At 66.9% G+C, this 112074-nt stretch carries 114 protein-coding genes and 2 pseudogenes (1 of these 116 only partly in view); 50 read left to right on the forward strand and 66 right to left on the reverse strand.

The genetic code is table 11. The features are described from left to right. Positions 1-172: 172 nt before the first annotated feature. The 6 genes from ABIB25_RS18760 to ABIB25_RS18785 form a co-directional block, all read right to left on the reverse strand. Positions 173-361, reverse strand: coding sequence for a hypothetical protein (locus ABIB25_RS18760; protein ID WP_354530026.1), 189 nt, complete (start codon positions 359-361; stop codon positions 173-175). Positions 362-799: 438 nt separating this feature from the next. After that, positions 800-1375 (reverse strand): hypothetical protein, encoded by a 576-nt coding sequence (locus ABIB25_RS18765; protein ID WP_354530027.1) that lies wholly within the window; start codon positions 1373-1375, stop codon positions 800-802. Positions 1376-1500: 125 nt separating this feature from the next. Further along, complete coding sequence (locus ABIB25_RS18770; RefSeq protein WP_354530029.1) at positions 1501-1968, reverse strand: HEPN domain-containing protein; 468 nt, start codon at positions 1966-1968, stop codon at positions 1501-1503. Continuing rightward, a complete protein-coding gene (locus ABIB25_RS18775) occupies positions 1965-2558 on the reverse strand; it encodes an ArsR family transcriptional regulator (protein ID WP_354530030.1) in 594 nt (197 codons plus the stop codon). The genes ABIB25_RS18770 and ABIB25_RS18775 overlap by 4 nt, the downstream gene beginning before the upstream one ends. 65 nt (positions 2559-2623) lie before the next feature. Next, positions 2624-2962 (reverse strand): hypothetical protein, encoded by a 339-nt coding sequence (locus tag ABIB25_RS18780; protein ID WP_354530031.1) that lies wholly within the window; start codon positions 2960-2962, stop codon positions 2624-2626. Next, the gene (locus tag ABIB25_RS18785) at positions 2959-5388 is read right to left on the reverse strand and encodes an AAA family ATPase (RefSeq protein ID WP_354530032.1); all 2430 of its coding nucleotides are present in this window, start codon (positions 5386-5388) and stop codon (positions 2959-2961) included. Before ABIB25_RS18785 ends, ABIB25_RS18780 begins: the two co-directional genes overlap by 4 nt. Positions 5389-5566: 178 nt before the next feature. On the opposite strand from ABIB25_RS18785, the gene ABIB25_RS18790 reads away from it, so the two are divergent. Continuing rightward, positions 5567-5866, forward strand: a complete 300-nt coding sequence (locus tag ABIB25_RS18790) for a type II toxin-antitoxin system Phd/YefM family antitoxin (protein WP_354530033.1) — start codon at positions 5567-5569, stop codon at positions 5864-5866. Continuing rightward, entirely contained in the window at positions 5863-6150 is a 288-nt protein-coding gene (locus ABIB25_RS18795; RefSeq protein WP_354530034.1) for a type II toxin-antitoxin system RelE family toxin, read from the forward strand. Before ABIB25_RS18790 ends, ABIB25_RS18795 begins: the two co-directional genes overlap by 4 nt. 71 nt (positions 6151-6221) lie before the next feature. On the opposite strand, the gene ABIB25_RS18800 is transcribed toward ABIB25_RS18795, so the two are convergent. The 3 genes from ABIB25_RS18800 to ABIB25_RS18810 are packed head-to-tail and all read right to left on the reverse strand — an operon-like array spanning position 6222 to position 7462. Continuing rightward, on the reverse strand, positions 6222-6653 hold the full coding sequence (locus ABIB25_RS18800) for a TA system VapC family ribonuclease toxin (protein ID WP_354530035.1): 432 nt from the start codon (positions 6651-6653) through the stop codon (positions 6222-6224). After that, the gene (locus ABIB25_RS18805) at positions 6650-6907 is read right to left on the reverse strand and encodes a CopG family transcriptional regulator (protein ID WP_354530036.1); all 258 of its coding nucleotides are present in this window, start codon (positions 6905-6907) and stop codon (positions 6650-6652) included. Before ABIB25_RS18805 ends, ABIB25_RS18800 begins: the two co-directional genes overlap by 4 nt. A 48-nt stretch (positions 6908-6955) precedes the next feature. Continuing rightward, entirely contained in the window at positions 6956-7462 is a 507-nt protein-coding gene (locus ABIB25_RS18810; protein ID WP_354530038.1) for a hypothetical protein, read from the reverse strand. A gap of 170 nt (positions 7463-7632) precedes the next feature. Here ABIB25_RS18810 and ABIB25_RS18815 point away from each other — a divergent pair, with 170 nt between their 5' ends. From ABIB25_RS18815 to ABIB25_RS18830, 4 genes are all read left to right on the forward strand, one after another. Continuing rightward, positions 7633-8715, forward strand: coding sequence for a GTP pyrophosphokinase (locus ABIB25_RS18815; protein ID WP_354530039.1), 1083 nt, complete (start codon positions 7633-7635; stop codon positions 8713-8715). 620 nt (positions 8716-9335) lie between these two features. Continuing rightward, on the forward strand, positions 9336-9680 hold the full coding sequence (locus ABIB25_RS18820; protein WP_354530040.1) for a hypothetical protein: 345 nt from the start codon (positions 9336-9338) through the stop codon (positions 9678-9680). 597 nt (positions 9681-10277) lie between these two features. Beyond that, on the forward strand, positions 10278-10418 hold the full coding sequence (locus tag ABIB25_RS18825) for a hypothetical protein (RefSeq protein WP_354530041.1): 141 nt from the start codon (positions 10278-10280) through the stop codon (positions 10416-10418). 61 nt (positions 10419-10479) lie between these two features. Next, on the forward strand, positions 10480-13509 hold the full coding sequence (locus ABIB25_RS18830; protein ID WP_354530042.1) for a DEAD/DEAH box helicase: 3030 nt from the start codon (positions 10480-10482) through the stop codon (positions 13507-13509). 9 nt (positions 13510-13518) lie between these two features. Here ABIB25_RS18830 and ABIB25_RS18835 read toward each other — a convergent pair whose 3' ends face one another. From ABIB25_RS18835 to ABIB25_RS18845, 3 genes are read right to left on the reverse strand one after another with little or no spacing between them, the layout of a single operon-like run. Further along, positions 13519-13914 carry a type II toxin-antitoxin system VapC family toxin gene (locus ABIB25_RS18835; RefSeq protein WP_354530043.1) on the reverse strand — a complete coding sequence of 132 codons (396 nt, stop codon included), beginning with the start codon at positions 13912-13914 and terminating at the stop codon, positions 13519-13521. Further along, a complete protein-coding gene (locus ABIB25_RS18840; protein WP_354530044.1) occupies positions 13896-14147 on the reverse strand; it encodes a type II toxin-antitoxin system Phd/YefM family antitoxin in 252 nt (83 codons plus the stop codon). Before ABIB25_RS18840 ends, ABIB25_RS18835 begins: the two co-directional genes overlap by 19 nt. 37 nt (positions 14148-14184) lie before the next feature. Beyond that, positions 14185-14781 (reverse strand): GNAT family N-acetyltransferase, encoded by a 597-nt coding sequence (locus ABIB25_RS18845; protein WP_502919855.1) that lies wholly within the window; start codon positions 14779-14781, stop codon positions 14185-14187. Positions 14782-14912: 131 nt separating this feature from the next. Here ABIB25_RS18845 and ABIB25_RS18850 point away from each other — a divergent pair, with 131 nt between their 5' ends. Then, on the forward strand, positions 14913-15476 hold the full coding sequence (locus tag ABIB25_RS18850; RefSeq protein ID WP_354530046.1) for a hypothetical protein: 564 nt from the start codon (positions 14913-14915) through the stop codon (positions 15474-15476). Positions 15477-15498: 22 nt separating this feature from the next. On the opposite strand, the pseudogene ABIB25_RS29245 reads toward ABIB25_RS18850, so the two are convergent. Beyond that, a pseudogene (locus ABIB25_RS29245) lies at positions 15499-15895 on the reverse strand (type II toxin-antitoxin system death-on-curing family toxin). Beyond that, positions 15892-16095, reverse strand: a complete 204-nt coding sequence (locus ABIB25_RS18860) for a hypothetical protein (RefSeq protein WP_354530047.1) — start codon at positions 16093-16095, stop codon at positions 15892-15894. Before ABIB25_RS18860 ends, ABIB25_RS29245 begins: the two are co-directional and overlap by 4 nt. A gap of 212 nt (positions 16096-16307) precedes the next feature. Here ABIB25_RS18860 and ABIB25_RS18865 point away from each other — a divergent pair, with 212 nt between their 5' ends. The 3 genes from ABIB25_RS18865 (at position 16308) to ABIB25_RS18875 (ending at position 20794) form a co-directional block, all read left to right on the forward strand. Then, positions 16308-16853 (forward strand): GNAT family N-acetyltransferase, encoded by a 546-nt coding sequence (locus tag ABIB25_RS18865; RefSeq protein WP_354530048.1) that lies wholly within the window; start codon positions 16308-16310, stop codon positions 16851-16853. Positions 16854-17666: 813 nt separating this feature from the next. Further along, a complete protein-coding gene (locus tag ABIB25_RS18870; RefSeq protein WP_354530049.1) occupies positions 17667-18128 on the forward strand; it encodes a hypothetical protein in 462 nt (153 codons plus the stop codon). Continuing rightward, on the forward strand, positions 18125-20794 hold the full coding sequence (locus ABIB25_RS18875) for a M64 family metallopeptidase (RefSeq protein WP_354530050.1): 2670 nt from the start codon (positions 18125-18127) through the stop codon (positions 20792-20794). The genes ABIB25_RS18870 and ABIB25_RS18875 overlap by 4 nt, the downstream gene beginning before the upstream one ends. Positions 20795-20893: 99 nt before the next feature. On the opposite strand, the gene ABIB25_RS18880 is transcribed toward ABIB25_RS18875, so the two are convergent. Then, the gene (locus ABIB25_RS18880) at positions 20894-24055 is read right to left on the reverse strand and encodes an alpha-L-rhamnosidase-related protein (protein WP_354530051.1); all 3162 of its coding nucleotides are present in this window, start codon (positions 24053-24055) and stop codon (positions 20894-20896) included. Between the two features lie 319 nt (positions 24056-24374). Next, entirely contained in the window at positions 24375-26576 is a 2202-nt protein-coding gene (locus tag ABIB25_RS18885; RefSeq protein WP_354530052.1) for a cellulase family glycosylhydrolase, read from the reverse strand. A gap of 755 nt (positions 26577-27331) precedes the next feature. Here ABIB25_RS18885 and ABIB25_RS18890 point away from each other — a divergent pair. Continuing rightward, positions 27332-28468 (forward strand): ROK family protein, encoded by a 1137-nt coding sequence (locus ABIB25_RS18890; RefSeq protein WP_354530053.1) that lies wholly within the window; start codon positions 27332-27334, stop codon positions 28466-28468. 55 nt (positions 28469-28523) lie between these two features. Here ABIB25_RS18890 and ABIB25_RS18895 read toward each other — a convergent pair whose 3' ends face one another. Continuing rightward, positions 28524-28811: a hypothetical protein gene (locus tag ABIB25_RS18895; RefSeq protein WP_354530054.1), complete on the reverse strand. Its 288-nt coding sequence runs from the start codon at positions 28809-28811 to the stop codon at positions 28524-28526. 82 nt (positions 28812-28893) lie between these two features. Beyond that, positions 28894-29862, reverse strand: a complete 969-nt coding sequence (locus ABIB25_RS18900) for a helix-turn-helix domain-containing protein (RefSeq protein ID WP_354530055.1) — start codon at positions 29860-29862, stop codon at positions 28894-28896. A gap of 72 nt (positions 29863-29934) precedes the next feature. Between ABIB25_RS18900 and ABIB25_RS18905 the strand changes: the two genes are divergently transcribed. From ABIB25_RS18905 to ABIB25_RS18915, 3 genes are all read left to right on the forward strand, one after another. Next, positions 29935-30993, forward strand: coding sequence for a saccharopine dehydrogenase family protein (locus ABIB25_RS18905; protein ID WP_354530056.1), 1059 nt, complete (start codon positions 29935-29937; stop codon positions 30991-30993). 315 nt (positions 30994-31308) lie between these two features. Next, complete coding sequence (locus tag ABIB25_RS18910) at positions 31309-31551, forward strand: AbrB/MazE/SpoVT family DNA-binding domain-containing protein (RefSeq protein ID WP_354530057.1); 243 nt, start codon at positions 31309-31311, stop codon at positions 31549-31551. Then, positions 31548-31928 carry a type II toxin-antitoxin system VapC family toxin gene (locus tag ABIB25_RS18915; RefSeq protein WP_354530058.1) on the forward strand — a complete coding sequence of 127 codons (381 nt, stop codon included), beginning with the start codon at positions 31548-31550 and terminating at the stop codon, positions 31926-31928. Before ABIB25_RS18910 ends, ABIB25_RS18915 begins: the two co-directional genes overlap by 4 nt. Here ABIB25_RS18915 and ABIB25_RS18920 read toward each other — a convergent pair. The 3 genes from ABIB25_RS18920 to ABIB25_RS18930 form a co-directional block, all read right to left on the reverse strand. Further along, a complete protein-coding gene (locus tag ABIB25_RS18920) occupies positions 31906-32088 on the reverse strand; it encodes a LuxR C-terminal-related transcriptional regulator (RefSeq protein ID WP_354530059.1) in 183 nt (60 codons plus the stop codon). The genes ABIB25_RS18915 and ABIB25_RS18920 overlap by 23 nt on opposite strands. Then, positions 32054-32521 carry a hypothetical protein gene (locus tag ABIB25_RS18925; protein ID WP_354530060.1) on the reverse strand — a complete coding sequence of 156 codons (468 nt, stop codon included), beginning with the start codon at positions 32519-32521 and terminating at the stop codon, positions 32054-32056. Before ABIB25_RS18925 ends, ABIB25_RS18920 begins: the two co-directional genes overlap by 35 nt. A gap of 103 nt (positions 32522-32624) precedes the next feature. Then, complete coding sequence (locus ABIB25_RS18930; RefSeq protein ID WP_354530061.1) at positions 32625-32759, reverse strand: hypothetical protein; 135 nt, start codon at positions 32757-32759, stop codon at positions 32625-32627. A gap of 21 nt (positions 32760-32780) precedes the next feature. Between ABIB25_RS18930 and ABIB25_RS18935 the strand changes: the two genes are divergently transcribed. The 3 genes from ABIB25_RS18935 (at position 32781) to ABIB25_RS18945 (ending at position 34620) form a co-directional block, all read left to right on the forward strand. Next, positions 32781-32993 carry a hypothetical protein gene (locus ABIB25_RS18935; RefSeq protein ID WP_354530062.1) on the forward strand — a complete coding sequence of 71 codons (213 nt, stop codon included), beginning with the start codon at positions 32781-32783 and terminating at the stop codon, positions 32991-32993. 62 nt (positions 32994-33055) lie between these two features. Then, complete coding sequence (locus ABIB25_RS18940; protein WP_354530063.1) at positions 33056-33211, forward strand: hypothetical protein; 156 nt, start codon at positions 33056-33058, stop codon at positions 33209-33211. A 74-nt stretch (positions 33212-33285) separates the two neighbouring features. Continuing rightward, on the forward strand, positions 33286-34620 hold the full coding sequence (locus tag ABIB25_RS18945) for a hypothetical protein (RefSeq protein WP_354530064.1): 1335 nt from the start codon (positions 33286-33288) through the stop codon (positions 34618-34620). 209 nt (positions 34621-34829) lie between these two features. Here the strand turns inward: ABIB25_RS18945 and ABIB25_RS18950 are convergent, their stop codons facing one another. Both ABIB25_RS18950 and ABIB25_RS18955 read right to left on the reverse strand, forming a co-directional pair. Next, complete coding sequence (locus ABIB25_RS18950; protein WP_354530065.1) at positions 34830-35174, reverse strand: hypothetical protein; 345 nt, start codon at positions 35172-35174, stop codon at positions 34830-34832. Positions 35175-35206: 32 nt separating this feature from the next. Beyond that, a complete protein-coding gene (locus ABIB25_RS18955) occupies positions 35207-39826 on the reverse strand; it encodes a DUF6531 domain-containing protein (protein WP_354530066.1) in 4620 nt (1539 codons plus the stop codon). A 562-nt stretch (positions 39827-40388) separates the two neighbouring features. On the opposite strand from ABIB25_RS18955, the gene ABIB25_RS18960 reads away from it, so the two are divergent. The 4 genes and pseudogenes from ABIB25_RS18960 to ABIB25_RS18975 all read left to right on the forward strand — a co-directional run. Continuing rightward, on the forward strand, positions 40389-42068 hold the full coding sequence (locus ABIB25_RS18960; RefSeq protein ID WP_354530067.1) for a CocE/NonD family hydrolase: 1680 nt from the start codon (positions 40389-40391) through the stop codon (positions 42066-42068). A gap of 212 nt (positions 42069-42280) precedes the next feature. After that, a complete protein-coding gene (locus ABIB25_RS18965) occupies positions 42281-43030 on the forward strand; it encodes an SRPBCC family protein (RefSeq protein WP_354530068.1) in 750 nt (249 codons plus the stop codon). Further along, entirely contained in the window at positions 43027-44511 is a 1485-nt protein-coding gene (locus ABIB25_RS18970) for a DUF4389 domain-containing protein (RefSeq protein WP_354530069.1), read from the forward strand. Before ABIB25_RS18965 ends, ABIB25_RS18970 begins: the two co-directional genes overlap by 4 nt. A gap of 374 nt (positions 44512-44885) precedes the next feature. After that, a pseudogene (locus ABIB25_RS18975) lies at positions 44886-45212 on the forward strand (CPBP family intramembrane glutamic endopeptidase); the annotation flags it as partial. A gap of 88 nt (positions 45213-45300) precedes the next feature. Here the strand turns inward: ABIB25_RS18975 and ABIB25_RS18980 are convergent. Further along, complete coding sequence (locus ABIB25_RS18980) at positions 45301-45654, reverse strand: MerR family transcriptional regulator (RefSeq protein WP_354530162.1); 354 nt, start codon at positions 45652-45654, stop codon at positions 45301-45303. A gap of 172 nt (positions 45655-45826) precedes the next feature. Between ABIB25_RS18980 and ABIB25_RS18985 the strand changes: the two genes are divergently transcribed. After that, positions 45827-46261 carry an Hsp20/alpha crystallin family protein gene (locus ABIB25_RS18985; protein WP_354530070.1) on the forward strand — a complete coding sequence of 145 codons (435 nt, stop codon included), beginning with the start codon at positions 45827-45829 and terminating at the stop codon, positions 46259-46261. Positions 46262-46746: 485 nt separating this feature from the next. Here ABIB25_RS18985 and ABIB25_RS18990 read toward each other — a convergent pair whose 3' ends face one another. Then, the gene (locus ABIB25_RS18990; protein WP_354530071.1) at positions 46747-48558 is read right to left on the reverse strand and encodes a sialidase family protein; all 1812 of its coding nucleotides are present in this window, start codon (positions 48556-48558) and stop codon (positions 46747-46749) included. A 127-nt stretch (positions 48559-48685) separates the two neighbouring features. Then, complete coding sequence (locus tag ABIB25_RS18995; protein ID WP_354530073.1) at positions 48686-49801, reverse strand: LuxR C-terminal-related transcriptional regulator; 1116 nt, start codon at positions 49799-49801, stop codon at positions 48686-48688. Positions 49802-49963: 162 nt separating this feature from the next. Between ABIB25_RS18995 and ABIB25_RS19000 the strand changes: the two genes are divergently transcribed. Next, positions 49964-50686: a hemerythrin domain-containing protein gene (locus ABIB25_RS19000; RefSeq protein ID WP_354530074.1), complete on the forward strand. Its 723-nt coding sequence runs from the start codon at positions 49964-49966 to the stop codon at positions 50684-50686. Between the two features lie 89 nt (positions 50687-50775). Beyond that, positions 50776-51144, forward strand: a complete 369-nt coding sequence (locus ABIB25_RS19005) for a hypothetical protein (RefSeq protein ID WP_354530075.1) — start codon at positions 50776-50778, stop codon at positions 51142-51144. A 117-nt stretch (positions 51145-51261) separates the two neighbouring features. Here the strand turns inward: ABIB25_RS19005 and ABIB25_RS19010 are convergent, their stop codons facing one another. From ABIB25_RS19010 to ABIB25_RS19020, 3 genes are read right to left on the reverse strand one after another with little or no spacing between them, the layout of a single operon-like run. Next, positions 51262-51810, reverse strand: coding sequence for an RNA 2'-phosphotransferase (locus ABIB25_RS19010; RefSeq protein WP_354530076.1), 549 nt, complete (start codon positions 51808-51810; stop codon positions 51262-51264). 22 nt (positions 51811-51832) lie between these two features. Next, the gene (locus ABIB25_RS19015) at positions 51833-52195 is read right to left on the reverse strand and encodes a hypothetical protein (RefSeq protein ID WP_354530077.1); all 363 of its coding nucleotides are present in this window, start codon (positions 52193-52195) and stop codon (positions 51833-51835) included. Continuing rightward, positions 52180-56841, reverse strand: coding sequence for an RHS repeat-associated core domain-containing protein (locus ABIB25_RS19020; protein ID WP_354530079.1), 4662 nt, complete (start codon positions 56839-56841; stop codon positions 52180-52182). The genes ABIB25_RS19015 and ABIB25_RS19020 overlap by 16 nt, the downstream gene beginning before the upstream one ends. A 349-nt stretch (positions 56842-57190) precedes the next feature. On the opposite strand from ABIB25_RS19020, the gene ABIB25_RS19025 reads away from it, so the two are divergent. From ABIB25_RS19025 to ABIB25_RS19035, 3 genes are read left to right on the forward strand one after another with little or no spacing between them, the layout of a single operon-like run. Beyond that, positions 57191-57715, forward strand: coding sequence for an RNA polymerase sigma factor (locus tag ABIB25_RS19025; protein ID WP_354530080.1), 525 nt, complete (start codon positions 57191-57193; stop codon positions 57713-57715). After that, entirely contained in the window at positions 57712-58437 is a 726-nt protein-coding gene (locus tag ABIB25_RS19030) for a hypothetical protein (RefSeq protein ID WP_354530081.1), read from the forward strand. Before ABIB25_RS19025 ends, ABIB25_RS19030 begins: the two co-directional genes overlap by 4 nt. A gap of 60 nt (positions 58438-58497) precedes the next feature. After that, entirely contained in the window at positions 58498-59421 is a 924-nt protein-coding gene (locus tag ABIB25_RS19035) for a hypothetical protein (protein WP_354530082.1), read from the forward strand. A 74-nt stretch (positions 59422-59495) separates the two neighbouring features. On the opposite strand, the gene ABIB25_RS19040 is transcribed toward ABIB25_RS19035, so the two are convergent. Then, complete coding sequence (locus ABIB25_RS19040; RefSeq protein ID WP_354530083.1) at positions 59496-59993, reverse strand: hypothetical protein; 498 nt, start codon at positions 59991-59993, stop codon at positions 59496-59498. On the opposite strand from ABIB25_RS19040, the gene ABIB25_RS19045 reads away from it, so the two are divergent. The 4 genes from ABIB25_RS19045 to ABIB25_RS19060 all read left to right on the forward strand — a co-directional run bounded on the left by ABIB25_RS19045 (position 59986) and on the right by ABIB25_RS19060 (position 63180). Beyond that, the gene (locus ABIB25_RS19045; RefSeq protein WP_354530084.1) at positions 59986-60339 is read left to right on the forward strand and encodes a hypothetical protein; all 354 of its coding nucleotides are present in this window, start codon (positions 59986-59988) and stop codon (positions 60337-60339) included. The two genes, ABIB25_RS19040 and ABIB25_RS19045, sit on opposite strands and share 8 nt — an antisense overlap. Before the next feature lie 263 nt (positions 60340-60602). Continuing rightward, positions 60603-61265, forward strand: coding sequence for a hypothetical protein (locus ABIB25_RS19050; RefSeq protein WP_354530085.1), 663 nt, complete (start codon positions 60603-60605; stop codon positions 61263-61265). A gap of 738 nt (positions 61266-62003) precedes the next feature. Then, positions 62004-62450 carry a hypothetical protein gene (locus ABIB25_RS19055; RefSeq protein WP_354530086.1) on the forward strand — a complete coding sequence of 149 codons (447 nt, stop codon included), beginning with the start codon at positions 62004-62006 and terminating at the stop codon, positions 62448-62450. Positions 62451-62793: 343 nt separating this feature from the next. Further along, positions 62794-63180 (forward strand): type II toxin-antitoxin system PemK/MazF family toxin, encoded by a 387-nt coding sequence (locus ABIB25_RS19060; RefSeq protein WP_354530163.1) that lies wholly within the window; start codon positions 62794-62796, stop codon positions 63178-63180. Between the two features lie 197 nt (positions 63181-63377). Here ABIB25_RS19060 and ABIB25_RS19065 read toward each other — a convergent pair whose 3' ends face one another. From ABIB25_RS19065 to ABIB25_RS19100, 8 genes are all read right to left on the reverse strand, one after another. Next, on the reverse strand, positions 63378-63884 hold the full coding sequence (locus ABIB25_RS19065) for a GNAT family N-acetyltransferase (protein ID WP_354530088.1): 507 nt from the start codon (positions 63882-63884) through the stop codon (positions 63378-63380). Positions 63885-63919: 35 nt separating this feature from the next. Further along, a complete protein-coding gene (locus tag ABIB25_RS19070) occupies positions 63920-64051 on the reverse strand; it encodes a hypothetical protein (RefSeq protein WP_354530089.1) in 132 nt (43 codons plus the stop codon). After that, on the reverse strand, positions 64052-64420 hold the full coding sequence (locus ABIB25_RS19075; RefSeq protein ID WP_354530090.1) for a hypothetical protein: 369 nt from the start codon (positions 64418-64420) through the stop codon (positions 64052-64054). A 207-nt stretch (positions 64421-64627) separates the two neighbouring features. Next, on the reverse strand, positions 64628-65047 hold the full coding sequence (locus ABIB25_RS19080) for a hypothetical protein (RefSeq protein ID WP_354530091.1): 420 nt from the start codon (positions 65045-65047) through the stop codon (positions 64628-64630). Positions 65048-65239: 192 nt separating this feature from the next. Continuing rightward, positions 65240-65884 carry a DUF3558 domain-containing protein gene (locus ABIB25_RS19085; protein WP_354530092.1) on the reverse strand — a complete coding sequence of 215 codons (645 nt, stop codon included), beginning with the start codon at positions 65882-65884 and terminating at the stop codon, positions 65240-65242. 103 nt (positions 65885-65987) lie between these two features. After that, entirely contained in the window at positions 65988-66725 is a 738-nt protein-coding gene (locus tag ABIB25_RS19090) for a carboxyvinyltransferase (RefSeq protein ID WP_354530093.1), read from the reverse strand. After that, a complete protein-coding gene (locus ABIB25_RS19095; protein ID WP_354530094.1) occupies positions 66722-67660 on the reverse strand; it encodes an Lrp/AsnC family transcriptional regulator in 939 nt (312 codons plus the stop codon). Before ABIB25_RS19095 ends, ABIB25_RS19090 begins: the two co-directional genes overlap by 4 nt. Before the next feature lie 331 nt (positions 67661-67991). Further along, complete coding sequence (locus ABIB25_RS19100) at positions 67992-68165, reverse strand: hypothetical protein (protein ID WP_354530095.1); 174 nt, start codon at positions 68163-68165, stop codon at positions 67992-67994. On the opposite strand from ABIB25_RS19100, the gene ABIB25_RS19105 reads away from it, so the two are divergent. The 9 genes from ABIB25_RS19105 to ABIB25_RS19145 all read left to right on the forward strand — a co-directional run bounded on the left by ABIB25_RS19105 (position 68164) and on the right by ABIB25_RS19145 (position 77165). Next, positions 68164-68925 carry an ABC transporter substrate-binding protein gene (locus ABIB25_RS19105; protein WP_354530096.1) on the forward strand — a complete coding sequence of 254 codons (762 nt, stop codon included), beginning with the start codon at positions 68164-68166 and terminating at the stop codon, positions 68923-68925. The two genes, ABIB25_RS19100 and ABIB25_RS19105, sit on opposite strands and share 2 nt — an antisense overlap. Beyond that, entirely contained in the window at positions 68926-69711 is a 786-nt protein-coding gene (locus ABIB25_RS19110) for an amino acid ABC transporter permease (protein ID WP_354530097.1), read from the forward strand. It abuts the gene before it with no gap. Next, entirely contained in the window at positions 69708-70478 is a 771-nt protein-coding gene (locus ABIB25_RS19115) for an amino acid ABC transporter ATP-binding protein (RefSeq protein ID WP_354530098.1), read from the forward strand. Before ABIB25_RS19110 ends, ABIB25_RS19115 begins: the two co-directional genes overlap by 4 nt. Before the next feature lie 58 nt (positions 70479-70536). Then, positions 70537-71544, forward strand: coding sequence for a C-terminal binding protein (locus tag ABIB25_RS19120; RefSeq protein WP_354530099.1), 1008 nt, complete (start codon positions 70537-70539; stop codon positions 71542-71544). Beyond that, positions 71541-73139, forward strand: a complete 1599-nt coding sequence (locus ABIB25_RS19125) for a 5-guanidino-2-oxopentanoate decarboxylase (protein ID WP_354530100.1) — start codon at positions 71541-71543, stop codon at positions 73137-73139. The genes ABIB25_RS19120 and ABIB25_RS19125 overlap by 4 nt, the downstream gene beginning before the upstream one ends. Before the next feature lie 139 nt (positions 73140-73278). Beyond that, on the forward strand, positions 73279-74226 hold the full coding sequence (gene speB / locus ABIB25_RS19130) for an agmatinase (protein WP_354530101.1): 948 nt from the start codon (positions 73279-73281) through the stop codon (positions 74224-74226). After that, entirely contained in the window at positions 74223-75167 is a 945-nt protein-coding gene (locus ABIB25_RS19135) for a sugar phosphate isomerase/epimerase family protein (protein WP_354530102.1), read from the forward strand. Before speB ends, ABIB25_RS19135 begins: the two co-directional genes overlap by 4 nt. Then, positions 75167-76345, forward strand: a complete 1179-nt coding sequence (locus tag ABIB25_RS19140) for an aromatic ring-hydroxylating oxygenase subunit alpha (RefSeq protein WP_354530103.1) — start codon at positions 75167-75169, stop codon at positions 76343-76345. Before ABIB25_RS19135 ends, ABIB25_RS19140 begins: the two co-directional genes overlap by 1 nt. Before the next feature lie 193 nt (positions 76346-76538). Next, a complete protein-coding gene (locus ABIB25_RS19145) occupies positions 76539-77165 on the forward strand; it encodes a hypothetical protein (protein ID WP_354530104.1) in 627 nt (208 codons plus the stop codon). Positions 77166-77244: 79 nt separating this feature from the next. On the opposite strand, the gene ABIB25_RS19150 is transcribed toward ABIB25_RS19145, so the two are convergent. Next, positions 77245-78150 (reverse strand): LysR family transcriptional regulator, encoded by a 906-nt coding sequence (locus ABIB25_RS19150; protein WP_354530105.1) that lies wholly within the window; start codon positions 78148-78150, stop codon positions 77245-77247. An 85-nt stretch (positions 78151-78235) separates the two neighbouring features. Here ABIB25_RS19150 and ABIB25_RS19155 point away from each other — a divergent pair, with 85 nt between their 5' ends. Then, complete coding sequence (locus ABIB25_RS19155; protein WP_354530106.1) at positions 78236-79213, forward strand: DMT family transporter; 978 nt, start codon at positions 78236-78238, stop codon at positions 79211-79213. Between the two features lie 84 nt (positions 79214-79297). Further along, positions 79298-80143, forward strand: coding sequence for a hypothetical protein (locus ABIB25_RS19160; protein WP_354530107.1), 846 nt, complete (start codon positions 79298-79300; stop codon positions 80141-80143). A gap of 103 nt (positions 80144-80246) precedes the next feature. Here ABIB25_RS19160 and ABIB25_RS19165 read toward each other — a convergent pair whose 3' ends face one another. The 5 genes from ABIB25_RS19165 to infC form a co-directional block, all read right to left on the reverse strand. Continuing rightward, positions 80247-80468: a hypothetical protein gene (locus ABIB25_RS19165; RefSeq protein ID WP_354530108.1), complete on the reverse strand. Its 222-nt coding sequence runs from the start codon at positions 80466-80468 to the stop codon at positions 80247-80249. Positions 80469-80581: 113 nt separating this feature from the next. Further along, entirely contained in the window at positions 80582-81460 is an 879-nt protein-coding gene (locus ABIB25_RS19170) for a TrmH family RNA methyltransferase (protein WP_354530164.1), read from the reverse strand. Between the two features lie 509 nt (positions 81461-81969). Further along, on the reverse strand, positions 81970-82383 hold the full coding sequence (gene rplT / locus ABIB25_RS19175) for a 50S ribosomal protein L20 (RefSeq protein ID WP_354530109.1): 414 nt from the start codon (positions 82381-82383) through the stop codon (positions 81970-81972). A gap of 107 nt (positions 82384-82490) precedes the next feature. Then, complete coding sequence (gene rpmI, locus ABIB25_RS19180; protein ID WP_354530110.1) at positions 82491-82685, reverse strand: 50S ribosomal protein L35; 195 nt, start codon at positions 82683-82685, stop codon at positions 82491-82493. A 160-nt stretch (positions 82686-82845) separates the two neighbouring features. Next, the gene (infC, locus tag ABIB25_RS19185; protein WP_354530165.1) at positions 82846-83526 is read right to left on the reverse strand and encodes a translation initiation factor IF-3; all 681 of its coding nucleotides are present in this window, start codon (positions 83524-83526) and stop codon (positions 82846-82848) included. A gap of 362 nt (positions 83527-83888) precedes the next feature. On the opposite strand from infC, the gene ABIB25_RS19190 reads away from it, so the two are divergent. Next, complete coding sequence (locus ABIB25_RS19190; protein ID WP_502919856.1) at positions 83889-84290, forward strand: DUF1844 domain-containing protein; 402 nt, start codon at positions 83889-83891, stop codon at positions 84288-84290. 26 nt (positions 84291-84316) lie between these two features. Here the strand turns inward: ABIB25_RS19190 and ABIB25_RS19195 are convergent, their stop codons facing one another. The 6 genes from ABIB25_RS19195 to rpe form a co-directional block, all read right to left on the reverse strand. Beyond that, positions 84317-84532, reverse strand: a complete 216-nt coding sequence (locus ABIB25_RS19195) for a hypothetical protein (RefSeq protein WP_354530111.1) — start codon at positions 84530-84532, stop codon at positions 84317-84319. Positions 84533-84783: 251 nt separating this feature from the next. Continuing rightward, positions 84784-85377 (reverse strand): PH domain-containing protein, encoded by a 594-nt coding sequence (locus ABIB25_RS19200; RefSeq protein WP_354530112.1) that lies wholly within the window; start codon positions 85375-85377, stop codon positions 84784-84786. 61 nt (positions 85378-85438) lie between these two features. Continuing rightward, positions 85439-85939 (reverse strand): 6,7-dimethyl-8-ribityllumazine synthase, encoded by a 501-nt coding sequence (gene ribH, locus ABIB25_RS19205; RefSeq protein WP_354530113.1) that lies wholly within the window; start codon positions 85937-85939, stop codon positions 85439-85441. Between the two features lie 18 nt (positions 85940-85957). Next, positions 85958-87229 carry a bifunctional 3,4-dihydroxy-2-butanone-4-phosphate synthase/GTP cyclohydrolase II gene (locus tag ABIB25_RS19210; RefSeq protein WP_354530114.1) on the reverse strand — a complete coding sequence of 424 codons (1272 nt, stop codon included), beginning with the start codon at positions 87227-87229 and terminating at the stop codon, positions 85958-85960. Then, complete coding sequence (locus tag ABIB25_RS19215; RefSeq protein WP_354530115.1) at positions 87226-87879, reverse strand: riboflavin synthase; 654 nt, start codon at positions 87877-87879, stop codon at positions 87226-87228. Before ABIB25_RS19215 ends, ABIB25_RS19210 begins: the two co-directional genes overlap by 4 nt. A 158-nt stretch (positions 87880-88037) precedes the next feature. Continuing rightward, on the reverse strand, positions 88038-88721 hold the full coding sequence (rpe, locus tag ABIB25_RS19220; protein ID WP_354530116.1) for a ribulose-phosphate 3-epimerase: 684 nt from the start codon (positions 88719-88721) through the stop codon (positions 88038-88040). Between the two features lie 202 nt (positions 88722-88923). Here rpe and ABIB25_RS19225 point away from each other — a divergent pair, with 202 nt between their 5' ends. Continuing rightward, positions 88924-89742 (forward strand): class I SAM-dependent methyltransferase, encoded by an 819-nt coding sequence (locus tag ABIB25_RS19225; protein ID WP_354530117.1) that lies wholly within the window; start codon positions 88924-88926, stop codon positions 89740-89742. A 109-nt stretch (positions 89743-89851) separates the two neighbouring features. Here ABIB25_RS19225 and ABIB25_RS19230 read toward each other — a convergent pair whose 3' ends face one another. Both ABIB25_RS19230 and fmt read right to left on the reverse strand, forming a co-directional pair. After that, positions 89852-91330, reverse strand: coding sequence for an RsmB/NOP family class I SAM-dependent RNA methyltransferase (locus ABIB25_RS19230; protein ID WP_354530118.1), 1479 nt, complete (start codon positions 91328-91330; stop codon positions 89852-89854). Next, the gene (gene fmt, locus ABIB25_RS19235) at positions 91327-92340 is read right to left on the reverse strand and encodes a methionyl-tRNA formyltransferase (RefSeq protein ID WP_354530119.1); all 1014 of its coding nucleotides are present in this window, start codon (positions 92338-92340) and stop codon (positions 91327-91329) included. Before fmt ends, ABIB25_RS19230 begins: the two co-directional genes overlap by 4 nt. 362 nt (positions 92341-92702) lie before the next feature. Here fmt and ABIB25_RS19240 point away from each other — a divergent pair, with 362 nt between their 5' ends. Continuing rightward, complete coding sequence (locus tag ABIB25_RS19240) at positions 92703-93317, forward strand: GNAT family N-acetyltransferase (RefSeq protein WP_354530120.1); 615 nt, start codon at positions 92703-92705, stop codon at positions 93315-93317. A gap of 356 nt (positions 93318-93673) precedes the next feature. Here the strand turns inward: ABIB25_RS19240 and map are convergent, their stop codons facing one another. Then, positions 93674-94450, reverse strand: a complete 777-nt coding sequence (gene map / locus ABIB25_RS19245) for a type I methionyl aminopeptidase (RefSeq protein ID WP_354530121.1) — start codon at positions 94448-94450, stop codon at positions 93674-93676. Between the two features lie 67 nt (positions 94451-94517). Here map and ABIB25_RS19250 point away from each other — a divergent pair, with 67 nt between their 5' ends. Next, positions 94518-94814, forward strand: a complete 297-nt coding sequence (locus ABIB25_RS19250) for a helix-turn-helix domain-containing protein (protein WP_354530122.1) — start codon at positions 94518-94520, stop codon at positions 94812-94814. 10 nt (positions 94815-94824) lie between these two features. Here the strand turns inward: ABIB25_RS19250 and ABIB25_RS19255 are convergent, their stop codons facing one another. The 11 genes from ABIB25_RS19255 to ABIB25_RS19305 all read right to left on the reverse strand — a co-directional run bounded on the left by ABIB25_RS19255 (position 94825) and on the right by ABIB25_RS19305 (position 106503). Next, on the reverse strand, positions 94825-96987 hold the full coding sequence (locus tag ABIB25_RS19255) for a primosomal protein N' (RefSeq protein ID WP_354530123.1): 2163 nt from the start codon (positions 96985-96987) through the stop codon (positions 94825-94827). 160 nt (positions 96988-97147) lie between these two features. Then, positions 97148-98341: a methionine adenosyltransferase gene (gene metK, locus ABIB25_RS19260; protein ID WP_354530124.1), complete on the reverse strand. Its 1194-nt coding sequence runs from the start codon at positions 98339-98341 to the stop codon at positions 97148-97150. 118 nt (positions 98342-98459) lie between these two features. Beyond that, positions 98460-99755: a bifunctional phosphopantothenoylcysteine decarboxylase/phosphopantothenate--cysteine ligase CoaBC gene (gene coaBC / locus ABIB25_RS19265; RefSeq protein WP_354530125.1), complete on the reverse strand. Its 1296-nt coding sequence runs from the start codon at positions 99753-99755 to the stop codon at positions 98460-98462. Between the two features lie 140 nt (positions 99756-99895). After that, positions 99896-100156 carry a DNA-directed RNA polymerase subunit omega gene (rpoZ, locus tag ABIB25_RS19270; protein WP_354530167.1) on the reverse strand — a complete coding sequence of 87 codons (261 nt, stop codon included), beginning with the start codon at positions 100154-100156 and terminating at the stop codon, positions 99896-99898. 199 nt (positions 100157-100355) lie between these two features. Next, the gene (gmk, locus tag ABIB25_RS19275) at positions 100356-100952 is read right to left on the reverse strand and encodes a guanylate kinase (protein ID WP_354530126.1); all 597 of its coding nucleotides are present in this window, start codon (positions 100950-100952) and stop codon (positions 100356-100358) included. Positions 100953-101143: 191 nt separating this feature from the next. Next, positions 101144-101458 carry an integration host factor, actinobacterial type gene (gene mihF, locus ABIB25_RS19280; RefSeq protein WP_354530168.1) on the reverse strand — a complete coding sequence of 105 codons (315 nt, stop codon included), beginning with the start codon at positions 101456-101458 and terminating at the stop codon, positions 101144-101146. 303 nt (positions 101459-101761) lie between these two features. Beyond that, positions 101762-103117, reverse strand: coding sequence for an acetyl-CoA carboxylase biotin carboxylase subunit (locus ABIB25_RS19285; RefSeq protein WP_354530127.1), 1356 nt, complete (start codon positions 103115-103117; stop codon positions 101762-101764). Between the two features lie 160 nt (positions 103118-103277). Further along, the gene (gene manA / locus ABIB25_RS19290) at positions 103278-104477 is read right to left on the reverse strand and encodes a mannose-6-phosphate isomerase, class I (protein WP_502919854.1); all 1200 of its coding nucleotides are present in this window, start codon (positions 104475-104477) and stop codon (positions 103278-103280) included. After that, positions 104468-105727 (reverse strand): hypothetical protein, encoded by a 1260-nt coding sequence (locus ABIB25_RS19295; RefSeq protein ID WP_354530129.1) that lies wholly within the window; start codon positions 105725-105727, stop codon positions 104468-104470. Before ABIB25_RS19295 ends, manA begins: the two co-directional genes overlap by 10 nt. Beyond that, positions 105724-105936, reverse strand: coding sequence for a Trm112 family protein (locus ABIB25_RS19300; protein ID WP_354530130.1), 213 nt, complete (start codon positions 105934-105936; stop codon positions 105724-105726). Before ABIB25_RS19300 ends, ABIB25_RS19295 begins: the two co-directional genes overlap by 4 nt. A gap of 216 nt (positions 105937-106152) precedes the next feature. Then, the gene (locus ABIB25_RS19305; protein ID WP_354530131.1) at positions 106153-106503 is read right to left on the reverse strand and encodes a DUF3499 domain-containing protein; all 351 of its coding nucleotides are present in this window, start codon (positions 106501-106503) and stop codon (positions 106153-106155) included. Positions 106504-106594: 91 nt separating this feature from the next. On the opposite strand from ABIB25_RS19305, the gene ABIB25_RS19310 reads away from it, so the two are divergent. Then, positions 106595-107104 carry a metallopeptidase family protein gene (locus tag ABIB25_RS19310; RefSeq protein WP_354530132.1) on the forward strand — a complete coding sequence of 170 codons (510 nt, stop codon included), beginning with the start codon at positions 106595-106597 and terminating at the stop codon, positions 107102-107104. Positions 107105-107115: 11 nt separating this feature from the next. On the opposite strand, the gene ABIB25_RS19315 is transcribed toward ABIB25_RS19310, so the two are convergent. Then, positions 107116-107367, reverse strand: coding sequence for a WhiB family transcriptional regulator (locus ABIB25_RS19315; protein ID WP_354530169.1), 252 nt, complete (start codon positions 107365-107367; stop codon positions 107116-107118). A 416-nt stretch (positions 107368-107783) separates the two neighbouring features. Between ABIB25_RS19315 and ABIB25_RS19320 the strand changes: the two genes are divergently transcribed. The 3 genes from ABIB25_RS19320 to ABIB25_RS19330 are packed head-to-tail and all read left to right on the forward strand — an operon-like array spanning position 107784 to position 111015. After that, positions 107784-108569, forward strand: a complete 786-nt coding sequence (locus ABIB25_RS19320) for a site-2 protease family protein (RefSeq protein ID WP_354530134.1) — start codon at positions 107784-107786, stop codon at positions 108567-108569. A gap of 50 nt (positions 108570-108619) precedes the next feature. Next, positions 108620-109645 (forward strand): 2-phospho-L-lactate transferase, encoded by a 1026-nt coding sequence (gene cofD / locus ABIB25_RS19325; RefSeq protein ID WP_354530135.1) that lies wholly within the window; start codon positions 108620-108622, stop codon positions 109643-109645. Further along, a complete protein-coding gene (locus ABIB25_RS19330; RefSeq protein ID WP_354530137.1) occupies positions 109642-111015 on the forward strand; it encodes a coenzyme F420-0:L-glutamate ligase in 1374 nt (457 codons plus the stop codon). The genes cofD and ABIB25_RS19330 overlap by 4 nt, the downstream gene beginning before the upstream one ends. A gap of 171 nt (positions 111016-111186) precedes the next feature. Here the strand turns inward: ABIB25_RS19330 and manB are convergent, their stop codons facing one another. Further along, positions 111187-112074 carry the 3' portion of a mannose-1-phosphate guanylyltransferase gene (manB, locus tag ABIB25_RS19335; protein ID WP_354530138.1) on the reverse strand. Its footprint extends 192 nt past the window's final position, so the window shows 888 of its 1080 coding nt (coding positions 193-1080); its start codon lies beyond the right edge, outside the window; the stop codon is at positions 111187-111189.

Below are 112074 nucleotides of genomic sequence, written 5' to 3' on the forward strand. Positions count from 1 at the left end.
AACGCCATCGTCAGCGACCTCCACGTCTGCAAACAGGACAAGGAGATCGAACAAGCACCCCGCGACGTCCGGCGTCAGGACACGCCGGGTGGTCCTACAACTGGCAGAACGGCGGTCCCATGCCGTTGGCAGAAAATCGCCGCAGGTGGTCCCTTCACGATGGCAGGCGACATCAGACGGACCCTTTCATCATGGACAGCGCCTTGTCGATATCGCGCGCGGTCCATGCGGAACCGACAAATTCTTGCGACTGCTCGACCAAGGATTCCACGATTTCCATGTAGTCGCCGTAGTAGTTCGCTCTTAGGTGGAATCCAAGGCCGTGCAAGGAGGCGAGGGCGTACCGGTCATACACAGCCATCCGCTTTGGTGCCATCGCCAATAGAACGGCCGACGCCAGGGCTGCCCCATGTCTAAAGCCAGGAAGCGCGTTCAGCTCCTTCCTACCCTCTCGAGCAGCGGACGGAGTAGTAACAGCCAAATCATTAACAGCAGCGAAGGCCCTCTCCGTGCACGCGCGGACTATTCCGTCGGATCGGTCGTTCAGATCCTTCGCCCAGGGCGTATTTGCCTGCAGTCGCTTCCAAAACAGCAACGCTCCGATATCGGCCTTACCCAGCGACCGCGCGAGCTGCGCTCTTTTCTAGATCTCGATCAGCACCTCGTCGTACGGTGCATCATCGGTTCCGTAAGCGGCCCGCGCTGCGGCCACCGTCGCCCATTGGTCACCTGAAAGCCTGTGTTCAGTCATGGTCAACTTCGTCCCGCCTCGGTCATCATCGCTGCCGGCGTCAGCGATTCAGCAGTCATCGCACTGACCACTTTTCGGCAGCACGGTGCGGTGAGTGGGGCACATCGCTGGTGGTGGTAGGGGTTCCTTTGCCTTCCGCCGAGCTTCTTCTTCCCTGGTCAGGCGCGAATTCCCGCCGTCTGCCGGGAGGGCCAAGGCATACTTTTGGTAGCAGAGGAGCCGGATATCGGCGGCGCAGAGCTCAGCATCAGCAGGGCGAACGCCGTTCGAAAAATGGCTGGCAGCTCCTGCGAAACCCTCGCCGACGGTTCCATCCTGATGCACGCAGAGCGCGGTCAGAAGTAGCTCGCCACGTCGGTGGCAGTCAAGGGCGACCGACTCCAAGACCTGGCCGATCCAGTTGTTCAGCAGCGAACGGGTACGAACGCCGGTCCTTGTCTGAACCGCTTCACCGAGTTTCTTGTACGTGATGACCTCGCTATAGGTAGAGGCAACGTCCAGCAGTACGTGTGTCGCAGCCGCCGACCAGCCCGCGACGGCCTCGCTCCATCCCACCGGCATGCCGCTGCCTACATTCCAAGTTCCGGGAGTCGAGATCGGGGGAACATCGTCGGAATGGGTCACGCCCTAGATTATAATCCATGAGGGTCCCGCGCGTCAGAAAGACGGGATGTCCTTTCGGAGTATTTTTTCCTGACGGCTAGATGTAAAAGTGGCGAGGCACAAAATCTGCTAACCGGGCGGATCTATCAGCGAACGAAGACCGGCAGCTGCGGTAGTAACTTCGCTGCGACGTCAACGATCGCGGCAGCGTGTGGCAGCGCTTCGGCAACGTCCTCAGAGGTGAGAATCGATTCCGGGGTTGGGTAGTCGGTGCGGTTGCGAATCCGCCTCAGTCGGTCGTACGGCCGAAGCTGAGCGTCGCCGGAGCGCCCGGTTTGCGCTCTTACTGCTGCAATCGGGGCAATATGGCCACCCTTTGCAGTGGGCCGAATCCCCTGAGTCGCGAGGACTGCTGTCAATGCAAGTCGGGCAGCCGTGTACAGCGCATCAAACGCTATTTCCGGGTCGGTGGCCGCGATGTCCTCAGCGGTTGTCAGGTGCTTGAAGGCCTTTCCGATGAGGGTATCGGCAAACGGGCGGTTGGGTGGAGCCATCTCGAGTTCTCCTGCATCGAGCATCTGGAGAATGGCTTCTCGTCCGATCGGCCAGCTCATGCGGTGACAGGGGCACTGGCGTGCAGGGCGACGAGCGGGCGGTTAGCAACATTTTCCAGGAACGGGTCACTGCTGCGGTTCGCCCACCGCTGCGCAGTGACGAAGGTTGGATTGACCTCGCGGTGAATCCGACGGCCGACCTCGCTGATTGCCTCGTAGACGTCATCCCGATCAGGATGCCCGACGACCAGTAGGTCGATATCGTTCGGGCTGGGACCCTTTTCGCCGTAGAACCTGGCCGCCCATGAGCCATAGATGAACGCCTCGTCGATTCCCGCGATGTCGGCCAGGGCCGCGCTGATCAGCGTCTGCGGGCCGTACGCAATGAGGATCAACTCTCGCAGCGGTCTGACGGCAGGGTTGGCGTCGTCCGGGCGGACCAGTCGGGAGCGGCCGACGCGCTCGTCAGTGAAGATGCCGGCGCGGGTGAGGCGCTCCACCTCGCGGTGCACCGTAGATTCCGGCGCACCCAGCATGTTGGCCAGGGATGCGATGGTGCTGGGCTGGGGATCGAGAAGGACTGCTGCGATGAGGCGGGCTTGTAGGTGCGACCGAAAGATCGGGGCGAGTGGTGGCGCCTCGGTTCTCATATGACTGAGCTTATCATCAGCCATATGAGAACTACCCGACCACGTGTGGCAGCCGTCGCCGCGCCTTACCGAACTGACCGCACCAGCCCCATCAGGTCCCGGACCTCCCCCGCCGTGGGTTGAAGCTCGTACGAGTGGTGGTGACAGGCCCGGCTCAGGCCGTCCCAGGCAGCCTGGGCGCAGGCGCCGACGTCAGCATCGTCGAGCGCCGTCAGGATGATCAACCTGGATCTCATCGACGGCCGCGCGAGGCCGGGAGCGACTGCGGCGCAACGTTCGTCAACGATCTCCTCGAGCGCCTGCCGGGCCAGCACCGCCGCAGCGCGGGCGCTGTTCCCGTCCGGGACGGACACCGAGCCGTCCAGCACCGCCTCGGCCATGGTCAGGACGTCGACGGCCGTCATGCCAAGGCCCGCAGGTCTTTCAAGGCAGCACGGACGACGCGGACCTCCTCGGCATGATCCCCGCTGGAACCGACATGGACGCCGCGATTGCACACGGCGACTGCCTCCGACCGCCGTCCGGTCCCCAACCAGGTCTTGATGTCAGCCTTCTTGTCGCCGACGATCGCCATGGCGAGGCGTTGCCGCAGGGTCGTCAACTCATCCCAGGTGCTCTCCACCGTGGTCCGCTCGTTGCCTGCCGCGATCGCCTTGCCCTCGTAGACCGCGAAAGCCGCCGACTCCATGGCCATCCGGCACAGTCCGGGGACGATCCGGTCCTTCACGTCATCGGGCACCCCGTCGTCCATCGCCAGCGCAAACGCGTCGTCCAGGTAGCGGGTCGACGGGTGCAGCGATTCGCGGATGGTGACCACAGACCCGTCGTTGCGGTTGACCTCCCAGACCTGGGCGTTCACCTTCGCTCGCCGAACCGCGGCGGGGAGCCGGTCGTCATGCGACAGCACGATCACCTGACGGTCAATCGCCAACTCCTGCAACACCTTCACGAAGCCCTGGACCTTGGCCGGGTCCATCGCCTGGATCGGATCGTCGAGCACCACGAACCGGAACGGGCTGTCCGGCGCGGTGGCGCGCGGCAGGAACAGCGACAGCGCCAGAGCGTGGAGCTCACCCTGGCTCATCACCCCGAGGGCGCCGGCGTCCACCCCGTCGACCTCGGCCATCAGCTCGACGCGCCGCCGCGTCGCGTTCCCCTCGAGCCGGATCGCACCCAGATCGACGTTGCTCTCCTGACGCAGCAACGCCCAGATCTCCCGGGCCCGGTCGGCGAGCGGCGCCAGCCGTTGATTGCGCAGATCACCCTCACTCGCCTTCAGCCAGTCCGAAGCCGACTTCACCTCGACCACCTGCGGAGCCGTCTGCGCCGCTGACCTGACCAACGACGCCCAGTGCCCGAGCTTCAGCGCCAGCGGAGCCCACAGGTCCTCCCGCTCGGCAACCAGCAGCCGGGCCTGCTCCTGCAGCGCCGTCATCGATCCGACGACCGCATCGAACTTCGACATCAGATGATCGACCAGTTCGAGGTCTCCCGCCGGTGCGTCAGCCCAGGCACTCGCGGACGATCGAGCCGGCTCCAGCGTGGTCAGTTCGGCATCGTCGATCTGGGGCAAAGGCAATCCAGCAACGAGCCGGCGCGCCTCACGGCAAGCTGCGGCCAGCCGCGCCTGTGCTCCCTTCAGCGCGGCGACCTCCGCCTGTTCGGTGCTCAGAGCTTTACGTGTCGCATCCGCCCAGGCCTGATCGAGGTGCCCCACTCCGCAGACCGGGCAATCGATGTCGCCACTGGACTGGTGAAGTTCGAGGGCCTGGGACAGCAGGTGTGACCGGCTCGCCAGCACCTCGGCAGCTGAACCGGCGAGGGCAGCGAGGCCGGTGACGGCCGCGCGCAATTCGGCCGCAGCGGCATCGACCTCGAGCTGTTCCGGCCACGTCAACCTGCCGATTGCTCTGAGACCGCCGAGCGTGCCGCCTGCATTGGCGGCGCTACCGGTGGCCAGCTGCTCGACCGCGGCCAGGTCCGGCGCTCGCTTCGCGACCAAGGCAGACGCCTGTGCCGCCCGTGGATCGGTCGAGTTGCCCAGCAGCGCCCTGATTTCGGTCAGCGCAGCCTTGGCCGTCGCGGCGGGAATCTGCAACCGCTTCAGCAGCAAAGTGAGTCGACCCTGCCCGTCGTTGATCGGCTGCAGACCGAGCAGGCTGTGGAGCTTGTCGAACAACCCGCTGGGCGTGCCCTCCAGCACTCCCCCGACCTCGTCGTAGGACAGCAGCGGCCGATACAACTCCAGAGGGACGTCCCAGCCGAGAGTCTCGCGGCCCGGCTGCCGTTTCGACCGAGGTCGCTGCACCCAGTGGACACCGTCGGTCAGGCCGGCGTCGGACGACCAGTCGACGCCGATGGTCGTCACCCCTTGACCCTCCTCGGCGAGCTCGACGCGGATCTCGGCCGGTAGGTCGCCGTGCAGGTTCCGCCAGTTCGCCGTCCAGACAGCGTTCGACTGCTTGCTCCACCGGTAACTGCCGCCGGTCAGGGCCATCTCGAGTGCTTCGGCGATGGACGACTTGCCCGAGCCGTTGCGGCCGGCGATCACGGTGAGGCCCGGGCCGGGGTGCAGCGGCACCGTCAGCGCCGTCCCGACGCCGCGGAACCCCTGCACGCGAACCGACTTGAGGTAGGCACCGACCGGCGCATGAGCCTCCGGACCGATGGCCGCAGCCTCCGCGAGGGTCTGGCCGGTCCCGTCCAACGCATCCTGCAGTGCCTGATCGCTGTCGAACGCGCCGAGGATCAGCAACCTCGTCTGGTCGGTCAGCTTCTCGTCACCATCGGCCAGCTCGAGTACCGCCGATATCAGGTCGATCTGCGCCATGGAACGTCCTCCACCCCGTCATCCCCGCTGATGAGGATGGATCGGACCCTATCGGACAGCGCCCGCGCCATCCGTCACACGTTCGGATGGTTGGGCACCCGTGCCGAGGTACCGCGTGTCGGGCCGCGCCCGCCCATGTTGGTCAATATGTCGACCAACATGGCCTAAAGTGAGGACCATGACCGTCGCATCGACGCCAGTGCCGTTGTCCGAGGCCAAGACGCACCTGTCGGAACTGGCCCGCCGCGTCCGCCAGCAGCATGAGCGGATCACCCTGACCCGCAACGGCGAGCCTGAAGCGGTCCTGTTGTCCGTCGACGACCTCGAGGGCCTGGAGATGACCTTGGAGATCCTCGGGGATACCTCCGCCGCTTCAGGGATAGCGGAAAGCCTCGCCGAGCTCCGTGCGGGCGACATCGGGGTGGACATGTCCACCGTCCGTGCCGACCTGGCCCGCCGTCGCGCGACTGGCGGATGAACCAGGACAGCAGATGGGAGGTCAGATTTCAGGGCCGCGCTCGTCGCGCGATCGCAGAACGGCTACCTGAGTCTGTCGCGGCTGCGGTCCTGGAGTTCTGCGATTTGACGCTGGCCGTCAACCCCCACAAAGTCGGCAAACCGTTGTTCGGGCCACTCGCCGGCTGCCACGGAGCACGACGCGGCACCTATCGCATCATTTGTCGCATCGACGAGGAAAGGCACATGGTGCAGGTTCTGGACGTCGACCACCGAGCGGACATCTACCACCGCCCGCAGGGCTGAGAACGCGCTCTTCACATTTCGAGGCGCCCGCGAAGGCAGCGTTGGGTTCTGACATGGCAGTTCAGGGCGCATCACTGTTCCAACGGGCTCGCCAGCCGGAGTGCCGAGAACTTCGCGAAGTCCCGATCCAGGGTCACGAAAAGGGCCTGATTCTCGATGGCCAGCGCTGCGTGAAATGCATCGCTGACGAGATTTCCGGTTGCTTCCGATTGTCGGCAGAGGTCGGCGAAGATCTGCCAGTTGCGTTGTCCTGGAATGACTATCGTGGCCGCCGGTGCACTTCGCATCTGATCGAGGCGATCGAGGACGAGACCAGCCGTCGGAGGATCGAAGAAGATGCGCGGATTCGTCAGCACCCGCACGACACCCGACAGGATCGACGGCGAAAGACCGACCTTCTGGTCACCGTTCAGGGCCTTGCCCAGCCAATCGACCAGCTGCTCGTGGTGCGGATCGTCGGGCTGGAGCGCTCCGACCAGGACGTTGACGTCCGGAATGATCATCGAATCCGAACGGCCGGCACATCGCTGTCGAGCAGCTCCGTCATTGCCGCATTGCTGGTCAGATCGACCCCCGGACGGACCCCGCCCGCGCTGGGCAGGACAGTGATCTGGAAGGGCGCCTGCGGCGTGCTGGGCGCCGACAACAGCGCCACCAGTGCCTGTTCGACCAGCGAGGTGACCGTGGTGCCCTCCTCGGCAGCTCTGATCTTCACCCGCCGGTACAGCTGATCGTCCAGGTTCATCGTTGCCTTCATGCGAATAACCGTACTCCCGTATCGCTGTATCATCCGGCTTGACACCGATCAGGATGGCTTCGGTGGCCGGTGCGGCTGGGCGCGGCGACTGGGCGCGAACACATTGCCGAACTCGCGCCCTCCCTGTGGATCCATCAGGCTGCGGAACAGCTCGGCCGGATCGACCTGCGCCCGATAGTCGAAATGCAGGTCGGCCTGCCCGCGTCCGGCGTCGTAGGCGTCGGGAATATGGATGACGACGATCGCCGGATCGGCCAGCCAGCGGGGCACGGACCACTGCTGCGCGAGCACGGCCAGGGCCCGACCGCCGGCGGCCTGCATCACCCAACTGGCCCGCCCGCTCACGATGCTCGCGAGGTAGTGCCCGTCGATGGCGATCTGCGCGAGTTCGCCCAGGGTGGTCGAGGTGTTGATCTCGAACGCCCAGGTGTGCGGCGCCCACGTATCGTCGCCCATCGCCACGCTGTGCCGCGTGATGCTGACGCGGATCCGCGGCGGCGACGCATCCCCGCGGAACCAGCGGTCGACCTTCGCCAGGAAGTCATGCCCGTCCATACCCCCCAGTGTGACCCTGTTGCGGTCCCCCGATCCATGACGGCATTGACTGCGCCGTCCAGGACCCACGGACTGCGGCGGCGTCCCGGGTACAGTGCTGCGCGACGGGGCAGGGCCCCGAGACGTCGACCACCGAGGGTCGGATCAGGATTCGATGAGAGGAAGAATGAATGGCCGACCGCACCGATCCAGCGTCTCTGCCATTCACCTACGAGGAATTCGCCGAGTGGTATTCGACGATCTGGAAGAACCTGCTCGAACCAGGGCGCGCCACGCTGGTACGCCTGCTGGGCGAACTCATCGACCAGAGTGTCTCGGAACTGGACAAGCACCGGGTCCGGATGAAGGACAGCCGGGTCAAGGAGACGCTGCGGCTCTGGTCGAAGATGCAGAAGGACAAGTACCGGACCTCGATCCACCATCTGGACGACATTCCCTCCGTCATCGACGATCTCGTCGGGGTCCGGATCGTCTGCAACAACCTGTCGGACGTGCGGTTCGTCCGGGACCTCCTGTCCGACTGGCCGGCGCCCGAGGCGATGGGTCAGTTCGGTATGGCCGTCGAGTTCACCTCGGAGCGGCAGTACATCGAGGACCCGAAAGACTCCGGATACCGCGGCTACCACATCAATCTCGTCACGAACGTCCCGGGGCTGAAGGACACCCACCGGGTCCGCGGCGAGCTGCAGGTTCGCACCCTCCTGCAGGACGGCTGGGGCGAGCTCACCCATGAGGACACCTACAAGCCCGGTGTCGAACTACCTGCGCAGGTGACGACCCTGTCCCGCAAAATGGCGGACCTTCTCGCGAATGTTGACGATCTCGCCCAGGATTTGCGGCTCGAGCTGGACACTCTGGCTCAAAGTGCTGTGGAAGATGCGCCCGCCTCGGAGCCGGAGGATCAGGTCTCCGCTGTTGTCGGGGGGGACAACCTCAATGCGGGAGAAGGACCCGAGCCTTCCCGAACGCTGGTTCTCCAGGAAACAGCACGAATTGTCTCGAAGCTCCGCAATCCTGCGACCCTGGCAACAATTGCTGCAACTCTTCAGGCCACTTTCGGTACTAAAGTGCGTCAGAATTGGGTTGGGTTCGGCAGCTTCAAGAAAATGCTGATGGCCGCCGTCCCCGAGGTGACCATCCATCACCCCGCGCCCGGCTACGTGATCCCCGCCGGGGCGCAACCTGGATCTCACTGGCCCAAGCAGTTGCGGGAGACACCGCCCACCGCCGCGCCGTCCACGACCAAGTCTTGACCAACGTGCTGCTCCGACGGGCAGTGTCGGTGCGGTACTGAACAATCGAGACGTGGCGAGAACCACGGTGCGAGCAGCACCCGACGGCGAGGCGTAGCGTGACGCGCTGCGAAGCTACCTGCCGCCCGCCGAAGCCCCGGACCAGCCCCAAGAGGCCAAGTCCCCCACAGCCCCCGGCACGCCATCGCCCTCGCCTGGCGCTGGCAGGGCGGGCGCCGCCCGCCCGCACCGTTACCGATCACGCTCAAAGGCACCAAAGCAGCCATACTCGCCGGCGAGTCAGAAGCGGCTCTACCAACGCTGGTCCAACGCGCGGCCACGACGCTGGAATCGCCACCTCGCAATGGACCGACCGACTGCATCCGAACGAGTGACGTCGCAGGCGGCTGGAGGCCTGCCAGACAGGCTTTCGATTGACACTCGATCCGTCTCCAGGTGATCGAAAGCGGATTTTTGCGACGTCTTTGGCATACGAGCACATCGTTCAACCATTTGCCACGCACCTCGAAAGTCTATGCGGGAACGAACTACCCATCTCTTGACAAAGCGGACAGGAAAGTCGAAGATCCACGCCAGACGGTTGTTCGGAGGAGCCCTCGACACAGGATTGCGGGTATCAGATGCCAACAAATCAGGAGAAGATCAAGGATGCCGGCAAAATGGCGTTCTGGGCCGCCCTGGCAGTCTCCGTGGCCGGAACCTTCCTGACCAGTGGGCTCTCAGTGGAATTGATCAATCAGATCATCGACGGAGCGGGCGGCGGGGAGGCCGGGGCCTCCGATCTCTTCACCATCCTTGACGTGTTCATTCGGGCATTTCCCCTGGTGATTGCGACCATCGTGACGAGCGCAGTACTGATGAGCGATTCGATCTCGAACGCCTGGGGGAAGTTTTTTTGGCGTTGTGGTCGTGTGGTTCTTGGCTTCCGTAGCGATTGGCGGAGCGACTCCCAACCTGGTGTCTGACCAACTGCTCCAGAACTTCGAGAACACGGGACCACCCAGAACGCGAATAATCGCTGCTGGAGTCGATATATTCGCCCACTCATTCGCCTCCATTTTCACCGCGTACGGAATAGTGCTAACCGTTCAAGGCATTATCGTGGGCATCGCTGCCGTGTACTCCTACGTCAAGCTCAAAGAGAAATGGTCGTTGGCGCCGCCCGCACCCCCGGTGGCGCCCGCGAACCCGTAGAGCCTCGGCGGCCGCTGGAGCCAGTGCTCCGCGTCACCGACGATAAGCGTCGCTATTGGACCGCCGTGGGCATCAGGAAGGTGGGCGGCTCCACCACGCTGACAGGTACCACGGCCCGACGGCATCGGACCTGCAGTAACTCTCCTGACCCGCCCGAGACGAAATCTGAACTGAGGAGCGACGGCCGACCGCAATGAGCCATCAGCTTTGCCGTTCAACTACGAGCAATTCGCCGACTGGCACTCAACGATCCGGAAAAGCCTGCTCGAGCCGGGACGGGCCACCTTGGTCCGACTGCTGGGCGAGCTGATGGACCAGGGTGTGTCCGAACCGGACAGGTGGGGTACGGCAGCTTCAAGAAGATGCTGATGGCCGCGGTCCCCGAGGTGACCATCCATCACCCCGCACCCGGGTACGTGATCCCCGCCGGGGCGCAACCCGGATCTCACTGGCCGAAGCAGTTGCGGGAGACACCGCCCTCCGCCGCACCGGCCGCGGCCAAGTCCTGAGCAACGGGCCCGATCGCAGCGCCGGGCGGTCGGTGTCGGTGCGGTACTGAACAATCAAGACGTGGCGGGAGCAGCGGGGCGAGCAGCACCCGACAGCGAGGCGTGGCGTAAGGCGCTGCGCAGCTACCTGCCGCCCGCTGAGGGCACGGACCAGCCAGAACAGGACATCAAGACCCCCACTCCCCTGGCCCTGCAGTTCGAACTCCGAGAACTCATCCCCCGTACCCCTTCCCGCTGGAACGGCCCGGTCTCCAAGGCGGCGAAGGCCACCGCCGGCGACTTGGGCAATCAGTACCGCCTCGGCGTCCGACCGGTGGTCAGAACCTCGCGAGGCTGGGCACGATCCGGCATCACCTGGACCAACATCCCGCACCTGGTCAACCGACTGAATCTGGACCCTGAACAGCACCGATGGTTCTGCGAGTTCGGGGCGCTGCACCTGGCGCTGCGTCCGACGACACCCGGCCGGGACCCCGACTGGATCTACCTCGATGACTTCGCCAACCCGGTGCTCTGGACCCTGCTCGACCAGACACCGACGCTCAGCATCCAACTCGTCGGGTCCGGCACCAACGCCGCCGTCATCAGAGCAAAGACCGCCACGCTCACGCTCGACGCAACGAAAGACGAAGCCGGCATCCAGGTCCGCCCCCGGCTGACCATCGACGACACCAGAGCCGACGAGACCCACACCCGGCCGATCGGCAACCACGGCCTCTACCTCGTCGACCCGCAGGCGCCGCGCCAGATCCTCATCGCCCCAACAGCCGACCCACTCTCCAAGGACCAGCTCGCCATCCTGAGTGAACGCACGAAAACCCAAGTGCCGCAGCAGGATGCCGATGACTTCCTGGAGAACTACCTGCCCGAGCTGCAGGAACGTATCGACGTCACGAGCTCTGACAAGTCCGTCAAGCTGCCCACACCCAAGCCACCCGTCCTGATCCTCACCGTCACCCACAGCCCCCGGCACACCATCACCCTCGCCTGGCGCTGGCAGGGCGGCCGCTGCTCGGCGCCGACACCATCACTGGACCAGATCCTTCCGAAAGGCCTGCTCCCTGACGAGTGGCTCGGGACCGAACTGCTGCCCCGGATCGTCCCACTGCCGGTCACGCTCAAAGGCATTGACGCGGCGGTCTTCGCGGCCCGGACCCTCCGTACGTTGCACAGGCTGCCCGGCGTCGCCGTCGAAACCCAAGGCTTGGCACCGGACTACCGCGAGCTCACCGGCACCCCGCAACTGGTCATCACCACCGTCCCGTCCGAGAAGCACGACTGGTTCGACCTCGGCGTCGTCGTCACCGTCGACGGCAGAAACATCCCGTTCCTGCCGCTGTTCAAGGCGCTGGCCAAAGGCAGACGCCGGCTGCTACTCGTCGACGGGTCGTACCTCGCGCTCAATCATCCTGCCCTGAAGGCTCTCTCGGATCTGATCGAGGAGTCGCGGGACCTGACCGAATGGGAACCCGTCCCTTCCATCAGCCGGCACCAGATCAGCCTGTGGTCCGACTTCGAGGATCTCGCCGACGAGGCCGTCCCCGCGGTCGAGTGGCGGGCGCTGCTGGCCGAGACCCGGAACGACTCGCCCGTTCCGGTGGATCCACCGAAGGGGCTCGACGCCATCCTGCGCCCCTACCAGCAGGATGGGTTCGCCTGGCTCGCCTACCTGTGGCGTCATCGGCTCGGCGGCATCCTCGCCGACGACATGGGCCTGGGCAAGACCGTGCAGTGCCTCACGCTGATCCAACACATCGTCGAAGCCGAGAAGCGTGACGTGCGAATGCCTTTCCTGATCGTTGCACCGACTTCCGTGATGACGAACTGGGTGACCGAGGCCGAGAAGTTCACGCCGGGTCTCGTCGTCAGGCAGATGTCCACCACCGAGGCCACCGGCAAGGTCCCGATCGCCGACGTGGCCCGCGGCGCCGACGTCGTGGTGACAAGTTATGCGTTGCTGCGCCTGGACTTCGACGCCTACCAGGCGGTCGCGCAGTCCAGCGGGTGGGCCGGGCTGATGCTCGACGAGGCGCAGTTCGTCAAGAATTCCGGCTCGAAGGTGCACGCGGCGGCGCTGGACCTGCAGGTGCCGTTCAAGCTCGCCGTCACCGGTACGCCGCTGGAGAATTCGCTGACCGACCTGCAGGCTCTGTTCGCGATCGTCGCGCCCGGGTTGTTCGCCTCGGCGCCGCGGTTCCTGAACGACTACGTCCGGCCGATCGAGCAGTCGCGGCCGGGCATCGCCCGCGGGATCGGCGCCGGCAACACCGAGCAGGTCAACGCCGCGACGCGGGTCGAACGGCTGGCTAAACTGCGGCGCCGGATCCGGCCGTTCCTGTTGCGCCGCACCAAGGAACTGGTCGCTGCGGACCTCCCTGCGAAGCAGGAGCAGACGCTGCGGATCGACCTCGCTCCGGAACACCGCGATCTCTACGACCTGTTCCTGCAACGGGAACGGCAGAAGCTGTTCCGGCTGCTGGGGGACGACTTCAACCTCAACAAGTTCATCGTGTTCCGCTCCCTGACGCTGCTGCGGTTGCTGGCGCTGGATGCGTCGCTGATCGGCGACGAGTACGGCGAGATGCCCTCCAGCAAACTCGACGCGCTGTTCGAGCAGCTCGACGACGTGGTCGCCGAGGGGCATCGGGCGCTGATCTTCAGCCAGTTCACCTCGTACCTGGCGAAGGTGAAGCGTCGCCTGGACTTGGCCGGAATCAGCTTTGTCTATCTGGACGGCAGCACCCGCAACCGCGCCGAGGTGATCGCGGAGTTCAAGACCGGTACCGCCCCGGTGTTCCTGATCAGCCTCAAGGCCGGCGGGTTCGGCCTCAACCTCACCGAGGCCGACTACGTCTTCCTGCTCGACCCCTGGTGGAACCCCGCCAGCGAGGAGCAGGCCATCGACCGCACCCACCGCATCGGGCAGGACAAGAACGTCATGGTCTACCGACTGGTCGCCGCCGACACCATCGAGGAGAAGGTCCTGGCCCTGCAGGAGCGCAAGGCCAACCTCTTCAACTCCGTCATCGACGACGAAGCCCTCTTCAGCGCCGCCCTCACCGTCGACGACATCCGGGAGTTGCTGGGCTGATAGCGGCGATCAAACGGAGATGATCTCGACAAGGTGTTCGATACCGAGGAGGTCACTTGCATTGCGCGTGTAGAGCCGAGCTGAGTGTGCGTGGGCCGTTGCAGCGATGAGAAGATCCATCACCCGAGCGCGCGGCTGGCGCCCGGCGGCCACCACGGCGGCGGCCAGCTGCCCATAGCTGGTGGCGACTGCATCGTCCTCGGGCAGCGCCGTGAATCTGCGCCGAATCTCCGTCAGTCGGCGTAGTCGCTCGGCACGGACTGCCCCCTCCGCAGTGACCAGGACACCAAAATGCAATTCAGCCAGGGAGGCGGCGCTGATCGCGAGCTCACCATCCAGCGGCGGAACATCTGTCGAGATCAGGATGCTCGTGTCGAGAATCGCTTTCAACGACGAGATTCCCATGGATCGGCCACTGATTGATCCACGAGGTCGCGATCACGTTGCCAGTCGGGGTCGGCACGCCCTTGCAAGACATCGGCAATGTCATCCCACTTGAACCACTGCTTGGGCATCGCAGGCACTAGACGAGCAGCCAGACGTCCGGAGACCGTGATGTCGAATTCCTCGCCACTCTCGACCCGACGAACCAGCTCCGAGGCGTCCTGGCGAAGTTCTCGAAGTCCGACTGTTTCCATGAACGCCATAGTAGCAGCTGTGCTACATCGGCGTCCCTCAAGCCCCCCGAAGCTTCGCTTCCCAGTCGGTGCGCAGGAGCGACATCACGACGGCGTCGACGCGGGCGTCGTCGAAGCGCAGCGCACCTCGAAGCACACCCTCCGCTTGGAACCCCGCCCGCTCGTAGACCCGCCGGGCCCTCGGGTTGAACGAGTAGACCTCGAGACTGATACGCCACAGACCGGTTGTGCGGAAAGCGTGATCGGTGATTAGTTGCGCCGCTTCGGTACCGAGCCCGCGGTCGCGGCCCTCTGAACCAATGAGGATGCGGAAGTTGCAGGAGTCGTTGCCGGCGTCCAGATTGTTCAGTACCGCCTCGCCGACGCAGCACCCCGAGGCGAGGTCGATGATCGCGAGATCGAGCCGCTCGGGACGTGCGGCAAGACCGCGGTACCAGGCGAGCGTGGACTCATCGAGCTCCGTGGATGCGTTCGAGGCGGCGGTCGTGTGCACCGAGCCGGTGAGACGCAGAACGACTGGGTCGGCCAGAACCGGTCCCATTGATGCAATGTCGGTCTCGGTGAACGGGCGCAGAAGGACAACCTCACCCTGGAGTTCAGGCTTGATCCGAAACGGTTCAGCGTCGACCTGCATGTCCGTCACTCCCCCGCCCCGCCGCATCATCGCTTCGCTCATCGGCCCATCGTCGCCGACCATCTGGACGGTCGCCAGTGCAATCGGCGCGTAGCGGACACTGGCGGCCCCGCCTGGGCGATCATCAGCACATGAGTGAGCGCACCCTCGTCGACCCGATCACCATCGCCGTCGGCTTCATGCCTCGACATCGATTACTGGAGGCGCTCCGAGAAGGGGACGTCCACCTCAATGAGATGGCATCGACCTTGCTCGACGATGCCATCTTCGATGCTCCGCAACCCGAGTCGGTAACTCTCGTCGAACGTTCTGTCAGCGATCTCGGCCTCGTGGCCGGCGCGCCGCTCCCGCAGATCTTCGAGGCGGCGCAGGAACGCGGTTTGCAACTCTGCCCACCGACGACTGGCCCCTACCTCCGACTGGTGCTCGATTCTCAGGCGATGGCGCCCGACGCGGTGATGTCGAACGGAAAGGCGCCTTCGGGATCGCTCACCGTCGCCGCACCTCCGTTTCAAGTCGACGAGGACTATCCGAAAGGTTTCTACCTGCGCGTCATCAGGGGCCGGCTCTGGCTCCGGGGCTATCGCTGCAGCAGCACTGAGCACGTCTGGGATCCTGCCGACAGATTGGTGTTCAGATCCATCGGTCGCAATCAGGGCGGAACGCCTGGGCGAAGCACCCGCGCTCACCGATGATCTAGAGGGGTCGTCGTGTCGGTTACGCCGGCTTCCGCGGTGTGAACCCGGCTTCGCAGTTGGCCGCCAGGCGTTCTGCAATCGGCTGGACGTCGGACAGCGAGCCGGCAGCAATCTCCATGATGAGTTCGAACGCTGCGTCGTTGTCAACTGCAAGCGGGTACCCGTTGATGCCGTAGAAGACGATGACGGCAGCCAGACCAAGCCGCTTGTTGCCGTCGACCAGCGCACGGTTCGAGACGGTCGAATGCAGGAGGGCAGCAGCCTTCTCGTGAATCTCGGGTAGGCGTCCTGACCGAAGCCCTTGTCTTGGGTCGGGTGGACGCGCAGTCCAGCAGTCCGTAGTCCCGGATGGCCAGGTCCGGCCCGATGACGCGGCGCGCGACCCGGAGCAGGTCGTCCAGGTCGAACAGGATCACTGAGCGAGCCGCTCCAAAGCATCGGCGAAGCGCGGTAATTCCGTGTTCATCACACGGTCGATCAGGTCGTCCCTGGAATGCCTGTCGGTGTACTCGCGGACGGCGGAGCGAGCGACTTCCTGCATGGATCGACCCTCGAGCTCGCCGCGCAACCGGAGAGCGGCCGTCTCCTCGTCCGTGAGCCGCAGAGTCATCGCCATTTCGTGTTGGTATCAAGGTTGATACCAAGGTGCCCTCTCGGCGATGTCGCCCCACGCCCGCCACTGCCTGGGCGTCACCGGCACCCTACGGGCGGCCAACCGTCCGGAGACCATGATGTCGATCTCCTCGCCACCCTCGGACCCTTTGGCGGCGCTGGTCCTGCACGATCAGGGCTGTGCCGACTGCAGCGCTCGACGCTACGGTGCTCACTATGTCGGACCTGCCCACCGTGTCGCTGCGCGCGCGTACAGCCGAAGACCTCGATGTCCTGTTCAGCGTCGCCGCCGATCTGGACACCTGGGAGGAGCGAAGCCCGCAGGCACCAGTGCCGCTGACCAGAGAGCAGTTCGACGCGCGGCTCGCGCGCACCGCCGAGGTCGATGCATCCCGGAAGGACATGACCTTCGTCGTCGACGTCGGCGGCGCTGCCGTGGGCAGCGTGTCACTGCCCAACTTCGACTCGTTCGCCCGCCATGCCGAGGCCGGGATCGCATTGGTACCTGGCGCCCGGGGCCGGGGCATCGGGACGGCGGCGATCGCCCAGCTCGTTGATTTCGGTTTTTTCCGTTGCAATCTCCGCCGGATCCATCTGCAGGCGATCGCGTCGAACGCGGGCGCAATTCGCGCCTACGAGAAGGCGGGGTTCGTCGTCGAGGGCCGGCTGCGCGAGCACGCCTGGGTCCGGGGCGCGTACGAGGACATCGTGCTGATGGGAATGCTGCGCTCGGAGCACTTCGGAAGCGGCAACAGGGCCTGACCAGGTCTCCTACCGGGCCCTGCAGGTCCAAGACGCCGCAAACGACGTTGCGCGCACGAGCAACGAACTCTACGACGGGCCCGCACTCCAGTTGTCCCCATCGGTCTCGATCAGATCAAGTGCCGTCAACAAGCCGGTCTCGCGGGGGAGGGAGAGAACGACGTCTCGCTCCGTCATGGGCCGACCGTCCACCTACGAACGATCAAGGCCCGAAAGATGCGTGCTCCAAACTCGTCCGTCGTCTGGGGGCCGAACGCGATCAAAGACGACACCGCATCGCTGGCCAGAAGTCCCACGAACTGGTCTTCGCCGAACCACGACCGCAGCCGACGGACGATCTCCAGGTCGTCGCCCGCAATCCTGGTCGGCCTGACGAGGCCCTTCGAGAGTCGGCGCAGGCGTGATCAGGCCCGCCTCTCTCGGAGTCTCCAGCTGCAACACCTCGCTACTGGCCAGTACGTGTGGCTGCGACCGTCGAGTACGACCGACAAATCCGCACGTTGTCGACGATTGATGGCAGGTGCACCGGCTGACGTCCTCAGCGATCGAAGAGGAACGGCTCCCGCCGGCGTCGCCCGCTCACACAGAGCCGCCCAACCGCTGCTGAGACCGCCACTGCAACGACCATCGAAACGATGACACCAGCGCTGTACCATCGCACATCCGCGAGCAGGGGCAGCCTCGGTAGCATAATCCGGACGTCACGGCGGGTAAGCCGAACCCAATACCAAACATGTATTTGCTGGCGCCATTGCTGTCTCCTGCTGACCGAACGCATCACCGCGCACCGAATACCTCGGCAAAGGACGGCCAATGACAGATCCCCGCGCGACCAACACTTCCGCACGACGTCGGGGCACGCTGCGCCTGACCTTGCGCATCACGCCGGCGGGACAGCAGTTGGTCAACGTCGAACGATTGGACATGATCTGCCCCCCGGCTCCACCGGATCCGCCCGAGATCGGCGTGAACAGCGGGCACTGGGTGACCCTGGACGACGCCGACGGCAGACCGCTGTTCACCCGGGTGATCGATTCCCGGGCCTTCGGGTCCGCCGAGATCTTCTCCCCGGACGGCACCATCCGGCACGTGGTCGGCCAGGTGCGGGCGGCTATCGTCGAGGTCCTCCTGCCCGATCTGGCCGAAGGCGTCGGCGCCACGGTGATCGGACAACCGATGGACATCGAGGGCCGGGGTGAGCGGGACCCACGCGAAAGCCGGCGGCTCGTCTCCTTCGACCTGCGAGCGCACCGCCAGGGCGGCGAATCGTCATGAGCGCCTCCGACGGCTACGTCCTCGGCATGTCCAAGATCGTCGACCACGGACCCAACTCCTCCCGTTGGAACCTGGTGTTCGTCGGCGACGGCTACCGATCCACCGAACTCAACCAGTACCGTGCCGACGTCAACGCAATCGTCCAGCAGTTCCGTGCCACACCGCCGTTCGACAACCTCTTCTGCGGCATCAACGTGCACCGGATCGACGTGGTGTCCACCCAATCCGGTGCCGACGATCCGCTGGACGCACCGGACAGCCCGGCCGGCACCCCGACCACCGCAAACACCTACTTCGACGCGACCTTCGCCGGCACCGGTCCGGGCGGCGTCAAGTACGACCGGCTGCTGGTCATCGATGCGGCCCTTGCCCTCTCCGTGTCGAACTCGGTCGCGAACCGCAACCAGGTGATCTGCGTCGTCAACTCGAGCAAGTACGGCGGGTCGGGTGGCGCGGTCGCCACCTGCTCCACCAATACACAGTCCCGCGAGATCGCCATCCACGAGATGGGCCACACTGCCTTCGGTCTCGCCGACGAGTACGGCTACGGAGCGGGCTCGCCCCCCGGCGAGCCGACACAGCCGAACGTCACCCGCGACACCAACCGCACCACCAACAAATGGCGGGCGCTGATCCTGGCCACCACCCCGATGCCCTCCTCGTGCAGCCCGGCGTCGGAATGCATGGCCTCCACCTGCGTCGTGCCGAGCTCCCCCGGGGCGGCCGGTGTGGTCGGGACCTTCGAGGGCGCCGCCTACACCGCCTGCAACATCTACCGTCCGACCACCAGTTGCTACATGCGGGACTTCTCGCCGTTCTGTCCCGTCTGCTCCGGCATCATCCGCACAGTGCTGGCGGTGTACCTACCGCCAGAGACGGTTTCACTGACGACGCCGAGCATCTCGTTCACCGGCGTCCCCGCGGGGATGGGCGGCGTCGGTGTCACCACCTACCGGGCGATCGTCTGGGAGACGGTGTCGTGCCGACCGCTCACCTTCGCTGTCACGGCCGGACCGACCGGCGGATTCGGGCTGCCGTCGGGCTCGTCCGTCACGGTCACCTCGGACTCCGCGCTGCCGATCACCTCGGCGCGCCTCTGGATCTCGTACACCTCCACCAACCCGGGGGATGTCGCCTCCGGCTCGGTGACGGTGCGGTGCAACGAGACCGGACAGCGCTGGACGATTCCGCTGATGGCGTCGACCATCTCGCGACCGAAAGCCGCTGTGACACTGGTGCTCGACCGGTCCGGCAGCATGGGCGATGATGCCGGCGACGGCCGTACGAAGGTGCAGAAACTGCGGGAGGCGGCCGGCGCGTTCGTGGATGTCATGCGCGCCGGAGACGGAATCGGTCTGGTCCGCTTCGACGACACCGCGAAGCGCCTCTTGGAAGTCGAGGATGCCGCCACCGGCGCCGGGACTGCCCAGTCGATCATCGCCGGCGCCGATCTCGACCCGGGCGGTGCAACGTCCATCGGCGACGGTGTGCTGGAGGGCTCGGCCATGTTGGCCGACGCCCATCCGGTACCCGCCTACGACGTGAAGGCGATGGTGGTGCTGACCGACGGCCAGTGGAACCGCCCACCCGACCTCGCCAGCATCTCGGGCAGCATCACGGCCAACACCTATGCGGTGGGACTGGGGCTGCCGTCCAACATCAGCGCCGCCGCGCTGACCACATTGTGTCAGGGGCACAACGGATATCTGCTGATGACGGGCGAGCTCACCGCGAGCCAGTCGATGCGCCTGAGCAAGTACTTCCTGCAGATCCTGGCCGGCGTGACGAACGCGAACATCATCTCGGACCCGCGCGGTACGGTGACCCGCGGCTCGGAGCAACGGATCCCGTTCTGGGTGACGTCGGCGGACTACGGGATGGATCTCATCGTCCTCAGCCCCTATCCGAGGTCCATCGACTTCCAGTTGGAGACGCCCGACGGCACCCGCATCGACCCTGCGACGATCGGGAACGTCAAGTACACCGTCGGCAACACGGTCGCGTACTACCGCTGTGCACTGCCGGTGCTGCCGGCCGACGCCAACGGCAGCCACGCCGGCCAGTGGAATGCGGTGCTGACCCTGGGCCGACTGCCCCGTCTGCCCAGCGGCGAACAAGGCCGGGATCCGTTCGGCAAGATCGGCGTGCCCTACGAATTTGTCGCCCACAGCTATTCCGCACTGACCTTCGACGCGCACGTGATGCAGCAGTCCTTCGACCTGGGTGCCACCGCCGAACTCGACGCCACTCTGCTCGAATACGAAGCGCCACCCGGCGCCGGCTATCGGGTCTGGGCCGAGATCGAATTGCCCGACCAGTCAATCAACTCGATCGCCCTGAAGCTCGGATCGGACGGTCGTCATCAGGCGAAGTACAAGCTGCCGATTCCTGGTGCCTACTCCGTCCGGATCCGTGCCCGCGGGGAGAATCTCGACGGTGAGGCCTTCGAGCGGGAGAAGACCCTGAGCGCGGTCACCATCCGTGGTGGGGACAAAGAACCGACCGGCGGGCAGGAACGCAGCCGGGTCGATCGGTTGCTCGACCATCTTGCCGACGGGGACGGAATCGACGACAAGGGCGCTGACCGGCTGAAGGAACTCGGCTTCGACGTCCGCAGGTTGCTGCAATCCCTGCGCCGCGCCGAGCACCCGTGGTCGGAGCACTGACCGGCCGGGTCTGATCGGACCCACCCGAAGTCGGCCCCGACCTGATCGTCGGGGCCGACTTCGGGATGGCCCACCGTTGTGCAGGTGCGATGACTCGCGTCAGGAGGTAACGGTGACGTGACTGGTTCCGGACCCGGCGGTGAAGTGGGCGGTGCCGCCGGAGACCTGGACCAGTTGCGGCCCGCCGGCTCCGCTGGTGGCGTAGTGCGCCCTGCCGGTGGTGGGCAGCACGATGTCGAGCGAGACGTTGTCCGGTGCAGTGACATCGAGGGTGAAGGTGCGCCCGGCGTGCCGCCAGTTGACCGTGACCGGTCCGCGTTCGGTCCATTCGGTCCCACTGGCCTTCGTCAGTCCGGTGGCCGGCGGGGCGATCTGCACGGTGGCTGCGCCGGCCCCGGTCACGGTGATGCCCAACAATGACTCCAGGATTCCGTTGATGCCGGCGGAGCCCCAGCCGTGCGAGAAGCTGGTGCTGTCGGCCTGATTGACCTGCGCGCCGGTGCAGCCGGCCACCGTGCATCCGGGATTCCAGTTCTCCCACATGAAGGTTCCGCCTTCGGCCAGGATCTGCGCCGGCCCGATGTGCGACGGGTCGGTGAGAAGCGAGACCAGCGCGGAGGTCTGGCCGGTAGCGCCCAAGGCCGCTTCCAGCTGGCGCAGGTCCATCGGACCCTGCTGCATCCCGGCGGCGGCGATATTCTGGCCGAGGGCCGGGTACTCGGTGGGGTCGGCGATCCCGTAGTCCACCGCGTAGGTCTGGGCGTGCTGCGAGTAGTTCTCGAGACGGGCCAGCGTATCGGTGGCCAGTCCGTCGGAATACAGGCTGGTCGTCGTGTTGCGAAGCTGACCGGTGATAGCCGTGCTCAACGAGTCGGCGTTCTGGCGGTAGTGCAGGGAATCGGTGTGCTGCGACAGTGCCGCAGCGGCATCGGAAACCGACCGGTTGGCACCCACCGCGAGGGCGTTCACGACCAATTCGGCGCCGTTGCCGTTGACGACGGTGTTGAACCTCATATCCGAGGGCCAGTCGATGATTCCGTACTGGTACGGACCGGATCCGCCGGGTAGCTGGTAGACCAGACCCTTGGCATTGATGGCACTGTCGATGTAGTCGGCGACCTTCTTCATGGCCGGGAAGGCCATCGCGAGCATGGTGGCGTCCCCGGTCTGCTGGTAGTAGCGCATCACCCATTCCGGGAACATCTCGGTGTAGTCGGGGATGTCGCGCTTGGCGTCACCGTTGGGGTAGACGGCATTCATCGCGCCGTTGGCCCAGTATCGGTTCTGCGAATTGATGAAATCGACGATTGCCTGCCGGGTCAGCGACCGCTCGTCCAAGGACGACATGGTGGCGAAGGATTCGTCGACGGCGTCACCGAGGAACTGCCCCTTCTCCCGGGTGGGGGTATCGAGAAAGGTGTCCTGAGCGGACTGCAGCGCCGACCGCTGCATCAAAGTGAAAACAGCGTCCAGGGTGGTGTTGCTGCTGTTGAATGTGGCGGCGTGCGGAGCGTCGGTGTTCTGCACGACCGCGCTGATGTCCTTCGTGGTCAGGTTCTGGCCAGGATCGCTGATCTCCAGGTACCGCCAGCCCCAGTAGGTGCTGGGCTGAGCGGTTTGCGCTCCGGCGGTTTCGGTGTAGTAGAAACGCATGTTGCTGCCCTGGGTGTCCAGTTTCGAGGTTCCCGCACGCGAGTTCTCCACCCACACCCCGGCGGCATGAGCCACTCGCAGTGTGGACGCGAGTATGACCGTGGTGCCCGAGAGCGCCGTCACCATCGAGGTTTCCGGGTGCCCGGCGCCGTATCCGTCGGCCGGAGCATCCACGGTGATCTGATCGCCGACGTGCAGGTTGGCCACCGATGCCAGGGTGATGGAGCGAGTTCCGCGGGAGGTTGCGCTCGACAGGGTCGTGTTGGCCTCGCGGTAGCTGGTGGTCATGGTGATCGCACGTCCGGTGACGCCGTGGTTCAGTGCCACCGACGGAACGGCCGAGTAGACCTTGCCGAAGTCGGCAAAAACGGTGCCGTCCGGTTCGCGGAGCACGCTGACCGGATGGATGACCTGGGTAGTCAGGTGGGCCTCCTGCGCGACCAGATGTGTAAAGGTGCACGGGGACGAGGCGCCCTCGTACGCCGCGCAACTGGCCGCGGCCGGGCGCGGGTGGGGTCCGATGACCTGCGGGCTCACCCAGCTACTGGCGTCATAGGTAGGCGTGTCCCAGCCGGTGAGGGCTTTCGAGGCATCGATGTACTCGACCCGGTCGCCGGCGTCGCCGTTCCGGTAGGTCAGCGTGGAGATCTGCTCAGCGGCATTCTGGGTGACCTTCCAGGACGCGTCCGAGACCAGGGTCTGGCTGGTGCCGTCGGCGTGCTGAACGACGATCTTCACCAGCAGTCCCGATGGTCCCTCGCCGGCGATCGGCCCGTTCGCGCGTCCCTGGCAGGTGCAGGTCCAGTAGTGGTAGGCCACTCCGATGGCCAGCGGCTTGCCTGCTTTGGCCAGCGCGGTGACATCGGAGACGTCGTAGGAACCTTCGCCCGGGTAGCCCGCCGAGGAGGTCTTGTCCACCGCGGTGCCGTTGACGTTCAACTGCCAGTCGCCCATCGACGCGACGTAGGCCCGGGCCCTGACCACCGGACTGCCGGAGGTCACTGCGAGAGTGCCGCGGGCCAGGGTGTAGTCGTTCGCGGAATCGTTTCCGGGAGCCGGGGTTCGGCGGATCCACTGTGCACCGGACCAGTCCTGATCGGTCAGGCCGGTGTCGAACCGAGCACTGGCCCACGGCGAGCTCAGGCCGCTGCGGTCCCAGGTGCGCACCGACCACTGGTAGGTCGTGCCTGGCGCGAGCGCGGGTCCGGTGTAGTTCACCCAGCTCTGCGCCGAGGACGCGACCTGGCCGGAATCCCACACCACATGCCGGCTCGCATCCACGACCCGCAGCTGGTACGCCGACTGCACCTCGTGACCATCCGGGTCCGTCGGCTGCCAACCGAACTGCGGGACACCCTGGATGGCCAAGGGGTTCGTGCGGTCGTTGACGGTGAGGGCCCGCGGTGCGCCGGGAGCCCGATCGTGCGTACCGCTCGTGGCAACCGCCGGCGCACCGCCCGACGCCTGTCCGGCGGGTAGCACCATGCCGCCCAGTGGCACCAGCACTGCTGCAGCCACTGTGACCACGGCAGGGCGGGACCGGAACCGGAACGAATGGGCCGACCCGGCGGGGATTCGCCTGGATGTGGGGAGAACCTGCAGCGTCATCAGGATTCATTGCCTTCCGAGGGAGTCGGTCCGATCGACTCGCGCCGACGACCAATTGATGCTTGTGGTCGCTAATTTCCTCCATATGTCGGCCTGATGTCAACCGTTCGACGAGACGAAAGCTCTCTACCTTCATTCGAAAGAATTCGACACCATTTCCGAAGGATGAATGGGACAAGTCGGGTCGAACACGACCGACGACCCGCTGCACGGTCCACATGGTGCCAAAAGAAAGCTTCCCCAGCGAGTGTGGGATCTGGCCGCAGGATATCGGACCTGACCCCCCGGCCATACCGGCGGGTCAGGCGCTCGATTTCGGTCAGTGCGCGGGGTTGGCCAGGTAGTCCACTCCGCGCACGTGCCCACCGGCAACAACCGACAGTAGCTGCGCCGCAGTCGGATCCGTCGTTCCGCCAAACCACTGGGGAAGGTAGCGAGCATCGCGCAGTTGCACGATGTAGATGCCAGGCACCGCATTGTTGACCTGGAATGACCCGTCAGCCCGCGTGTAGGTGAAGTTCTTCGGTCCCTGCGGACTGAGGCTGTAAGGCGACGCGTAGACGAGCAATTCGGCGTTGGCCACGGGGCGTCCGGTCCGAGCGTCGACCACCTTGCCGGAGATCTTCCCGGTGCCGCTCACCAGTGCGGGGTCGTGGACACCGAGCAACGTTTCGTCGGCTACCACCGTCGACCCGGCGGAGACCGAGATCGCCGTGGCAGCGGCCTGACTAGCCGCACCGGCGTCCGTACCGTTGAACCAGGACGTCACGTAGTGCCGAGCCGGATCGGCGAACGCAATGGTGTAGTCGCCGGCGGCCACCTTGTCGGCCGCGAAGGTGCCGTTCTGACGGCTGCACGTCTTGTAGGCGACGACCGTCGGATTGGCGGTCGAATAGAGGAATGCGCAGGCGCCGACGATCTTCTCTCCGGTGCTGGTGTCGGTGACGGCACCCCTGACCGACCCGGCGGCGGCCGCGGCGGGCAGCTGAACGCTCACGTCGGTGACAACGCCGGCCCCGTCGACGGTGATGGTCGAGGCATTATCCCGGTTGGCGGATCCCGCGACGGTCGCGCCGTACCACCGCGAGGCTGATCTCGGGGTGTCGCCGGACACGAAGACCTGATAGGAACCGGCAGGTACCGCATCGATCTCGAACGACCCGGTTCTCGACGAGCAGGCGCGGCCCACCGAATAGGTCTGTCCCAGCGGATAAACCGCCGCGCAAGCCTTCGGCAGCGGCTTGCCCGTGGTCGCAGCCGTGATCTGTCCCGTGACAGCGCCTGCCAACGGAGTGGGGGCCACCTTCAGCACGGTCACCGTCAGCGTCTGGGTCAGGGCCGCGCCCTTCGCCTGCTTGGCCGTGACGACCACGTGATAGGTACCGGCGGTCCCTGCCGCCGGGACGCCACTGATGGTTGCCCTACCCGAACCGAGGTCGCTGAATTGCAGGCCGCTGGGTAGTTGAGATTTCTTGACGCTCAGGCGTGGCACCGGATAGCCGCTGGCCCGCACCGTGAAGTTGGCGCTGGATCCCTGGACGACCGTGACAGAACTTGCCGAATCGATGCTGATCGGGGTGGGTGTACCCAGTCCATAGGCCCACTGCAGGCGGTTGTAGGCGCTGGGATTGGCGATGTGCGCGAGGTACGGCGCAGCAACGGTTCCCGAGCCGGTGAAATTCAACATGTTCCAGGAATCGCCCTGACGGTAGCCGGGCCAGAAGACGGATCCCATGCCGAGTTCACGGATCGTGTCCGTCACCGCATACATGTACGAAACGGGGTTGCTACCGTCACGGGGTCCGTCGAAGTTGGCACCCTTGTTCAGCGTGGTACCGAATTCCCCGACGATCGTGCGCGATTCAAAACCGGCGATCTGCCCCTTGAACCAACTCTTCCAGTCCTGGTAGGTGTTGAAGCTCAGGCCGAAGGCACTGTAGACGTGGAGTTCGAGCAGGGTCCCGTCCAATCGTTGATCGTTGCCGACCGAACCCAGGTACCAGTCACCGCCAGGACCGGTTCCGGCGATGATGACCCGTGACCGCGGGAAAGTGGAGAAGTGCTGCAGCCAGCCGGCTGCGACATCGCGCCAATTGGTGGGGTTGCCGGCAACCCAGCCACTTGGGTCGTCGTTGTAACCCTGGGGCTCGTTGACCAGGTCCAGATACACATTGGCATCTTTTCCGAAAGCACTGATCACCCGCTGGTAGGTGTCGTAGAAGGTGGGGATGGCATTCGGTTCGACCAGCATGAAGGTCCGATCCGGCCAGACCGACAGGATCACATTCATCTTCAGCTTGGTCGCCGCATCGACGATGCCGCGGTAGCTCGCCCACCAGGATCCACTCACCGTCGCCTGATTGATGCCCAGTCGCACGGTATTGGCGTTGAGCACCGTCTTGAACTGCTGCAGAATCTGGGTCGACTTGCGGAACGTGGTCGCATAGTCGTCAGTCGCCGACAACCCGCTGGGGACATTGTTGTCCTGGATGAAGTTGTCCCGCGGATCGGCCCAATTCACGCCGCGGAAACGGGCGGTCAGACTCTTGTCCTGATCGGCTGCGGGTGGAAACGTCGCGACCGTAGCGACTGCGGCACCGGACGAGGAAGGTGCAGACGGCGCTACGGCAGATGCCGCGGAGTCGGGAGTGCCACCCGGTGGCGCAGCTGAGGCCGAAACCAGCCCCAATCCCGAGGTCAACAAAAGCGCGCTGAGCGCAACGACGGTGCTCCGAAATAGAGATCTGGACACGTCTCACCCTTCCGCTGTCGAGCGTTGACCCGTCGGGCGTGAGTAAGGACCGCATCGGTGGGGTCGTCGCTACTGGCTTGAGCCACGGGTTTCACCCAGTTCAGAGCGTCGCGGCGAACTTAGCTTCATGCAGAAGCTAAGTCCTGTCAAGGACTCGATTTCCAAAATGCGGCATTCAAGACAGCAGGCGCAGAACTCACCACGGAGTTGGCCTCGCGGGAGAGTGTCCGGCGGGGACAGCGGAGTCCAACGACCCGGGACCTGCTTCCAACAAACAGTTTCCATGCGCTTTCATGTTATCCATCGGGCGCTGTGCATCCGTGAGGTAGCGCCTCCGTCGCCGGCCACGCGGACCGCCCCTGCCCCCACTGGCTCGCAGGGCGATTCACTTGTCTTCCCAGGTGAACTAACCTAGCGTCAGGCTGGTGGTCGACATGGTCAGCGCGCGGTCGGGTTCTCGCGGCGCACCACCTGCGGAACTGAGCCCACTGAGTCCTTCGGCTCGTACCTGCCTGGTGGAATTGATGGTCCACGGCCCACTCTCGCGCGCGGAACTGGCCAGACGACTGTCCCTGTCGTCCGGAAACCTGACGAAGATCACGCGGCCCTTGATCGACGGTGGATACGTGCGCGGGCTGGATGCGGAGATGTTGGCCCCCACCGGTCGCCCGTCCCACCGCCTGGAGGTGGTACCTGACCGGGCGGTGTTCATCGGTATCAAGCTGACCGACGATCAGATGTATGTCGTCCTGACCGGCCTGACGGCCAACCTGGTCCACGACGAGCAGTACGAATTGGGCAGCCACGATCCGGCCGCGGTGATCGAGCAGATTGCTCTCGCCATCAACCGGATACGCGACTCCGGCTATCCGCAGATCGCCGGAGTCGGGATCAGCCTGGCCGGAACCAGCACGCCGGCCAGTTCTCACGCGCGGAACTCGGAATATCTGGGTTGGTCGGACGTCCCGCTGGCGGAGTTGGTCGAAGCCAGGGTCGGCCTGCCGATCACCTTGGAGAACGACGTGCGAGCACTTGCCGCGGCCGAGCATTGGTTCGGTGCGGCAGCCGGTATCGACGATTTTGCTCTGATCACCGTCGGTGTGGGTATCGGATGCGCGATGGTGATCAACGGCGAATTGGTGTCCGGGCAGGAGGGCACGGCCGGGATGATCGAGCACTGGCAGATCGACGACCGGGGCAGCCTGTGCGAGCTGGGCCACCGCGGCTGCCTGCGGTCGTACCTGACGACGTCCGCGATCACCCGGACGGTCGCCGTCGCGGCCGGCCTTCCTGGATTGACCTTTCAGGACTGCGTCGATCGCTCCCGAGCCGGTGATCCGTTGGCCGACCGGGTGTTCCAGGATGCCGGTCGCGCTCTCGGGATCCTGGTGGCGCTGCTGGTCAATCTGATGGGTCCACAGCTGGTGTTGCTCTCCGGCGAGAGCTATCAGATGTACCAGGCCGGCGAGTCGGCCATCCGCGCCGCGATGGCCGAGCACCTGCACTGGAGCGTGCACCCTCCTGAGCTGCAGGTCAGGCCTCTCACCTTCACCGCGTGGGCCCGGGGTGCGGCAGTCATCGCCATCCAGCGCCACGTCGACCTGCTGACCAGGGCGCCTCCTGGAGCGGCCTGGGGAGCCAAAGGGACGCGGCAATCATGAGGTTGGTGTCGGTTTCCTGTCCCAGACGCCCTTCCTCCTGGGCCTGAGCCCGTCGCTAGAATGCTCGCTTGGGCAGCTTGTGCTGCTCACGGAGTAATGAGAGCTCGTTCCGCTGACGCCTCTGGAGTGCGCTCACCTCGTCGGACTGCAGCCGGCCGAGATGCCTCGACACCTCATCGAACAGGCGACGTACTTCACCGATAACCTTCTTGTCCGGCAGACCCACCGCTTCCTTGCCGAGGGTCTGGAGCTGGCCAAGGTCAGCCCGCAGCTCCTCAGCAGCCTTCCGCTTGTACGTTCGCTTGATCAGGTCGGCGGTCTGGACGATCTGGTCAGGCGTCATGCTTCCTCCATCGGTAGATACCGAGATTGACACAGGCCAGCCCGATCGACGCGAGGGGGTCCGGTGATGATGGGCGGCAACCTCAGACCGGGCTGGCCGAAGGCCGGAAGCTCTGGCGGTAGCGGCTGGGGCTGATCCGAGCGACACGGGTGAAGTGGGTGCGCAGGGTTTGGACGGAACCGAAGCCGCACTGCGTGGCGATGCGCTCGATGGTGTCGTCGGTGGTCTCCAGAAGTTCCTGCGCTCGCGAGACACGTTCGTGCATCAGCCATTGCAGCGGAGTGGTGCCGGTGCGGGCCCGGAAGTGGCGGACGAAGGTGCGTTGGCTCATCGCCGCCCCCCCGGCGAGATCGTCGAGGGTCAGCGGGCGATGCAGCTGTGAGCGGGCCCAGGCCAGGACCGGGCTCAGGTCGGTCGATTCGCCCGTATGCAGGGGTTGGTCGATGTACTGCGCCTGGCCGCCGTCGCGATGCGCCGGAAGCACCATGCGACGGGCCAGGGCGTTGGCGAACCGGGCGCCGTGGTCGAGCCGGATCAGGCTGAGACACAGGTCCAGGCCGGCACATTCGCCCGCGGAGGTGAAGATCTGGCCGTCCTGGGTGTAGAGCACATTCGGATCCAGCAGCACGTTCGGCCAGCGCCTGGTCAGCTCGGCGCCGTGCATCCAGTGGGTGGTGGCCCTCCGCCCGTCGAGCAACCCGGCCGCAGCCAGGGTGAACGCGCCAGTGCAGATCGAGGCGATGCGCGCACCGCGGGCGTGCGCGAGGCGGAGCGCCTCGAGCAGATCCGGCGGCGGATCACCCTGCAGGTCAACACAAGCCGGGACGATCACGGTGTCGGCCTTGGCCAGCTCCTCCAACCCTGGCGCTTCGCCCAGCAGGAGACCTTCCGCGGTGCGGACGGGTCCGTTCTCGCCGCGACAGAGGACAACCTCGTACCACGGCACCGGAAAATCCCGCCTCGGCCGGCCGAAAACTTCGCAGGCGACCGCGACCTCGAAGATCGGTACGTGGGCGGTGAGCGGCACGACCACGCGATGGGGAGACAGCATGGCGTGAATCTAGCCCTCATTGGCATTCCCGCCACTCACTGGGCACTGACGGATCAGGCCATTCTTGATCGCATGACGCCCCCGAGACCAGGTCACCGCCCATCGCATTCCGATGTTTCGAACTCAAAAGGCACGGTCACCGTCTTCGGTGCCTATGGGCACACGGCCGGCTTCGTCGCCTCGGAGCTGACCCTGCGCGGCTGGGACCTGATCCTCTCCGGACGAGACGCGGACAAGCTGCAGGCCGCCGCCGACCGTCATCCAGGATCCGGCTCGCGTGTCGCGTCCATCGAGGACCTGGACTCCGTGGACAGAGCCCTCGCCGGAGCCGCCGCAGTCATCAACTGCGCCGGACCTTTCGGCGAGAGCACACCGGCCCTCATCGACGCGGCGCTCCGGGCCGGCATTCCCTACATCGACTTCACCGCAGAGCCTTTCGTCACGATCGAGACCTTCGAGAACTACACCGATCCCGCTCGTGACGCCGGCATCGTGGTCCTGCCGTCGATGGGATTCTTCGGCGCTCTGGGTGATCTGTTGGCGACCGCCGCCATGGGCGACTGGCCCAGCGCGGACGAGATCACCGTGGCTGTCGCCCTCGATAGCTGGACGCCGACCCGAGGTACGCGGCTGGCTGGCGAACGCCGGGCGGGTCGGCGCCTCGTGTGGACGGATGACCACATGACGGAACGCTCCGACCAGGAGCCCAGACCCATTGGGAAGTGGGACTTCCCGGCACCGTTCGGCACGCAGCAGGTCGAGGGCGAGTTCTCCACCGTCGACACCCTGACGATCGCCCACCACCTCTCCGTCCCGCAGATCAGCACCTATTTTTACCTGGACGCGACCGGCGACCCTGATCGGAGCATCGAGGCGCCAGTCGGACGGTCTGCCCAGGTGTTCGTGATAGAGGCCGCAGCCCGTCGGGATGGCCAGGAGCGGCGGGTGACCGCTCGGGGACGTGACATCTACGCCGTCACCGCCCCTCTCGTGGTGGAAGCGCTCGAGCGGATCCTCGATGGCCGTTGCTTCGTCACGGGAGTCGTCTCGGCCGGCGAAGCCTTCGACACCCAGGATTTCCTCGGGGCGCTGCACGAAGATCCGGAGAACGGGTTCAGCCTCGACCGGTGATGTGACATGGTCCGGGATCGTTTCACAGCGGGCCGAGGGTGTTGCCTGAATTCAGCGTGCCTGAGTGAGCGTCGTGGTGGCGAAGTCGTTCTCCCGGGGTGGTCCTTTCGATCGGAGGGTCCGAACTAGCGTTCCCTGAACATTTTTCGGTCGCAACGTGACCTACGCGCCAGTGACTTAACGCAACCTTTCGTTGCGATTGCCAGTAGCCGCCTGGAGGATCCGAGGCAACCCGGCGCTTCGCCCCCGCCGTCCTGCATTTCGTGCTCAGCGCAGCTGCTGGCATGATTTCAGCAAACGTGGCAGACTTGTCGAATGGATGCCACGGTGGTGTTGGGTCAGCAAGGTCGATTGGTGATCCCGGCAAACGTTCGCGCGGCGCTCGGACTGGCGCCCGGCGATCAACTGCACCTGCACGTTGCCGGCCCTCGGCTGGTTCTCGAGCGTCCAGCCGATGCCGTCACCGAGTTGCGGGCGTTGGGTTCTCTCGTGCCCCGGTCACGATCCCTGGTCGAAGAACTTCTCGCCGAACGACGGCTGGCCGCCGCGACCGAATGACCGTCCTCGATGCCTCGGCAGTGCTGGCCCTCATCCACGGCGAACCCGGCAGCGACACTGTGGCCCGAGAGATCTCCGGTGCAGTCTTGGGCGCTGCCAATCTAGCCGAAGTGGTCGGCAAGCTCGTCGATGCTGACATCGACGTCGTCCGATTGCGCGAACTGCTCAGTGCAGCAGGTGTCGTCATCGAGCCGCTGAGCGCGGCCGACGCCGAACTGGCCGGCGCACTCCGATCCATCGACGGTGGCCGGGCACTGTCCTTGGGCGATCGCTGCTGCCTGGCCCTCACCATCAGAAGCGTGCCGCCAGAGGTTCTCACTGCCGATCGCGTCTGGGCCGATCTCGACCTGCCGATCAACGTTCGGTTGATTCGTTAGGTCTCTGCGCGTGGGCCGGGACCGCGAGCACCCGACGGTTGCTGTCGGCGTCAGCGTGCAGGTCGAGCTTCGAGAAGATCGTGCTGACAACGGGTTCCACCGTCTTGATGCTCAAGTGGAGTTCCCTACTGATTGCGGCGTTCGAGAGGCCGAGCGCCATCAGCTCGAGGACGTCCCGTTCTCTGCAGCAGAGTGGCCGAGATCAGTCCAGGCCCGGGTGTCCCCCAGATCGCCAGGCCCAGGACCAATGCGGTCACCGACACCGCGGCGGCCGCGAGCATCCAGGCCAGTTGCCGTCGGACCCGGCCGTCCGACGAACGCCAGCGGACAGCGACCGCCACCACCCAGAGCACCTGGAATCCGATGTAGGCGGGATGGGCGATGCCGGCCCAGGCGGACGTGACGCCGGCCGGGGTCCCGGCATTGAACGGATGATCGCTGACCACTCCGGCCGATGCGTACTCCACGGGCCAGATCGCCGACAGCGACGCGCACGCGACCGTCACCACGAGGACCACTGCGGCTACCCACCGCCATCCTCGGGAGGGCAGTCGCCCGTCGGGGAAGCAGATGACGGCGAAAGTCGTCAGCATCAGCGCGACATCACCGCCTCGACGACCCCGGTGGCCATGAACAGCAGGCCCTCGCGATGGCCGGGGCGTTGGGACAGAATGTAGGAGCCGACGATCGAGAAACTCAGCGCCAGCAATCCGTTGTGCAGGTTCGAGACCCATAGGCCGTGCTCGGCCCGAACGCGATCAGCACGACCACCACGCTGACGACGACCAACGGCGGCAGCCCACGCAAGCCCAGAACGTCGGCGTTTGCCATCGGACCATCGTGTCACGGTCCATGAACCCCGCCATTGCCACCGCTTCCGATCTCCGACAAGCCACGCCGACCGAGCGCTTGCTGACCAGCACCCTGCTGATCGCGCCGGTCATCTACCTGGCCGCCGACTCGATGTATGCCGCCCGCGGCTGGAACGACGCCACCGCCGGGGTGCTCCACGTCCTGGGAGCCATCGCGTACGGGTTCGTCGTCCTACGCATCGCGCGAACCTGATCAAGCCGCTGGGACTGTTCTTCCCGCTGTCATTCGCGCTGATCGGCTGGGCGCTGCTGAGGTTGGGCCACCGCTGGCAGGGCCTGCTCGTCCTCGTCGCGATCCTCGCCTGGCCCGTTGCGCACATCGGCAACATCGCCGCCGTGGCTGTGCCCGTCAACGTCGCTCTCGTCGTTGCCTTCGGCAGCCTGGTCTGGGCGCGGGCCGACTCGGCGTGAGGGTTCGGACGAATTCGCACTCTCGGTAGTCGGCTCCGACCGACGTCTCGTTCCGCGCCCGGCAAGATGGTGGCGTGACGTCTCGATCAACCAAGCCCGCAGCGCCTGACCACCCCCAGCGCGCCGACCTGCCCGAGATCCTTGCCCGGGTCAAGGCGGCCGGGCGTACCGGTGGCAGCACCTACCGCAGCGCTTCCGCGGTCGCCGCAGGCCTGAGCAAGGAACTCCGCGCCGCCGATCAACTCCTGCTCGCCGGACATGCCCAGGCGGCGGTCGAGGTGATCGAATCCGGTATCAAGCTCATCGAGAAGGCCTTCGCCACCGTCGACGACTCGAGCGGCATTCTGGGTGATCTGATACGCCGACTGCAGCAGGATCACGCCGACGCCTGCGAGCAGAGCGGTCTGGAGCAGACGAGACTTGCTGTCCACCTGGCGAAGTGGGCGATGCGCACCGATTGGGAAGTGTTCCTCGAGAGCCCCACCACCCACGCTGCCGCGCTCGGCGAGGTGGGACTGGCCCGCTTCGAGGCGGAGGTCGACAAGCACTACCGGTTGCTCCCACCCTTGGGACCCGGTGAGAGCGACGAGCGCGGCGGCCAGGTCAGCGCCTTCAACGTCACCTTCCTCAAGACGTTGCTGGCTGCGCGGCATGGTGCCGACGCGGTGGTCGAGGTGATGGCACGCGATCTCTCGTACTCCTACCACTACCTGAAGATCGCGAAAGTGCTCGCCGGGGCCGGACGTGACGACGAGGCAATGCGCTGGCTGGAGCGCGGCCAAGGTCCGGAGTACGGCCGCCGGGACGAGCGCCTCGACGATTTCGCTGCCGAGCTGCACGTCCGAGCGGGTCGCGTCGACATCGCGACCGACATGGCGGCCACGCGATTCGGCGAATCACCGTCGGCCGAGCTCTACGACCGACTTCACGATTTCGCCAGCGAATCCGGCGACTGGACCGAACGACGGGCCACCGCCCTTGCGGTGCTCGAGGCACTGCCGGAGGCCGTTGGATTGGACGTCACGCCGGCGTACCGCGCGGACCCGTCAGGCCACAGCGAGTTGGTCAAGGTCCATTTGAGCGAAGGCGATGTCGGGGCAGCCTGGCGGGCGGCGCAGCAGGGCGGGTGCACCACCCGTGTCTGGGCCGACGTCGCCGATGCCCGCGGCGCCGAGCATCCCGCCGATGCAATGAGGGTCTACCAGCTGCTGGCTGTCAGAGAGCTGGACGTCACCGACCGCGCTGCGTATCGTCGCGCTGCTGCGCTGATCCGTCGGTCCCATCGCTTCGCCGAGGCTGCCGGTCTGACCTCGCAGAGTCGGGCCTGGATCCTCGGAGTCCGCAACGACAACCGCAGGCGGCCAACCCTTCAGGACGAGTTCGACCGGTACGGGATACCCGCCTCGTAGCGCGAAGTGACTTCGCACCCGGCTGTTCGGGCGAAAGCAGATGCGTGGAGTTCAGACCAATTCGCACCGCCAGGAACGAGGTCTCACCGATACCGTTCCCAAGGCAGTCCGTTGTCCTACTCGAACAAAACGATCAGCGAGGTGCGTGAAGAATCGCCGGACATCACCATCGTTGCTTCCGGAACCGCCATCTTGGCACCGTTCCCCACTCAGCCGACCTGCTCGGGGTCGTACGGGCTCCCGACGAAGACTATCTGCGGTAGGCTGAACACCCAAGGATCAACGCCCTGATCTGAGAAAATCTCCAACCACATTCCACCGGTCAATTCGAACGCGGGGTCACCGCGTACCAATTCAGACTGTGGCCGAACACCAATAATCGACTCTCCTTCCAAAAAAGTCAAAGCTTCCGGCCCCTGTGTTTCTGAAACTCCGAGAAATACCACCCCGCCCTTCACCAGGCGCCACGATGAATCGGTATTTAGTGACCAATTCTTGCCATAGATGGATAAGGCAGGATACTCGTAAGAAGCGTGATCGATTCCAAGGGGCACGAGCCCAGCGATTGCTACCCCAATATCTCCGATCACGGCCCCAGCTCCACATGTGTCAGGTCACGCCTGAGCGCTTTCCAAGCCGGCCCGCTGACGCCGGCCGGCGGGTGAGGCTGACGCCCGGTAAACGGGCTCACCGCCTGGCCGTGACTGTCAGTGAATGAGGCGCGGAGTGGAGCCGGACCAGCGGGCTCCATGATACGGACCAGCGACCCATCAGGCATCTCGTATTGGGTGCCCGGTGACGTGGTCGGTTTACTCGGGAAGTTTGAGTCGCGGAAGCCCGCTTCCATCCGTGATCGGCTGGTTGAAACGACAACGCCGTCGGCGTTGGCGATGAAATCCGCCCGCCGCGGAGGAGTGGAGGCACCGCCCGCGCCCCCTGCCGGACAGGCGGTGAGCCCCAGCGGGTCAGACCAGCCGGTCGGGTTGACGACGTAGCTGTGGGGGTCGTCGGCCGGCGCAAGGCCCAACGGGTCGCTGGTGGTGTAGCGCGCGGCGGCGGGGTCGTAGTAGCGGTGCCGGTTGTAGTGCAGGCCGGTCTCGTCGTCGGCGTACTGGCCGGGGAACCGGATCGGGCACTGCACCGCGGGATCAGCGTATTTTGACGAACCGTTGGCAGCCTTGAACGTTCGAGGCGCACCCCACACGGTCGATTCGGCATTCCTCCACGCTACCCGGCTGCCGTCGGGGGTCACCAGTTCGGTCGGGGTCCCGACCAGATCGCTGACGATGGCGAAGAACTGGGCATCGGCGGCAGATCCACCGACGGTCTGACCGACGGTCTGACCGACCGGCCGCCAACTGCCCGGCAGGTACTCCCAGGTGGTCACCTCCGGGTCAGCGCCGGTCGAGGTCCTCAATTTGCTCTGCTCGATCAGCCGGTCGCCGTCCCAGGCGAACAGGGTCTGCTCGAGGACGCCGCCGTCCAGATCCAACCGCTGCTTGCTGATCCGCCGGCCGAACACGTCATAGTTGTAGGCCCACCGCTGATCACCCGAAATGGCGGCGACCATCCGATCGTCGGCGTCGTAGCGGTAGCGCCAGGTCTCGGCCTTTTGCGACAACCGCTTCCGCGTCCGGGTGACCACTCGACCCTGCCGATCGTGGCCGTACGACACGCCGCCGGCGCGGGTGACCAGAGTGCCCGCATACTCCCGCAGGCCGGCACCCTCAACCGCACCAGCGGCCGCGGGAGCGGCGCTGACCGCCGGGTTCGCACCGACCGCACCGCCCACCGACGCTGCTGTCACATTCCCGGAACGGTCGTAGACGTAGCTCTCCGTCCACCATGCCGCCTGCACTCCGACTACCCGACCGGAGCTATCGAGGTCGAAACGGCGCGAAGACCCGGTCAATCCGTCCGACATCCCGGCCAGCGCGCCGTCGATGCGGTAACGGAAACTGCGGGCCGTCGCCAGAACCGGGCGATCCCCGACCTTCCCGACTGCTCCGGCGACAGATCCCATGACCTGATTCACCAACCGGTGCGCCGCATCGAAGGTCTGCTCCAACCGGCCGCCGGCGGAGAAGCTCCGGCCGACCTCCCGCCCGGCGGCGTCGAAGGCAAACGTCACTTGCTGGCCGGCGGTCTGCAAGGTCTGCGGACGGCCGGCTGCATCGAAGCCCCACTGCGACAACACCCCTGACGGCGTGGTGCGCGAGATCCGCTGCCCCGCAGCGTCGAACGTCGCGGTCACACTGTGGCCGTTGACGGTCTCCCGCACCACCCGACCACAGGCGTCGCGGTCGAGATCGACCACAGCGCCCGGAGACTCCGCGCTCAGGAGGCGACCGGCCCGGTCGTACTCCATCCGCGTCATGCCATCAATGGTGGTTCGTTCGACCAGATCACCGGCAGTGTTGTAGCCCAGGACAGTCTCCTGGCCGAGCCCATTGACCATCGTGATCAATCGTCCCGCGGCGTCGTGCCGGTACTGCTGGAGCCGGCCGTTGAAATCAGTCTCGGCCGCCAGACGCCCCGCGGCGTCGTAGTCGTAGCGCCAGCGCAGACCGGCCGGGTTCTGCACCGACGTCAGACGCAGTTCGGTGTCGTAGCCGAACAGCATTCGCCCGCCGTCCGGCTCGATCCGGACCACGGGCAGGTCGAAGACGCCGTTCTCGATGACGGTCCGGGCGCCGGTGGCGTCCGTATGGGAGGTGAGATTGCCCTCCCCGTCCCAGGTCCACTCCTCCCGCGCGCCGTCGGGACCGACCTGGAACGCCAGCTTGCCGTCCCCGGTCCAGCCGAGCGTGGTCACTCCCCCGAGCGGGTCGACACTGCGGACGACACGGCCGAAGCCGTCGTATTCGAATCGGGTGGTGCCCCCGAGCGGGTCTGACACCGAGGCCGGTAGCCCGGCGGCGTTCGAGGTCACGGCGGTCGTCGCACCGAGTGGGTCGGTGATGGACGCCACGGCACCGTTTGCGTTGCGACCGAAGACTGTGGCAGCGCCGAGCGGATCGGTGGTGGAGACTAGATTGCCAGACCCGTCGTAGGTCCGCGTCCACTCCGCGCCGGTTACGTCGACAGCCCGAACCGGAAACCCGATGAAGTTGCGCTGCAACAATTCTCGCAGACCATCGGGGTAGGTGACCTCGACCAATCGGCCGGATCCGTCGTACTCGAACTGGGTGGAGCGGCCGAGCGGATCGGTGCGCACCAGCAAGTGGTCGTGGCGGTCCCACACGGACGCCGTGACGTTGCCGAGCGGGTCGATCTCGCGGGTGACCTGGTGCGCATGGTTGTACTCGTACGTGGTGACGCCGCCGAGGGAATCAGTAACCAGTGTCCGCCCGGGAAGGTAGGAGAACCCGTACGACAGCACACGTCCGCGACCGGACGTCCGCACGCAGCGACCCTCTTCGTCGTACTCGTAGCGGTACCAGATGTCGTTGCGGTCGCGCCACCCGACGATCCGCTCCGACTCCCAGTCGAACCGGAGCGGATCTCCGTCGGAGTTGTTCACCCGCAGCATGTTCCCGAGCAGGTCATAGCCGAACGAGGCGACCAGGATGTGGTTCGACCCGTCCTGCACCCGAAGTCCCGTCACCCGCGAGCCAACGGAGTCGACATCGACCCGGTAGCCGGCGGAGTGCCGGACGGCGCTGACCAGACCTCGGTTGCCGTAGTCGAAGGAGATGGAATTGCCGTGGTGGTCGATGATCTCGAGCAGTGCGCATCGGTCGTCGGCGTCCGGAGCTGCGAACCGGCGGGTGACCCGGAGGTCGGGATCCTCCACCGTCCAGCCACCACCGGCGATCCGCCGCAGCGGCCAGCGCTGGATCCCTTCGGTCGGCCAGAAGGCAATGCCGTCGGCAGCCAGTGCGGCGTCGGGGTAGTACAGCACCACGCCGTCCTCGGCGACGAAGCACGCACCGCCGTCGGACCCGATCTCCACCCGCTGATCCAGCGTCGAGGCCCAGGAGTGACCGAACGAGCCGCCCCACCGGTAGGAACTCTTGTAGACCCGCTTGAGCGTCAGCGGCAGGACACCCGGAAGCTCCAGATCCGTCTGGATCATGATCATCTCGCCGGTGACCACGTCGATCGGGTCGCCGGCGCAGGGCAGGCTGTCGGCGGGCGTGTCGTGCCGGGCAGCGGTCCCCGCACCGTCGGCCGCCCGGGAACCGGCCCGGTCGACGCCGGCGACGGCGTTCTCGGCGTTCCGCCCACCCGAAGCCACAGTTTCGACACCCCGCGCGTCCTTGACCACCGTCGACGCGGTCCTGGTCGCCCCGACCAGCGCATCCGCACCCTTGGCGACCTCGCCGGCCGCCCGCCCACCCGGTATCAGACCGGCCGCGTCGATCACCAGGTCGACGACCGATCCCTTGCCGGTGGCGAGCATGACGGCGCCGTCGATCACCAGCGCGCCGGCGCCGGTGGCCAGGGCGATCGGACCCATGATCGGGGCCAGTACCGGGATCATCGCCAACAGACCGGCGATGCCCGAGATCTGCTTCAGCACGCTTGATATTGCCGTCAGGACATCGGCGTGATCCCTGATCCAACCGCCGACGGCATTGCCCAGCTTGCCCCAGAACCCGGGCGGCTCCTCGAATCTGGTCCCCGCGGCCTGATTGATCGCATTCGCGCAGGTATCGACGGCTGCATTGTGCTCGGACCGGACCTGGTTCGCCGCATCCGTAGTCGCCTGCAGGGCGGAATTCGCATTGCTGAGCTGGGAGGAGGCTCCCCCGGACTGCGGCTTGTAGGTGTCCGCCGGCAACGTCTCACCGGGTTTGAGCGCCTTGGTCTGGGCTTCGACGGCACTGGTGTGCCGGGAGTCGGCGGTGTGCGCGTCGGCCACGGCGTTGCTTGCAGAGTTTACCTGGGACTGCTGGTCGGACGCCTTCGCCGACAACGTGGCCATCCGTTGCTGCAGGCTCTCCAGTGTGCTGGCGTAGTTCTGCAAGGCAGACGAGACCATCGACCAGGCCTGCGACGTCGTATCCAGGTGAGGTGGCAGATCGTTGTTCAGCTTGTCGCGGTAGGTGTCCGCCTCGTCTCCCTTGAAATCACCGGAGTCGATGCGGCGAATGTCGGACGACGCACCCGAGGCCGCCACGGAGAACATTGACCATTTAGTCGCAGATGACCGAATTGACTCTGCGTCCCCCGTCAAGGAGAAAACCGACGAATCCACCATTGATCACACCCCGCACTCATCACTGGGCCGCACACGCCCCCAAACCCTGCCATGCCGCTGCAGGCCCGCCTGTCTGCCGGTCAGCCTCCGACGATAGAGCGTCGGTCGAGGTTCCCACCGGATCTGCCGAACTTGTGGACAACCCTGGCCGGAGCGGTTGCTACTCCGTCGTCCTGCAGGCTGCTCGCTCTCCTGCTTTGATCAACTCATGGTCATCAGGGGTCGGCGACGGTGGATGGTTCTCTTGGTAGGGGTAATGCTGACCGGGTGCACCGGTTCGCCTGATCCGGCTCCGGCGACATCAGGTTCGACGTCAACTCTGACATCGCCCGTGACTCAGGGCGTACCGAGCTCGACAGCACCGACGTCGAGCGGTTCCACGCCGTCAGTCTCCAGCACTTCCTCCAGGCCGCCGTCGCCGAGCACCGCAGCGCCACGCACGACGTCATTGACGTCATCGACGTCATCGACGTCATCGAGTCAGCACACGAGCACCACGCCGCGGCAACCGGTGGGCTCGACCGAGAGGTTCCGATTGGCCGACGCCGTGCGTGAACACGTCATGATCGACCTGAAGCGGGACCTCGACCGCGATGGCAAGGACGACGTGATCTCCGTCGACATCGTCCGACCGCGGACGTCGGGTCGGGTTCCGGTGATCATGGAGCAGTCCCCGTACTACGACGGAGCGGGCCGCGGCTCGCTGAGCCAGCGCAAGGTGCGCAATACCGCCGGCGTGGTGGTCGGGATGCCCCTGTTCTACGACAACTACTTCGTCCCCCGCGGTTATGCCTTCGCTGCGATGGACAGCCCGGGTCAGGGCCGGTCCACCGGCTGCGGCGATTTCTACGGGCCGGCCGACCGCGCCGCCGTCAGCGCCGTGCTCGACTGGTTGGGCGGATCTCGCACCGCGACATCCGATGCTGGTCAGGCGGTGTCGGCGACCTGGTCGTCCGGTCGGGTTGGAATGATCGGCAAGTCCGCCGATGGCGCGGACGCGCTGACTGCGGCGGCCACCGGGAACCCGGCCCTCAAGACGGTGGTGTCGATCGAGGGTCTGGTCGATCTGTTCCCGCTCAACAGCACAGCGGCCGCGGAACCCATGATGTTCTTTCCCCAGGTGGACGGAACCCAACGGGGCTGGAACCCCGCCTGCGATCCATTCAATGCGGTCATGACCACCCAGCAGAACGCCGGTGGTGTCACCTACAACCAGTTCTTCCGCGATCGGAATGGCCTGGAATCCATCGGCAAGTGGCGTGCCGCGACGTTCATCGTGACCGGCCTGCGAGACCTGGTAGCACCCGCGAATGAGTCCCTCAAACTGTGGGAGGCCCTGGGCGCAAGAAAGATTCCGCGAAAATTGTGGCTCACGCAGGGTGGCCACGCAGATCCGTTCGACCTGCGCCGGGCGCAATGGGTCGATACCCTGCACGCGTGGTTCGACCGCTACCTCCTCGACCTGCCAAGCGGCATCGAGACCGCACCCGCGGTCACCGTCCAGAACGCCGATCTGTCCTGGCGTGACCAGTCGATCTGGCCCGCTCCTCCTGCGCCGCAGGTCTTCCGGTTCAGCGGCCAGGCACTCGAACCGAAGCCGCCGGTCACGTCGCCGCCGACGGCTCTCGGCACGATCGTCGCTCCGGCCGGACTGAGTGCGACTGCAGTGAACGACCTGCTGGACCCGCTCTACGATCCGAAGGTTGCGTCGGCGGGACCCGGACAGCGGGTGCTGCTGTTGACGGCCCCACTCGTCGCGCCGCTGCGGTTGTCCGGCCGACCGCAGGTGATCCTGCCCCTGCAGGTGGTCGGCTCGCGCGCCCAGGTCGTCGCGACCGTCGTCGACTACGGCACCGGCAACCGGGTCGCGACCACCGACGATCTCGATGGCGGGTTGGTGCCGGCGGGCGGCCAGGATTGCTGGGGTCAGAGCGCCGGACGTGACAGTGCCTGCTATCCCAGGCTTTCCATGGCCACCCGGCCGAGCAAGTGGGGTGTGCTGTCCTCCGGCGTGCTGGACCTCGGCCTCAACTCCGCCGGCACCGCGCGGCTTCCGATCGCCCAACGCACCTGGCTGACCGCGGCCGTGCCGATGAAACCGGTGGACCTGCTGATCCCGGCCGGACACCGGATCGGGCTGCTGCTGACCATGAGCGACACTTTCGGTGCCCCGCCGCCGGACGGCGAGCAACTGACGATCGGATCGACCGGCTCGCTGACCCTGCCGGTGACCGCCGGCTGACCCGGCCGGTGCAGGAGCGCGGGAGTTCGCGACACACGGACTCGCCCATCAGGGCGTCAGCCTCGAAAGACCAGCGGCCGGAGGTGTCCTATGGGCTGTCGGCAGCGGGACCTTCGACTCTGCCGCACCCTCCACCACCGGCAAAGAATCGGTAAAACGGACGTCATTCGCTGTGGATGACCTTTCTCCGTGAGGTGGAAGGTCCAACGCTGATGAGAAATGTGATGATGGCGAGCAGTGCAGTGTTCCTCGCGACGCTGATCCGAAGGCGGTACCTGCGGTGGGGCGTCACCGCGGCGGAGCAATGGTCCTACCTCCCAGGCGACACGCTGCTCCCGGACACGAATCTCATGGCCACGAGGGCCATCAGCATTCATGCGGCACCCGAGGACGTCTGGCCTTGGATCGCCCAGCTCGGGCAGGGTCGCGGCGGGTTCTACAGCTACGACTTCCTGGAGAACCTGATCGGCTGCGACATCCACAGCGCGGACCGCGTGCACCCCGAGTGGCAGCACCCAGCGGTCGGTACCGAAATCAAACTGGCACCACAACTTCCCCTTTCGGTGGCCGCGCTCGAGCCCGGTACAGCCCTGGTGCTGCGCGGGGCCGTTCCCATGGGGTCGACGGCGCCGCCGTACGACTTCACCTGGGCCTTCGTGATCCGTCGGGCCCCGGACGGGACGAGCCGGCTGGTGGTGCGGGAACGCTACCTCTACAAGAACCGGTGGGCCCCGTTGATCGTCCAGCCGGCCGAGCTACTCAGCTGCCTGATGAGCGTTCGCATGCTGCGCACCATCAAGAAACGTGCGGAACAGGCGCCCGGCGACTCGCTGCCGCTCACGGCGAACGTCCTCACGCTCCACCCGAACTCTCCTGCAGCCCAGCACTTCGAACGACGCCGACCGCGGAATGTCCCCAGCGCAAACACGATCGACCAGCAGATCAAGGAAGTCCTGCGATGAAATCCGGACGCATCATTGCGCTGGTCGTCGGTTGCCTACTGCTGCTGCCCGGAATCGGGACACTGTTGGGCGGTGGCGGCCTCGCGTTGGGCTACGCCTTCGGTCGGAACGACGACGGCTACTTCTCGTTGACCGTCAACGATCTGCACAGCCCCACGGCGGCGATCACGGCCCGAAGCCCTGCGGTCACCAATGATCTCGGTACTCCCGTCTGGCTGACCGACGAACTGCGCACCGACGTGCGCCTCCGTGTCGCATCGACCGATCCCGCACAGAAGATCTTCGTCGGCATCGGGCCGGCCGCTCAGGTGGACACCTACCTCCGCGGCATCACCCACGATGACGTCACCTCGCTCACCGGAGGCGGAAGGCCCGTCTACCGGACCACCGCCGGGACCGGCGAAGCGACAGTGCCGTCCGAGCAGACCTTCTGGGCCACCAAGGCCACCGGCACCGGGTCCCAGGGGCTGGACTTCACCGCCACCGGTGGTCAGTGGGTGATGGTGCTCATGAACGCCGACGGGACACCCGGGATCACCAGCGACGCTGCCTTTCAGGTCAAGGCGCCATTCCTGCTGCCGCTGGCCCTGATCCTGCTGGGCTTCGGGCTTCTCGTCACCGGCGGTGCGATCGCCCTGATCGTCGTCGGCGCCTCCGGCCGGCGGCGGGACCGGGACGGAGACCGACTCCTGCCACTGAACTCGACGCTTCCTCCAGGGCGGGGTGTGACTGCCACCGCCGAGCATCCGGTCGTGCTGACCGCCCGGCTGGACCCGGGGTTGTCCCGGTGGCTGTGGCTGGTGAAATTGTTCCTGGCCTTTCCGCACTTCCTGATCCTGTTCTTCCTGCTGCCGGCGTTTGTCCTGGTCACGGTCGTCGCAGGAGTCGCCATTCTGTTCACCGGCGTGTATCCGAGGGCGCTGTTCGAGTTCAACCGCGGCGTCCTGCGCTGGACCTGTCGGGTCTCCTACTACGCGTTCTCCGGTGGCATCGGCACCGACGAGTACCCACCCTTCAGCCTGGGTAGAGCTCCGGACTACCCGGTCGTTCTTGACATCGCCTACCCTGTGCGGCTTTCCCGCGGGCTGGTCCTGATCAAGTGGTGGCTCCTGGCCATCCCGCACTACCTCATCCTGTCGGTGGCGGTCGGCAACTGGTTCGGCTGGAGCTCCTTGGACGGCGACCGTTTCGCGCTCGGACCGATCGGCGGCGGCGGGGTACTCGGTCTGCTCATCGTCGTTGCGGGTTGTGTGCTGCTGTTCACCGGCCGGTACCCGACGTCGCTCTACAACCTCATCGTGGGGGTGAACCGCTGGATCTACCGGGTCGTCGCGTACTCGGCCTTGATGACCGATCGGTACCCACCGTTCCGGCTCGACCAGGGCGGAACCGAGCCCACCAACCCGCCGCCGTGGCACCCGACCGCCGGTCCGGCCGACCCCCGCACCCCGGAACCGGCGGGTAGCCGAGGCGGACCATGACCCACACCGCATCCCCGGTCCGATCGGGCCCGGGGCAGGCGGCCCGACCCGAGAAGGGGCTGCTCGCCTATGTTCTCCTCGCCTACGGGCTGAGTTGGTTGTGGTTGGTGCCGTTGGCCGTCGCGGGCTTCCGGGTCCAGGAGGGCCAGGGCTGGCCCACCCATTTCCCGGCGTTGCTCGGGCCCATGGTGGCCGCTGTGCTGGTCGCGTGGCGAACCGGAACGCTCCGCCGACTGCTGACGGGCATGGTCCGGGTCCGCGTGTCCCTCCGGTGGTGGGCGTGGGCGATCAGCCCGCTGCTCCTCCTCGGCGTCGCGTTGGCGGCTGACAAGATCGCCGGACAGCAGCTGCCGGCGGTCGCTGATTTCGCCCGGATGAGTGGTCTCTCCTCGGCTCTGGGCGTCACCGGGGTGGCGATCCTGATGTTGCTCGTCAACGGTTTCGGGGAGGAGACGGGTTGGCGAGGTTTCGCCCTTCCCGCTCTGCAGCGCCGGTTCTCGCCGTTGACCGCCATGCTGGTGCTCTCCTTGATCTGGGCCGGCTGGCACCTACCGATGTTCCTGGTGGTGAACAACTTCCGCGACTTCTCGGCCGGAACGGTGATCGGCTGGCTCCTCGGGCTCACCGCCGGGTCGATCGTCCTGGGCTGGTTGTACAACCGGTCCGGAAGCATTGCCCTGGTGGCGGTCTGGCACGCGGGCTTCAACATGGTGAGCGCCACGGCCGCGGCGAGCGGGATCGTCGCTGCGGTCGTCACCACGGTCGTCATGGTCCAGGCCGTCGTCCTGGTCACTGCCGAACTGGTAGCGCGGCGGCGGGGCCTCCCGACGGTGCTCGGTCCCCGGACGAATTCGACCCACGCCGGCCCGGCCTCCCAACTTCGGCTCGCAGGTCGGCATTCTCGCCTTCCAACCGGAGCACGAGGATGATTCCGGCCAGGTTGAGACCGCCGGCGAGCAGGTCCCTGATTCGTCGCAGGCGGGTCAGGTCGTCGTTGCTGTAGCGGCGGGTGCCGCCGTCGGTGCGAGCGGGCTCCAGAAGTCCGCGGCGTTCGTAGGCGCGGATGTTCTGCACCCCGACATCGGTGAGTTCGGCAGCGACGGAGATGCCGTAGACACCCCTGGCGTCCTCACCCGCTGGCAGACCGGACTCGCCGCTCAGCAGATCGGGCAACTCAAGTTCCTCTCATGGTTCTCACACTTGCGATCGCCGTCGAACCGCTGCTATAAAAAAATCTATCACCACCGCCACACATCAGGACGGTGGTGACCGGATAGGGCATCACCCTGACTGTCTGAGGAGGAGGAAAGAACCAATGCTGATGCGCACTGATCCGTTCCGGGAGTTCGACCGGCTGAGTCAGCAGGTCGTCGGAACACCCGGGACCCTGGCCCGACCGTCGGCCATGCCGATGGATGCCTGGCGTGAAGGTCACGAGTTCGTCGTCGAGTTCGATCTGCCCGGGGTGGACCCGGATTCGATCGACCTGGACGTCGAACGCAACGTGCTGACCGTGAAAGCCGAACGCAAGCCAGCGCAGGGCGACCGGGAATTCGTTGCTGCGGAGCGCCCACGCGGTGTCTTCAGCCGCCAATTGATCCTCGGGGACACGTTGGATACCGAACGCGTGAAGGCCGCCTACGACGGCGGTGTCCTCACGCTCCGAATCCCGGTCGCCGAGAAGGCCAAGCCCCGCAAGATCCGCATCGACCAACCGGCCCAGCAGGACCGGAAGCTCGTCGACGCCTGACCCCGACCCGTCACAAACCGACCCAGGTAGGTGAAGACGAATGGCGAACAACGTGGAGACGACGGAGGTCTTCCTCGCCCTGTGGCTCGACGAGGACATGCTGCGGGCCGAGTTCGACGCCATCATCGCCGCGGAATGGCCGACACGGGTGCCGACCCGAATGGCTCAGAATCGTTGCCAGAGGCCGAATTCGGGTCCCTCGCACCGATGGATACCGGCTCGCTCCCGACCACTGGTGGGTTCCGAGCCGGCTCCCGCCAGAGACCCCGGCCAGGAGCGCTCACCGCCTCGCGGCACTGGATGGTGAGCGCACCAGCAAACCTGACCGAACCGAATCAGAGGAGGTACGAAATCACAGGGCTCACGAACACTTGATGATCAGACACTCACCAAGAGCCGGTTCCGTTGCGTTGCAGGGCATCCCCCGCCGCGCACCGGGACCGGCTCTTCGATGTGTTTGCTGGAAATGTAGACGGCCGGCCGGGCTACCCGCGGCCAGAACCGAGGCGGATCGAGGCGGTGTAGGAGTCCTGGTTCGGCGCCGTCTTGCCGGGATTGCCACGGAAGTCCGTCCACGACGGGTGAAGCTTGAGATCGGCACCCAGCACGGCTCCCGTGTAGTCGCCGATGAAAAGGCCCTGCACGACATTTCCCTGGTCATCGGTCCCGACGAACTGCACCTGGGGGTTGGAGGACTCGGTGGTGATCCGGTGGATAGGCAGGGACCGGCTCCGCAGCACGTCCGTCGACGTCCAGTACGCGTAGTCCAGGTTGATACCGGAACTGTCGTAGTGCCGCGTGTACGACGTCACCGCGACGACGCCATATCGGATGGCGATCGCGCCGAAGACCTCGTCCTCGGAGGTACCGACAGCGATCGTCCTGCTCCAATGCGAGCCGTCGGCGGACAGCGAGACGATGTTGTCTCCGTTGGATTTGATCGAGGCTCCCGTCGTCGGGTCGTACCGCCCGTTCCGATCATCCGCCCAGGTGAGAGCGAGCAGACCGGTGAACCGGTCGTAGTCGAGCTGCGGGTAGCTGTTGATCCGGAAGTTCTCGCCGGTCAGCGTCGGGGTGCCGAGCGGCTCGTCGAACGGGAAGTCGTAGTTGGTGTCGACGATCGCCTTCTTGAACGTGCGCCCATGATCCTTGGACGTCGCCACCACCGTGACGTCGCGGTCGCCGTTGCCGACCTGGTCGCAGGCGAGCGTGGCACAGACCTCGCCCTCGTACGCGATGTACAGGGTGCCGTCGCGTCCGACCTTCGGATTCGAACCCTGCGAGAACGGCGTCAGCCCATGTGGTTGGAAGCCGTCCAACGTGGTGTCGACCCGGGAATAGGGGGCGAAAGTGCGACCGTAGTTGGCGCTGGCCGCCACCACGATCGGCGATTCCAGATAGCCGCCGTCAGCAGTATCGGCGAACCGGGACCAGGTCACGTAGACCCGTCCGCTGGTCTGGTCGGCGGCCAGCCAGATCTTGTCGTTGAAGATCTGGCTGGGGAACAGGTTGCCGGCGGCATCGACGCCGTCCGCCTGGATCAGGATCGGGTTGTCCCAGTGCAGGCCGCCGTCATGGGAAACGTTCAGCGCGATGCCATTCGCTGCTTCGGTACCGGCACCGGTCGGCACGCCGCGGCTGAACACGATGTTGCCGTAGTACACGGTGTTGTGGGGCCCGAAGGCGAGGACCGGGTCACCGGCTGAATCCATCTGGGCGAAGGCGCCGCTACCGCCGGTCTGGAACGTCAGATGCGGCAGCTGGACGTTCTTCCATGTCTTGCCGCCGTCGAAGGTCGTGTACGCGTAACCGGATCCGTCATTGCGCTGCTCGCGGCTGTTGAAGATGCGGTAATCGTTCGTCCCGGCGACCAGGTTGTCGGGGTTCTCCGGATTCACCGCAATGGTGTTCTCGTTCTGCGCGGCGCTACAGCCGGTCTGGGAGCCGACCCCGACGATGGTGTCACCCACGATCTGGTCGACGTTCGGGGCGATCTTCTGGTAGGGATTCGGTAGCCCTACGCCGTCCTGGCACAGGGCCGAGAGGTTCGGCCCTTCACTTCCGCGATCAGCATCTTTCGCCGACAGCAGGGCTTTCAGACCAGGGTTGCGACGCCGGTCCGGCAGCTCGGCCCGTGCGTTCGGATGGGCGGTGACGCCAGGGGATCCCGGATCGATCGGGGGCGGTTTGCTCGCCGCCTGGGCCGTGGCCCCGCCGACCAGCGGGATGATCATGGATCCGGCGAGAGCCAGGAGCGCAACGAGAGCCGTTCTGCCGAGGCGAGGCGACACAGTCATCAACTTTCTCTGATGGTGAACAGTGCGAAGGACCTCACTAGACCTGATCCCTGTGGTGTCGGCAACACCAAGTGAGCCTTTCGAGCTGTGCGCCACCGGAATGGAGCAGTGCTGCGGCCATTCGAGGTCAGCGGAACCACCCGTCAGGGCCACGGGCAGATCCGATTCTCGGGGCGTACTGCTCGAAGAAGACCTTCGCCGTCAGCTCGCGACGACTCCCGACCCCCGCCTTGGCGAAGATGGATTTGAGATGGTCCTGCACCGTATACGGCGAGAGGTAGAGGCTCCGCGAGATGCCCGCCGTGTCAACACCCTGCAGGACAAGGGAAGCCACATCCTCCTCCCGATTGGTCAGCCCGAACGAGGCCACCACCAAGGGGACGATCTCGGGGGCGCCGGCGATCTCCAGCGTGATGACGACATCACCGGTTCGACCGTTGGCGGTGGTCAGTGCGGCAGCATGGACTACCAGCCACTGTCCCGAGGCCGTCCTGATCCGCGACCGCGGCGCAACCGCGCTTCCGAGCTCGTGGGCCCGCGCCGCTGCCGTCATGGCCGTCAACGACATCGGCAGTGCACCCCAATGAATACCGCCCAGTTCCTCGATACGTTGCTGCGCAGCTGAAGTCACCGAAAGCAGCTCGTTGTTGGCGTCGATGACCATGGCGGCCGGCCCCGTGATCGAAAGCGCGGTTCCAGCGGTGCCAATGACCAGGGACGATCGGAGCCCGATGGCCACCAATTCGCAGATGGTCTCGACAAGATCGGCCTCATCCTGGGTGAACCCACCAGGACCGGTCGATCGATACAGACCGATCGCACCCCACATCCGGCCGCCGGTCCGGAACGCGGCACGCATCTCGTGGCCGTGCGAAAAGCGAGGGCGCAGGAATTCCCGAAAGCGTCGACTGCGTTCAGGCTGCCCACCCGTTTCCGTCTGCAGCACGGCGACCGGGACCGGACGCCGCACGAGGTCGGAGAATTGGAGGTAGTCATCGTTCATCCCGTACTCGTACCGGGCGAACTCCTCGTCCGCAGAGTCACCGCTGTCCGTCTTGACCACGCCGGTGATCAAACCGGTGGACGGGTCCGTCGTCGCCAGGCAGGCGTAGTCGAAAGGGATCGCGCGACCCAGCAACTCACAGATCGCCGCACAAAGCCCCTCGGTGGAGCCATTCTCGGTGATCAGGCCGGTCAGGCGCAGGCGGAGTGCCTCCGCTCGCAGCGTTCGGCCACCGACCATGCGGAAAACCTCCGTCCGTCCGGGCTCGGAGCCATCAGGAGATGACAGCGTCCCACTGCGCGCCGCCGAAGAGAACCCCAGAACGCTGGGATGGCCCCGCGTCGACCGGCCCCGCAGGCTTCACCACCGACAGCCCGCAGATCGGACGAAAGGTAGCGCCAGATGACACTCGACCCACGGATCAGGATGTGGCCGGCGGAACCCAGCGTCGCGCCGGAACCGATTCCACCCGCCCCCGTAGATGTCCGGGACATGATCGTGGTCCACACTGCGCTCCTTCGCGAATACCGGCTCACGCCGGCCCTGATCCGCCTGGTGGCTGACGGTGACGTTCGGAGGGCGGAGATCGTTGGGGCGCACCTTCATTTCCTCGACGACCTCCTGCACCATCACCATGCCGGTGAGGACGATCTGCTGTGGCCGAAACTGCTGGCCCGGGTGCCGGCCGAGCTGGCACCGTTGATCGAGCTGATGGAGCTGCAGCACCATCGGATCGAGGTGGCGTTGAACCTGGTGAACGGTGCGCTGGCGGCGTGGAGGGCGTCCGCGGACGTGGAGATCCGCGACCGTCTGGCCGACCAGGTGCAGGAGTTGCATGCGCTGCTCGCCACCCACCTGGATACCGAGGAGCGGGATCTGCTGCCGCTGGCCTCCACGTGCCTGACTGCGCAGGAATGGCAGGAGATCGGTCGGTCCGGCGTCAGTGCACTGCCGAAGCTGAAGGTACCCATGGTGTTCGGAATGTTCATGTACGAAGGCGCCCCGGAGGTGCTGGCGGACATGCTGCGGACCGTGCCTGCCTTGCCGCGGCTCCTGCTGCCGGGCATCGCGCGGCGCAGCTACGCCCGTTACGCCCGAAAGGTGCACGGCGTCCCAGCCCCCTGACAAGCTGGCGGCGTGACCGGCCGGCGGCGCGACGGCATGGTCCGCGGTAGGCGCGGTGGGCGCTTGACACGCTCTACCCTGGACCGGAGATGATCACACGAAGAGAAGCCGCGGTCCGGCTGGACATTTCACCGGAGATGGCGCTGCGCAACGGGTTGCCGACTCGGATGTCCGAGGCCGAGGTCGCGCGACTGGACGCCGATCCGCCGGCCTGGCTCGCCCAGTCCAGGGCGAACCGGACGGGTCGGAAGCCAGTGTGGGTCGAGCTGACGTGCCACGTCTGCGGTAGCACCGAGATGGCGCGGCCCAAGAAGTGGTGGCCGGAGTTCACCTACGTCAGCTGCGATACCCACGGCCGCGACGAGCTTCCTGACGTACCGGACGGTTTCGTGCGGGGCGAGTACGAAGGCATCGGTACCCACTTCGTTGGGGTGCTCGACGAACCCGTCGACCACTGATGCGGCGAACAATGCTCTACCTGGCACGACGCCTCCAGTAGGCGGCCAACGACGTCGCCCGCACGAGCAGGGTGCTGGACGACGGACCCGCACTCCAGTGGTGCCAATCCTTTTTGATCAGATCGTCAGGAACTCGGGTGCGATCGGATCGGCGAGCCAGACACGGTCGTTGCCGAGTCTGAAGACGATCCCTCTTCTGCCGGCGGCTACCGCCGCCACGGCGATGACGACCAACTCTGGGCCCTTGCGCCGACCGACCTGCTCAGCCATCTCCCTGTCCACCGACAGATGCACGTACTGACGGCCCATTGGCTTGAGGCCTTCGGTCTGGATGATCCGCCAGGCCCGGGCGGACGTACCATGGAAGAGAATCTCGGGCGGCTCACCGACAGCCTTCGGAATTTTGCCGGCCAGGGAGTGCCCGTACAACGCCCGAATGGATCCTCCCTGCATTTGGTGCCGCTCCTTGTCAGCCTTTGCGATCATGTCGATGAGGTCCTCGGTAGTCGCCTCAGCCAGTTGGCCACCCCGTGCCCGAGCCGCTCGGAGCAGAGCTTCGATCGGAACCCACCCCTCGGGATCGGGCTCGAGGCCGTACGCCGACGGATCATGTCGCAGCGCATGCGATGCCATACGGCTCAACTGCTTCAGGCCGCTGTCGTCCATGATGGCTCCTCCAGTCCCTGCTCTACTCGTAATCGATGAACTCGTCGAAGGCTGCGCGGAGCCAGGCCTTGAAGTCAGGAAAGCGGGCGCGCTGCTCCCATCCGGGACTTGCCCAATCGTGCACGATCGCGATGTCCCCGGTATCCAGGTCCCAGCACGCGACGTCGTCGTTGTTGATCCTGCGTGCGAAGGGCACCAATTGTCTGGTCGGATAGCGTTCCCCTAAACCGATTCTCATTTCCACCAGGATTTCGCCGAAGAGAAGCTGCCAAGGCTCGAAGTCGAGGATTCCATTGTCGATGAGACGTAGAAACGCCACGGGATACGAAAACTCAGGCGGAAGATCGGAGGAGGGCAGCAGGTCGACCATCAGCTTCCATTCCATCCGATGATTGGCGACCCCTGGGGATACCTGGTGCGGTAGGGCACATTCTGGCCACCGATACGATTCAGGATGCCTCCTCCCCACGTAGTCGGCAGGACCCTTCGCGCCGAAGTCATTCGTACAGCGGCCCTTCGGGTGATCGCGTCTGCATGATCGTGGATCCGGGCCTGCACGTTGACGTCTGCCCGTCGGGCGGCCAGAACGCGGGTGTTGTCAACGGCTGTCAGGCCACCGTCAGGCATTCGGACCACATCGATCGGCTCACCGACCCACCCATCTGCTCTCATGCTCTGTTCGATCTCGGCGGCGTCATTGACGGAGGTCTGGCTGTAGCGGACATCAGCAGGGCGAACTGGTTGGCTCCCCGAACCTGTTCCGCCGCAGGGCGTAAGCCCCAGCGGGTCGGACCAGCCGGTCGGGTTGTGGACGTAACGATACGGGTCGTCAGCAGGCGCGAGACCCAGCGGATCGGCGGTGGTGTATCGGCCGACCGCGGGGTCGTAGTAGCGATGGCGGTTGTAATGCAGGCCCGTCTCGTCGTCGGCGTACTGGCCCGGGAACCGGATCGGGCAGTCAACACGATTCTTCGACTGCTGTTGGTCCGGCGAGGATCTGTTGACCACCTTCGAGAACGGACCGGGCGGCCCGGAAGATCGGGGCGCACCCCACACGGCGGCATCGGCATTGGTCCACGCTACCCGGCTGCCATCGGCCGTCACCAGCTCCGTCGGAGTGCCGATCAGATCGCTGACGACCGCGAAGAACTCGGCGTCAGCAGCGGTACCGCCGACGATCTGACCCACCGGCTGCCACGTACCGGGCAGATACTCCCAGGTCGTCACGACCGGTACACCATCATCGGCCGCACTGATCCTGGTTTGCTCGATCAGCTGATCGCCGTCCCAGGTGAACAGCGTGTGCTCCGCGAGCACACCTTGGCCGTCCACGAGCTGCTTGCTGGTCCGCCGGCCGAACGCGTCGTAGGAGTAGGTCCACCGCTGGTCACCCGAAGTCGCGGCGACCATCCGGTCGTCGCTGTCGTAGCCGTAGTGCCAGGTCTCGGCCCTCTGCGACAACCGCTTCCGTGATCGCGCGACGAGCCGCCCCTGCCGGTCGTGACCGTAGCGGACCCCGCCGGCCCGGATGACGTGCGCGCCCGAGTGGTCCCGGCGCCCGGTGATCGGGAGCTGATCCGCATCGCCCCCTGGGCTGCTCGCGAACTGTCGAAGGTTCCCGGAACTGTCGTAGGCGTAGCTCTCCGTCCACCCGGCGGCCTGCACGCCGACGATGCGGCCGGCGAGGTCGACTTCGAACCTGCGTGACGTCGTGGCCACGTGGTCGGACATGGTGGCGAGCACACCATCGACGCGATAGGCGAAGGTGCGAGACATGATCGGGGCCTTTCGGCTGGGCACGCCCGAGCCGGCAACGGAAATCGCCGACAGCGGATCGGCAACCGTGCCCAAAACCTGGCTGATCAGCCGATGCGCCGCGTCGAACCCCTGCTCCAGCCGACCGCCGCCGGAGAAGCTCCGACGGATCTCCCGTCCGGCGCGATCGAAGTCGAACTCCACCTCCTGCCCAGCGGTTTTCAGGGATCGGGCCCGGCCGACATCGTCGAACTGCCACTGCGACAGCACTCCCGCTGGGGTCAGCCGCGAGATCCGGCGTCCCACGGCATCGAGCGCGAGGACGACGGAGCGGCCGTCGACCGTCTCCCGCACGACACGGCCGCAGAGGTCACGCTCGAGATCGACCACTGAGCCTGGAGATTTGGCGCGAATCAGCCGGCCAACCGGGTCGTAGGTCATGCGCGTGGCGCCGTCAGCGGTGGCCTTCTCGACAAGATCCCCTGCGGCACTGTAAGTCAGGGTCATCTCCTGACCAAGCCCGTTGGTGATCGCCACCAGTCGGCCGGCGTCGTCATGTCGGTACTGCTGGAACCGACCGTTGAAGTCGGTTTCGGCGACCAGACGTCCGGCAGCGTCGTACTCGTACCGCCATCGCAGGCCAGCCGGGTTCTGCACCGAGGTCAGACGCAGTTCCGTGTCGTAGGTGAAGATCATGCGGGCGCCGTCCGGCCCGGTCCTAGCGATGGGCAGGTCGAAGATCCCGTTCTCGATGACGGTCCGGGCGCCGGCTGGACCGACCTGTGAGGTGAGATTGCCTTCACCGTCCCAGGTCCAGTGCTCCTGCCCGCCGTCCGGACCGACGCGGGAGGAAAGCTTCCCGTCGCCGGTCCAACCGAACACCGTCACACCGCCGATCGGATCAACCGTCCGAACCAGCCGCCCGCGGCCGTCGTGGTCGAAGTGCGTGGTGGCGCCCAGCACGTCGGATACGCGGATCGGCAGACCGGCGGGATTCGTCGAGATCGTGGTGACCGCACCGACCTGGTCGGTGACGCTCTCGACGGCGCCGTTCGCAGCGTGGGTGAACCGGATCGTGCCGCCCAACGGATCGGTGCTGCACGTGAGGTTGCCGACCGAGTCGTACGCGCGCGTCCAGACGGCTCCGGCGGCATCCACCGTGCGACATGGAAGTCCATCGTGGTTGCGCTGCAGCATCTCCCGCGTCCCATCTGGATGAAGGACCTCGATCAGTCGGCCGTTGTCGTCGTACTCGAACTCAGTCGAGCGGCCCAGCGGATCGGTCTTGAGCAGCAGGTGGTCGTGACGGTCCCAGACCGATGCGGTGACGTGCCCGAGCGGATCGATCCGACGGGTGACCTGATTCGTCCGGTTGTACTCGTAGGTCGTGACACCGCCGAGCGAATCGGTCACCAGCGTTCGGCCCGGCAGGTACGAGAACCCATAGGACAAAACACGTCCACGCCCGGCCGTCCGGACGCAGCGGCCAACTTCGTCGTAGTCGTACCGGTACCAGATGTCGTTGCGGTCACGCCACCCGATGATTCGGCCGTCCGCCCAATCGAACCGCATGGGCCGTCCCTCGGAGTCGTTGACCCGCAACATGTTGCCGTGCCCGTCATAGACGAAGGAGACGGCGGTGTTCGGGCCTCCGACGTCGTCAACCCGCAGAGCCGTCACGAGCGAATCAGTGCAAACGACCTCGACGTGATACCCGCCGGAGTGCCGGATGGTGCTGACCGATCCGTCCGCGCCGCGATCGAACGTGATGGTGTTGCCATACCGGTCGCTGATCTCGCGGAGAGAGCAGCAGTCGTCCTCGTCCGGTGGGGCGAAACGGCGGATGATCCTCCCGTCCGGATCCTCGACAGTCCAACCACCACCGGTGATTCGCCGTAGCGGCCACCGTTGGATACCTTCCGTCGGCCAGTAGGCAACGCCGTCGGGGGCTGATGCCGCACCCTGGTAGTGGAGCACCACGCCGTCCTCGGCGACGAAACAAGCCCCTCCGGTCGAACCGATCTCGACCCGCTGATCGAGGGTCGAGGCCCACGACGGTCCGAAGGCCCGGCCCCACCGGTAGGAGCTCTTGTGGACACGCTTCAAGGTCAGGGGGAGCACGCCCGGAAGCTCGAGATCCGTCTCGATCATGATCATCTGGCCGGTCACCACGTCGATGGGATCGCCGACACACGGCAGGCTGTCGGCCGGAGTGTCGTGGAGGACCGCGGTGTCGGCACCGTCTGTCGCCCTGGAACCAGCCCGATCTGTTCCGGCGGCCGCCTTTTCGGCGCTACGCGACTCGGAGGCGACAGTCTGGACGCCCCGGGCGTCCTTCGCCACCGTCGAGGCGGTCCTGGTCGCGCCCACCACTGCATCGGCGCCCTTGGCCAACTCCCCGGCCGCTCGCCCTCCCGGGATCAGCCCCGCGGCGTCGATCACCAGATCCGTCAACGATCCCTCGCCGGTGGCGGCCATGACAGCGCCGTCGATGACCAACGCTCCGGCGCCCGTGGCCGCGGCGATCGGCGCCATGACCGGCGCGAGGATCGGAATCATGGCCAGCAGTCCTGCGATGCCCGAGATCTGCTTCAGCACCGCAGAAATCGCGCGGAGTACGTCAGCATGATCTCTGATCCATCCACCGATTGCGTTGCCCAGGCGCCCCCAGAAGCCCGGCGGCTCCTCGAATCTCAACCCGGCGGCGTCGTTGATCGCCCTGACGCACGTGTCGATCGCGGCGTTGTGCTCGGCCCGCATCTGATTGGCCGCATCGGTGGTGGCCTGCAGTGCTGCGGTCGCACTGTTGAGCTGGGACGAGGCGACGCTGCACTGCGGCTGATATCCGTCAGCGGGAAGGCTCTGCCCGGGCTCGAGCGCCCTGGTCTGCGCCGCAACGGTTTCCGTGTGTATGGCATCGGCGGTCCGGGCGGCGGCTGCCGCGTCGGTCGCGGAGTCCAGTTGGGACTGCTGATCAGCGGCCTTCGCCGACAATCCGGATATCCGCTGCTGCAGGCTCTCCAGCGTGCCTGCGTACGTCTGCAACGCTGATGCCACAGACGACCACGCTTGCGATGTGGTGTCCAGGTGAGGTGGTAGATCCTGGTCGAGTCTGTCCCGATAGACGTCGGCCTCGTCGCCCCGGAAATCACCGGAGTCGATACGCCGGATGTCCGAGGAGGCGGTCGACGCAGCGGTGGCGAAAGACGACCAATTCCTCGCCGACGACTGGATCGACTCCGCGTCTCCGTTCAGCGAGAAGACAGATGTCTGCACCGCTGATCACCCCCTTGTCCGGCTTGGTCCGATAGCACATCCACCGGCCCGCAACGGCTAGGCCGGCGAAACCGACCACCCCCACGTGGTTCTCGTTCCGACCCTAGCCAGGTCCCCACGGCCGCGACCAGATCCTGGAAAGTTGTGGACAACTTCCGTGCCGACCCCGGCGGCGGGCCTGACTGTGCGGGCAGCGACCACGTCGCTTGACAGGATGATCGGGGTCGGACTTCCGAAGGGATGGCGACCGCAAGCCGGGCACAGTGCGCGGTGGTTCGGCCGGAGCTGATTGTGAACTTTTCCGGCTCCACTGCCACAGATCGAGCTCATGATGAGTCAAGGGGGTGTGATGGCGAAAGCGTTCGACGAGGTGGTGGCCGACGGACTGCCCGGACTGCTGCGGTACGCAACGGTGCTGACCGGACACCCGGATCGGGCCGAGGATCTGGTGCAGGAGGTGCTGGCCCGCGCCTTCGAGAAGTGGCACCGAATCAGTACGACCGACAGTCCGAACGCGTACCTGACCCGGATGGTCACCAACGAGTTCCTGTCCTGGCGACGGAAGCTCTCGACCCGCGTGGTGGTGGTGTCGCCCGACCAGATCGACCGCACGCACTGGCACCCCGGTGAGGTCGGAACCATTGACGACCGCGCTGAACTCCGCGCCTTGCTGTCCCGTCTGCCACCGAGACAACATGCAGCTCTTGTTCTTCGCTACTACCTCGGCTATCCCGACGCGGAATCGGCGGCGATGCTCGGATGCGTCCAATCGACGGTCCGATCACTCTGCTCGCGGGCTCTGGCCACCCTGCAACTCCCCGAGGACGACAACGCCGCCCCCGCCCCCCTGGCTTTGAGAAAGGCTCCACGATGATCAATCCGCTCGAAAGCGAATTTGCCGCCCGCGCCGACACCGCGCCGGATGTGGACGGGATGCTCCAGGCAATCCACGCCCGAGTGGCCAAACGCCAGATCCGTCGACGCCGGCTGGCCGTCACCGGAGTGGTCGGTGCCGTGGCGCTGGTCTCCGCCGGCGCCGTCCTGCTGACCAGCACGCCCCGTCCGCAGGTGCTTGGTGTCGGTTCGGCGGTCGGGGTGACCTCGGCTGCCGTGAGCAAGCCAGTGAGCACCTACCTACCGGGTGATCCCGGCGTGGCCTGTGACAGCCAGGGATTCGAACCTGCGCCCGCGCCGCTCGCCCAGGTTCCGGCCAGTCCGGGCAACATCGCTCTCACCTCGCTGCCGCAGGGTTGGTCGCGAACGGGCGGCGGTATCTCTGAGGCGCTCTACAGCGACCCTGCCGACCCCAATGCCGGGTCGGACCGGCCCGCCGGACAACTCCTCGTACTGGTGTCTTCTCTGCCGGACCAGGAGGCGTCCTACGACACCACCATCGCCGGCCGGCTCGCCGTCCTGCATCTGATCGACCCGTGCACGGCGGCGGGCTATCCGGGGACCTGGCTGGTCAGCGTGCAGTACGCGCCCGGAATCGCCGTTCAGGTGCAGGGTCCGATATCTCTCGGACTGAGCGAGACCCAGATCCGGCAGATCGTCGAGTCGGTCGTCGTCCGCAAATTGGTCCCCGGCCTCGGCTGATCGCGCAGTCCCCCGGGCTCGCAGTGGCGAAACACCTGCATGCCGACATACGGTCGAGGGGTGGATCGCCGAGCACTGGGCGCGTTGCTGCTGGTGATGACCGCCGTGCTGGCCCTCGTCGTGCCCGGGATCCTCGGGACACGCATCACCGGGACTCCAGCGGCGACGTACGTGCCCGCCCCTCCGGCGGTCGGGATGTGCGTGGTCCAGGATCCGGACACCTCGCCGACGGGCTCCGGCCAGGTCGCCGGACTGAGCTACGGCAGTTGCGACAAGCCGCACTACGGGGAGGTCGTGCAGGTCTACGCCGATTCGAGAACGTTCCCCCGGCTCCGGCTGGACCAGACGAACACCCCCGACCCGTCCGTCTGCAATCTGACGATCAGCAGCTACCTGGGGAGCATTCAGGTCGTCGCCCGCGACGATCGGGGCGATTACCGCAGCGTGCAGTTCGGATCGTGGGAACCGGTGTCGATCGGGACGGTTGGACTGCTCGGACCGAGCGGGACGCAACAGGCTGTCGGCCAGCACTGGATCGCCTGCGTGACGCAGGGCGCCCGTAGCCAGGCCGTGGTCGGCACCGTTCGCGATGCATTCGTGGGCGGGGTGCTGCCTGATTCCTACTCGGTCTGCCTGAACGACCTGACCTCGACCGACTACGTCGACTGCCTCAAACCGCACCGTGCGGAACTGTTCGCCACGACCCCCGTCAGCACGAACCTGCCGGCACAGGATCGACTGGACCGATCGTGCAGCGACTTCGTCCGCTATCTGACCGGACTCGACGATGCCGCGGCCGGCGGCCGCCTCTCCGTCGCTGCTATCCCCGTTTACTACGGAATTACCGGTCATCCGAATCCGAGCCAGACGAATCCTGTGCAGACGCAGCCCGCCCGAGCGTTTTGCGGTGTGATTACCAGCGGCGGTCGAACGCTGAACGCCAGCATCTTCGGGTTGCGGGACAAGCCCTTGCCGTTGTCCTGAGGTTTTGGCAGCGCCTTGACCTGCAGTGATGTATCGCGTTGTGGACAACGATGCCGCTTTGGACCCTTCTGTCGTTACAGTCTGCTGACGAGGACTGTGGGAGGGAGCCGGATGCTCTGGCGTTCGCGAGTGCTTCGAGTGATGGCCGGGGTCCTGGTGACGACTGCGCTGGTCACAGGCTGTACATCAACCAACACAGCCGGGCCGACCAGCACCGCCGACCTGACACCGGGCGGCACCGCCTTCCCGCTGACCTCCTCCTTGTCCTCCCCTGCGCCCGGGTCGAGCGGGTCTTTGGCGCCTGGCAGCACTGGCCTGGCTTCCTCAGCGCCTTCCCCGTCGTCCGCTTCGTCCTCCGTCTCATCGGCGACCACTCCTTCGACCACTCCCCCGACGACGCCCTCCCCGAGCACCGCGCCGACCAGCAAGCCGCCAGCGACCACCCCCATATCGAAGACTCCCACCACGCGCCTCACCACCCCCACGCTCAACACCGCCGGCCTCTCCGCACAGGAGATCAAGGACCGGCAGGCGATCCAGAACGCTTGGATTAAATACTGGGACGTGACCATCCCACTCCTGAAGACGCCAGCCCCGACGTGGCGCAAATCGCTGGCGACCGTCAGCGCCGATCCGTTGCTGTCAGTCATCCTTCAGCGCCTCGCACAATTCAAAAAGGATGGGGTCGACAACTACGGGTACGTTCTGCACAAGTTCTATTGGGGTCCGTCGGTCAACAGCGAGGACTCCGCGATCGTCGGCGACTGCATGGATACCAGCCATGCGGGTACGATCGATGTCAAGTCGGGCACTACGCTCTCCGTCGGATTGATGATGGATGATACAAGAATTACCTTTCAGCGCCACGGCAACACCTGGTTGGCTTCGAATATTCAGTCCTTGGATCCTTCATGCTGATGTCAATATGGAGATCTGCGGTCGCATTCGCGGCTGCCGCTTCTTTATTGGCGGCAGCAGCTCCCGCACATCCAAATGACCCGCCGGTAGTGCGTTTTGGCGGTTTGAGTACCGGAACAGCAACAGAGGTGACAGTCTCTGATTCGTCAACGGACCCCAGCGGAGTTCACCCATCGCCGGGTTCAGTGTCCAGCGGAGGTGCTGACGCCCAAAAGGATCCTTGTTGGTATAAGCCAACAACGCCTGTGAAAGATGATCCCCGCATGGGCGGAGACGATCCGTCAGAAGGTGTGCTCTACCTCGTGTCCTGCCCCGACGCGATCAACATCAACACCGGCGCACTCATCTACGCCCAAACCGACACAATCTGGGCCCGCACCGGCGTCGCCCCCGTCGCACCACCACCCGACCCCGCCGCACTCGCCCAACAAGCAGCAGGACGCCTACAGGCTCCCGACCCCTCGATCCAGATCGGCCCGAACCCCGGGCAACTCGCAGTCAAAGTTCCGATCTGGCTGTCCATCACCGACCAACCACCACTCACCCTGACCGTCGCAGTCCCCCGACTATCGGTCACCGTCACCGCCACCCTGACCTCCACCACCTGGTCCATGGGTGAACCAGTCGACCCCGCCACCCCCAACGCCAAAGTCGCCAACTTCACCTGCGAAGGCACCGGAACACCAGCACCTGCTGATGTCGACGCCGGCACAAAGCCTCCCTGCGGATACACCTACATCTGGAAATCACTGACCGACCGGACCGACGGCACCGGCACCTGGCCCATCACCGCCACCACCCACTGGACCGTCACCTGGACCGCCTCCGACGGCACCAACGGAACCCTGCCCCAACCACTCACCCCCCAAGCCACCACCCAGGTCGCCATCGGCGAGTGGCGCAGCACCCTCGTCGCCGGCGGATGAACACCACGCCAGACCCCGCTCGGGCGATCGACGAAAGACTCGGTCGGCGCCTCCTGCAGAAAAAGTTCACCCAGCGGTCCGCCCACCCGATCCGCGCCTTGGTTCGGCCGCATCAGCAGCGTCCTCGTACGCCCGGCGCAAATCGGTCGGGGTATCGCTGGGCAGGAGATCGGTCCGACCGGTTTCGGAACCGAGGTCAGGTGATGAAGATGTCGTTGGGTCGTCACATGCAGGTGATCCGTCAGGCAAACCCTGTCGGTGAGGCCCGCGGAACGTCCTGGGCAGGCGACGGGCCGTTTGCTGCTGCCCGGTGTCCGCACAGGCGCCTGAGTCCACGAACATCCGCAGGGTGGCGCAGGTGGGTTGTTCGCCGCCACGGGTTCGATGTCGGAGAGGCTCTCGGCGACGGTGACCTGTGGGTCGCAGGCGCTGCGCAAATCAGGGATTCCCATCCGAGGCTTCAGGTTGTCGTCTAGCGTCGGATGGGTGAAGAGAACAACGACACTCGCCCCTGCCCTGCTTCTCGCCGGCCTCCTCGGACTGTCTGCGTGTGGCTCCACCAGCACGCCTGCAGCTTCAGTCCTCAGCAGCAACTCCAGCAGCGCAGTCATCTCGACGTCGATGTCCTCGTCGGCCCCAGCGCCGAGATCGACTGCCGCGATTGTCAACTCGGCGGCGGCGAGCAGCGCCACGTCCAGCCCTGCAACGGCGAGCAGCCCCACTTCCGGCTCCGCATCGATGAGTACGGCCGCGACCAGCCCCGCCGAAAGCAGCCCCGCCAGTTCGGCCCCGTCATCAGCGTCCAGCTCACGGTCGGAGTCGACCATCTCCGGAAGTGGCGGCGTCATCAAAGCCGGCGGTGCCGCGAAGCTACCCGCGAAACTGGGCAGCTGGGTCAAAGCAGCCGGTTCCGGCCCGGGCGTCATCTACAACAAGGGCGCCGGCTCGATCATCATCAGCTTCCAGTCCGGGGCTGACTACGACGGCGTGTCGGCGAACGTCACCAACAGCAAGACGAAGGTTGGATCCGGCATCTGCGGCTCAACCACCGAGGCGTCCAACCTGACCTGCTATCTCAAGACCGCCGACGGCGTGATCAACCTGTCCAGCGACGCCAGCGACACTCCCCTGGTCGCTCTGGTGGATTTTGCCGACCAGCTCACCAAGACCCTGGGAACCAGCTGACCCTCGTGGTTTGCGATCGACGAGGCAGGTCCTCCCTCGTCGTCCCGGTCTCACCGCAGTTTTTGACAACCGCGCGACCGAGCACAAGCCAACGAGCTCGACGTAAGGTGCTGCAGTGTCCTTCTTCTCGAAATTGATGAGTGTTCTCGGTCCGGCGATCAAGTCGGCGATGAGGTCGCAGACCAAGACCGCCCAGCGCGCCCCGGCACCCACCGGCAGGTCCACCAAAGCGCCAACCAGGCCGGCTCCGGCTCCGGCTCCTGGCTCGAGGCGACCGTCGTCGGCAGGTACCCCGGGCGCCGAGGACTCACCGGGACGATTCGGACCGGATCGCACCGTCGAGATCGATCCGCGCCAGGTCGGCAGTGTCCAGACCTCCTACTCGCCGGTGACCGACGGCGACCCGGATCCCGGCGAGATCATCTGGACCTGGGTCCCGTTCGAAGAGAACGACGGGCAGGGCAAGGACCGTCCGGTGCTTGTGGTCGCGGCGGAGAGCGGCGGCACCGTCCTGGTGGTGCAGCTGACCAGCAAGGACCATGACGGCGACAGCGAGTTCATCTCGGTCGGTGCGGGCGATTGGGACTCGTCTCATCGGGAATCCTGGGTGAACCTCGAGCGGGTCCTGCGCGTGCATCCCGGCGGCATGCGCCGTGAAGCTTCGGCCCTGAGCAGGGCAGCATTCCAAGGCGTTGCTGCCCGACTCAGTGCTCGCTATGGCTGGAGATGACTCGCCCTGAGCTGCACAGACGCAAAAACCGCCCAACCGAAGTCGGGCGGTTCGCGGCGACGGCCCCTTGCCAGTGCGCCTCTCGGCACGTGGTCGCTCTTGGCGACTGAAGGGGTGGTACCCGGGGCATGTCCAAGAGACCGTCGACTCATTTAACACCCTCCCGGCCAGGTTTGTTCCATCCTCGTTCGGGTGGATCACGCAGAGGTACGAGCCATCCGGATCTCGGCCAGATTGTCCACGTTCTCGTCCAGACGGCGCTCACCGGTGGGCTCGAAACGGTTGCGGCGGTAGAACGCCAACGCCCGCGGGTTGTCCTCCGCCATCCAGAGCGCAGCCGAACGATCGCCCAGCACACCATCGAGCAGCAACTGCCCGAGCCCGGAACCCTGGGCGGTCTTGAGCAGGTAGATCATCGCCAACTCGGCCTCGTGGACCGGCGAATCGTCACGGGACGGGAGTGACAGCGCGAAGCCGACCAGCGCGCCGTCCAACTCCGCGACACGGATCTGCCGGCCCGGGACGTCCATGGCCAACGCACGGGTCCACATCTGGACCCGGCTGGCCACCGCGTCGCCGTCGAAGAACCGTTCGTGCAGCAGGTGCCCGTACGACTCCCGCCAGGACTCGACGTGCACTTCGGCGATCGTCTCCGCGTCGGCGGGAGTCGGCAATCTGATCGCACCGCGGAATTTGTACTCCACAAGTGAATCGTAGATCCTCGTCTCCAGGTCAGTCGCTACTGCGCAGCTGACAGCCACACCCGAACCTGGTTGGCCCGCTCCTCATCGACCAGTTCGATGACGTCCAGAGCTGGCTCGCCCGCGCCCGTCAACGCCTCCCGTACCAACAGCCAGAGTCCCTCCCGCACTCAATCACGACACCGGTCGATGAGACCTTCGTTTCCGACCTCGGTCGACGATTCATTAGCAGCACCGGTGGGTACTTGATAGATCAAGTCAAGCGCGGAGATCTTGATCGGTTCGATTCGATCGTCGAGAAAGGATGCCATGAGCACAGCAATGGTGGGCTCCGCCGAACTGTAGACAGTCCCCTGGGCGACCACCCAGTTCTCCAGGCCCCAATATGCCTGTTCGGCCTCGTCGGCTGATCTGAGCGCCAACAGCCCGGTCAGTGAATCCCTGATCCCAGCAGCACTTCCATTGATCTGCCGATAGAATCCCATCGAATCCGTGCCAGTTCGAGCTCCGCGACCCCCATCATCGTTGCCAAGCCCCACCCGGGAGGGCTTTGATATCAGGGACGAACTGGTCTGGACAGAAGTTGCTCTGACACTGCACGCACACGGGCATTTCCTTCCATTCAAGTTGGCGGGTCAACTTATTTCGACGCCAACCGTACGCCTTGGTCATGAGACCACCCGGCAGCTGGGACATGGCGTCATCCTCGGCGTGCACTTGACTTTCTGCCCTGGCTCGGCCGACCACTACCTGGCGGTTCCTCGAACCGCAGGCCGCTGGCCCGGTCGATCGCGCTGACGCAGGTGTCCACGGCCGAGCGGTGTTCGCCGTGGATCCGGTTCGGCGTGTCGACCGTCAGCGGTGGTTGCTTGCACGACCCGATTGCCGGCCAAGTCGACCTCCCTCTGCTGATCAACGGCACGACTCGACAGCGCAGACATTTTGCGCTGCAACCCTTCCAACGTCGTCGCACAGGACTTCAGAGCTGCTGCCACGATGCCCCACGCGTCGGAGGTGGTCTCCAGGTGCGGCGGCAGCTCGTCGGTCAACGTCTGCCGGTAGAGCTCCGCCTCGTCACCGCGGAAGCCCTCGGAGTCGATCCGGCGGACGTCGCCCACCACCAGCGACGTCACCGAGGAGAATGCCGACCAGTGGCCGGCCGACACCAGGATCGACTCCGGATCCCCCGGTCAGCGACACCGACGACATCTCCATCCGAGCCCCCGCCCACCGTCACCCGCCGCGGGCCGAGACCGGCCCCGGACGACCACCTTGCCGTCGACAAGGAACGTATCGACCTGGGCGGACCCGGTGGGGTGACACCACAAGAATGTGGACAACCTGCGCCGCGGCGCCCGCTACTGCTGCGCGCGAAGCCCCTTGAGACCGGTCGTCGCTGCCGATTTCGCCATTCCACAGAGCTTGTCCCTGTCGGCCGCCACGGCCTTCGGATCCAGGATCGAGACGACGAACATGCCGGTGTCCGACACCCCGATGGCGGTGGTGCAGACCGTGGCCTTGCTCTTGTCGTAGGTGGTGAGCGCCGGGAATCCCTCGATCTGCGATTCGGTCGTGTCTCGGCCGGACACCGAGGCCTTCAACTGATCCAGGGTCTGACCATCGGTCACCGTGAGGGCGTACGTGACGTCGTTCCCCGCCGAGTAGAGGCAGGTGGCACCATTGAAAGCCGCCGCGTCCGGGGGCGCCGACGACGTGATCCCGAGGGTGGCCTGCACATCGTCCGGCAGGACCTTGCACGGGTCGATACCGGCCGCGTCCAGGGTCTCGGTCGACTGTGATTCGGTCGAAGACGTCGAGCCTGCGGATGCCCCCGGCTGCGAGGAGCCGGACGAGCCGGTACCCGAGGGTTCAGAGCTCGGGGAGACGGAAGGAGCCTGGGCTGACGACACCGAACTACCGGACCCAGCCTCTGCAGACCCGCCCACGCTGGAGGTGCACGCTGTCGTCATCAGCAGTAGGACGCCGGCAACGAGGGACGTCATCACACCGCCAACAGTTCGCAATCCGGACATTCGGCCTCTCCCCCTTGAGGTTTCGGCCGGGCCCCCAGCCAGTGATCAGCGTAACGAGAGATCGGGCGGCCGTTCAGGGATTCGCGGAACTGGCGCTCTCGGTGGTCCCGGGCAGCAGATGCGCGTCCTGTGCCATCAGGTAGGTCCAGGCGTCCAGAAAGCGGGGCAGGTCGCGGCGCAGGCACGCGATGTCGTCGATCAGCACCCCGTCAACTCGCAGTCCGATCACCGCGGCGGCCGTCGCCATCCGGTGGTCGCCGGACGAGCGCCAGACGCCGGCCCGCAGCTCACCAGGGTCGATCTGCAGGACACCGCGATCCCAGACCGCACGACCACCGAGGGCGAGCAGATTCGTGCACAGTCGCTCACCCAGTGCCGTCGGTAGGCCACGGAGCACGGACGGGGTTCTGCTCAGCGCAGCGAGCACCGCAAAGGTCGGCCCGAGCCCCGGACCGTTCGTCAGGTCGACCTCCAGTCCGGTGAGTTCGCCCGACGAGGCACGACTCGTGCAGGTGAGGCCCTCCTCGGTGCGCACCAGATAGGCGCCCATCGCGGCCAGGGACGTGCGGGCCAGATCAGCGGTGACGCTGACCGGATCCGTACCGCAGACCACGCCCGGCCAGTTGCGCACCAGGACCGTTCCGGTCGTCACCGCCGCCGCGGCCAAGAACACCACCGCATCGGCCGGGTCCACTCTTCCCGCTGACGGGCGTCCGAGAAAGGCCGGGACCGTCACCCGCCCGCGCACCGGAATGGTGGCGACGGGAGCCAGCCAACTCTCCGAAGCCTCGGCAGGTGGAAGCGCGGTCACGAACCGGAACCCACTGGTACGCCGTCCAACTCGACTGGTTGGTACCCGGGAGTCAGTGGACTGAAATGGTAGCGCTCCTTGAAAACATGCATGTGCAGCCAGGTCTCGAGACCCACCGCCTGCGGGAGCTCGCGGATCCGGTCCACGGCGGCGATTCCCTCCGACAGCGAGGCGCAGGTCACCGTGGCGAGGATGTCGAACCGTCCGATGGTGGTGGCCAGGAAGGTCATCTCGGGCAGATCGGCCAGCAATGCAACGAGATCAGCGACCACACCGCGCATCTGGATGCCGAGTCCGATCGCATATTCCTGCTCACCCGTACCCGGTGCTGTCAGGGCACCTACCCGGATCACCTGATCGGCGATGAGCCTACGGACCCGCAACCGCGCGGTCCCGATGGAAAGACCCGTACGGGCGCTCATCTCGGTGTAGGACATCCGGCCGTCGAGCTGCAGCAGACCGAGGAGGCGGACATCCGTCTCGTCCAGGCTGTTCTCCGAGGTGGCCCAGGGACGCAGCACGTCGATCACCATGTCGGTGTAGACCAAGGTCGAGATCCCCTTGACACCGGTTGTTGTCCGGATCTTCTCGAGCGAGGCAGCGAGCTCGGCGGTCTGGTGGACTCGGACCTCGGCGACCAGGGCCGCCGAGCCGGTGACGAGCGAAACGAACGGGACCTCATCCAGTTCGGCGATCCGACCCGCGACATCCTCGACGGCGCGGTCGACCGTCACCGAGACGTGGGCGACTGCATGCAACCCCAACACCGCCGGATGTACCACTCCGACGACCCGCACCTTGCCGGACTGCAGCAGCTGCGCCAACCGGGCGGCCGCAGCCGACCGGGAGATCCCGAGGATCTCGGCCAGTTCCCGGCCACGGATCCGACCGTTCGACCGCAGCGTCTCGATCATGACGACGTCGACCGCGTCCACGACAGGACCTCCGCTCCCCGCCCGAGCTCGGGCCGGTCACCTGATGTTTACAAAGCAGAATACGAAACTACGAACGGCAGATTATGCGGTGACCTGCGGCCAGCCGATGCCTCGTTGCAAATCTGCCTGTGTTGCCCGGACGAAACGATCAGATCGAGCCCCGACTTTTGCAAAGGTGCTTGTCAGAACAACTGGGATCACCGTACCGTCCGGACCAGCCGGTGCAGCTGCCGCACGCCGCCAGAAATCTGCACCCAGAGATGTTTGCGCCACCGCTCGCGCCGCACTCCCATCTGCCCCGGAGGATTTCCGTGAAGAGTTCACGACCAGGTCATCTACTCACCGCGATGCTCGCCTGCGCCGGCCTGACGCTCGCCGCCTGCGGCAGCAGTAGCACGTCGGGCGCGCAGAGTTCCACCACCCCAACCCCTTCCACATCGGCTGCTCCGAGCGCCATGTCCTCGGCGATGGGATCGGCGATGCCGTCCGCGATGGGGTCTGCCATGCCGTCGGCCACGGGCGTGGTTGCCCCCACCGGGCTGCTGAAGGACGGCACCCTGACGGTCTGCACCGACCCCGAGTACCCGCCGATGGAGTACTACAAGAACGGGACCTCGGGCGATCTCACCGGCTTCGACTCGGACGGCGCCACCGCGCTGGCCACCCTCTGGGGCCTGAAGGTCAGCTTCACCATCACCTCGTTCGACGGCCTGATGCCGGGCCTGCAGGCCAAGCGCTGCGACATCCTCTGGTCAGCCCTGTATCTCAGCGCGAAGCGGCTGGAAGTGGCTGATGGCGCGCCGTTCATGGTGACCGGCCCCGGGTTGATCGTGCCGACCGCAAACACCGACATCACCAGCTCCGACAACCTGGCCGGCAAGACCGTCGCCGTGCAGGGTGGCGGCGTGAACGAGCAGACGCTGAAGGATCTCTCGGCGAAGTTCGTCGCGGCCGGCAAGGGCGCGATCACCATCCAGGCCTACCCGAAGACCGCCGAGACTGTCGCGGCCGTCACCAACGGCAAGGCCGACGCCCTCATCGAGACCGACGTGGCCGTCGCCGACATGGTGAGCAAGTCGACCGGAAAGCTCAAGGAGCTGAAGGGCTTCTTCCCGACCGAGACCAAGTTCGGCGTCTTCACCGCCAAGGGATCCGAGCTCAGCAAGGCCGTCTCGGCCGGACTGCAGACCCTGCAGGCCACCGGCACCCTGGCCAAGATCGCCAACAGCTACGGCCTGGACCCGACCAAGATCAGCACCAAGTAGATGGAGTGGGACGGCCACCTCTTCTGGAGCGCACTGTTCTCCAAGGAGTACCTCGACGGCGCGATCCTGTCGGTGACGCTCGCTGCGGCATCCCAGGTCGTCGCCGTGCTGCTCGGCTTCCTGGTCGCGCTGGGTCGTCTGTCCAAAGCCCGGACCGCACGGGCAGTCTCGGGTCTCTACGTCTGGTTCTTCCGGGCCATTCCGACCCTGCTCGTGCTCCTGCTGGTCTGGAACGCCGGGCCACAGCTGTTCCCCGTCCTGCGTGAGGCGTGGTTCAGCCCGTTCCTCGCCGGCCTGATCGGGTTGTCGGTGGTGGAAGCCGCCTACATGGCCGAGATCATCCGGTCCGCGCTGATGAGCGTCGACGAGGGACAGTCACTGGCTGCCAGGGCACTCGGTTTGTCCCCGACCCGAGTGATGTTCAAAGTGGTCCTGCCGCAGGCCATCCGGGTGGCCCTACCGCCCACCGGCAACGAGTTCATCGCGATGATCAAGTACACGTCGCTGGCCTCCGTCATCTCCCTGCGGGAACTGCTCACCACGGCCCAGAACGGCGTGTCGGTGACCTTCCGATACGCCGAGTACTACGTCGCCGCGCTGGTCTACTACCTGGTCATCGTCTCGATCGTCATGTACGGGCAGTCCCTGATCGAGCGGCGTTTCCGCTGGGTCTCGACACGGCCGCTCAGGACCGGTCTCCTGGCCCGGCGCAACCCGACCATGACAGCGACGAAAGAGCCAAAGGTCGTCGTCACCAAGGTCGCCCAGCCGGAAGGTGCGAAATGACCGAGGAACTGCCGCTGCTGCGGGTGCTGGATCTGCACAAGACCTACGGCCGCACCGAGGTTCTCAAGGGCGTCGACTTCGACGTCAAGGCCGGTGAGGTGAAGGCGTTGCTCGGGCCTTCCGGGTCCGGCAAGTCCACGATCCTGCGGCTGATGGCGCTGCTGGAACGCCCCGACGCGGGTGAGATCCTGCTGGAGGGAAAGCGCATGGGCATCAGCGCTTCCGCGGGCAAGGTTCGCCACCTCAAGGAGCGGGAGCTCGCGCGCCAGCGCACCGAGATCGGCATGGTCTTCCAGAAGTTCAACCTGTTCGCCCATCTCGACGCGGTGCACAACGTGATGCTCGGCCTGACCCAGGCCCGCCGGGTGCACAAGGCCGAGGCCCGCGAACAGGCCATCGAGATGCTCGCCAGGGTCGGGCTTTCCGACCGGACCGGGCACTACCCGAGCGAGCTCTCCGGCGGTCAGCAGCAGCGGGTTGCCATCGCCAGGGCACTGGTGATGAACCCCAAGGTGATGCTCTTCGACGAACCGACGTCGGCCCTCGACCCGGAACTGGTCGGCGAGGTGCTGGCCGTCATGGAACAGCTCGCTGCCGAGGGTATGACGATGGTCGTGGTGACCCACGAGGTCCGGTTCGCCCGGCGGGTGGCCACCGAGGTGGCGATGTTCGACCAGGGGCAGATCGTCGAACAGGCTGCACCGGAGGACTTCTTCGACCGACCGGCCCACGAACGCACGATCAAGTTCCTCGAGCACGTGCACTGAGACGTCCGGCTCCCACGGCCCCAGACGCACAACCCGACGACGACGAATGGAGCTCGACATGACACCGGCACGTCCGCTGGCCGTCTACACCGACGTCGACGATCTCGACGCGGCGCCGGGCGTGGAGACGTTGATGGCAGCGGGGTTGGACGTCGTGGTGCTCGAAACCCGCGATCCCGACGTCATCCTCGCCGCCGCCGCGGGGGCAACCGCTCTGCTCGTCGGCTATGCGCCGGTCACTGCGGCCATGCTCGAGGCGATGCCGGTTCTGCGGGTGATCTCGCTGCTGTCGATGGGTAGCGACGGCATCGATGTCCCGGCTGCCACGCAGCGCGGGATCTGGGTCGCAAACATCACCGATGTCGCCACCGCGGAGGTGGCGACCCACGCCTGGGCGCTGACGTTGTCGCTGGTCCGTTGCCTGCCGTTCTTCCAGACCGGCGCACAGACGACCACCCCGGACGGAGCAGACGCCGGCTGGCTGGCTCGCCCGGATCGGCTGCCCCGCAGGCTCTCCGACCTGACGGTGGGGCTGATCGGTCTCGGCCGGATCGGGACCGCCTTTGCCGCGATGGCGGCCGGGCAGGTCGGATCGATCATCGCCCACGACCCGTTCGTGTGCGATGGGAGCTGGCCCGCTGGTGTCCAGCCGGCCGCACTCGACGACGTCGTGGCCACCGCGGACATCCTGTCGCTGCACGTGCCGCTGACCGACGAGACCCGTCATCTGGTGAATGCAGACCTGTTGAGTCGTCTCAAGTTCGGGTCGTACCTGGTCAATGTGTCACGCGGGGGCCTGGTCGACTCCACCGCTCTCGCCGCGTCGCTGTGCGCGGGTCACCTGGCCGGCGCCGCCCTCGACGTGCTGGACGTCGAACCGCCACCCGCGGACCATCCGCTGCTGGGCCTTCCCAACGTCATCCTGACCCCGCACATCGGCTACCTGTCGGACGTGACCGTGCGCGCGTACATCGACCACCAGGCAGCGAACGTGGTGTCCTGGCTGCAGACCGGCCGCCCGCTGACGCCGGTCAATGCCCCCGCAGCGGGGAGGAGTACCGCATGAAGTTCGGCGAGGCGATCATCGACCTGATCGCCAATTCCTACGACGTGGACACCGTTTTCGGCATTCCGGGTGTGCATACCATCGAGTTCTACCGCGGTGTCCACAGCCGCCGGTTACATTCCGTCGTCCCCCGCCACGAGCAGGGTGGCGCCTTCATGGCCGATGGCTACACCCGGGTGACCGGCAAGCCCGGGGTCTGCCTGTTCGTCACCGGACCCGGTGTGCTGAACGCGATGACGCCGATCGCCCAGGCCTGGCACGACTCCATCCCGATGCTCGTCCTGGCGGCCACCACCGCGTCCGGGGACCTCGGGCGTGGGCGGGGGCCACTGCACGACGTCGGTGACCAGACGGCGATGACCGTTCCCATCACCTCGATCTCGGAGACGGTCAGCGATCCGGACCGGTTCGCCGAGCTGATCGCGCAGGCCTGGCAGTCGTGGGCGGTCGGCCGTCCGCGTCCCGTCCATCTGGCGGTGCCCGTGGATCTGCTGTCCGCTGAGGTCGGCCCGATCAAACCGGTGCGGCTCGAGGCCACGCCGACCGAACCCGACCAGACGGCGGTGACCTCAGCCGCGCAGGCGCTGCGGGCGGCCGTGCGGCCGGTCATCCTCGCCGGTGGTGGGGCGCTTGGCGCCCCCGACGGAATCCGGCTGCTCGCCGAACGTCTCGACGCGCCGGTAGTGACCACCGGCAACGCGAAGGGGCTGATCCCGGCCGATCATCCCCTGTCCGTCGGGACCCTGCTGCCCTTCTCGCCAGTGCTCGACCTGATCGAGCGGGCCGATGTTGTGCTGGCCATCGGCACGGAGTTCTCCGACGTGGACCGCATCTACACCGGCGCCGAGCTGAAAATTCCCGGAACCTTGATCCGGGTGGACATCGACCGCGGTCAGTTGGACGGCCTGGTGAAGGCCACCATCGGGATCGCCGCTGATGCTGCGCTGACGATCGAAGCTCTGCTGCTGGTGTTGCCGGCACATCCGCAGGCTAGGGGCGGCGCCGAACGAACGCGGAAGACCGTTGCCGCCGTGACGTTCTCGGACCAGACGGAGCAGCACGGACCGTGGCTGGACGCCTTGGGCTCCGTGTTGACCGACGATACCGTGACCGTGCTGGACTCGACCCAGCTGGCCTACAGTGCTCTGCACCGTCTCCCCGGAGGACACCCGGGCAACTGGATCGCCTCCTATGGGCTGGGCACCCTCGGTCCGGCGCTACCGATGGCCGTCGGCGCCAGGATCGGCCGGCAGGAGGCACCGGTGGTTGCCGTCGCGGGTGACGGCGGCGTGCTCTTCACCCTGCCCGAGTTGGCCACCGCGGTGGACACCGGCGGCCAACTGACCCTCGTCATCTGGGACAACGCCGGGTACGGGGAGATCCGGGACTCGTTCGACCGGGCCGCGGCACCGCGGATCGGCACCGAGACCTCCGCCCACGACCTGGTCGCCATCGCCCGTGGCTTCGGCGCAGCTGCAACCAGAGTCGACACCCCGGAGATCTTTGCCGATGAACTGGGTGTCGCGGCAACACGGCAAGGCGTCAGCGTCGTCGTCGCCACCGAACCCGGGTCGCCCGCGACCCGACCGCATTGACCTACGCACAGGCCCCGACGGCGAGAGATCAACCTACCAGCATGATCCGGTCACCACGGCCGGACGAACGAAGGAGGCGAGCACCACGTCGGCATTCTCGGACGGTCCGCAGGTTCCCCGCGTCGGCGTCGACGGCAGGGTGGGACCCATCGACGCCTCGTTGATCCCGCGGTACGCCGGCATCGCCACGTTCGCGAGACTCCCTCGCCTGCAGGATGTTCCGGCGCCGGACATCGCCATCCTCGGCATCCCCTTCGACAGCGGGGTGTCCTACCGCCCCGGTGCCCGGTTCGGGCCGAGCCACGTCCGGGAGGCCTCCCGGCTGCTGCGGCCTTACAACCCGGCACAGGAGGTGTCTCCGTTCCAGCAGAAGCAGGTGGTGGACGCCGGTGACCTGGCGGTCAACCCGTTCGACATCGGCGAGGCCGTGGACACCATCGACCTGTCCGTCACCGAACTCTTCGACGCCGGGATCACCCCGCTGGTGATCGGCGGCGACCACACCATCGCGCTGCCGATGCTGCGGGCGGCCCACCGCAGGTTCGGCCAGGTCGCGGTGCTGCACTTCGATGCCCACCTCGATACCTGGGACAGCTACTTCGGTGCCGACTACACCCACGGCACCCCGTTCCGCCGGGCGGTCGAGGAGGATCTCCTCGACCTGGAGGCACTCTCGCACGTCGGTACGCGCGGCCCGCTCTACTCCGCGCAGGATCTCACCGACGACGCCCGCCTGGGTTTCGGCATCGTCACGTCGTCCGCTGTCGGCCGTCGCGGTGTGGACGAGGTCGCGTCGGCGCTCCGCGAACGCATCGGCGACCGCCCGCTGTACGTCTCGATCGACATCGACGTACTCGATCCGGCCCACGCGCCGGGCACCGGCACCCCCGAAGCGGGTGGCCTGACCAGCCGCGAACTGCTCGAACTGCTGCGAGGGCTGCATGGCCTCAACCTGATCGGCGCGGACGTCGTCGAGGTGGCCCCGGCCTACGACCACGCCCAGATCACCGCCATCGCGGCAGCGCACGTCAGCTACGAACTGCTGTCGCTGCTGGCCCGCAAGAAGACTCCCGAGGTCGGCGCATGACGTTCGACCCCGGCCTCCAGACGGCCACTCCGACCCTCAGTCTCTTCCAATCCCTCTGGGCCATGGAGGATCTGCCCTACCGTGGTGAATCCCAGTGGACCTTGGCGGAACGGGTCGACATGATCGCCGGTGGCGGATTCGCCGGCCTGGCCGTTGATCTCGGGGCACGTCAGGCTCCGGCAGCGGCAGACGTCGGACCGCTGGCCGCGGCCGCCGGCCTGCGGACCGCCGTCTTCGCCTTCGTCCGCGACGCCACCGGACTCGACTCCGCGCTGCGGTATGCCGAGCAGATCGGTGCTCCCGACATGGTGGTCTGCGCCGAGGTCTTCGACCCGGATCCGTTGGCGCAGGCCCGGATCATCAATCAGTGGTACGGCATCGCGGAGCGGGCCGGTGTGCGCCTGCAACTCGAAACGCACCGCGGCACCATGACCAACGACCTGCGGATGACGACTCGCATCCTGGCGAACCTCGACCCTGCCGTCGATCTGGCCATCGACCTGTCCCACCACGTCTGCGGCTGCGAGCTACCCGACAAGGCGACCGACGAGATCGAGAACCTGATCAGCCTTCTCCTGGCGCGGGCCGGATCGCTTCAGGGCCGTATCGCCAACCGCGGACAGGTCCAGTTGCCGTTGACGTTCCCGGCCCACCAGGGCTGGGTCGAGCGATTCCGGGGCTGGTGGGTCCAGGGTTTCCGAACGATCCTGGACCGGGAACCGCAGGCGGACATCATGTTCTGCACCGAGCTCGGGACCACGCCCTACGCCATCACCGGTGCCGACGGCCTCGAACTCTCCGACCGCTGGGCCGAGGCCCTGCTGCTCTGCGACTGGGCCGCAACGGCTTTCGCCGACGCCATGACCATGTCCGACGGTGCCGCCCCGACCGACCCGACCCCAGCGACTGCACAGACCGCACAGCCCGCGAGGAGCAGCTGATGACCGTCCAGAGCGCCCCAGCCTCCAGCACAGCCGCCGGCAATCAGATCGTCGCGGGCCCGTTGTCCGAAAGACCCCAGGGCCGCTCCATTCTCCCCGGCCGGGCCTACACCGGCCAGGCCGAGTTCGACCAGGAACAGGAGGCCATCTTCGCCTCCGGTTGGGTGTGGGCCGGGTACGAGCACTGGGCTCCCGTCGGCGGCGACGTCATCCCGGTGACCGTTGCCGGCCGGCCGCTGCTGATCGTCCGCGGCGATGACGGCGAACTTCGCGTCTTCCACAATTCCTGTCGTCATCGGGGAATGGTGCTCACCGAGGAGAAGATCCAGGTGACCAGGAGGATCCAGTGTGCGTACCACTGCTGGTCCTACCACCTCGACGGAACACTAGCCGCAGCACCGTTCTTCAGGCGCGAGAAGCGCACGGCCCCCGACCAGGAGTTTGTGGCCGGCCTGGGCCTCCTGCCGGTGGCCAGCGCGACCTGGGCCGGCATGGTGTTCGTCAACCTCAGCCCGGATCCACGGCCCCTGGCCGAACTGCTCGCTCCATTGCAGAAGCGCTGGCAGCACATCGATCTGAACAGACTGACGCTGGCCCAGGAACGTAAGTTCGACATCCGGGCCAACTGGAAACTGATCGTCGAGAACTTCCTCGATTTCTACCACCTGCCGTTCATCCACCCGCAGGTCGGACCGGTCTCGGCCTCGCTCGACGTCGACGACGTCCTGGTCGCACCGGAGATCATCGGCGGCTGCTACCCGCGCGGCGCGGCCGGCAAGGCGAAGAAGAGCGCCGACCAGCTGCCCTGGCTCGGTGACGTCCCCGCCGATCGGCTGGAAAGTCAGGACATCTTCTGCGTCTTCCCCAACGCGCTCTTGTTCCTGGAGTCGGACTGGTTCCAGGTGATCGGCTTCGAACCGCTGGCGCCGGACCACACTCTCGAGCACATGGCGATCTTCGTCGACTCCTCCGCCGACTCCGAGGACTTCAGCACCGCGATCAAGAGTCTGTGCGAGGTGCTCTACGAGGTGAACGAGCAGGATCTCCCCATCCTCCGAAAGCTGCAGGCGGGCAGGCACTCTCCCGGCGCCGACCGCACCACGTTGCTGTCCTGGTGGGATCAGATCACCGCCCACTTCCAGTCGCTGGTCCGAGATCGTGCGGGCTATCCCCAGTGAGTGTCGATGCGCGACAACGCTTCGCATGACGTGCCACTGTCTCGGACGCCCGTGCGCCGATGACGATCGCCACGGCGATCGGGACATGGACCCGGACTCGCGCGGTGTGCCGTTACCCAGGTGTTACGGGTCGTGAGTTGAGTCAGCCTCGTCGGAGCCGCATCCCGCGGCGACGAGGAAGGGAGTCACCACCATGAGGCACCCGAAACATCCGGTCCGGCAGACACTCGAATTCATCTCGATCGCTTCGTGCGCAATCATCCTGAGTGGCTGCAACTCCGGCACGACCACCGCGACCGCCGTTGCCGCCACCACGTCCTCTTCGGCGAGTACGGCTGCCAGCGCGCCGGCCGCGCTACCGTCCAACGCTCTACCGTCGAGCGCTCCGGCAACCGGCGCCACGGCGGAGGGTGTGCGCACTCCCTCCGCGGCCGGCGGATCACCGACTACCGGGAAGTGCACCGACCTGACGGCGGCTGCTGCCGGCGCAGCGGTAGGCAAGCCCACCACGCTGACATTGGACAGCTCCGACGCCATCAGCTCCACCTGCGATGTCAACGTCGCTGGCGAGGTCGATCCCATCCAGCTTTTCGTGATCACCTCGGCCACCGCGAGGGAGTTCGCCGACGAGAAGAAGGCCGCAGCTGATCTCAAGACGGTCGGCGGGGTAGGTGACCAGGCATTCACCGACGCGCTCGGGGTGGAGGTACTGCGCGGAAGTGTCGAGATCAAGGTGGGCGGACCGGAAGATGCACTGAAGAACGATGACTACTCGGTGCCGACCGCGATTGCGAAGGCGATGGTCGCCGCGCTGAAGTGAGCTGTCTTTCGCTGCACCACAGCCGTGCTGCCACCACAACCTTCGCTGCCACAACAGTGCGCGACACCGGACGACTGCACTACCGAATGGACTGCATCCTGGCGATGGCCCGCTCGATGACGACCTGACTGGCCTTGGACAACGGTATATCCCTACGGACGACGATCGCGAATTCGTCGAAGATCCTGGGCCGCATCGATACCCACTTCAGATTCGGCGAAAGGCGTTGCCCCATACGGCTGAGCAGGCCCCTTGCCGTCACCGCATCGGCGCGGCCGGTCGCGGCGATCTCGAGCGCGGTCTCGATGTCCTCCACCTCGACCACCGGTGTCAGCGTGCCGCCCACGGATTGGACGGCTCGCGCAAGTTGCCGACGGGTAGAATCGTTGTTTCCCCAGCTCGCCTCGGACAGCACCAACGGCGCAGCCGCGAGAACCGTTGCGGTGACGGGGCGCTGCACCCGCTCCGGGACCGCACTGACGTAGACCACCTCGTCTCGCATGATCGGCGTGACGGCCAGCCCGGCGTCGGCTACCGGCAGCGTGATGATCGCCGCGTCCAACCGGCCGCGGCGCAACTCTTCGTGCACATCCGTCGAGTTCTGGCCGATGAGTTCGATCCGCACGTCCGGATACCGTTCCAGCACATCCGCCACCAGATCGGCGTCGAAATAGAGCCGCGAGGTGCCGAACACGCCGAACCGGATGGTGCCAGACGTCACCTCCCTGATCGAGGCGACCGCGCCGACCGCGGCCACGGCCGCATTCAAGGTCTGCTGCGCGTGCACCCGCAACACCTCGGCCGCCTCGGTGGGCACCAGTCCCCGGCCGACCCGCCGGAACAGGACGGTGCCAAGACCCCGTTCCAACAGCCGCACCTGCTCGGAGATCGAGGGTTGGGCCATGCCGAGCGACAGCGCCGCTGCGGTGAACGAACCGTCATCGAAGACGGAGACGAAACAGCGCAACTGGTGCAGGGTGAACATCGGACCCCATCTCCTCGGATTTTCCTATGGATGGTGAAGGAAACCCAGGCTACCCCGATACGTCTGCATCTCCTAGGTTGGGCAGGTGCCCTCCTCTCTCGCCACCACCGGGTCGACGACCCCTGCGGTGAAACAACTCCCCCGCACCGGCGTCCTGCTGTGCCTGGTGTCCGGGGCGGCCTTCGGCGCTGCCGCCGTGTTCGCCAAGGAATCGTTTGCCGCCGGGTGGTCCGTGTCGTCGTTGCTCACCGTCCGCTTCGTGGTGGCCTCGGTCCTGCTGTGGACCGTGGTCGCGATCCGCCGACCACCCCGCCCCTCCCGACGCGCCGTACTGCTGTGCGTCGCCCTCGGCGCCATCGGTTATGCCTTGCAATCGGCCACCTACTTCGGGGCGCTCACGATGCTGGGCGCCGGGGTAGTCGCCCAACTGGTCTACGTCTATCCCGCCCTCGTCTTCCTGATGGCCCTGGTGCTCCGGCGCGAAAGCCTTGGGCTGCGAAAGGTTCTCGCGCTCGGCGCGACCAGTCTCGGACTGGTGCTGCTGCTGCAGGGCGGCGGAGGTGGGAGCTGGTCCGCGCTCGGGGTTCTGATGGCTCTGAGCTGCGCCGTCATCTACGCGATCTACATCACCATCGCCGCGACATTTCCGGAGACCCTCGACCCGGTGTTGAGCGCCGCGATCATCTGCAGCGCGGCGGCCGCCAGCCTCGGGACCTTCGTCGTCGCCACCGACTCCTGGCAACTGCCGACCAAGCCGATCGGTTGGCTCTGGATGCTGGCGTTCGCCGTCATCTCGACGGTCGTCTCGATCATCACCTTCCTGGCCGGGCTTCGCCGGGTCGGACCGTCGGCCGCCGCCATCCTGTCGTGCGTCGAACCCGTCGTGACGGCGGTGTCCTCGGTGCTCGTCTACGGCGAGCACCTGTCGCTCTGGCAGATCGCTGGTGGCGTCGCCGTTCTCGCGTCGGTGGTGCTGTTGCAGCTTCGGCGGCGCAGCCCGGCCAGAAATTCGAGGACCGAGGACGTATCAGACCGGGACGGGTGCGACTCATTGCGTCGGTGACCCGTCGTTGATCAGCATCCGACACTGATCCGGGCCCGAACCGACTGCAGAGACGGAAGTCCTGTGCAGCCCACGGAGGTCAGCATGAAGAAATGGACCCAGATCGTCATCACCGCGACGGCGGTCACGACCGCCTTGGTGGTCGGCCTCAGCGCCTCCTCGTCCGCGGGCGCCGCGTCCCCCCAGCAGGCGGCACCCACCATCCAGAGTCCCGTCCAGCCGGCCGCCTTCACACCGCAGACCAACCCTGAGTCGCTGTTCAAACCGGTGGCGCCCTGCAGGATCGTCGACACCCGGCTCGCCGGCGGATCGCTCGGCAACGGGACCACCAGGACGTACTTCGTCGGCGGCACCACCGGCTTCGCGCCGCAGGGTGGCAAGTCCGGCGGCTGTGGCGTCCCCGTCGGCGCCACCGCTGTCGCCGCGGTGATCACCGCCGTCACCCCCGTCCACCTGGGCTACTTCAAGGCCTACCCAGCTGGGACAACCGCGCCGAACTCCTCGGTCCTGAACTACCCGGCCGGCATCACCATCGGATCGGGAGTGACACTGCCGCTCAAGGCCGGCGTCGGTCAATCGCTGACCATCTACAACTTCAACGGCCCGACCCAGATGATCATCGACGTCCAGGGCTACTACATCCCACAGGTCCAGGCCCTGGTCGCTTCCGATGGCTCGCTGCTGAGCAGCACCCCGCGGGTGGTTTCCGTCAGTCACCCCGGCACCGGTATCTACTACGTCACCCTGGACCGCCCGGCCAGGGAGTGTTCGCCCAACGTCAGCACCTTCAACCTCTACCGCTACGCATCCGTGGGTTTGTCCAGCTCCAACACCCCGAACGTCATCACCGTCTACGTCTGGTACCTGGACTCAACCACCCACCTGGAGAACCCGACCAACTATGACTTCTTCCTGAATGTCACCTGTTGACAGCTACCTCCACAGCCAGAACGGGGCCGCCTCCGAGGAAGGGAGACGGCTCCGTTCGGAGATATGGCGGAACTCAGGCCTCGGAGAGGACCTCGACGTCGGCCTACTTGCGGGCGGCAAGGGCGGCAGCGCGCTCCTCGTGACGACGGTTGACCGTCACCTGAGCAGCGTCGATGACGGCCCGATCTACCGGGTCCGACTCGGTCTGGTCGACGCCGTGGTACTTCTCGATGGAGGAACCGAGCTCGGGGCCGGACTCCCACGAGGTGATCAGGCAGTAGCGGCCGACGTTGGCACCGGGCTCCTTGGCGCAGGCGGTCAGCACCGGCGCGGTCGCGATCTGAGAGTTGATCCAGACGCCGTGCTTGTCGGTGCGCGGCGGGGTGTGCGCCGGGCGCGCCGACTGCCATGGGCAGTCGGCCCGGCCCGGAAGAAGGCCTACATCGGTGTTTCGACTGCGTCAGGAATGTCGTCCGCGGCGATTCCTGCAGATGGATCCGTTCGCTCGGCTCGATGCGCCCTTGCGCTTGCGTACAGACAGATCGCCGCCGCGGTCGCCAGATTCAGCGATTCGGCTGCCCCATAGATCGGGACGCTGATCGATTCATCTGCTGCCGCAATGACTTCCGCCGGCAAACCATGGGCCTCGGACCCGAACAGCCAGGCCGTCGGGAGGTCGAGGATGCCGTCGTCGGTGGCGGTGTCGAGGTCGGTGTGCGCGGCGGCTCCCGTGGTGGCGAGCACCGACATCCCGGCTTCGGCAAGCTCCATCAACAACAGTCCAACGTCGGCCGCGCGCGCGACCGGGAGGTGGAACAGGCTGCCGGTGGACGCGCGAACGGCCTTCGGGTTGAACGGGTCGACGGATTCGCCGGCGAAGATGACGGCGTCCGCTCCGGCGGCGTCGGCGAGCCGGATGATCGTGCCCGCGTTGCCGGGATCATTGGTCTCGACCAGGACCGCGATCAGTCGGGGATCGGCGGAGATGACGTCCGCGACGTCCGTCAGCGAAATGGCGCAGCGGGCCACGATGCCTTGGGGAGAGACGGTGTCCGACAGCGCCGCCGCGGCCCGGTCGGTGACCTGGGTGACCTCGATCCGGGCGGCGAACGCAGCGCGGACCAACTCGACGTTGCGGGCGCCGGCGTCCTTGGTGATGTACAGCTCCTTGACCGTGCCGGGCTCGCGCAGTTCGACCGCGACGGCTTCGGCAACGGCCTGCGAACCCTCGGCCAGGAACTCCCCGGCCTCAGCGCGACGCGGCTTGCGCAGCAGTCGATGCGCGGCCGCGATCCTGGTGGAGCGCTCGGTGAGCACGCCCTCCTCGAACTCCGCAGTCGCATCGGTCCGCGCAGCGGAGTTACCGGGGGCGGTCCGCTGGCGGTCGGCCGCGGCCTGCTCGGCGCGGCGGCTGCGCGGGGTGTCGATGGCCTGCACCGTCGGGTCCGGGATGCGGTGAGCACCCCGGCTGTCGCGGGATTCGCCGTGCGATTCACTGCGGGCGGGCCGACGGTCGGCGGGTGCGTCGCCGCCGCGTTCTCCGGCTGCACCGCGGCGGTCGCCGGAGGCGGTCCGGTCGGGACGGCGTCCACGGATGTCGGGTCGACGTGCGGTCGATCCGTCACGGCGAGCCCGTGTGGCTGCACTGTCACGACGGTCGGACGACGCATCCCGCCGGACGGGATCGGCGGCGCGGCGAGGTGCGGCATCCCGGCGAGCGGGCGCGAAGGGCGCTTCCGAGGAACCGTCATCAGCCGAGCGCCCCGCCGGAGTGCCGCTGGAGGCGGCATCGCGAGCGGGGCGTCGGCGAGGATCTTCTCGGGGACTCAGGCTGCGTCCTCGTCGGAGGCACTGTCGGCTGCAGCGGCGTTGTCGTCGGCGACCGACGGCACGGCCTCGCGGGCCAGCACGACCAGCGCGGCGAAGGCGGCATCGTCATGGACGGCCAACTCGGCCAGGACCTTGCGATCGACCTCGACGCCGGCCAGCTTGAGGCCCTGCATGAAGCGGTTGTAGGTCATGCCGTGGGCGCGCGCCGCAGCGTTGATACGAGCGATCCAGAGCTTGCGAAAATCGTTCTTCCGCTTGCGACGGTCGTTGTAGGCGTAGTTGAGCGAGTGCAGGACCTGCTCTTTGGCCTTGCGGTACAGCCTCGAACGCTGGCCGCGGTAACCGCTGGCCTGCTCGAGAATGACGCGGCGCTTCTTGTGGGCGTTGACTGCCCTTTTGACGCGTGCCACGGGACACCTGTCTTTCTACTTCGGTGACCGTTCGAGCAGTGCGCTCTCGGGCCGGGGGACAAATTCGGGATCAGGACCGCGGGGTGCGGGCCCGGGGGAAGGCAGGCTCAGATACCGAGCATGCGCTTGATGCGCGGGACGTCGACGGCGGCGATGCTGGTGTGGCTGTCCATCTGCCGGATGCGCTTCGTGGACTTGTTCTCCAGGTTGTGGCGCTTGCCGGAACCCTGGTGCACGAGCTTGCCGGTGCCGGTGATCTTGACCCGCTTCTTCATCCCGGAGTGGGACTTCATCTTGGGCATGACATTCCTCTTCTTCGTATCGACTGCTTGGTCTTCTTGATACGGACTGCTCTGACAGGCCGTTGGCGCCACCTGCGAGCCGATGGATCTCGGTCAACGAGCAGCAATCTGCAGCGCCGGTGGGCTGCCTTGCCTGGACGTCGTCCAGGACGGTCGGTGCTCACGTGGCGCTGGTGGAACGTGTGTTGCTCTGGTGCAGATATTCGGCCGCGCCGGCCGGAGCCGGTTCGGCTGCCACGCCGGCCGGGGCCGGGGTGGGCGTTGCGGCAGGCTTGGGCTTGACCGTCTTGTGCGGGGCCAGAACCATGATCATGTTCCGGCCGTCCTGCTTCGGCGCACTCTCGACGAATCCAAGCTCGGACACATCGGCCGACAACCGCTGCAGCAGGCGGAAGCCGAGCTCCGGACGCGACTGCTCGCGGCCCCGGAACATGATGGTGACCTTGACCTTGTCCCCGGCCTTGAGGAAACGCTCGACGTGACCCTTCTTGGTCTCGTAGTCGTGCGAGTCGATCTTCGGGCGGAGCTTCATTTCCTTGATGACCGTCAGGACCTGATTACGACGGGCTTCGCGGGCCTTCTGCGCACTTTCGTACTTGAACTTGCCGTAGTCCATGAGCTTGCAGACCGGTGGACGCGCTTCCGGCGCGACCTCGACGAGGTCGAGGTCCTGCTCCTGGGCCATACGGAGTGCCTCGGTGACGGTGACGATGCCGATCTGTTCTCCGGCCGCCCCGACGAGACGAATTTCTGGAACGCGAATCCTGTCGTTGATACGTGGCTCGACGCTGATTGAATCCTCCTGGGTACCTGCGGGTGTGAAGTGATGCTTCCCGCGCAGCCTTCTCCAAAATGCGAAAAGGGCCCCGCGGATGGAACACGCGGAGCCCGAAACGACCCGTCAACTCACCCCCACTGGGAGGGCGTGCGCCATCGATGCCAGCATCGATGGACCGGGACCCGGCCGCTCGCACTCACCTCGAGTGCGGCAAACTCGGGTGGGAGTCGGGCTCCACTTGAGGTTGCCCTGGCAATCACGTGACCGTGTTCGCCAGGACTTGAGCCCCTGTGAAACAGGGGCTGGTCGCGCCTGACAGTCTACACGGTGTGAGCACTCCCCCACCAACGCCCGAACCGACCAACCCCACCTCTGACGACACCGCTGCTGAGCTGCACGAACACGCTGATCATTCGCACGGTGACCTGGATCAGGACGGTCACGACTCCGTCGACGGTCACGACTCTTTCGACGGTCACGACTCTTCTGACGGTCACGACCATGACGACCGGGATCTGATCGACATCACTGCGGTGGAGGTGATCAGCCGCGCTGCGGTGATGCTGATGTCCGCCGCCGCCGAGCAGCTCGGTCTGTCATCCGACGACCCGGACAACCCCGAACACCGTGATCTCGACGAAGCACGCACGTTGATCACCGCGCTGGCCGGGCTGCTGCAGGTCTCGCTCCCCGACCTGGGTGCTCATGCCGCCGCGTTCCGCGAAGGGCTGGCCGCGCTGCAGGGTGCGTTCCGCGATTACTCGATCGTTCCGGACGAGCCCGGCAAGGGTCCCGGCGAGAGCCTGGGCCGGCGGGCGGTGCACTGAGCCCAGACCAGGGCTGCACGCCAGGGTCAGGGCTTGGCCTGGGCCGAGGAGATGTTGCGGGTCAGGCGGTCCACCGTCCGCTGCAGCCAGACTGCGCCGTCGGTGTCGGGCCCGGTGACCTTGGTCAGCTCGACTCTCATCGTCCGTAGCTCGTCGAGATATTCATCCTGCTCGTCGGCTGAACCGACCTTCCAGAGGTCTTCGATCACACGAAAACGTTGGGTCATCAGGTCGAGCGTCATATTTGTCCTTCTTCCCTTGTCCCGACCCTACGCGAAGGCACCCGCCCAGCCCGCCCGCTGCCGACCACCCGGACGACCGGTATGACGAGACCCACGAAGCTCGCTGACCGGTATGAGCCAGCCTGCACCGGTATGACGCCCCGCCGTCATACCGGTGCAGCGCGGGTCATACGGGTCGTCGGTTCGAGGCGGGTAAGTCATACCGGTGGAGGCACGGTGGCGCCGCGGCAGTCTGGCTCGGACCCGGCGGGTCAGGCCTTGGGGCGCTCGGGGTTCTTGGCGGCCTTGACGCGGTCGATGATCTCGAGCCGACCGAGCGGGCGGTTGTTCTCCTGCTCCTCGAGCAGACGCAGGGCCTTCTCGTCCGGAACGGTGGACTTGGGCGGAGGCGGCCCGTACTGGGCGTGCAGCTTGCGGACGGCCTGCAGAGACTCGACGGCGCGGCCACGGTCGAGGAGCTGGATAGCCATCACGGGGTGGGTCTCGTCATCTGGCATCAGGAGAAGTGCCCATTGAGCACCCTGCGGGAACGACACCCCGTAGATCAGCGCCCACTCGTAGAAGTTCTCGCCGAGGATGTTGCGGACCAGCAGACCCGACTCGTAGACCTTGAGGGTCGGCCGGGCCATCATCAGGATGGCGACGCCGATCAGCACGCCGAGGCCGATCAGGCCCAGCTGGTCGGACCACTCGAAGGACACGCCGTCGTTGGTGTTGTGCAGCAGGATGCCGACCACGAGCATGGTCACCACGACCGTGGTCGCGGAGATGCTCGCGTAGATCGCGATCCGGCGCGGTCGCACGGTCAGCAGCGGCTTGGTGGTTGGTTTGCCGTCGGTACTCATCGCTCAGTCCTTACCCTCGGCGCGGGGCTCCCACACCGCGAGCATGCGCCTACCTGCATTCTCATCGCCCGAATCCCATCCCGCCACCGGTACCGCGGAGCTTGCGCAGCACCATCGCGGTTTCCAGGGCAGCGGCGGCCGCCTCGCCGCCCTTGTCCTCGGTGGACCCTTGGGCACCGCTGCGCGCCAGGGCCTGCTCCATCGTGTCGCAGGTCAACACGCCGTTCCCGACGGGTACACCGGAGTCCAGCGCCACTCTCGTCAGACCGGCGGTGACCGAATCGCAGACGTATTCGAAGTGCGGTGTGCCACCGCGGATGACGAGACCGAGGGCAATGACGGCGTCGTGATCGGAAGCGAGTTGCTGTGCTACCACTGAGATCTCGATCGCACCGGGCACGCGCACCACGGTCGGCTTGGTGGTGCCGGCCTGCTGGCAGACCGCGAGCGCGCGCTCCAGCATCACGTCGGTGACTGCGGCGTTCCAGCTGGTCAAGACGATGCCGACCCGCAGACCGGGGGCCGACGGGATGACCAGCTCGGGCCGGCCGTCCCCGCTCACATTGAATCCTGGCGATGCTCACTCATGGCCGAGCTCCTCGATGTCATGGCCCATGCGATCCCGCTTGGTGGTCAGGTACTTGATGTTCTCCGGGTTGACCGACACCGCTAGCGGGACGCGACCCAGGATGTGCAGGCCATAGCCTTCCAGGCCGGCACGCTTGGCCGGGTTGTTGGTCAGCAGGCGCATCGACTTGATGCCCAGATCAGCGAGAACCTGTGCGCCGGTGCCGTATTCGCGGGAATCCGACGGCAGCCCGAGGGCCAGATTCGCGTCGACGGTGTCGGCGCCCTCGTCCTGCAACTCGTACGCCCGGAGCTTGTCGAGCAGCCCGATCCCGCGGCCCTCGTGACCGCGGATGTAGAGGACCACCCCGCGACCTTCCGTGACGACGGCGTCCAGCGCGGCATGTAGCTGCGGCCCGCAGTCGCAACGCAGGGACCCGAGAACGTCTCCGGTCAGGCATTCCGAGTGCACCCGCACGAGAACGTCGTCACCTCGGGCGATGTCGCCGTGGACGAGGGCGATGAGCTCGCGCCCGGTCACCTTGCTCATGTACCCGACGGCACGAAAATCGCCCTGCGGCAACGGAAGTCGCGCGTCGGCGACCTTGGTGACCTGGACCTCCCTGGCGCGCCGGTAGGCGACCAGGTCGGCGATCGAGATCAGCGCGAGGTCGTGTTCGGCAGCGAACTCCTTCAGCTCCGGGAGGCGGGCCATCTCGCCGACGCTGGAGGAACTGACGACCTCGCAGATGCCGGACACCGGCCGCAGCCCGGCCAGGTTGCACAGATCGACGGCCGCCTCGGTGTGACCGGGACGGACCAGCACCCCACCCTCGCGGGATCGCAGCGGAAGCACGTGACCGGGGCGGGTCAGGTCGTTCTCGGTGGTCGACGCATCGGCCAGCACCCGCATCGTGAACGCCCGGTCGGTGGCCGAGATCCCCGTAGTCACACCCTCTTTGGCATCGACCGACACGGTGTAGGCAGTGCCTTTGCGGTCCTGGTTGACGTGGTACATCGGCGGCAGCCCGAGACGGTCGCAGTCCTCGCCCGTCATCGGTACGCAGATCAGCCCGGAGGAGTGGCGGACGGTGAAGGCCACGAGTTCAGGGGTGGCGAGCTCGGCGGCGAAGATCAGATCGCCCTCGTTCTCCCGGTCCTCGTCGTCGACCACGACAATGGCGTGCCCGGCAGCGATCTCCGACACAGCGAACTCGATGCTGTCGAAGCCGGCCCCGGTCTTCACCCGCGCCGCCGATGCCGAGGTCTGTGTGGTGCTCGTCATGACCGGTCCCCACTTGCTGTGTTGTCGGTTGCTGGTTGCGCATCTCGGAACGTCAGCAGCCGTTCCACGTACTTGGCCATCACGTCGACCTCGATGTTGACGGCAGCGCCCAGTGCGCTGCTGCCGAGCGTGGTCGCTGCCCTGGTCTCGGGGATGATCCCGAGGGTGAAGACGGCGCCGTGGTCGTTGTCGGTGACATCGATGACGGTCAGCGAGATTCCGTCGACCGCGATGGCGCCCTTGCTCGCGATGTAGCGGGCCAGGTCCTTGCTGACCGAGATGCTGAACTCGTCGTAGCCCTCGTGCGGGATACGGGCGACAATCGTTCCGACGCCGTCGATGTGGCCCTGGACGACGTGCCCACCGAGGCGGGTGGAGGCCATGACGGACCGCTCCAGGTTGACCGGACGTCCGGACGCCCACTCCTTGGCGCTGGTGCGCAACAGCGTCTCGGCCATCACGTCGGCGGTGAAGGTGCCGTCGGCCGTGGCCACCACCGTCAGGCAGACGCCCGAGACCGCGATCGAGTCGCCGTGGTGGACGTCCTGCGTCACCACGGGCCCGCGTACGGTGACGCGCGCGTCGGCGCCGTCCGGCGCAAGATCCAGTGCGACGACCTCGCCGCGTTCTTCGACGATCCCGGTGAACATGTGGTGCCATCCATTCCGCTGCCTGGCCGAACCCGGGACGCTGTGGCGTCCCACTTCCATACTCCCCCACCTGGGGTGGTGATGTCGTCGAGGCCCTAACCGCTCGATCCGTCCGGGCTAGCTCAGGGACGGGGAATGCCAAGGATGACGGCGCAGAATCAGGCCGAGCTGGGTTGCGGGCGACGCGCATGGGCGCTCGCCTTGGCCCGCAGCGCGGCGACCGCGCCGGCCCGGTCTGTCATCCCGTAGACGCCGGAACCGGCGACAAAACAGTCTGCTCCGGCTTCGGCAGCGCGCTCGATGGTCTCCAGGTCGATGCCGCCGTCGACCTGCACGACGACGTTCAGGTGGCCCGTCTCGACCATGCGGCGTGCTCGGGAGACCTTGTCCATCATCTCCGGCATGAACGACTGGCCACCGAAACCGGGCTCCACCGTCATGATCAGCAGGGTGTCGTAGTGCGGCAGCACCTCGACCCAGTCCTCCAGGTCGGTCCCCGGCTTGAGCGACAACCCGGCCTTGGCGCCGGCTGCGCGCAATTCGACCGCCATCGTCACCGGATCGGCGACGGCCTCCGCGTGCACGGTGACGTTGTAGGCGCCGGCCTCGGCGTAGGCGACGGCCCAGCGGTCGGGATCGTCGATCATCAGGTGGCAGTCGAGCGGGATGTCGGTGGCCTCGAGCAGGGACTTCACCACGGGGAGGCCGAGCGTCAGGTTCGGCACGAAGTGGTTGTCCATGACGTCGACGTGCAGCCAGTCCGCGCCGGCGACCGCGGCCGCCTCGTCGGCGAGGTGGGCGAAATCCGCGGACAGGATGCTCGGTGCGATGAGTAGGGCCACATCCAAAAGCCTAGCCACGTTGCCGGCACCCGCGGGCCGTCCGGCGGGAGTGGTCGGTCACGTCCGGGCAGGTCACCCAGCACCCGTTGCGTCCTGCAAAGTGCTCGCTATAACGAGCACTTTGCAGGACGTAGCGGGGCGGACGAGGGGGAAGTGGGCGTCAGACCTGGGCAAAGGCGGCCCGCTCTGCCATATTTCGCTGATGACCGAGAATCCTGCCGGAGCTGCCGGCATCTTCAACCGGGTGGCGGACACCTACGACGCGGTCGGGGTCGAGTGGTTCGGGCCGATCGCGCGCGGACTGATCAGCCGGCTGGACCCGCAGCCGGGCGAGGTCGCGCTGGACATCGGGTGCGGCCGGGGCGCCGCCCTGCTGCCGTTGGCCACCGCCGTGGGCCCCGCCGGACGGGCTCTTGGCTTCGATCTCGCTCCTCGGATGGTGGCTGCCACCGCGGCCGACCTCAGCGGACTGCCGCAGGCCGAAGTGCGGATCGCGGATGCACAAGATCCAGGTCTGGACGCCGCCACGTTCGACGTCATCGCGTCCTCGCTGGTGTTGTTCTTCCTGTCGGATCCGGCTGCGGCGATGAAGAAGTGGGCCGACCTGCTGGCCACTGGCGGGCGGCTCGGCATCGCCACGTTCGCCGGCCGCGACCCGCGATGGATCGAGCTGGACCAGCTGTTCACGCCCTTCCTGCCGCCGGGGATGAAGGACGCCAGGACCAGCGGGCAGGCCGGTCCGTTCGCGTCGGACCAGGGAGTTGCGGCGCTGTTCACCGACGCCGGGTTGACGCAGGTGCGCACCGAGAGTGCCACCGTGAAAGCAGTTCTCGCCGATCCTGAGCACTGGCTGCGGTTCAGCCGTTCGCACGGCCAGCGGGCCATGTGGGAGGCGGTGCCGGTGGAGCAGCACCCGGACATCGAGTCGGCCGCGTCGGAGATGCTGGAAGGATTCCGCGAACCTGACGGCAGCATCGTGTTCTGGCAGGACGTGCGATACACCTTCGGCCGCCGGGCCTGACGTCCGCCGGGCCTTGCGTCCTGCGTCAGCGGGCGCTGCGTCCTGCAAAGTGCTCGCTATACCGAGCACTTTGCAGGACGCAACGGGCGGTTCGCGGGTTCGACGGGGGTTACAGCTGGCGCTGCATCAGGGCGAGGAACATGCCGTCGGTGCCCTGGCGGTGCGGCCAGAGTTGGACGGTCGGCCCGGCGCCGAGATCGGGCACGCCGGGCAGGAACGCGCGGGCATCGACCAACTCCAGTTCGGCCGGACGGCGCGAGATGACGCCGACCGTCTCGGAGAGGTGCGGCGAGCAGGTGACGTAGGCGACCAGACCGCCGGGCCGGACGAGCTTGGCAGCCGAAGCCAGCAGCTCACGCTGCAGCTTGACCAGCGGCGCGACGTCGGACTGCTGCCGTCGCCAGCGGGCTTCCGGACGTCGGCGCAGCGCACCGAGGCCGGTGCAGGGAGCATCGAGCAGCACCCGGTCGAAGGCGGCAGCCGGCAGGCCCGGATCGCGGCCGTCGGCGGTGTGCACGGCAACGGGCAGCCCGGCGACCGCCTTGCGGACGAGTTCGGCCCGGTGCGGGGTGACCTCGACGGCGTCCACCCGGGCACCGACCTGCGAGGCCCAGGCCCCGAGCAGGGCGGCCTTGCCGCCGGGGCCGGAGGCGAGGTCGAGCCAACGCTCGTCCGGTCCGGTCAGGTCCGCGCCGGCCAACGCGAGCGCCACCAATTGGGATCCCTCGTCCTGTACCGCGGCCCGACCGTCGGCGATGGCGCTGATCCGCCCCGGGTCGCCGGTGGGCAGGTACACGCCGAACGGTGAGTAACGGGCCCGGTCGCCGCCGGCGGCGTTCATCAGCTCGTCCTGGCTGATCCGGCCGGGCTTGGCCAGTAGGTGGACCTGCGGAGCGACGTCGTTCGCGTTGAGGGCTGCCTCCAGTTCGGCCTGGCCGTAGTCGTCGTCGCCGACTCCCAGGGCCTCGCGGATCGCGGACGCGATCCACCGCGGATGGGCCGTCGCCAGCGCCAGGTAACCCAGTGGGTCGACTCCGCGGTTCGGGCCGATCTCGGCGATCCAGCCTGCCAGATCGTTGCGGGACACCTTGCGCAGCACGGCATTCACGAATCCGGCGGCACCGGGGTTCGGGCCGGCCCTGACCAGGTCGACGGTCACCGAGACCGCGGCGTGGTCGGGAATCCGGGTGTGCAGCAGTTGGTAGACGGCCAGCCGGAGGGCGTCCAGCACCGGGCCGTCGAGGTCGGCCAGCGGACGGTCGATGCACGCGCCGATGACGGCGTCGAGCTGACCGAGCGCGCGGCAGGTGCCGTAGGCGAGTTCGGTGGCCAGGGCCGCGTCGCGCCCGGACAACCCGCGGTCGTTGAGCAGTCCCGGGAGGGTCAGGTTGGCGTACGCGCTGCGCACCCGGACGGCGGCGAGCAGGTCGAGCGCAGCCTGCCGGGCGTGGTCGATGTCCGGTGGTCGTCTGGTCTGCGGACGGCGCGGTGGGCCGTCTCCACCGCGTCGACCGTCGGCGGACCGACCACCACGGGGTCCCTGGCTCGGGCGCGCACCGCTCCGGCCGGGCCGGTCTGCAGAACTCATCGGGCGGCTCTCCTGCCCTCGGCCGGCGCCGGCGCCGCTGCCGGCTCCTGCTCGTCCGAGCTGGTGGGTTGTTCACTGCTGTCGCGGGCACCCAGGATCGCACCGGCCGGCGGCCGGACGCCCCGTGCCCAGTCCGCGGCGGGCATCGGCCGTTTGCCGGTCGGCTGCACCTGGCCGAGCCGGACCGCGGTGCCGCCGGTTCCGACCAGCACCTGCTTCTTCGCCACGAGCAGTTCACCCGGCGCCAGCCCGGTGACCTCGGTCGGCTGCACCGGGCCGACAGCCAGCCGTGCACCTGCGAAAGTGGTCCAGGCGCCGGGTTCCGGAGTGACCGAACGGATCAGCCGATCGACAGCCGAAGCCGTCCTGTCCCAATCGATCTCGGCGTCGGCCACGGTGATCTTCGGGGCCAGGCTGACGCCCTCCAGGGATTGGGTCACGGCCCGGAGCGTCCCGTCGGCGATGCCGTCCATGGTGGCGACCAGAAGGCCGGCGCCGGAGACCGACAACCGGCCCAGCAGCTCGCCGGCGGTGTCGTCGTCGTTGATCGGCTCGGTGACCACGCCGTAGACCGGGCCGGTGTCCAGACCCACCTCGAGCCGGAAGGCGCTGGCGCCGGTGATGTCGTCACCGGCCCGGATCGCGGCCTGGACGGGCGCGGCGCCGCGCCAGGCGGGCAGCAGCGAGAAGTGGAGGTTGACCCACCCGTGGGTGGGGATGTCCAGCACGTTCTGCCGCAGGATCGCGCCGTAGGCGACCACGGCCGCAGCATCGGGCGCGAGCTCGACCAGCCGCGCGACGAACTCGGGATCCCTTGCGGTGACGGGCGTCAGCAGCTCGACGCCGGCTTCCCGGGCCAGTTTCGCCACCGGCGACGATTCGGTCCGGCGCCCGCGACCGGACGGAGCGTCCGGCCGGCTCATGACGGCCACCACCTCGTGCGCGGAATCCAGGAGGGCACGCAGGGCGGGCAGTGCCGGAGCGGGGGTGCCCGCGAAGACGATCCGCATGAGCCGGCTCCTTTCCTGATCCTGCTGTCGCAGCCGGGCGGTCAGCGGCCTGCTGCCGGTGTTCTGCGGTCGGCGGTGTTCTGCGGTGTGCGGTGTTCTGCTGTGTGCGGTGTTCTGCGGTCAGCGGTCTGTTGGCGCTGTCCTGCCGTCCTTGCTCGAGCAGTCTACGGAGCGACCACGCGTCCGATTCTCAGCAAGGATCCTTGGCCAGAACCCGGGTGCGGATTCTGGGTGCCGCGTCATGCTGGATCATGGTCCCTGCGCGGGGCCGGCCCTGGCGGGTCGCATCGGCGCGGTCGCACGCGAACATCCCGCACCACCATCCGCACGAGCAGTCCGCAGGAACACTCTCTGGAGGATCGATGTCTGTATTCGCACCGGACGGCCGCGCGCTGGTAGGCCGTTACGTCCGACTCGACCGATCGGTCCTGGCCGACTCGCCCGCCCTGTTCACTGCTCTCGACGACGAGCGGGTCTACGCCGGCAATTTCATGGGCGGACCGGCAGGACGTCCGACGAGCGTCGAGAAGATGGGCGCCGTGCTGGGCGCCGCACTGTCGACGCCGGGCCGCACCCCGTACACCGTGCGCCTCACCGGGCTCGGTGATCTCGGCGACGCCGGCACCGTGGTGGGCACCACGAGCCTGGCCAAGCTCTCGCTGCCGGACGAGCGCATCCACCTCGGCTGGACCGGTTATGCGCCGTCCGTCTGGGCGACCCAGGTCAATCCTGAGTGCAAATATCTGTTGCTGCAGCACACCTTCGGCGACTGCGGCCTCGGTCGCGTCCAGCTGCAGACCGACCTGGTGAACGAGCGGTCGCAGGCGGCCATCGAGCGTCTCGGCGCGATCCGGGAAGGTGTCCTCCGTCGCCACCGCCGCCGCGCGGACGGCAGCTTCCGCGACACCGTCGTCTACTCGATCCTGACCGACGAATGGCCTGCGGTGAAGGCGGGCCTGGCCGAACGCCTCGTCTAGCGAGGATCCCGCGTAGGCGGGTCAGCCGCCGCAGTTGCTCACCACCGTCGAGAACGTGCGGAATAGTCATCCATAGTCGGGGGACGCAGCCGCACGTACTGGCCAGTAGCGCGACCACTGGGCTGACACCCCGAGAATGCACGACTGACAATCACCCCAGCGCCGGGCGTTCAGCACCGCTGCGTCGATCTCAGCGCCTCGGAAAGTTCTCGGGGCCTCGCAAAGTTCGCGGGGCCTCGCAAAGTTTGGGGCCTCTGAGAGTTCGCGTGGCCTCGAATGGTTCCCACGGCCTCGAAAGCCCAAGCCCCGTGAGCCGGACTCGCGAGGACACCTACCTCGGCAAAGTCGGAGGACAGCTACCGCGGAACGGTGAGGACCTCGGCGCCCTCGTCGGTGATGGCGATCGTGTGCTCGCTGTGCGCCGTCCGACTGCCAGTCGCACTGCGGAGCGTCCACCCATCGGTATCGGTGACCAGATCGGCAGTGTCCGCCATCACCCACGGCTCCAACGCGAGCAGCAGGCCCGGGCGGAGTTTGTATCCGCGGCGCGGCCGCCCGATGTTCGGGATGTGCGGGTCCTGATGCATCGTCGACCCGACGCCGTGGCCTCCGAACTCGGTGTTGACCGGGTACCCCGCATCGCGCAGGACCGAGCCGATGGCGTGCGAGACATCCCCGACCCGGACTCCGGGGCCGGCGGCGGCGATCCCGGCCTGCAGCGCGCGTTCGGTCGCGGTGATCATCGCGACACTCTCCGCGCCCCCGACTGACGGGTCGCCCACGATGAAGCTGATCGCCGAGTCGGCCACGACGCCGCCCAGGGAGACCGCGAGGTCGAGCGACAGCAGGTCCCCGTCTGCCAGCGTGTAGTCGAACGGCAGTCCGTGGAGGACAGCGTCGTTGACCGACGTGCAGATGTAGTGGCTGAACGGCCCGCGGCCGAAGGATGGCGCGTAGTCGACGTAGCAGGACAGGGCGCCGGCCTTGGCAATGAGGCTCTGGGTCCACCGGTCGATCTCCAGGAGGTTCGTGCCGACCGCGCTCCGGCTCTTCAACGTCTGGAGGATCTCGGCCACCAACGCGCCGGTCTGCCTGGCCCTGGGCAGGGTGGTGGCGGGAAGGATCTCGATCATGATGGGGATCTCGTCGTCATTCCAATAACTATACCGGTCATATCATGACGGTACTATCATTGGTGTCATGGTTCGACTTCCGCTCACCCACGCCGAGGTGGAGCGTGGGCAGCGCCTCGGCGCGCTGCTGCGTCGAGCCCGGGGCGAGCGCTCGATGCTGGAAACCGCACTGGATGCCGGCGTATCGCCGGAGACCCTGCGGAAGATCGAGACCGGGCGCGTCGCGACTCCCGCCTTCCCGACCATCGCCGCGATCGCCGAGGTCCTGGGCCTGTCCCTCGATGCGGTGTGGAGCGAGGTCAACCAGAACGAGCGTGAGGCTGGGCCGTCGAGGAAGGCACCCACGAAGCGGTTGGCCTCCTAGCCGGGTCGGATCAGAAGAGCTCGTCGGGATCGATCCGGAGGCGCAGGTTCTCCTCCTGCTTGCGGGTCGAGCGCGCGGCGGCGAGGGCCTTGATGTCGGCCGCGAGCTGCTTGCGACCGGACGGCGGGACGCGGACCAGGACCCGGGCCGCACCCTCCGCCGGCACCTGTCCACGGGCTCGGGAACCGGTGGGCGGCGCCAGATCCTCCAGCAGCACCGGGCCCAGCACCTCTCCGCCGGCGGGCAGCGGAATGCTTGCGGCGGCCGCTGCCACCTCCGGCTCCGCCCCCTGGAGCGAGGCCATCGCGACAGCCGGCGGGAACCCGAGCTCGGTGCGGGCGGCCAGCTCGGCGGCGGCATGGCCGGCCGGGTCCCAGCGGATCAGCGCCTGGACGGTCGGCAACGAGCTGTCGGCGCCCAGCACCACCCGCCCCCCCGACGACGCCGGCACGACCAGCGCCGCTGCCCCCATCCACCGGCGCATGGCCTCCTCGGACGCCCGCAGATCGGCCCGACCGAGCAGCGCGTAACCATCGAGCAAGAGCGCAGCTCCATAGTGCGCAATGGGTTCGGCGCCCGGAGTGGCGACCACGATGGCCGGTTCGTCCGGCACGGTGGATCGAATCGCGTCGCCGGAGGAGGTGATCAGTTGCACACCCGGAAACGCCCGCCCGAGTTCCTCCGCGGTGCGCCTGGCCCCGATGACCGTCGTCCGGAACTGATCGGATCCGCAGGCCGGGCAGTTGAAGTGCGCCTCGGCGATGCCGCACCAGCGACAGGCGGGCAGTCGATTGGCACCGGACAGCGCCAGCGGTCCATGGCAATGACGGCACCGGGCGGGACGGCGACAGGTCGCACACGCCAGCGTGGGTAGGTAGCCCCGGCGCGGAACCTGTACCAGCACTGGCCTTTCCGCGGCCAGAGCGGCGCGGGCGGCGGCGAAGGCGGCCGGTGACAGCCGGGCACCGGCGGCGGCTGAATCGGCGCCGGTCGCGTACTCGTCACCCGCGGCCTCGATCCTCGGCGCGCGCGCGCGGACGGTCGCCCGGTCCGCGACGATCGGCCGCGCCCAGCGGCTGGCGATGAGCAGCTCGGCCTCCGCGGTCCTGGTGTAGCCACCGACCAGCAGCGCGCAGCGCTCACCGGCGGAACGCAGCATCAGCACCTCGCGGGTGTGTGGATAGGGTGCTCTGGGTTCGGACAGCAGGTCGTCCCCGTCGTCGAACACGGCCACCAGTGCCAGATCTCGCACCGGCGCGAACGCCGCGGCCCGGGTGCCGGCCGCGACCCTGACCTGCCCTCGGCTCAGCTTCAGGTAACGCCGGTACCGTTCGGCCGGACCGAGATCGGCGGCCAGCGTGACGAACTCGGCGGGCGTCAGAACCGCGGACAGTGCCGCTTCGATCCTCGCCAGGTCGCGCGCGTCCGGTACCACCAGCAGCGCACCGCGGCCGGACCGTGCGGCGAGTGCGGCGGCTTCTGCGAGGCGCGCCGGCCAGTCCTCGCCAGGCAGGGCCTGCCACACGGCCCGGACCGGGCGGCCCTCCTGCACCGCCGTCAGGAACGCGTCTCCGGCCTGGTAGACCTGCCACGCCGTGCGGTCGACGGGTGGCGCAGCCGGGGGGGCTGGATCGGGGACCTTGGCGGCGGGGCCCGCGACCTCGGCGGCCGGCCCGTCAAGAGGTCCGTCGTCAGGAACAGCGGTGTCGTGAGCACCGGCAGCGACGTCGGGAACAGCGGTGTCGCCAGGCGGCGCGGCCTTGGCTTTGGCCGGGCTCTCGGCCCTGGCATGACGGGGCGGCACAGCGAGCCGGAGCACATCCGCCATCGAGCCCGCATAGCGGTCGGCGACGGCGCGGGCCAGCTGGGCCACCTCGGGAGCGAGGATTCGTTCGGCGGAGACGACACGCTCCAGGAAACCCAGTTTGCCGTCGTGATCGGACTCGGCCACGCGTTCCAGGACGTACCCGTCGAGCAGTCGTCCGGCGAACCGGACGCGCACCCTCGTGCCGGGCTGCGCAGCCTCGGAATCGGTGTCGGCGACCTGGTAGTCGAACGTCCGGTCGAGGTGGGCGAGGGAGACGTCCACCGCGACCCGCGCAATCGGCAGCACCGCAGCGGGCGTCCTGGCTCCCGCGGTGGCCCGACGGATGCGGGCGGGGGCTGGCGTCACCCGTTCTGGATATCAGACGGGACCGTCATCGCCCGACAGCCGTCCACAATCGCCCGACCACCGTCCACCACCGACCACGCTGCGCCGGCGTGCACGCAGAATGCCCCGCAGGCACGAGGCCTGCGGGGCAGGTACAGCGTCAAGAGCAGCGGGGCAGCGCTCAGAAGCCGAGGTAGGACTTCAGGGCGTCGACGCGGTCGAGGTTTTCCCAGGGCAGCTCGATGTCGGTCCGACCGAAGTGGCCGTAGGCCGCGGTCTGGGCGTAGATCGGGCGCTTGAGGTCGAGGTCACGGATGATCGCGGCCGGGCGGAGGTCGAAGACCTGCTTGATCGCGTCGGCGATCTTGTCCGGGTCGACCTGCTCGGTGCCGAAGGTTTCGACGAAGAGGCCGACGGGGGCCGCGACGCCGATGGCGTAGGCCACCTGCACCTCCATGCGGTCCGCGAGACCGGCAGCAACCGCGTTCTTGGCGACCCAGCGCATCGCGTAAGCGGCGGAGCGGTCGACCTTCGACGGGTCCTTGCCCGAGAACGCGCCGCCACCGTGACGGGCCATGCCGCCGTAGGTGTCGACGATGATCTTGCGGCCGGTGACGCCGGCGTCGCCCATCGGGCCGCCGATGACAAAACGTCCAGTCGGGTTGACCAGCAGGCGGTGGTCGCTCACGTCGATGTCCAGCAGCGCCAGTTCGGGGGCGACGACCTGCTCGGCGATGTCGACCGCGAGCAGCTTCTCCAGGTCGATGTCCTCGGCGTGCTGGGTGGACAGGACGACGGTGTCGAGACGGATGGCCTTGTCGCCCACGTATTCGATGGTGACCTGGGTCTTGCCGTCGGGCCGCAGGTACGGGACCGCGCCGGACTTGCGGACCGCGGACAGACGACGCGACAGGCGGTGGGCCAGCGCGATCGGCAGCGGCATCAGTTCCGGGGTGTCGTTGCAGGCGTAGCCGAACATCAGGCCCTGGTCGCCGGCGCCCTGCTGGTCGATCTCGTCCTCGGCGCCGTCGACGCGGGACTCGCGAGCGGTGTCGACGCCCTGGGCGATGTCCGGGGACTGCGCGCCGATGGCGACGTTCACGCCGCAGGACGCTCCGTCGAAGCCCTTGGACGACGAGTCGTACCCGATGGCCAGCACGGTGTCGCGGACGATCGTCGGGATGTCGACGTAGGCAGTGGTGGTGACCTCGCCGGCGACGTGGACCTGGCCCGTGGTGACCAGGGTCTCGACAGCCACCCGGCTGTCCTTGTCCTGGCTGAGCAGGGCGTCCAGGATCGAGTCGCTGATGGCATCACAGATCTTGTCCGGATGGCCTTCGGTGACGGATTCGGACGTGAACAGGCGGGAAGCCATACCAAGTTCTCCTAGGGTCGAGCGGGCATCGCCCGCGTGGAAAAACAGGCGGGCCTCACCCGCGTGGAAAGTCAGACTTCAGGTACCCGATGCTCGGCAAAGAGTACGCGGAACAGCCTCAGAGAGCCGCATCGACGGTACTGAGTCGACGGGACAACTCGTCACAGATCACCGCGCCCAGCACGGTCTTCGGGCCGAGCGGGACATCGATCGGATCCGAGCCGTCGGCGGCCAGGATGACCGCGGCGTTGTCGTCCACCTCGAATGCCCGCCCGTCGCCGACTCCGTTGACCACCAGCAGGTCGCAGCCCTTGCGGGCCAATTTCGCGCGACCATGATCAAGTACGGACCCGTGTTCGTCCCCGGTCTCCGCGGCGAACCCGACGATCACTGGCATCCCCGGTCGCTGCGCCGGCCCCGACCCGGGTCCGGCCCTGTCCGCGGCCAGGCCGGCCAGGATGTCCGGGTTGGTCACGAGCTCGAGGGCGGCCGGCTCCGACCTGTTGTCCTTCTTGATCTTGGACGCCACGATGACCTTCGGGCGGAAGTCTGCGACGGCCGCGGCCATCACGACCGCATCGGCGTCGGTGACGAGTTCGGTCACGCGGGCCTGCAGATCGCGGGCGTCGGCGACCGGGACGATGGTCGCTCCGGGCGGGCCGATCAACGCCGTGTTGGCCGCCACGACGGTGACCTGAGCGCCCCGCGCCGCTGCCACCAGAGCAACGGCAAATCCCTGCTTGCCTGACGACCGGTTTCCCAGGTAGCGCACCGGATCCAGCGGTTCCCGCGTGCCGCCGGCGGTGACGAGCAGCCGACGGCCGACCAGGTCTCGTGGCAGCGCATCCGGACGGCGCAGCAGCAGCAGGGCCAGGGCGACGATCTGGTCCGGTTCGGGAAGGCGGCCGGCTCCGGAGTCGGCGCCCGTCAGGCGGCCGACCGCCGGGTCGAGCACGGTGAGGCCGCGTTGCCGGAGACGCTGCACATTCTCGACGGTGGCCGGGTGCGTCCACATCTCGGTGTGCATCGCCGGAGCCATCAGGACCGGTGCCCTGGTGACGAGGAGGGTGGCGGCCAGCAGGTCGTCGGCGCGGCCGGCGGCAGCGCGGGCCAGCAGGTCGGCGGTGGCCGGGGCCACGACCACGAGGTCGGCCTGTTGACCGGTCGCGACGTGGGCGACGTGCGGCACGTCGGTGAAGACGTCGGTGGCGACGGGATGGCCGGACAGCGCCTCGAAGGTGGCCGCGCCGATGAACTTCAGGGCATTCGGCGTCGGGACGACGATGACGTCAGCGCCAGCCGAACGGAGCAATCTGAGGATCTCGCACGCCTTGTAGGCCGCTATTCCTCCCGCCACCCCCAGGAGAACCTTGGGTGCGCGGGGCGGAGCGCCCTCTGTCGTTCCTCCCGCCACCCCCAGGAGAACCTCGGGTGCGCGGGGCGGAGCGCCCTCTGTCGTTCCTCCCGCCACCCCCAGGAGAACCTCGGGTGCGCGGGGCGGAGCGCCCTCTGTCGTTCCTCCCGCCACACCCAGGAGATCCCTGGGAGCCTGCGTCACTCGCCTTCGGTGTGCTCGAGCAGACCGGCGTTGATCTCGCGGAGCGCGATCGACAGCGGCTTCTCCTTGGCCAGCGGCTCGACGAGCGGGCCGACGTACTCCAGGAGACCCTCGCCCAGCTGGGCGTAGTAGTCGTTGATCTGGCGCGCACGCTTGGCGGCGAAGATCGACAGGCCGTACTTGGAACTGGTGTGGGTGAGCAGTTCGTCGATCGGCGGGTAGGTGATGCCGGCGGCGGCGATCTGCGAAGCCGTCATCGGTGCCGCCGGAACAACTTCGGGGGTGGTTCCGGGCACGGTGCTCGCGGCAGTCACAGGCAGAACTCCTCAGTATTTAATAAGAACAGTGGTTGGTGCAGGTGGAGCAGTGGTTGGGGCAGGTGGAGCAGTGATTGGTGCAGGTGGACCGTGGTGCGGTTCAGATCCGGGACCCTAAGGTGTGCGATCCCGGTCCTCGTCAGCCGGAAGACACCGGCGAACACGGCTCAGCCAGCAATGCTACCAAGCCCGCGGTTGCGTCCTCGACACTCGTGTTGACCAGGGTGTGGTCGAACTCCGGTTCGGCGGCCAGTTCGTCCCGCGCCGCGGCCAGGCGGGCTGCCGTTGCGGACTCGTCCTCGGTGCCACGACCGACCAGTCGGCGGGCCAACTCGTCGAAGGACGGGGGCGCCAGGAAGACCAGCACGGCTTCCGCTCCGAGTCCGGGGGCGGAGCGGACCTGGCGTGCGCCCTGGACGTCGATCTCCAGCAGCACGTCCTCGCCCGCGGCCAGGTGGTCCTCGACCGGACCACTGGGCGTGCCGTAGAAGTTGCCGGCGAAGAAGGCATGTTCGAGCATCTTCCCATCGGCCACCAGATCGGCGAAACCGTTGTTGCTGACGAAGAAGTAGTTGACCCCGTCGACCTCACCGGGACGTGGGATCCGGGTGGTCGCAGACACCGAGTACCACAGTTGCGGCACGTCACGCCGGAGCCTGGCCAGAACCGTGCTCTTCCCCACGCCTGACGGGCCCGACAGCACGAAGAGACGGCCACGCTGCGGCTCATCCGTCATCGAGTCCTGCTCTCCTGCAACGTTATTGCCGGTGCGGTCGTCCGCCACGACGGCACTGGTGTGGAGCTGATTGGTGACCTGCCGGTGGGACGACTTCGGCCGGGGAGGCGGCACTGACTCCCCGACCGATGACCACCGCACTGCTCTCTACCGCTCTACTGCAGGTACTACGACGCGAACGGACCTTGGGCTCAGGAACCGAACTCGGTCAGCAGCGCCTGGCGCTGGCGCTCGCCGAGGCCACGCACCCGGCGGCTGGCGGCGATCTCGAACTGCTCCATCAGGGCGGCCGCGCGAACCTTGCCGACGCCGGGGAGTGCCTCGAGGAGGGCGGACACCTTGAGCTTGGCAAGGGCCTCGTCCGTCTCGGCGTCGATCAGCACCTGCTTCAGGGTGGTGCCGCCGCGCTTGAGGCGCTCCTTGAGCTCGGCGCGCACCCGGCGGGCGGCGGCGGCCTTCTCCAATGCTGCGGAACGCTGCTCGGGGGTCAACTGGGGCAGTGCCACTTCGGCCTCACTTCTGATCGACAAAGGGTTGTTCAAGATCTACTGCGGACGAACGGGGACGCTGCGGGCGACGGCTGACCGGGTGCTCACCAGAAGCTCACCACAGGACCGCCGACCCGACCAACTACATCGGGCCTGATCTGTGACCAGCACAGATCCACTCGAACCTACCCAGCGCGGGGGGCTGCGGCAAACCGCACCCCCCGGGTTCGCCCGACTCGCGGGGTGAGATATAGAACAGCGCGGCGGCAGTTTGGGACCCTCGTCCGGCTGCCGTGATCCAAATGGTGGACCGGCGCCGGATCAGGCGCGCATCCTGGCCACCAACGCGGTGTCGTAGTCGCCGGAAACGAACTCGGCGTTGTCCAGGAGTTCGGCGTGGAAAGCCAGATTCGACTTCGGCCCGACGACCGTAAAACCCGCTACCGCGGTGCGGGCCAAGGCCAGCGCGGCTTCCCGGTCGGGACCGTGGACGATCACCTTGGCCATCAACGAGTCGTACGACGGGGTGACGGTGGTGCCCTCCGCGTAGCCGGCATCGACCCGGATGCCCTCGCCGACCGGTTCGACCCATTCGCGGATCGCGCCGGGACCGGGCAGGAAACGCTTGGAGTCCTCGGCGTTGATCCGGAGTTCGATGGCGTGACCGGTGACCGTCAGGGCGTCGGGGTCGAAGCCGGGATCCTCGCCGGCGGCGATGCGCAGCTGGGCCTCGACCAGGTCGATGCCAAGGACCGCCTCGGTGATCGGGTGCTCGACCTGGAGCCTGGTGTTCATCTCGAGGAAGAAGAACTCGGTGGCGGTTTCGCCGTCGTGGCCCGGAGCCAGCAGGAACTCGACGGTGCCCGCGCCCTGGTAGTCGACGGCTTCGCCGGCCTTGCGTGCGGCGTCCAGCATCTGGGCGCGGACCGGGGCGGTGAGCGCGGGCGACGGGGTCTCCTCGGCGACCTTCTGGTTGCGGCGCTGGACCGAGCAGTCACGCTCACCCAGTGCGACGACGCGGCCGTCGGCGAGCCCGAGGATCTGCACCTCGACGTGCCGCACCCGCGGGAAGTACCGCTCGACGAAGACCGACGGGTCGCCGAACAGCCGTCCGGCGAAGGCGGTGACCTTTTCGTACTCGGCCGCCATCAGGGCGGGGTCGGAGACGACGGCCATGCCCATCCCGCCACCGCCGGCGGAGGCCTTGATCATCACCGGGTAGCCGATGCTCTCGGCGGCGGCGGAGGCATCCGCTGCGGTGGTGACGGGGTCCTCGGTGCCAGGCGCCACCGGCACTCCGGCCGCAGCCATCAGGTTGCGGGCGGCGATCTTGTCGCCCATGGCGGTGATGGCGGCAGGGCTGGGGCCGACCCAGATCAGGCCGGCCTCGACGACGTCGCGTGCGAAATCGGTGTTCTCCGAGAGGAATCCGTAGCCGGGGTGCACTGCTGCCGCCCCGGTCGCCTTCGCCGCGGCGAGGACAGCGGCGGCGTTCCGGTAGGACTCGGCGGGGTTGGCCGGGCCGATCAGCACGGCCTCGTCGGCCTCCAGCACGAACGGCAGGTCGGCATCGACCTCGGAGTAGACGGCGATGGTGCGCAGGCCCATCCGCTTGGCGGTGCGGATCACGCGGCGGGCTATCTCACCTCGGTTGGCGACCAGCAGTGAGTCGAACATCGCGATTCAGGTGTCCTTTCATGGGCGTATCGGTCCGCGCAACCGTAGTGGATCCGCGCTTATCAACTTCGCCGGCGCTCATGATCGGGTCGATTCGCGTCACTCCCGTCACATTTCGACCATGTTGATAAGCGCGGTCGAAGTTGATAAGCGCGGGAGCTCAGAGGCCGTCGGTGGCGCGGAAGGCGATGCCGGAGCCGGTGATGCGGACCCCGGTGTCGCCGGCGGCGATCCAGATCGAGCGGCCGCGCGGAACCTCGACCACGTGACCCTCGCCGTCGACGACGGATGCGCTGCCCTCGACGACAAGCACCACCTGCGGGCCGTCGTGGGTGAGGTCGAGCGGCTCCTCCGAGAGGGCCAGCCGGGCGAGCCGGAACTCGGGGACCGGCGTCCTGTAGACGAGTTCGCCGGGACGGACCTCGTCCCCGCTCAGGATCTCCACGTCGCCGGCGGAGAAGTCGAGCACCCGCATCAGCTCGGGAACGTCGACGTACTTGGGGGTGAGCCCGCCGCGGAGCACGTTGTCGGAGTTCGCCATCAGCTCGACGCCGACACCGGCCAGGTAGGCGTGCAGGTTTCCGGCCGCCAGGAACAGGGCCTGACCGGGAGCCAACGTGACCCGGTTCAGGAGCAGCGCGGCCAGCACTCCGGGATCACCCGGGTAGCGTTCGCCCAGTTCCAGGGCGGTCCGGTACTCGGCGGTGAAGGGAGACCCTTCCCGGACCAGTCGCACGCAGGCCGACAGCACCGACGCGAGGAGCGGTTCCAGCATCGAGGACGGAATGGTGAGGATCGAGGAGAACAGCGCCCGCACCCCGTTGGCGTCCGGCTGGCCCGACAGCAGTGACAGGTAGTGATCCAGTTGCGGCACACCGAGTTCGGCCAGCAGCTCGACCGTCATCACCGGGTCGCGGAAGCCGCACAGGGCGTGGAACTCGGTCAGCGCGCAGATCAGCTCCGGCTTGTGGCTGCCATCCTTGTAGTTGCGGCCGTTCGCGCTCATCGGGACGCCGGCCGACTCCTCCAGCCGGAAGCCACGCGCAGCTTGCGCCGCAGACGGATGTGCCTGCAGCGACAGGGGTTCCGCCGCAGCGAGGACCTTGAACAGGAACGGCAGTCGGGGACCGAACTGCGCCTCGACGCGCTCGCCGAGCATCAGCACGGGCTTGTCGGTGATCGCCTCCAGCAGGGAGCGCTCACCGGCCGCCTCCAGCAGCACCGATGGATCACCCGGGTGAGCGCCCATCCACAGCTCGGCCTGCGGGTGCTGGGCCGGGCTCGGAGCCCCGATCAACTCGGCGATCGCCGTCCGGGAACCCCACGCATACGGCCGGATCCGGTTGTCCATCAGTTCCATGTGTCCATGCCCTGCTCTCGTTCTCGCGAGCCACCGACGGTAGCCGGGCGAACCGCCCAACGGGTGCCACCGACCCGTCCCAGCCCGTCCGGGAAGTCCAAGGGAACGAGCTGACCTGTCGCGATACCCACGTAGACGGCCGCAAAATCGAGCCGGACGCACGCCGCAACTGCAGCATCGAAGGCGTCTGCCGGTTGCCCGGCCGGCGTGCCGTAGTCCGGTCCGGATCCACCGAACCGGGTGTCCTGGGTGCTCCAGTCGGCCGGACCGGCGACGGCCGGGAGCGAGTCGGGCGAACCGTCGAGATGCATTGCGCCGGAGAACGAGCGAAGCAGCCCGGCCAGCACCATCCGGTCGGCGGCCGCGCGGGTGGTGCGGCCGCCGGGTCCCCCTTCGGGAGCGGTGGAGACCAGCAGCGGTTTGATCTGCTGGGTGGACGGTCCGTCGTCGAACGGGTCGGCGAAGAGGTCCTTGCCGGCGGCGGCCCGACGCAGCAACCCCGGCGACAACGCGGCCTGTTCCGCGGTCAGCACGCCGGCGGCCACCCCGCCGAGGTCGGCCAGCACCGATGCCCCATGACGAGCGATGGCATCGCCGAGCCGGTCGCAGCCGATCAGCAGCGGAGTGCCCTCCCCCAGGTACTCGGCCAGGTTCACCCCCGGATTGAGGAATGTCTCGGCACCGGGGTGGCAGGCCAGCGAGATGGCATCCAGCAGATCCGCCGTCCGGGCCAGATCGACGCGTTGCGCGAGACCGGCCCGCGCGGCGACGACCGCCAGCAACGACCATCTGGCACTGACGGACAACGCTTCCGGAACGGCGACCACCGGAGCGATCAGCGAGGGTCCGGCCGCTTCGGCGACCGGTCCCGTCTCGGCGGCCCTGACGATCGTCGTCGCGCCCCGTCGACGCGCGATGCCGGCGGACTCGGCGGCTGATTCGTCGTCGGCACGACTGGCCAGCACCACGACGAGGTCGAGCGGTCCGACCCAGGGCGGCAGGAACGGCGCGCCGACGATCGGAGCCGGCGAGTTCGCGCCGACCAGCGCCGTCAGGAATGCAGTGTCACCCTCGGCGTCACCGCCGACGACCACCATGGCGCGGGGTCGGTCGATGGCCGGGAGCGAGGCCGACGCGTCGAGCACGGACCGGACCTGCGCGCCGGCTGCGGCGGCAGCCGGCAGCAGTCCGGCGACATCGGTGGCCCCCACGTCGGGTTCGCGCAGGATGCCGACACCCGGGACGGTCATGGTGCCGGGTGTCCATCGGCCGGACCACCGGTGGCCTCGTCGAGCAGCAGCACCGGGATGTTGTCGCGGATCGGGAAGACGCGGCCGCACTCCGTGCACGTCATCGCGGAGGCCTCCGGGTCACCCGGGGCGCCCAGGACGAGCGGCGCGTGGTGCTCTGCCGGGCAGGCGAGTACTTCCAGCAGGACCGGGTCCAGTTGAACTGGCATGTGCCGGAACTCCCTTCTTGCTCATGACGATTGCGCGATGACCTTGGTCCCCAGCTTCCACCGACTGAAAACGGCCGGAGGCACACCGACAACGGACGAGGGCGTGCGATTCGTTCCGCAGCCTGGGGTGCATCTTCCAGACTAGGTCGCGGTGCACTGTCGTGGTGGCCGCGCGACAAATCCTCGGGCAGGCAGCTCGGGGTCCGGACGCCCAGCTCAGTCGGGCGGGAAGCGCAGGACGCGCAGGTGACCACGACGCCCGGTCGTGGCAGGGGCGGCCTCGTGAACACGCTCGACCCGCCCGGCCTCGCGCACGGCGTCGGCGAGCGCTTCGAGATCGTCCGAGCTGCGGACGTCGTCGTCGAAGTCGGCGTCCGGACGGACCACTTCCCAGCCCTTGGGGGCCGTGAGGTGGACGGCGTGACGCGAACACAGGTCGTAGCTGTGCGGTTCAGCGGCGGTGGCCAGTGGGCCGACGACGGCGGTCGAGTCGGCGTAGGCGTAGGTCAGCGTGGCGACGGCCGGGTCGGTGCACCCGGTCCGCGAACAGCGACGTGATCTGACCACCTCGGGACAGTAACTCCTGACCATGCGCCAGAAGGTGGCGGCGCGCCGGGGAGTCGCAGGCGCGCGCCGGGCTCCTACACTCACATTCGTCATGGCAGAACCGAGCGCGAATCAGATCCCCGAAACCGGGCGGGCCACCCGCACCTCCGGGCCAACCCCAGCGCCCGGGCGGACCAGCCGGCGCCTGCACCGGGACCGACGAGGGCGAGGTCTGCGGACACCGCTGCTGCCGGCCCAGCTGCCGGCCGCCAGAACGCGGGCCCAGCAGTTCGATCACGCTGTCCTGGAAGCCGTTGCGGATCTGGAGGAGCGCTGGCCCACCGAACTGGCGTCGATCGAGTTCGCCGTCGACGAGGTCCCATCGCTTCCGCCCGGCAACGTCGTGCCGTCGTCTGACGTGGTCCTGGACGGCGGCGTGCCGCTGACCCGGTTCTCGCCCCCGGGAGTGGACGCCAGGGGCAGAGCTACGAAGGCCAGGGTGGTGGTCTACCGGCGCCCGCTGGAAGTCAGGGCGGCCGATTCAGGCGATCTGGGCGAGTTGGTCGCCGAGGTGCTGGGCGAGCAGCTCACCGCTGTTCTCGGTGAGGGTGGAGCGCAATAGACGAACCGAGCTCAGCCGACGCTGCGCTTGAGACGGCGGCGCTCTCGCTCGCTGAGCCCGCCCCAGATGCCGAACCGCTCGTCGTTCGCGAGGGCGTAGGTGAGGCATTCGGCCCTGACCTCGCAGCCGGTGCAGATCTTCTTCGCCTCGCGGGTGGACCCGCCCTTCTCGGGGAAAAAAGCCTCCGGATCGGTCTGGGCGCACAGAGCCCGCTCGTGCCAGTCGGCCTCGTCACCCAGGAGTAGATCGCTTCCGACCTCGATCTCGCTGAACGCAGACGGGGTCACCGCAGCCGGATCGAACATGCCGGGGGCACGGTGGAACGCGGTCAGGGCGACCGGCGGTGCGTCGAACGCGCTGTCCGCGTCGTCGGAATCCGCGACGTCGAACTCGTCCTCCGCCGAATCGATCACGTTCTGCACGGTGGAGACTTCCCCCAGATTCGACACAGGCCGAGTCCTTTCAGTGTTCTTCGAGCCAGCGGTGTTCGAGCCAGCGGTGTTCGAGCCCGAGCCGACAGCCGAGCAGATTCGACCCAGGAGGGCCGAGAGCAATCCAGAAAGTTCGGCGTCCAAGCGAGCACCAACGAATCACATCGATGTGATTACACAGGTGTGTCCCGCGTCGCGTCAAGCGCCATGCGTGCTATCAGGCGTTTTTCCTGCCGCACACTGGAGGTATGACCGGATCTCTGAGTAAGCAGGCCGCTGGCAGATGGGTGTTCCCGGCCCTGGTCGCCATCGCTGTCGCGGCGGGCTGGGCCGCCGCCACCAACACGGCGCCGATCGGTGTCTGGATCTTCGTCCTGGTGCTGGCGGGCTGGGTGATCACACTCTGCTTCCACGAGTTCGCGCACGCGGCCACCGCACTCGCGGGCGGTGATTCCTCCGTCCGCGCAAGGGGTTACCTGACGCTGAACCCCTTCCGCTACCTCAACGCCGCGTACAGCATCGTCATCCCGGTGGTGATCCTGGCGATCGGGGGCATTCCCCTGCCCGGTGGCGCCGTGCTCATCGAGAACCACCGACTGCGCACCAGACTCTGGTCCAGTTTGGTATCACTGGCGGGCCCGGCCACCAACCTCGTCCTCGGCATACTGCTGGTTTTCATCACCAGAGCGCTACCGGTGGAGTTCACGAACGGGGTGTTCGACCCGAACGGGTTATATCAGGCTCTTTCGTTCCTGGCTCTGCTGCAATTCGTGACGGCCATCCTGAACATTCTGCCGGTGCCCGGTTTCGACGGGTTCGGGGTGATCGAGCCATACCTGTCCGCCTCGACGCGCCGGTCCATCGCCCCGATCCGCCCCTGGGCACCGCTGGTCGTCTTCGTGATCCTGTTCTCGATCCCGAACGCCAGCTTCTACCTGTTCAAGCCGGCCTACTGGCTGATGGATCTTTTCGGCACGCTTCCCATCAGGGTCGCGGCCGGTATCGGCGCCGGCGCGTTCCGGTTCTGGCAGTAGCCTCGGCCTGCTGGACCGACCCGTCGCCCAACAGTGGCAGGATCGCTCGGGTGAAGATCACTGTGCTCAGCGGCGGTGTCGGCGGGGCGAAGTTCCTGCTGGGCGTCAAGGCTTTCGTCGGTCTGGACCCGTTCGGCGGTGCCGGTACCGATCCCGTGACCGGCGAGGCCGCGACGCCTGACGTGACGGCAATCGTCAACAACGGCGACGACATCCGGTTGCACGGGCTGCAGGTCTGCCCGGACCTGGATTCCTGCCTCTACACGCTGTCCGGCGTGGCCGACACTGTCCGAGGGTGGGGGCGGCTCGACGAAACCTGGACCGCGGCAGCCGAACTCGCCTCGTACGGCGCCGAGGCACCGTGGTTCTCCCTCGGCGACAAGGACATCGCCACCCACCTGGTCCGCACGCGGATGCTGGATGCCGGATATCCGCTGTCGGCCGTCACAGCGGCCCTCGGCGCGAAGTGGCAACCGGGGGTGACGTTGCTGCCGATGTCCGACCAACGGATCGAGACCCACGTGGTGGTCAGCGATCCGGCGTTCGAGCCGGGGCCCGGCAGCACCGCCGGTGCGCCAGATGTCGCGCTGCACTTCCAGGAGTGGTGGACGCGTTATCGGGCCGGCATTCCGGCCAAGCGTTTCGTGTTCGTCGGCGCGGAGGAGGCTCGGCCGGGAGCGGGTGTACTCGAGGCACTCGCCACGGCCGATCTGATCCTGGTGGCACCCTCCAATCCGGTGGTCTCGATCGGACCGATCCTGGCCGTGCCCGGTCTCCGCGAGGCACTACTGGCCGCACCCGCCAGGATCGTCGGCGTCTCCCCGCTGATCGCCGGCAAACCGCTGCGCGGGCACGCCGATGCCTGCCTGGCCGCCATCGATGTCGAGTGCAGCGCCCAGGGCGTGGGGCGGCACTACGGGGCCAGGTCGGAGGGTGGACTGCTGGACGGCTTCCTCGTCGCCGAGGGTGAGGACGTGCAGATCCCCGGCGTCCGGGTGGCGGAGGCTCCCCTGCTGATGATGGACCCGCAAGCCACCGCCGCGATGGTGGCGGCGTGCCTGGAGCTGTCCCGATGAACGGGCCGACTAGCGATGCCGCTGCGATCCCCGACGGTGCGGCGGCGGCGCCGGCCGGGCTGCAGGTGATGCCCGTCCACGGACTTCCTGACTTCCGCCCGGGTGACGACCTGGCCGGGTCGATAGCCGCAGCCGCGCCCTGGATCATCGACGGCGACGTCCTGGTGGTGACGTCGAAGGCGGTGTCCAAGTGCGAGGGGGCGCTGGTCCCCTCCCCGACCGATCCGGTCGCACGTGAGCAGTTCCGTCGGGACCTGATCGACGCCCACACGGTCCGGCTGGTCGCTCAGATGGGCCGGACGAAGATCGTCCAGAACCGGTTGGGCATCATCGCGGCCGCGGCCGGTATCGATGCCTCGAACGTGCGGCTGGACGAGATCGCGCTGCTGCCCGATGATCCGGACGCCTCCGCGTCGGGCATCGTCGCGGCGTTCGCGCAGCGCGGCCTGCGGATCGGTGTGATCATCACGGACACGCAGGGCCGCGCCTGGCGCAACGGCGTCACCGACGTGGCGATCGGCGCTGCGGGAGTGCAGGTACTGGAGGACCACCGCGGCGGGGTGGACGCGTTCGGCAACGAGTTGGTCGTCACGCAGGTCGGGCTCGGTGACGAGATCGCCGCGGCCGGCGACCTGGTCAAGGGCAAACTCGCGGGCGTGCCGGTGGCCGTGGTCCGCGGGCTCGACGGCCCGGAATCCTGCGATGCCTCCGCCGCGCGCACCCTGCTCCGCCCGTACGAGGAGGACCTGTTCCGGCTCGGCACGGATCTGTCGGTGGCGCAAGGGCGCCGCGAGGCGGTGCTGCTGCGCCGGACGGTGCGGACGTTCACCGGCGCTCCGGTGGACCCGGCGGTGCTGGGGCGATGCGTCGGCATCGCCCTGACCGCACCGGCGCCGCACCACACCCGGCCGGTCCGCTTCGTCCTGCTCCGCGAGCATCGCCGGTCGATGCTGGAATCCATGCTGGCCGAGTGGGAGGCCGACCTCTCGTCAGACGGTTGGCCGCAGGACCGCATCGACCGGCGGACCGCCCGGGGCCAGATCCTCGACCAGGCCACCGAGATCGTCATCCCGTTCGTCACCGGCGACGGTCGTCACGACTATCCCGACGAGCGACGCCGCCAGGCCGAAAGAACGATGTTCACGGTGGCCGGCGGGGCCGCCGTGCAGGCCCTGCTGGTCGCACTCGCCGCTGAAGGCCTCGGATCGGCGTGGATCTCCTCGACGATCTTCGCGCCGGTCGTCGTGCGGTCCGTGCTGGACCTGCCGTCGCACTGGGAACCGTTGGGCGCCATCGCCATCGGCCACCCGCACGATCCCATGGCTCCCCGGCCGCCGGCCGAGGTGGCCGACGCTCTGATCGTCCGGTAATCCAGGCTTCCGGAGGGCGATGGTGCTTCGGGTACGTCCCTGACAGCAGGTAACGCCGTCGGTACGGCGATTCATCGCGGCCCGAACGCCATGGGGCGAACGCGTTACCTGCTGTCAGCGTCCGACCCTGGGTCGTCTGCCGATGCAGACTCCGCCCGCGCTGCGGCCGACTCAGGACGGAGCGGAGAAACGAACACCGTTGGCCGGGATCTCGATCCCCGGCCAGACCCGCAGGCCGCCCAGCAACTCGCATCCGGCGCCGACCACGGCCGCGTCGCCGATCACCGCGTCGCTGACGACGGCTCCGGCGCCGATGACGGCCCCGTGGCCGATCACCGAGCGGACGATCTTGGCGCCCTCGCCGATGTCGGCGCCGTCGAACACGATGGATCCATCAACACTCGCACCGGCAGCAACTTTGACGTTGCGGCCCAGAGTGGTGCCGCCACCGACCACCGCGTCGGAGGCGACGACGGCGCCGTCCAACACGAGCAGGTCGGCCGCCGGCTGAGGAAGCGCGTCGGTCGGGGCGAGACCGCGCACCAGATCGGCCGACCCCTGGACGAACGCCGCCGGAGTGCCCAGATCGAGCCAGTAGCTGGTGTCGATGTGGCCCATCACCTTCGCACCCGATGCCAGCAGGCCGGGGAAGGTCTCGCGCTCTACGGAGACGACCGTGTCAGCGGCGATGTCAGCGATCACGCTGCGCTTGAACACGTAGCAACCGGCGTTGATCTGGTCGGTGGGCGGGGTCTCGGTCTTCTCCAGGAAGGCCTCCACCCGGCCGTCGGGGTCGGTCGGGACACACCCGAACGCCCGCGGATCGGCCACCTTGACCAAGTGCAGGGTGACGTCGGCGGAGTTGTCGCGGTGGGTCGCGAGCAGTCCGTTGAGATTCACTCCGGAGAGGATGTCGCCGTTGAACACCATGACATCGGTCCCGCGGAGCTTCTCATAGACATTGCGGATCGCCCCGCCCGTACCGAGAGGCTGTTGCTCGACGACGTACTCGATCTCCAGGCCGAAGGCCGACCCGTCGCCGAAATAATCGGTGAAGGT

The sequence above is a fragment of the Nakamurella sp. UYEF19 genome (assembly GCF_040546275.1).
In the GTDB taxonomy this organism is placed as follows: domain Bacteria; phylum Actinomycetota; class Actinomycetes; order Mycobacteriales; family Nakamurellaceae; genus Nakamurella.

Bases quoted from the DNA above. Each gene is read 5' to 3' on its own strand.
- rpmI (WP_354530110.1), bottom strand. From the start codon at position 82,685: ATGCCCAAGATGAAGTCCCACTCCGGGATGAAGAAGCGGGTCAAGATC.
- ABIB25_RS18770 (WP_354530029.1), bottom strand. From the start codon at position 1,968: ATGAGCTGGCCGATCGGACGAGAAGCCATTCTCCAGATGCTCGATGCA.
- ABIB25_RS19085 (WP_354530092.1), bottom strand. From the start codon at position 65,884: ATGACGTCCCTCGTTGCCGGCGTCCTACTGCTGATGACGACAGCGTGC.
- gmk (WP_354530126.1), bottom strand. From the start codon at position 100,952: ATGACGGATGAGCCGCAGCGTGGCCGTCTCTTCGTGCTGTCGGGCCCG.
- ABIB25_RS19140 (WP_354530103.1), top strand. From the start codon at position 75,167: ATGACCGTCCAGAGCGCCCCAGCCTCCAGCACAGCCGCCGGCAATCAG.
- ABIB25_RS19320 (WP_354530134.1), top strand. From the start codon at position 107,784: ATGACCGGATCTCTGAGTAAGCAGGCCGCTGGCAGATGGGTGTTCCCG.
- ABIB25_RS19225 (WP_354530117.1), top strand. From the start codon at position 88,924: ATGACCGAGAATCCTGCCGGAGCTGCCGGCATCTTCAACCGGGTGGCG.
- ABIB25_RS19105 (WP_354530096.1), top strand. From the start codon at position 68,164: ATGCCGTCGGCCACGGGCGTGGTTGCCCCCACCGGGCTGCTGAAGGAC.
- ABIB25_RS18965 (WP_354530068.1), top strand. From the start codon at position 42,281: ATGAGAAATGTGATGATGGCGAGCAGTGCAGTGTTCCTCGCGACGCTG.
- ABIB25_RS19115 (WP_354530098.1), top strand. From the start codon at position 69,708: ATGACCGAGGAACTGCCGCTGCTGCGGGTGCTGGATCTGCACAAGACC.
- ABIB25_RS18990 (WP_354530071.1), bottom strand. From the start codon at position 48,558: ATGACTGTGTCGCCTCGCCTCGGCAGAACGGCTCTCGTTGCGCTCCTG.
- ABIB25_RS18810 (WP_354530038.1), bottom strand. From the start codon at position 7,462: ATGGACGGGCATGACTTCCTGGCGAAGGTCGACCGCTGGTTCCGCGGG.
- ABIB25_RS18930 (WP_354530061.1), bottom strand. From the start codon at position 32,759: ATGGCAAACGCCGACGTTCTGGGCTTGCGTGGGCTGCCGCCGTTGGTC.
- ABIB25_RS19055 (WP_354530086.1), top strand. From the start codon at position 62,004: ATGAGTACGGCCGCGACCAGCCCCGCCGAAAGCAGCCCCGCCAGTTCG.
- ABIB25_RS19010 (WP_354530076.1), bottom strand. From the start codon at position 51,810: ATGGACGACAGCGGCCTGAAGCAGTTGAGCCGTATGGCATCGCATGCG.
- ABIB25_RS19050 (WP_354530085.1), top strand. From the start codon at position 60,603: ATGGGCGGAGACGATCCGTCAGAAGGTGTGCTCTACCTCGTGTCCTGC.
- ABIB25_RS18845 (WP_502919855.1), bottom strand. From the start codon at position 14,781: ATGCAGGTCGACGCTGAACCGTTTCGGATCAAGCCTGAACTCCAGGGT.
- ABIB25_RS18995 (WP_354530073.1), bottom strand. From the start codon at position 49,801: ATGGTCGGTGGCCGAACGCTGCGAGCGGAGGCACTCCGCCTGCGCCTG.
- ABIB25_RS18785 (WP_354530032.1), bottom strand. From the start codon at position 5,388: ATGGCGCAGATCGACCTGATATCGGCGGTACTCGAGCTGGCCGATGGT.
- ABIB25_RS18865 (WP_354530048.1), top strand. From the start codon at position 16,308: ATGTCGGACCTGCCCACCGTGTCGCTGCGCGCGCGTACAGCCGAAGAC.
- ABIB25_RS18825 (WP_354530041.1), top strand. From the start codon at position 10,278: ATGGCCGCGGTCCCCGAGGTGACCATCCATCACCCCGCACCCGGGTAC.
- ABIB25_RS19125 (WP_354530100.1), top strand. From the start codon at position 71,541: ATGAAGTTCGGCGAGGCGATCATCGACCTGATCGCCAATTCCTACGAC.
- ABIB25_RS18850 (WP_354530046.1), top strand. From the start codon at position 14,913: ATGAGTGAGCGCACCCTCGTCGACCCGATCACCATCGCCGTCGGCTTC.
- ABIB25_RS19215 (WP_354530115.1), bottom strand. From the start codon at position 87,879: ATGTTCACCGGGATCGTCGAAGAACGCGGCGAGGTCGTCGCACTGGAT.
- ABIB25_RS19145 (WP_354530104.1), top strand. From the start codon at position 76,539: ATGAGGCACCCGAAACATCCGGTCCGGCAGACACTCGAATTCATCTCG.
- ABIB25_RS19100 (WP_354530095.1), bottom strand. From the start codon at position 68,165: ATGGCAGACCCCATCGCGGACGGCATCGCCGATCCCATCGCCGAGGAC.
- ABIB25_RS19040 (WP_354530083.1), bottom strand. From the start codon at position 59,993: ATGGTCACGTCCCAGTATTTAATCCAAGCGTTCTGGATCGCCTGCCGG.
- ABIB25_RS18900 (WP_354530055.1), bottom strand. From the start codon at position 29,862: ATGCTGTCTCCCCATCGCGTGGTCGTGCCGCTCACCGCCCACGTACCG.
- map (WP_354530121.1), bottom strand. From the start codon at position 94,450: ATGATCGAGATCCTTCCCGCCACCACCCTGCCCAGGGCCAGGCAGACC.
- ABIB25_RS19160 (WP_354530107.1), top strand. From the start codon at position 79,298: ATGAAGAAATGGACCCAGATCGTCATCACCGCGACGGCGGTCACGACC.
- ABIB25_RS19195 (WP_354530111.1), bottom strand. From the start codon at position 84,532: ATGACGCTCGACCTGATGACCCAACGTTTTCGTGTGATCGAAGACCTC.
- ABIB25_RS19120 (WP_354530099.1), top strand. From the start codon at position 70,537: ATGACACCGGCACGTCCGCTGGCCGTCTACACCGACGTCGACGATCTC.
- ABIB25_RS18970 (WP_354530069.1), top strand. From the start codon at position 43,027: ATGAAATCCGGACGCATCATTGCGCTGGTCGTCGGTTGCCTACTGCTG.
- ABIB25_RS19150 (WP_354530105.1), bottom strand. From the start codon at position 78,150: ATGTTCACCCTGCACCAGTTGCGCTGTTTCGTCTCCGTCTTCGATGAC.
- ABIB25_RS19135 (WP_354530102.1), top strand. From the start codon at position 74,223: ATGACGTTCGACCCCGGCCTCCAGACGGCCACTCCGACCCTCAGTCTC.
- fmt (WP_354530119.1), bottom strand. From the start codon at position 92,340: ATGCGGATCGTCTTCGCGGGCACCCCCGCTCCGGCACTGCCCGCCCTG.
- ABIB25_RS18790 (WP_354530033.1), top strand. From the start codon at position 5,567: ATGACCGTCGCATCGACGCCAGTGCCGTTGTCCGAGGCCAAGACGCAC.
- ABIB25_RS18890 (WP_354530053.1), top strand. From the start codon at position 27,332: ATGGTCCACGGCCCACTCTCGCGCGCGGAACTGGCCAGACGACTGTCC.
- ABIB25_RS18920 (WP_354530059.1), bottom strand. From the start codon at position 32,088: ATGGCGCTCGGCCTCTCGAACGCCGCAATCAGTAGGGAACTCCACTTG.
- ABIB25_RS18860 (WP_354530047.1), bottom strand. From the start codon at position 16,095: ATGGCGATGACTCTGCGGCTCACGGACGAGGAGACGGCCGCTCTCCGG.
- ABIB25_RS19285 (WP_354530127.1), bottom strand. From the start codon at position 103,117: ATGTTCGACTCACTGCTGGTCGCCAACCGAGGTGAGATAGCCCGCCGC.
- ABIB25_RS18815 (WP_354530039.1), top strand. From the start codon at position 7,633: ATGGCCGACCGCACCGATCCAGCGTCTCTGCCATTCACCTACGAGGAA.
- ABIB25_RS18925 (WP_354530060.1), bottom strand. From the start codon at position 32,521: ATGCTGACGACTTTCGCCGTCATCTGCTTCCCCGACGGGCGACTGCCC.
- ABIB25_RS19200 (WP_354530112.1), bottom strand. From the start codon at position 85,377: ATGAGTACCGACGGCAAACCAACCACCAAGCCGCTGCTGACCGTGCGA.
- ABIB25_RS19110 (WP_354530097.1), top strand. From the start codon at position 68,926: ATGGAGTGGGACGGCCACCTCTTCTGGAGCGCACTGTTCTCCAAGGAG.
- ABIB25_RS18760 (WP_354530026.1), bottom strand. From the start codon at position 361: ATGGCTGTGTATGACCGGTACGCCCTCGCCTCCTTGCACGGCCTTGGA.
- ABIB25_RS18870 (WP_354530049.1), top strand. From the start codon at position 17,667: ATGACAGATCCCCGCGCGACCAACACTTCCGCACGACGTCGGGGCACG.
- ABIB25_RS18805 (WP_354530036.1), bottom strand. From the start codon at position 6,907: ATGAAGGCAACGATGAACCTGGACGATCAGCTGTACCGGCGGGTGAAG.
- ABIB25_RS18875 (WP_354530050.1), top strand. From the start codon at position 18,125: ATGAGCGCCTCCGACGGCTACGTCCTCGGCATGTCCAAGATCGTCGAC.
- ABIB25_RS19210 (WP_354530114.1), bottom strand. From the start codon at position 87,229: ATGACGAGCACCACACAGACCTCGGCATCGGCGGCGCGGGTGAAGACC.
- ABIB25_RS18915 (WP_354530058.1), top strand. From the start codon at position 31,548: ATGACCGTCCTCGATGCCTCGGCAGTGCTGGCCCTCATCCACGGCGAA.
- ABIB25_RS18955 (WP_354530066.1), bottom strand. From the start codon at position 39,826: ATGGTGGATTCGTCGGTTTTCTCCTTGACGGGGGACGCAGAGTCAATT.
- rpoZ (WP_354530167.1), bottom strand. From the start codon at position 100,156: ATGACGGCTTCGCAGATCGCCGCCGCCGGCATCACCTACCCGCCGATC.
- ABIB25_RS19015 (WP_354530077.1), bottom strand. From the start codon at position 52,195: ATGGAATGGAAGCTGATGGTCGACCTGCTGCCCTCCTCCGATCTTCCG.
- ABIB25_RS18795 (WP_354530034.1), top strand. From the start codon at position 5,863: ATGAACCAGGACAGCAGATGGGAGGTCAGATTTCAGGGCCGCGCTCGT.
- ABIB25_RS19005 (WP_354530075.1), top strand. From the start codon at position 50,776: ATGATCACACGAAGAGAAGCCGCGGTCCGGCTGGACATTTCACCGGAG.
- metK (WP_354530124.1), bottom strand. From the start codon at position 98,341: ATGGCTTCCCGCCTGTTCACGTCCGAATCCGTCACCGAAGGCCATCCG.
- ABIB25_RS18775 (WP_354530030.1), bottom strand. From the start codon at position 2,558: ATGAGAACCGAGGCGCCACCACTCGCCCCGATCTTTCGGTCGCACCTA.
- ABIB25_RS19230 (WP_354530118.1), bottom strand. From the start codon at position 91,330: ATGAGTTCTGCAGACCGGCCCGGCCGGAGCGGTGCGCGCCCGAGCCAG.
- ABIB25_RS19240 (WP_354530120.1), top strand. From the start codon at position 92,703: ATGTCTGTATTCGCACCGGACGGCCGCGCGCTGGTAGGCCGTTACGTC.
- ABIB25_RS18935 (WP_354530062.1), top strand. From the start codon at position 32,781: ATGAACCCCGCCATTGCCACCGCTTCCGATCTCCGACAAGCCACGCCG.
- ABIB25_RS19330 (WP_354530137.1), top strand. From the start codon at position 109,642: ATGAACGGGCCGACTAGCGATGCCGCTGCGATCCCCGACGGTGCGGCG.
- ABIB25_RS19030 (WP_354530081.1), top strand. From the start codon at position 57,712: ATGATCAATCCGCTCGAAAGCGAATTTGCCGCCCGCGCCGACACCGCG.
- manA (WP_502919854.1), bottom strand. From the start codon at position 104,477: ATGGAACTGATGGACAACCGGATCCGGCCGTATGCGTGGGGTTCCCGG.
- ABIB25_RS18905 (WP_354530056.1), top strand. From the start codon at position 29,935: ATGACGCCCCCGAGACCAGGTCACCGCCCATCGCATTCCGATGTTTCG.
- ABIB25_RS18835 (WP_354530043.1), bottom strand. From the start codon at position 13,914: ATGGGAATCTCGTCGTTGAAAGCGATTCTCGACACGAGCATCCTGATC.
- ABIB25_RS19310 (WP_354530132.1), top strand. From the start codon at position 106,595: ATGGCAGAACCGAGCGCGAATCAGATCCCCGAAACCGGGCGGGCCACC.
- ABIB25_RS18895 (WP_354530054.1), bottom strand. From the start codon at position 28,811: ATGACGCCTGACCAGATCGTCCAGACCGCCGACCTGATCAAGCGAACG.
- ABIB25_RS19250 (WP_354530122.1), top strand. From the start codon at position 94,518: ATGGTTCGACTTCCGCTCACCCACGCCGAGGTGGAGCGTGGGCAGCGC.
- ABIB25_RS18840 (WP_354530044.1), bottom strand. From the start codon at position 14,147: ATGGAAACAGTCGGACTTCGAGAACTTCGCCAGGACGCCTCGGAGCTG.
- ABIB25_RS18910 (WP_354530057.1), top strand. From the start codon at position 31,309: ATGGATGCCACGGTGGTGTTGGGTCAGCAAGGTCGATTGGTGATCCCG.
- ABIB25_RS18800 (WP_354530035.1), bottom strand. From the start codon at position 6,653: ATGATCATTCCGGACGTCAACGTCCTGGTCGGAGCGCTCCAGCCCGAC.
- ABIB25_RS18780 (WP_354530031.1), bottom strand. From the start codon at position 2,962: ATGACGGCCGTCGACGTCCTGACCATGGCCGAGGCGGTGCTGGACGGC.
- ABIB25_RS19300 (WP_354530130.1), bottom strand. From the start codon at position 105,936: ATGCCAGTTCAACTGGACCCGGTCCTGCTGGAAGTACTCGCCTGCCCG.
- ABIB25_RS18820 (WP_354530040.1), top strand. From the start codon at position 9,336: ATGCCAACAAATCAGGAGAAGATCAAGGATGCCGGCAAAATGGCGTTC.
- ABIB25_RS18985 (WP_354530070.1), top strand. From the start codon at position 45,827: ATGCTGATGCGCACTGATCCGTTCCGGGAGTTCGACCGGCTGAGTCAG.
- ABIB25_RS19025 (WP_354530080.1), top strand. From the start codon at position 57,191: ATGGCGAAAGCGTTCGACGAGGTGGTGGCCGACGGACTGCCCGGACTG.
- ABIB25_RS19295 (WP_354530129.1), bottom strand. From the start codon at position 105,727: ATGACCGTCCCGGGTGTCGGCATCCTGCGCGAACCCGACGTGGGGGCC.
- ABIB25_RS18960 (WP_354530067.1), top strand. From the start codon at position 40,389: ATGATCGACCTGAAGCGGGACCTCGACCGCGATGGCAAGGACGACGTG.
- ABIB25_RS19000 (WP_354530074.1), top strand. From the start codon at position 49,964: ATGACACTCGACCCACGGATCAGGATGTGGCCGGCGGAACCCAGCGTC.
- ABIB25_RS18880 (WP_354530051.1), bottom strand. From the start codon at position 24,055: ATGACGCTGCAGGTTCTCCCCACATCCAGGCGAATCCCCGCCGGGTCG.